The organism is Azoarcus sp. KH32C (assembly GCF_000349945.1).
Classification (GTDB): domain Bacteria; phylum Pseudomonadota; class Gammaproteobacteria; order Burkholderiales; family Rhodocyclaceae; genus Aromatoleum.
In genome coordinates, this window is the sequence record NC_020516.1 from 4,904,860 (window position 1) to 5,019,916 (window position 115,057).

At 67.3% G+C, this 115,057-nt stretch carries 104 protein-coding genes and 4 tRNA genes (2 of these 108 running past the window's edge); 57 read left to right on the forward strand and 51 right to left on the reverse strand.

Going from position 1 to position 115,057, the window contains the following annotated elements; all coding sequences use genetic code 11:
- Both AZKH_RS22075 and thiS read right to left on the reverse strand, forming a co-directional pair.
- Positions 1 to 257 carry the 5' portion of a thiazole synthase gene (locus AZKH_RS22075; RefSeq protein WP_041657687.1) on the reverse strand. It extends 529 nt beyond the left edge of the window, so 257 of the gene's 786 nt are visible here — the first part of the coding sequence; the start codon lies at positions 255 to 257; its stop codon lies beyond the left edge, outside the window.
- A 79-nt stretch (positions 258 to 336) separates the two neighbouring features.
- The gene (thiS, locus tag AZKH_RS22080; RefSeq protein WP_015438032.1) at positions 337 to 540 is read right to left on the reverse strand and encodes a sulfur carrier protein ThiS; all 204 of its coding nucleotides are present in this window, start codon (positions 538 to 540) and stop codon (positions 337 to 339) included.
- Positions 541 to 825: 285 nt separating this feature from the next.
- Between thiS and AZKH_RS22085 the strand changes: the two genes are divergently transcribed.
- Positions 826 to 899: transfer RNA gene (locus tag AZKH_RS22085), tRNA-Gly, on the forward strand.
- A gap of 149 nt (positions 900 to 1,048) precedes the next feature.
- Here the strand turns inward: AZKH_RS22085 and AZKH_RS22090 are convergent.
- From AZKH_RS22090 to AZKH_RS22140, 11 genes are all read right to left on the reverse strand, one after another.
- Positions 1,049 to 1,125: transfer RNA gene (locus tag AZKH_RS22090), tRNA-Val, on the reverse strand.
- A 12-nt stretch (positions 1,126 to 1,137) separates the two neighbouring features.
- A tRNA-Met gene (locus AZKH_RS22095) sits at positions 1,138 to 1,214 on the reverse strand.
- A gap of 36 nt (positions 1,215 to 1,250) precedes the next feature.
- Positions 1,251 to 1,326: transfer RNA gene (locus tag AZKH_RS22100), tRNA-Gly, on the reverse strand.
- Between the two features lie 144 nt (positions 1,327 to 1,470).
- Positions 1,471 to 1,812, reverse strand: a complete 342-nt coding sequence (locus AZKH_RS22105) for an amine oxidase (protein WP_197538742.1) — start codon at positions 1,810 to 1,812, stop codon at positions 1,471 to 1,473.
- Positions 1,813 to 1,985: 173 nt separating this feature from the next.
- Positions 1,986 to 2,513 (reverse strand): superoxide dismutase family protein, encoded by a 528-nt coding sequence (locus tag AZKH_RS22110; protein WP_015438033.1) that lies wholly within the window; start codon positions 2,511 to 2,513, stop codon positions 1,986 to 1,988.
- 145 nt (positions 2,514 to 2,658) lie between these two features.
- Complete coding sequence (locus tag AZKH_RS22115; protein ID WP_015438034.1) at positions 2,659 to 3,162, reverse strand: hypothetical protein; 504 nt, start codon at positions 3,160 to 3,162, stop codon at positions 2,659 to 2,661.
- Positions 3,163 to 3,269: 107 nt separating this feature from the next.
- Entirely contained in the window at positions 3,270 to 4,241 is a 972-nt protein-coding gene (locus AZKH_RS22120) for an alpha-ketoacid dehydrogenase subunit beta (protein ID WP_015438035.1), read from the reverse strand.
- 12 nt (positions 4,242 to 4,253) lie between these two features.
- Complete coding sequence (locus AZKH_RS22125; protein ID WP_015438036.1) at positions 4,254 to 5,219, reverse strand: thiamine pyrophosphate-dependent dehydrogenase E1 component subunit alpha; 966 nt, start codon at positions 5,217 to 5,219, stop codon at positions 4,254 to 4,256.
- 134 nt (positions 5,220 to 5,353) lie between these two features.
- Positions 5,354 to 6,715, reverse strand: coding sequence for a GAF domain-containing protein (locus AZKH_RS22130; RefSeq protein WP_015438037.1), 1,362 nt, complete (start codon positions 6,713 to 6,715; stop codon positions 5,354 to 5,356).
- Positions 6,712 to 7,221, reverse strand: a complete 510-nt coding sequence (locus tag AZKH_RS22135) for a pyridoxamine 5'-phosphate oxidase family protein (RefSeq protein WP_015438038.1) — start codon at positions 7,219 to 7,221, stop codon at positions 6,712 to 6,714. The genes AZKH_RS22130 and AZKH_RS22135 overlap by 4 nt, the downstream gene beginning before the upstream one ends.
- A gap of 126 nt (positions 7,222 to 7,347) precedes the next feature.
- On the reverse strand, positions 7,348 to 7,851 hold the full coding sequence (locus AZKH_RS22140; RefSeq protein WP_015438039.1) for a flavin reductase family protein: 504 nt from the start codon (positions 7,849 to 7,851) through the stop codon (positions 7,348 to 7,350).
- Positions 7,852 to 7,972: 121 nt separating this feature from the next.
- Here AZKH_RS22140 and mutY point away from each other — a divergent pair, with 121 nt between their 5' ends.
- Positions 7,973 to 9,052 (forward strand): A/G-specific adenine glycosylase, encoded by a 1,080-nt coding sequence (gene mutY, locus AZKH_RS22145; protein ID WP_156822285.1) that lies wholly within the window; start codon positions 7,973 to 7,975, stop codon positions 9,050 to 9,052.
- A 23-nt stretch (positions 9,053 to 9,075) separates the two neighbouring features.
- On the opposite strand, the gene AZKH_RS22150 is transcribed toward mutY, so the two are convergent.
- From AZKH_RS22150 to AZKH_RS22170, 5 genes are all read right to left on the reverse strand, one after another.
- On the reverse strand, positions 9,076 to 9,675 hold the full coding sequence (locus AZKH_RS22150; RefSeq protein WP_015438041.1) for an LON peptidase substrate-binding domain-containing protein: 600 nt from the start codon (positions 9,673 to 9,675) through the stop codon (positions 9,076 to 9,078).
- Positions 9,672 to 10,310, reverse strand: coding sequence for a flavin prenyltransferase UbiX (locus AZKH_RS22155; RefSeq protein ID WP_015438042.1), 639 nt, complete (start codon positions 10,308 to 10,310; stop codon positions 9,672 to 9,674). Before AZKH_RS22155 ends, AZKH_RS22150 begins: the two co-directional genes overlap by 4 nt.
- Positions 10,311 to 10,328: 18 nt before the next feature.
- Positions 10,329 to 11,492, reverse strand: coding sequence for an ABC transporter substrate-binding protein (locus AZKH_RS22160; protein ID WP_015438043.1), 1,164 nt, complete (start codon positions 11,490 to 11,492; stop codon positions 10,329 to 10,331).
- 76 nt (positions 11,493 to 11,568) lie between these two features.
- Positions 11,569 to 12,534 (reverse strand): branched-chain amino acid ABC transporter permease, encoded by a 966-nt coding sequence (locus tag AZKH_RS22165; RefSeq protein ID WP_015438044.1) that lies wholly within the window; start codon positions 12,532 to 12,534, stop codon positions 11,569 to 11,571.
- A complete protein-coding gene (locus tag AZKH_RS22170; protein WP_015438045.1) occupies positions 12,531 to 13,412 on the reverse strand; it encodes a branched-chain amino acid ABC transporter permease in 882 nt (293 codons plus the stop codon). The genes AZKH_RS22165 and AZKH_RS22170 overlap by 4 nt, the downstream gene beginning before the upstream one ends.
- 153 nt (positions 13,413 to 13,565) lie before the next feature.
- Here AZKH_RS22170 and AZKH_RS22175 point away from each other — a divergent pair, with 153 nt between their 5' ends.
- Positions 13,566 to 14,198, forward strand: coding sequence for a trimeric intracellular cation channel family protein (locus AZKH_RS22175; protein WP_231874439.1), 633 nt, complete (start codon positions 13,566 to 13,568; stop codon positions 14,196 to 14,198).
- Positions 14,199 to 14,234: 36 nt separating this feature from the next.
- On the opposite strand, the gene AZKH_RS22180 is transcribed toward AZKH_RS22175, so the two are convergent.
- From AZKH_RS22180 to AZKH_RS22200, 5 genes are read right to left on the reverse strand one after another with little or no spacing between them, the layout of a single operon-like run.
- Positions 14,235 to 14,666 (reverse strand): hypothetical protein, encoded by a 432-nt coding sequence (locus tag AZKH_RS22180; protein WP_015438047.1) that lies wholly within the window; start codon positions 14,664 to 14,666, stop codon positions 14,235 to 14,237.
- Between the two features lie 28 nt (positions 14,667 to 14,694).
- A complete protein-coding gene (locus AZKH_RS22185) occupies positions 14,695 to 17,802 on the reverse strand; it encodes an efflux RND transporter permease subunit (RefSeq protein ID WP_015438048.1) in 3,108 nt (1,035 codons plus the stop codon).
- Between the two features lie 9 nt (positions 17,803 to 17,811).
- Entirely contained in the window at positions 17,812 to 18,942 is a 1,131-nt protein-coding gene (locus AZKH_RS22190) for an efflux RND transporter periplasmic adaptor subunit (protein ID WP_015438049.1), read from the reverse strand.
- Positions 18,943 to 18,945: 3 nt separating this feature from the next.
- The gene (locus AZKH_RS22195; RefSeq protein WP_015438050.1) at positions 18,946 to 19,491 is read right to left on the reverse strand and encodes a hypothetical protein; all 546 of its coding nucleotides are present in this window, start codon (positions 19,489 to 19,491) and stop codon (positions 18,946 to 18,948) included.
- A complete protein-coding gene (locus AZKH_RS22200) occupies positions 19,488 to 20,696 on the reverse strand; it encodes a TolC family protein (RefSeq protein WP_051071709.1) in 1,209 nt (402 codons plus the stop codon). Before AZKH_RS22200 ends, AZKH_RS22195 begins: the two co-directional genes overlap by 4 nt.
- Positions 20,697 to 20,931: 235 nt before the next feature.
- On the opposite strand from AZKH_RS22200, the gene mscL reads away from it, so the two are divergent.
- On the forward strand, positions 20,932 to 21,366 hold the full coding sequence (gene mscL / locus AZKH_RS22205) for a large conductance mechanosensitive channel protein MscL (protein ID WP_041656493.1): 435 nt from the start codon (positions 20,932 to 20,934) through the stop codon (positions 21,364 to 21,366).
- 18 nt (positions 21,367 to 21,384) lie between these two features.
- Here mscL and AZKH_RS22210 read toward each other — a convergent pair whose 3' ends face one another.
- The 8 genes from AZKH_RS22210 to AZKH_RS22245 form a co-directional block, all read right to left on the reverse strand.
- A complete protein-coding gene (locus AZKH_RS22210) occupies positions 21,385 to 22,089 on the reverse strand; it encodes a response regulator transcription factor (RefSeq protein ID WP_015438053.1) in 705 nt (234 codons plus the stop codon).
- 68 nt (positions 22,090 to 22,157) lie between these two features.
- Positions 22,158 to 22,799: an MBL fold metallo-hydrolase gene (locus tag AZKH_RS22215; protein WP_015438054.1), complete on the reverse strand. Its 642-nt coding sequence runs from the start codon at positions 22,797 to 22,799 to the stop codon at positions 22,158 to 22,160.
- A gap of 126 nt (positions 22,800 to 22,925) precedes the next feature.
- The gene (gene modC / locus AZKH_RS22220) at positions 22,926 to 24,023 is read right to left on the reverse strand and encodes a molybdenum ABC transporter ATP-binding protein (protein ID WP_015438055.1); all 1,098 of its coding nucleotides are present in this window, start codon (positions 24,021 to 24,023) and stop codon (positions 22,926 to 22,928) included.
- A complete protein-coding gene (gene modB / locus AZKH_RS22225; RefSeq protein WP_051071801.1) occupies positions 24,020 to 24,637 on the reverse strand; it encodes a molybdate ABC transporter permease subunit in 618 nt (205 codons plus the stop codon). The genes modC and modB overlap by 4 nt, the downstream gene beginning before the upstream one ends.
- A gap of 196 nt (positions 24,638 to 24,833) precedes the next feature.
- Entirely contained in the window at positions 24,834 to 25,589 is a 756-nt protein-coding gene (locus tag AZKH_RS22230) for an ABC transporter substrate-binding protein (protein WP_015438057.1), read from the reverse strand.
- 196 nt (positions 25,590 to 25,785) lie between these two features.
- Positions 25,786 to 26,544, reverse strand: a complete 759-nt coding sequence (gene modA, locus AZKH_RS22235) for a molybdate ABC transporter substrate-binding protein (protein ID WP_015438058.1) — start codon at positions 26,542 to 26,544, stop codon at positions 25,786 to 25,788.
- Between the two features lie 180 nt (positions 26,545 to 26,724).
- Entirely contained in the window at positions 26,725 to 27,093 is a 369-nt protein-coding gene (locus AZKH_RS22240; RefSeq protein WP_231874440.1) for a hypothetical protein, read from the reverse strand.
- Positions 27,094 to 27,215: 122 nt separating this feature from the next.
- Positions 27,216 to 28,823, reverse strand: a complete 1,608-nt coding sequence (locus AZKH_RS22245) for a methyl-accepting chemotaxis protein (RefSeq protein ID WP_015438060.1) — start codon at positions 28,821 to 28,823, stop codon at positions 27,216 to 27,218.
- Positions 28,824 to 29,062: 239 nt separating this feature from the next.
- Between AZKH_RS22245 and AZKH_RS22250 the strand changes: the two genes are divergently transcribed.
- From AZKH_RS22250 to AZKH_RS22290, 9 genes are all read left to right on the forward strand, one after another.
- Positions 29,063 to 29,380: a cupredoxin domain-containing protein gene (locus AZKH_RS22250; protein ID WP_015438061.1), complete on the forward strand. Its 318-nt coding sequence runs from the start codon at positions 29,063 to 29,065 to the stop codon at positions 29,378 to 29,380.
- A 6-nt stretch (positions 29,381 to 29,386) separates the two neighbouring features.
- A complete protein-coding gene (locus AZKH_RS22255; protein WP_015438062.1) occupies positions 29,387 to 30,217 on the forward strand; it encodes an FTR1 family protein in 831 nt (276 codons plus the stop codon).
- A 104-nt stretch (positions 30,218 to 30,321) separates the two neighbouring features.
- A complete protein-coding gene (locus AZKH_RS22260) occupies positions 30,322 to 31,053 on the forward strand; it encodes a hypothetical protein (protein WP_156822147.1) in 732 nt (243 codons plus the stop codon).
- Positions 31,054 to 31,321: 268 nt separating this feature from the next.
- Complete coding sequence (locus AZKH_RS22265; protein ID WP_231874441.1) at positions 31,322 to 32,182, forward strand: phosphate/phosphite/phosphonate ABC transporter substrate-binding protein; 861 nt, start codon at positions 31,322 to 31,324, stop codon at positions 32,180 to 32,182.
- A 15-nt stretch (positions 32,183 to 32,197) separates the two neighbouring features.
- Entirely contained in the window at positions 32,198 to 34,270 is a 2,073-nt protein-coding gene (locus AZKH_RS22270) for a bifunctional diguanylate cyclase/phosphodiesterase (RefSeq protein WP_015438065.1), read from the forward strand.
- Positions 34,263 to 34,841 (forward strand): hypothetical protein, encoded by a 579-nt coding sequence (locus tag AZKH_RS22275; protein ID WP_015438066.1) that lies wholly within the window; start codon positions 34,263 to 34,265, stop codon positions 34,839 to 34,841. The genes AZKH_RS22270 and AZKH_RS22275 overlap by 8 nt, the downstream gene beginning before the upstream one ends.
- On the forward strand, positions 34,838 to 35,935 hold the full coding sequence (locus AZKH_RS22280) for a c-type cytochrome (protein ID WP_015438067.1): 1,098 nt from the start codon (positions 34,838 to 34,840) through the stop codon (positions 35,933 to 35,935). The genes AZKH_RS22275 and AZKH_RS22280 overlap by 4 nt, the downstream gene beginning before the upstream one ends.
- Positions 35,932 to 37,512 (forward strand): SulP family inorganic anion transporter, encoded by a 1,581-nt coding sequence (locus tag AZKH_RS22285; RefSeq protein WP_015438068.1) that lies wholly within the window; start codon positions 35,932 to 35,934, stop codon positions 37,510 to 37,512. Before AZKH_RS22280 ends, AZKH_RS22285 begins: the two co-directional genes overlap by 4 nt.
- 67 nt (positions 37,513 to 37,579) lie before the next feature.
- A complete protein-coding gene (locus AZKH_RS22290; protein WP_015438069.1) occupies positions 37,580 to 39,220 on the forward strand; it encodes a DEAD/DEAH box helicase in 1,641 nt (546 codons plus the stop codon).
- A 40-nt stretch (positions 39,221 to 39,260) separates the two neighbouring features.
- On the opposite strand, the gene AZKH_RS22295 is transcribed toward AZKH_RS22290, so the two are convergent.
- The 3 genes from AZKH_RS22295 to AZKH_RS22305 all read right to left on the reverse strand — a co-directional run bounded on the left by AZKH_RS22295 (position 39,261) and on the right by AZKH_RS22305 (position 44,779).
- A complete protein-coding gene (locus AZKH_RS22295; protein WP_015438070.1) occupies positions 39,261 to 39,740 on the reverse strand; it encodes a ProQ/FINO family protein in 480 nt (159 codons plus the stop codon).
- Between the two features lie 375 nt (positions 39,741 to 40,115).
- A complete protein-coding gene (fdhF, locus tag AZKH_RS22300; protein WP_015438071.1) occupies positions 40,116 to 42,983 on the reverse strand; it encodes a formate dehydrogenase subunit alpha in 2,868 nt (955 codons plus the stop codon).
- Positions 42,980 to 44,779, reverse strand: a complete 1,800-nt coding sequence (locus AZKH_RS22305) for an NADH-ubiquinone oxidoreductase-F iron-sulfur binding region domain-containing protein (protein ID WP_015438072.1) — start codon at positions 44,777 to 44,779, stop codon at positions 42,980 to 42,982. The genes fdhF and AZKH_RS22305 overlap by 4 nt, the downstream gene beginning before the upstream one ends.
- Before the next feature lie 280 nt (positions 44,780 to 45,059).
- Here AZKH_RS22305 and AZKH_RS22310 point away from each other — a divergent pair, with 280 nt between their 5' ends.
- The 4 genes from AZKH_RS22310 (at position 45,060) to AZKH_RS22325 (ending at position 51,550) form a co-directional block, all read left to right on the forward strand.
- Entirely contained in the window at positions 45,060 to 48,032 is a 2,973-nt protein-coding gene (locus AZKH_RS22310) for a type VI secretion system Vgr family protein (RefSeq protein ID WP_015438073.1), read from the forward strand.
- Positions 48,033 to 48,058: 26 nt separating this feature from the next.
- Entirely contained in the window at positions 48,059 to 50,008 is a 1,950-nt protein-coding gene (locus tag AZKH_RS26450; RefSeq protein ID WP_015438074.1) for a hypothetical protein, read from the forward strand.
- Positions 50,005 to 50,652, forward strand: coding sequence for a hypothetical protein (locus tag AZKH_RS22320; protein WP_015438075.1), 648 nt, complete (start codon positions 50,005 to 50,007; stop codon positions 50,650 to 50,652). Before AZKH_RS26450 ends, AZKH_RS22320 begins: the two co-directional genes overlap by 4 nt.
- A 172-nt stretch (positions 50,653 to 50,824) precedes the next feature.
- The gene (locus AZKH_RS22325) at positions 50,825 to 51,550 is read left to right on the forward strand and encodes a hypothetical protein (protein ID WP_015438076.1); all 726 of its coding nucleotides are present in this window, start codon (positions 50,825 to 50,827) and stop codon (positions 51,548 to 51,550) included.
- A 159-nt stretch (positions 51,551 to 51,709) separates the two neighbouring features.
- Here the strand turns inward: AZKH_RS22325 and paaH are convergent, their stop codons facing one another.
- The 13 genes from paaH to AZKH_RS22390 form a co-directional block, all read right to left on the reverse strand.
- Positions 51,710 to 53,254 carry a 3-hydroxyacyl-CoA dehydrogenase PaaH gene (gene paaH / locus AZKH_RS22330; RefSeq protein ID WP_015438077.1) on the reverse strand — a complete coding sequence of 515 codons (1,545 nt, stop codon included), beginning with the start codon at positions 53,252 to 53,254 and terminating at the stop codon, positions 51,710 to 51,712.
- 12 nt (positions 53,255 to 53,266) lie between these two features.
- A complete protein-coding gene (locus AZKH_RS22335; RefSeq protein WP_015438078.1) occupies positions 53,267 to 53,440 on the reverse strand; it encodes a rubredoxin in 174 nt (57 codons plus the stop codon).
- Positions 53,441 to 53,553: 113 nt separating this feature from the next.
- Positions 53,554 to 54,357, reverse strand: coding sequence for an enoyl-CoA hydratase/isomerase family protein (locus AZKH_RS22340; RefSeq protein ID WP_015438079.1), 804 nt, complete (start codon positions 54,355 to 54,357; stop codon positions 53,554 to 53,556).
- A 16-nt stretch (positions 54,358 to 54,373) separates the two neighbouring features.
- A complete protein-coding gene (locus AZKH_RS22345; RefSeq protein WP_015438080.1) occupies positions 54,374 to 54,796 on the reverse strand; it encodes a thioesterase family protein in 423 nt (140 codons plus the stop codon).
- Between the two features lie 9 nt (positions 54,797 to 54,805).
- Positions 54,806 to 55,588 (reverse strand): alpha/beta fold hydrolase, encoded by a 783-nt coding sequence (locus tag AZKH_RS22350; RefSeq protein WP_015438081.1) that lies wholly within the window; start codon positions 55,586 to 55,588, stop codon positions 54,806 to 54,808.
- A 1-nt stretch (position 55,589) separates the two neighbouring features.
- The gene (locus tag AZKH_RS22355; RefSeq protein ID WP_041657700.1) at positions 55,590 to 56,294 is read right to left on the reverse strand and encodes an ABC transporter ATP-binding protein; all 705 of its coding nucleotides are present in this window, start codon (positions 56,292 to 56,294) and stop codon (positions 55,590 to 55,592) included.
- A 79-nt stretch (positions 56,295 to 56,373) separates the two neighbouring features.
- On the reverse strand, positions 56,374 to 57,132 hold the full coding sequence (locus AZKH_RS22360) for an ABC transporter ATP-binding protein (RefSeq protein WP_015438083.1): 759 nt from the start codon (positions 57,130 to 57,132) through the stop codon (positions 56,374 to 56,376).
- On the reverse strand, positions 57,125 to 58,093 hold the full coding sequence (locus AZKH_RS22365; protein ID WP_015438084.1) for a branched-chain amino acid ABC transporter permease: 969 nt from the start codon (positions 58,091 to 58,093) through the stop codon (positions 57,125 to 57,127). The genes AZKH_RS22360 and AZKH_RS22365 overlap by 8 nt, the downstream gene beginning before the upstream one ends.
- A gap of 16 nt (positions 58,094 to 58,109) precedes the next feature.
- Positions 58,110 to 58,976 carry a branched-chain amino acid ABC transporter permease gene (locus AZKH_RS22370; RefSeq protein ID WP_015438085.1) on the reverse strand — a complete coding sequence of 289 codons (867 nt, stop codon included), beginning with the start codon at positions 58,974 to 58,976 and terminating at the stop codon, positions 58,110 to 58,112.
- 244 nt (positions 58,977 to 59,220) lie between these two features.
- Positions 59,221 to 60,372 (reverse strand): ABC transporter substrate-binding protein, encoded by a 1,152-nt coding sequence (locus AZKH_RS22375; protein ID WP_041657701.1) that lies wholly within the window; start codon positions 60,370 to 60,372, stop codon positions 59,221 to 59,223.
- A 90-nt stretch (positions 60,373 to 60,462) separates the two neighbouring features.
- A complete protein-coding gene (locus AZKH_RS22380; RefSeq protein ID WP_015438087.1) occupies positions 60,463 to 62,052 on the reverse strand; it encodes a benzoate-CoA ligase family protein in 1,590 nt (529 codons plus the stop codon).
- 239 nt (positions 62,053 to 62,291) lie between these two features.
- Positions 62,292 to 62,759 (reverse strand): DUF4863 family protein, encoded by a 468-nt coding sequence (locus tag AZKH_RS22385; protein WP_015438088.1) that lies wholly within the window; start codon positions 62,757 to 62,759, stop codon positions 62,292 to 62,294.
- Between the two features lie 31 nt (positions 62,760 to 62,790).
- On the reverse strand, positions 62,791 to 64,368 hold the full coding sequence (locus AZKH_RS22390) for a 3,4-dehydroadipyl-CoA semialdehyde dehydrogenase (RefSeq protein ID WP_015438089.1): 1,578 nt from the start codon (positions 64,366 to 64,368) through the stop codon (positions 62,791 to 62,793).
- Between the two features lie 325 nt (positions 64,369 to 64,693).
- Between AZKH_RS22390 and AZKH_RS22395 the strand changes: the two genes are divergently transcribed.
- From AZKH_RS22395 to AZKH_RS22420, 6 genes are all read left to right on the forward strand, one after another.
- Entirely contained in the window at positions 64,694 to 65,608 is a 915-nt protein-coding gene (locus AZKH_RS22395; RefSeq protein WP_015438090.1) for a helix-turn-helix transcriptional regulator, read from the forward strand.
- Between the two features lie 31 nt (positions 65,609 to 65,639).
- Positions 65,640 to 67,307, forward strand: a complete 1,668-nt coding sequence (boxC, locus tag AZKH_RS22400) for a 2,3-epoxybenzoyl-CoA dihydrolase (protein WP_015438091.1) — start codon at positions 65,640 to 65,642, stop codon at positions 67,305 to 67,307.
- Positions 67,308 to 67,453: 146 nt separating this feature from the next.
- Entirely contained in the window at positions 67,454 to 68,875 is a 1,422-nt protein-coding gene (boxB, locus tag AZKH_RS22405; protein WP_015438092.1) for a benzoyl-CoA 2,3-epoxidase subunit BoxB, read from the forward strand.
- Between the two features lie 79 nt (positions 68,876 to 68,954).
- Positions 68,955 to 70,199: a benzoyl-CoA 2,3-epoxidase subunit BoxA gene (gene boxA / locus AZKH_RS22410; RefSeq protein WP_015438093.1), complete on the forward strand. Its 1,245-nt coding sequence runs from the start codon at positions 68,955 to 68,957 to the stop codon at positions 70,197 to 70,199.
- A gap of 66 nt (positions 70,200 to 70,265) precedes the next feature.
- A complete protein-coding gene (gene pcaF / locus AZKH_RS22415) occupies positions 70,266 to 71,474 on the forward strand; it encodes a 3-oxoadipyl-CoA thiolase (RefSeq protein WP_015438094.1) in 1,209 nt (402 codons plus the stop codon).
- 59 nt (positions 71,475 to 71,533) lie between these two features.
- A complete protein-coding gene (locus AZKH_RS22420; protein WP_015438095.1) occupies positions 71,534 to 72,115 on the forward strand; it encodes a hemerythrin domain-containing protein in 582 nt (193 codons plus the stop codon).
- Between the two features lie 93 nt (positions 72,116 to 72,208).
- Here AZKH_RS22420 and AZKH_RS22425 read toward each other — a convergent pair whose 3' ends face one another.
- Positions 72,209 to 73,966, reverse strand: coding sequence for a tetratricopeptide repeat protein (locus AZKH_RS22425; RefSeq protein WP_015438096.1), 1,758 nt, complete (start codon positions 73,964 to 73,966; stop codon positions 72,209 to 72,211).
- Between the two features lie 637 nt (positions 73,967 to 74,603).
- Between AZKH_RS22425 and AZKH_RS22430 the strand changes: the two genes are divergently transcribed.
- A complete protein-coding gene (locus tag AZKH_RS22430) occupies positions 74,604 to 77,003 on the forward strand; it encodes a calcium-binding protein (protein ID WP_015438097.1) in 2,400 nt (799 codons plus the stop codon).
- 106 nt (positions 77,004 to 77,109) lie between these two features.
- On the opposite strand, the gene AZKH_RS22435 is transcribed toward AZKH_RS22430, so the two are convergent.
- Complete coding sequence (locus AZKH_RS22435) at positions 77,110 to 77,487, reverse strand: thiol-disulfide oxidoreductase DCC family protein (protein WP_015438098.1); 378 nt, start codon at positions 77,485 to 77,487, stop codon at positions 77,110 to 77,112.
- 87 nt (positions 77,488 to 77,574) lie between these two features.
- Here AZKH_RS22435 and AZKH_RS22440 point away from each other — a divergent pair, with 87 nt between their 5' ends.
- The 4 genes from AZKH_RS22440 (at position 77,575) to yegQ (ending at position 81,722) form a co-directional block, all read left to right on the forward strand.
- The gene (locus tag AZKH_RS22440; protein WP_015438099.1) at positions 77,575 to 78,756 is read left to right on the forward strand and encodes an FIST N-terminal domain-containing protein; all 1,182 of its coding nucleotides are present in this window, start codon (positions 77,575 to 77,577) and stop codon (positions 78,754 to 78,756) included.
- A gap of 20 nt (positions 78,757 to 78,776) precedes the next feature.
- A complete protein-coding gene (locus AZKH_RS22445; RefSeq protein WP_015438100.1) occupies positions 78,777 to 79,451 on the forward strand; it encodes an alpha/beta fold hydrolase in 675 nt (224 codons plus the stop codon).
- Positions 79,452 to 79,616: 165 nt separating this feature from the next.
- The gene (locus AZKH_RS22450; protein WP_015438101.1) at positions 79,617 to 80,168 is read left to right on the forward strand and encodes a phasin family protein; all 552 of its coding nucleotides are present in this window, start codon (positions 79,617 to 79,619) and stop codon (positions 80,166 to 80,168) included.
- Between the two features lie 180 nt (positions 80,169 to 80,348).
- On the forward strand, positions 80,349 to 81,722 hold the full coding sequence (gene yegQ, locus AZKH_RS22455; protein WP_015438102.1) for a tRNA 5-hydroxyuridine modification protein YegQ: 1,374 nt from the start codon (positions 80,349 to 80,351) through the stop codon (positions 81,720 to 81,722).
- A 12-nt stretch (positions 81,723 to 81,734) separates the two neighbouring features.
- On the opposite strand, the gene AZKH_RS22460 is transcribed toward yegQ, so the two are convergent.
- Entirely contained in the window at positions 81,735 to 82,295 is a 561-nt protein-coding gene (locus AZKH_RS22460) for a DUF3592 domain-containing protein (protein ID WP_015438103.1), read from the reverse strand.
- A 139-nt stretch (positions 82,296 to 82,434) separates the two neighbouring features.
- Between AZKH_RS22460 and AZKH_RS22465 the strand changes: the two genes are divergently transcribed.
- From AZKH_RS22465 to metW, 12 genes are all read left to right on the forward strand, one after another.
- Entirely contained in the window at positions 82,435 to 84,072 is a 1,638-nt protein-coding gene (locus AZKH_RS22465) for an ABC-F family ATPase (RefSeq protein ID WP_015438104.1), read from the forward strand.
- A gap of 189 nt (positions 84,073 to 84,261) precedes the next feature.
- Complete coding sequence (locus AZKH_RS22470; RefSeq protein WP_041656495.1) at positions 84,262 to 84,672, forward strand: hypothetical protein; 411 nt, start codon at positions 84,262 to 84,264, stop codon at positions 84,670 to 84,672.
- A gap of 109 nt (positions 84,673 to 84,781) precedes the next feature.
- Positions 84,782 to 86,767, forward strand: a complete 1,986-nt coding sequence (locus AZKH_RS22475; protein WP_015438106.1) for an AsmA family protein — start codon at positions 84,782 to 84,784, stop codon at positions 86,765 to 86,767.
- Between the two features lie 96 nt (positions 86,768 to 86,863).
- Positions 86,864 to 87,247 (forward strand): PTS sugar transporter subunit IIA, encoded by a 384-nt coding sequence (locus AZKH_RS22480; protein ID WP_015438107.1) that lies wholly within the window; start codon positions 86,864 to 86,866, stop codon positions 87,245 to 87,247.
- 126 nt (positions 87,248 to 87,373) lie between these two features.
- Positions 87,374 to 87,643 (forward strand): HPr family phosphocarrier protein, encoded by a 270-nt coding sequence (locus AZKH_RS22485; RefSeq protein ID WP_015438108.1) that lies wholly within the window; start codon positions 87,374 to 87,376, stop codon positions 87,641 to 87,643.
- Between the two features lie 3 nt (positions 87,644 to 87,646).
- Positions 87,647 to 89,374 carry a phosphoenolpyruvate--protein phosphotransferase gene (gene ptsP, locus AZKH_RS22490; protein WP_015438109.1) on the forward strand — a complete coding sequence of 576 codons (1,728 nt, stop codon included), beginning with the start codon at positions 87,647 to 87,649 and terminating at the stop codon, positions 89,372 to 89,374.
- Positions 89,375 to 89,424: 50 nt separating this feature from the next.
- Positions 89,425 to 91,449, forward strand: coding sequence for a biofilm regulation protein phosphatase SiaA (gene siaA, locus AZKH_RS22495; protein WP_015438110.1), 2,025 nt, complete (start codon positions 89,425 to 89,427; stop codon positions 91,447 to 91,449).
- Positions 91,450 to 91,451: 2 nt separating this feature from the next.
- Complete coding sequence (gene siaB, locus AZKH_RS22500; protein ID WP_015438111.1) at positions 91,452 to 91,994, forward strand: biofilm regulation protein kinase SiaB; 543 nt, start codon at positions 91,452 to 91,454, stop codon at positions 91,992 to 91,994.
- 159 nt (positions 91,995 to 92,153) lie between these two features.
- Positions 92,154 to 92,534 carry a biofilm regulation phosphoprotein SiaC gene (siaC, locus tag AZKH_RS22505; protein WP_015438112.1) on the forward strand — a complete coding sequence of 127 codons (381 nt, stop codon included), beginning with the start codon at positions 92,154 to 92,156 and terminating at the stop codon, positions 92,532 to 92,534.
- Between the two features lie 2 nt (positions 92,535 to 92,536).
- Positions 92,537 to 93,382, forward strand: coding sequence for a biofilm regulation diguanylate cyclase SiaD (gene siaD / locus AZKH_RS22510; RefSeq protein ID WP_015438113.1), 846 nt, complete (start codon positions 92,537 to 92,539; stop codon positions 93,380 to 93,382).
- A 125-nt stretch (positions 93,383 to 93,507) separates the two neighbouring features.
- Positions 93,508 to 94,635 (forward strand): homoserine O-acetyltransferase, encoded by a 1,128-nt coding sequence (locus AZKH_RS22515; protein WP_015438114.1) that lies wholly within the window; start codon positions 93,508 to 93,510, stop codon positions 94,633 to 94,635.
- Positions 94,636 to 94,637: 2 nt separating this feature from the next.
- Positions 94,638 to 95,228 carry a methionine biosynthesis protein MetW gene (metW, locus tag AZKH_RS22520; RefSeq protein WP_015438115.1) on the forward strand — a complete coding sequence of 197 codons (591 nt, stop codon included), beginning with the start codon at positions 94,638 to 94,640 and terminating at the stop codon, positions 95,226 to 95,228.
- A 56-nt stretch (positions 95,229 to 95,284) separates the two neighbouring features.
- On the opposite strand, the gene AZKH_RS22525 is transcribed toward metW, so the two are convergent.
- On the reverse strand, positions 95,285 to 95,602 hold the full coding sequence (locus tag AZKH_RS22525) for a hypothetical protein (protein WP_041656499.1): 318 nt from the start codon (positions 95,600 to 95,602) through the stop codon (positions 95,285 to 95,287).
- Positions 95,603 to 95,826: 224 nt separating this feature from the next.
- On the opposite strand from AZKH_RS22525, the gene AZKH_RS27935 reads away from it, so the two are divergent.
- The 17 genes from AZKH_RS27935 to AZKH_RS22605 form a co-directional block, all read left to right on the forward strand.
- The gene (locus tag AZKH_RS27935) at positions 95,827 to 98,511 is read left to right on the forward strand and encodes an EAL domain-containing protein (RefSeq protein ID WP_015438117.1); all 2,685 of its coding nucleotides are present in this window, start codon (positions 95,827 to 95,829) and stop codon (positions 98,509 to 98,511) included.
- A gap of 154 nt (positions 98,512 to 98,665) precedes the next feature.
- Positions 98,666 to 99,910, forward strand: coding sequence for an AmpG family muropeptide MFS transporter (locus AZKH_RS22535; RefSeq protein ID WP_051071802.1), 1,245 nt, complete (start codon positions 98,666 to 98,668; stop codon positions 99,908 to 99,910).
- Positions 99,911 to 99,922: 12 nt separating this feature from the next.
- Positions 99,923 to 100,648, forward strand: coding sequence for a uracil-DNA glycosylase family protein (locus AZKH_RS22540; protein WP_015438119.1), 726 nt, complete (start codon positions 99,923 to 99,925; stop codon positions 100,646 to 100,648).
- Between the two features lie 283 nt (positions 100,649 to 100,931).
- The gene (locus AZKH_RS22545; protein WP_015438120.1) at positions 100,932 to 101,525 is read left to right on the forward strand and encodes a DUF4255 domain-containing protein; all 594 of its coding nucleotides are present in this window, start codon (positions 100,932 to 100,934) and stop codon (positions 101,523 to 101,525) included.
- On the forward strand, positions 101,522 to 102,283 hold the full coding sequence (locus AZKH_RS22550) for a hypothetical protein (protein WP_015438121.1): 762 nt from the start codon (positions 101,522 to 101,524) through the stop codon (positions 102,281 to 102,283). The genes AZKH_RS22545 and AZKH_RS22550 overlap by 4 nt, the downstream gene beginning before the upstream one ends.
- Positions 102,284 to 102,402: 119 nt before the next feature.
- Positions 102,403 to 104,583 carry a phage tail sheath subtilisin-like domain-containing protein gene (locus tag AZKH_RS22555; RefSeq protein ID WP_015438122.1) on the forward strand — a complete coding sequence of 727 codons (2,181 nt, stop codon included), beginning with the start codon at positions 102,403 to 102,405 and terminating at the stop codon, positions 104,581 to 104,583.
- Between the two features lie 18 nt (positions 104,584 to 104,601).
- Positions 104,602 to 105,060, forward strand: coding sequence for a phage tail protein (locus tag AZKH_RS22560; RefSeq protein WP_015438123.1), 459 nt, complete (start codon positions 104,602 to 104,604; stop codon positions 105,058 to 105,060).
- Positions 105,061 to 105,065: 5 nt separating this feature from the next.
- On the forward strand, positions 105,066 to 106,649 hold the full coding sequence (locus tag AZKH_RS22565) for a hypothetical protein (protein ID WP_015438124.1): 1,584 nt from the start codon (positions 105,066 to 105,068) through the stop codon (positions 106,647 to 106,649).
- Positions 106,642 to 107,115, forward strand: coding sequence for a phage tail protein (locus AZKH_RS22570; RefSeq protein ID WP_015438125.1), 474 nt, complete (start codon positions 106,642 to 106,644; stop codon positions 107,113 to 107,115). The genes AZKH_RS22565 and AZKH_RS22570 overlap by 8 nt, the downstream gene beginning before the upstream one ends.
- Before the next feature lie 12 nt (positions 107,116 to 107,127).
- The gene (locus tag AZKH_RS22575; protein ID WP_015438126.1) at positions 107,128 to 107,847 is read left to right on the forward strand and encodes a hypothetical protein; all 720 of its coding nucleotides are present in this window, start codon (positions 107,128 to 107,130) and stop codon (positions 107,845 to 107,847) included.
- Entirely contained in the window at positions 107,847 to 108,011 is a 165-nt protein-coding gene (locus AZKH_RS27480; RefSeq protein ID WP_015438127.1) for a hypothetical protein, read from the forward strand. Before AZKH_RS22575 ends, AZKH_RS27480 begins: the two co-directional genes overlap by 1 nt.
- Positions 107,998 to 109,047, forward strand: a complete 1,050-nt coding sequence (locus AZKH_RS22580; RefSeq protein ID WP_015438128.1) for a phage late control D family protein — start codon at positions 107,998 to 108,000, stop codon at positions 109,045 to 109,047. The genes AZKH_RS27480 and AZKH_RS22580 overlap by 14 nt, the downstream gene beginning before the upstream one ends.
- Before the next feature lie 73 nt (positions 109,048 to 109,120).
- Positions 109,121 to 109,765 (forward strand): phage baseplate assembly protein V, encoded by a 645-nt coding sequence (locus AZKH_RS22585; protein WP_015438129.1) that lies wholly within the window; start codon positions 109,121 to 109,123, stop codon positions 109,763 to 109,765.
- Positions 109,759 to 111,435 carry a hypothetical protein gene (locus tag AZKH_RS22590; RefSeq protein WP_015438130.1) on the forward strand — a complete coding sequence of 559 codons (1,677 nt, stop codon included), beginning with the start codon at positions 109,759 to 109,761 and terminating at the stop codon, positions 111,433 to 111,435. The genes AZKH_RS22585 and AZKH_RS22590 overlap by 7 nt, the downstream gene beginning before the upstream one ends.
- A 48-nt stretch (positions 111,436 to 111,483) precedes the next feature.
- Positions 111,484 to 111,873 (forward strand): GPW/gp25 family protein, encoded by a 390-nt coding sequence (locus AZKH_RS22595; RefSeq protein ID WP_015438131.1) that lies wholly within the window; start codon positions 111,484 to 111,486, stop codon positions 111,871 to 111,873.
- A 20-nt stretch (positions 111,874 to 111,893) separates the two neighbouring features.
- The gene (locus tag AZKH_RS22600) at positions 111,894 to 114,110 is read left to right on the forward strand and encodes a putative baseplate assembly protein (protein ID WP_015438132.1); all 2,217 of its coding nucleotides are present in this window, start codon (positions 111,894 to 111,896) and stop codon (positions 114,108 to 114,110) included.
- Between the two features lie 10 nt (positions 114,111 to 114,120).
- Positions 114,121 to 115,057, forward strand: the beginning of a protein-coding gene (locus AZKH_RS22605) for a hypothetical protein (RefSeq protein ID WP_015438133.1). It continues 1,505 nt past the right edge of the window; only the first 937 of its 2,442 coding nucleotides appear in the window; its start codon is at positions 114,121 to 114,123; the stop codon falls past the right edge of the window.

Below are 115,057 nucleotides of genomic sequence, written 5' to 3' on the forward strand. Positions count from 1 at the left end.
GTGCGCACCGCGTCCTCGGCGTTGTAGCAACCGGCGGTGTTCGGCAGGATCGTGAATTTTTCCGGCGGCAGCACGTCGAGCAGGTTGGGCTCGCCCGCGTTCTGGCCGATGTTCGTGCGGCGGATCGCGACGGTGACGATCTCGGCGCCCGAGGCGTCGATCGCTTCGCGCGTCTCGTCGAAATCCTTGTACTTGCCGGTCCCGACGAGAAGACGGGAGCGGTAGGACTTGCCTGCGATGACCAGGGAGTCGTTCATGTTCGACCTGTAGAAATTCGGTGGGGGTTCGGTAGCCGGCGCGAGCCGGCGCTCGGGGCCATGTTGGGCGATCCGCTCGTCAGCCGCCGCCCACGGCAACTACGATCTCCAGCCGGTCGCCTTCTGCGAGGACGGTCTCGCCGTGCCGGCCCTTCGGAACGATCTCGCCGTTGCGCTCGACCGCCAGCCGCTTGCCGGTGAGCCCCCGGCCCTCCAGGAGCGCGAGCACGCTCAGCCCTTCGTCGAGCGATTCGTTCTGACCGTTGATGGTGACCTGGATCATGCGCGTGCCGGAAAATGCGTAAACGGCCTTGAAGTTTAGCATGTGCGCAGCCGGCGATTCCGCTCCGCTAGTGCCCTCGCGGGCTGTGACATGCTTGCCGGATCCCGGGTTCCGGTCCAGCCAGGGCCCGGAGCCGAAAGACCGGGCGGCCGGTGCCCGAGTGTGCGGACGGTCGCGACTGCCCTCGGCCGGCTCGGCAAACGGCGCCGGCCGAGCGCCCGTCGTTGCGCAACGCCCCGCCTGTCATTAGAATGGCGCCCTGCCCGATGCAAATCGGGCCTCCGAGCGGGCGTCGTATAATGGTAATACCCTAGCTTCCCAAGCTAGAGCCGTGGGTTCGATTCCCATCGCCCGCTCCAGTCGAATTCAGTGCAAAAGCCAGCCTTCGGTGCTGGCTTTTTTCGTTTTCGGCCCTGGAAGATGTCGACACGGTCCACGAGATCGCGCATTTCCGGGCAGGAAACGCCGGATGGGACGGGATGCGATCGAAGGGGAGAATGGCAAATGCTGGTGCGTCCTGACGGATTCGAACCGCCGACCTCCACGATGTCAACGTGGCGCTCTAACCAACTGAGCTAAGGACGCACGTGCGGGAATTGGTTGCGGGGGCAGGATTTGAACCTGCGACCTTCGGGTTATGAGCCCGACGAGCTGCCAGACTGCTCCACCCCGCGTCCGTGAGTGCTGCTGCATGCCGGTTCATTGCTGAATGGAGCGGGAAACGAGTCTCGAACTCGCGACCTCAACCTTGGCAAGGTTGCGCTCTACCAACTGAGCTATTCCCGCTTTTCCGGCCACCGATCGTTTGGAGCAAGCGACCGGTGAAGGGGGCGCATTATAAGGGCCCCGCGCCGGTTTGCAATAGCCTTTTGAGGGGCGGATGCAAAAAAGCCGCCCCGGAGGACGGCTTTCGACTTGACGCCACACCGCTTACTTCGTGGCGGGCGTCGCCGAGCCAGCCTTCGCGTCGGCCTTCGCACCGGTCGCCGCATCGGTCTTGGCGGCGGTATCGACATGCTTCTTCGCGACGCGCTTCTTGGTGTGCTTGACCGGTTCCTTGGCGGTGTCGGCGGCCGCAGCCGGCGTGGCCTTTTCGGCAGGCATGGCGCTCGTTGCCGGGGTGGCCGGAACGACCTTTTCACCGGCGCTCGCCGGAGTTGCCGGCGTCGCCTTCACGGCCGGAGTGGCCGGCGTGGCGGGCGTCGCGCCCTGCGCGAAGGATATGGAGGCGAAACCGGCGGCAATGGCCAGGGCAATGATCTTCTTCAGCATGTCGATACTCCTCGATTAACGGTTGGTCGATCAGGGGGCGTTCCAATCGTGCCCCTGAGCAAATAACGCGCGGGCGGTCGGGGAGATATCGGCCGGAATGTAAGGCCCGATGACTTTGTATCAGGCGTGAGACATGTCGCGGCGGGCGCCGGAGCGCCGCGCCGCCTCTGAGCCTAGTTCGAGGCGATCACGCCGCAGGCGACGCGCGCGCCGGAGTTGCCGGTGGGCTGGGTCGTGAAGTCGTCCGGCGCCGCATGGACGATGACCGCGCGGCCGACGATGTTGCCGTTGCCCTTGGAGGTGAGCGACAAGCCGTCGACGGTGGTGCTGAGCTTGGCGTTGCCGGCGGCGTCGGCGACGAGCATCGGCAGGTCGCCCGCGTGGTGTTCGGGCTTGCCAGGCTGGCCGTGCGGCATCCCCGTCGGGTTGAAGTGGCCGCCCGCGCTGGTCGCGTCGGGCGCCGAGCAGTCGCCCTTCTCGTGGATGTGGAAGCCGTGGCCGCCCGGAGCGAGCCCGCCGAGGCGCGCTTCGACGATCACGCCGCCGTCGATTTCGGTGAAGCGGACCTGGCCGGTCGCGGTATTGCCTTTCGTGGGCGCGAGCGGAACGTCGATCGCGACGGGGCCCTTGGTCGCCACACCGTTGCAGGCGGCGAGCAGGACAGAGGCGAGGAGCAGCGGGGTCAGGGAGCGAGGGGTCATCGTTGTGCGTCCTTTGTCGAGTGGAAGCAACAGCCGCAACAGCCGCGAGAGGCGGCGCGGATGCGCCGTCCCGCGACTTGATGATGGCCTATGCCGTTGAGGATTGGAAGCGCACCACGACACGCAAGGGCGCACGCCAGGGATGTCAACGTGACAATGCGCTCGTCGTGACGCGCTGCGGCGGCTGCGGCACGAAGACGAAATGCGGCGTCGGGATGGGCTCGCCGGGGGCAAGGGCGACCGGAGCAGGCTCGCCCGCCGGCCCGAGGGCACGCAGGTAGCGATAGACGGCGACCAGATCGGCCTCGCTCATCGCGCGCAGCGACGACCAGGGCATCGGCGGACGGCCTTCGCGCCGAACGCGCTCGAGCCAACCGGCTTCGTCGAGGCCCGCAGCGACGAGACGGAGGTTGGACGGATAGGTCACGCCCCAGGGCCCGGCGAAGCCGACGGCCGAGCCGGTGAGGCGCTCGGCTTCGGGCACCTTGCCGTCGCGCGGGATGTAGCCGTCGGTGTGACAGTCGTTGCAGCCGGCGACGCTGGCGAGGTAGCGACCGCGTGCGACCGGGTCGGTGGCATCGTCCGCCGCAAGAACGTTGGCAGTGGCGGCGGCGAGGAGGATCAGCGGAAGGACGATCTGGCGTTTCATGATTGCTCCAGGGAGTGGTGACGACGGCCATCGCAGCCTAGGCAGGCGGCTGCGCCGCCGCTCTTAAGAGTTCGCTCGCGAAATCCTAAAAAAGTGTTAAATCCGCCTCATGCGTACTCGCCTTCGGCGACGAGCGCGTGCGCCGTGGCGGCGATCGCTTCGGCCTGCGGCACGAAAGCCTGTTCCAGCGGCCAGGATGAGGGTGCCGGGACGTCCGGGCCGGTCAGGCGGCGGACGGTCGCCTTCAGGCTGCCGAAGGCGTGCTCGGCGACGAGCGCCGCGACTTCGGCGCCGACGCCGCACAGGCGGCTCGCCTCATGCACGACGAGCACGCGGCCGGTCTTCCTCGCGGAGGCGAGGATCGCGGCCTCGTCGAGGGGCTTCAGCGAGCGCAGGTCGAGTACTTCGGCCGAGATGCCCTGCGGTGCGAGCGCGTCGGCCGCCGCGGCGCAGTGCAGCGCGGTCTTGGCGTAGCTGACGAGGGTCACGTCGCGGCCTTCGCGCAGCGTTGCGGCACGGCCGAGCGGCACGACATGCTCGCCTTCGGGCACTTCACCGGCCTGATAGCCAAGCGCGAGGTCCATGAAGAAGAGCACCGGATTGTCGTCGCGGATCGCGGCTTTCAGCAGGCCCTTGAAGTCGGCGGCCGAGGACGGCATCACGACCTTGAGGCCGGGGCTGTGCACGAACCAGGCTTCGAGGTTGTGGTTGTGCTGCGCGCCGACGGTCCAGCCGGCGCCCGTCATCGCGAGCACGACCATCGGGAACTTGAACTGGCCGCCCGAGAGGTAGCGGAGCTTGCCGGCGCTATTGACGATCTCGTCCATCGCGAAGCACAGGAAAGGGGCGAAAAGGAGGTCGACGATCGGCCGCAGGCCGCTTGCCGCAGCCCCGGCAGCGGTGCCGGCGATGATGCCTTCGGCGAGCGGCGTGTTCCTGACGCGCGCGGCGCCGAATTCGGCGACGAGGTTGGCGCGCTTGGTCGCGACGCCTTCGCCGAACATCAGCACGGCGGGATCGCGGCGCATTTCCTCGGCGAGCGCCTGGGTGATGGCTTCGTTGACGGTAATCACGGACATGGCGGGCTTCTCCTAGGCGTAGACGTCGGCGACGAGTTCAGACAGTTCGGGGTAAGGCGAGGCGTTCGCGAAGGCGACGGCTTCGTCGATCGCGGCCTGCACGCGGGCGCGGATCTGTGCGAGGCGGCCGTCGCCGAGGCGACCCGCCGCACGCAGCCGGTTCGCGAGCAGTTCGATGGGGTCGCGGGCGCGCCATGCGGCAAGCTCGGCCGGATCGACGTAGGCCTGGTCATCGGGCTCGAAATGGCCGCGCGTGCGATAAGTCAGCGTTTCGAGGAAGGCAGGCTCGCCGGTTTCGCGGATGCGGGCGACGAGACGCGTGGCCGCGGCGTGCACGGCTTCGACGTCGTTACCGTCGACGGTCTCGGCGACGAGGCCGTGGGACGCCGCCCAGTCGCACACGTGCGCCATCGGCATCGTGTCGCGCCGGCGGACGAAGGCCTGCCATTCGTTGTTCTCGCAGACGTAGAGGATCGGCAGCTTCCACACGACGGCGAGGTTCAGCGACTCGTGGAACACGCCTTCGCAGGCCGCACCGTCGCCGAAGAAGGTCGCGACGATGCCCTCGTCGCCGGGGGTCATCGTGCGGGCGAGCGCGACGCCGGGCGCGAGCGAGAGTTCGCCGCCGACGATGGTCGAGGTCAGCACGACGCCGAGCTCGGCGGCCGAGATGTGCAGCGAGCCGCTCTTGCCCTTGCAGTAGCCGGTGCGCTTGCCGAGCACTTCGGCGACGAGGCGCCCGGGGTCCGCGCCGCGCGCGATCAGGTGGCCGGCGCTGCGGTGGTTGGTGAGGATGCGGTCCTCGCGGGCCAGCGCGCGGACGACGCCGACCGCCGCCGCTTCCTGCCCGACCGAGGTGCAGGTGCCGGGAGAATTGCCGCCTGCGGCGATGCCGGCGACGGCCTCCTCGTAGGCGCGGATCTGCATCATCGTCTCCAGCAATGCGAGCGGGGACGGGTCGTGTTGGACGTGTTGCATGAGTCGCCTCCATGTGTCGATGGACGGCCCGGCGGGGCCGGGCGTGCTCGCACTGTAGGCGCCCGAAAGGCGGCCGGACGGCGCTTAAGGGACTCTTAGGATTCGCTGAGGGAAGATTTAGGAAGGGGCGGAATTCAGGTCCGCGCCGGGTCCGAGGCGACCTCGACGAGGCTCAGCGGCCGCGTCGTGCTGAGCTGCAGCCGCCCTCGCCCGGCCTTTTCGAGGCGCACGCAGGCGCCCCGCTCGTTGAGGCGGCGGCGCAACAGGATCAGGCGCGCTTCGAGGTTGTCGCTGAGGTCCGGCAGGCGGATGCGTGGGTCGAGGCGCAGTGCGCGATTGCTGAAGGTATTGCGCCCGGTCTCGACGTGGTCGCGCACGAGCGCCCAGAAGATCGAACCGGCCACACCCTTGATCAGGTAGTCGTCGTCGAGGAAGACACTGTCGTCGGCGGCGTAGTGGCGTACGACAACCGGGGCGCCGTCGGCGGGCCCGGCTTCGGGCTCCGGCGCCGGGGCGTCGTCGCCGACCTCGCCCGCCTGCTGCAAGGCGAGCATCGTGGCGCCGAGCTGGCCGGCAAGCGCGACGAGCGCGTCCTCGTCGTCGTAGCCGAAGCGCAGGTTTTGCGCACTCTCGACGTAGAGCACGCCAAGGAGCCGTCCGCCGGCACGGATCGGCACCGCGAGCTGGCTCGCCGATTCCGCCAGGCCAGGCAGGGGGATCTCGGTCTCGAGTGCATCGCCCAAGCCGTTCGCCGCCGCCGCGGCGCGGATCGCGCGGCCGTAGGTGTACTCGAACGTCATATAGCCGATGCGGATCGGCGTCGCCTCGCGTGCCGCCACCCCGATCACGCCCTGGCCGAGCGGGATCTCCGAGCCGACGCCGGACTGTGCGTAGCCGCGGCTCGCGATCGTATAGAGGCGCGTGCCCGAGCCATCGAGCAACAGGAGCATCGCGTGGTGGACGTCGAACTGGCTTTCGAGGCAGGCGAGCGTCTCGGTGAAGAGCTGATCGAGATCGCGGCAGGCGGACACCCGTGCGGCGGTCGCGCGCAAGGCCGCGAGGAGGTTCGCGCGCGGCGGCGGCGAGGGCGCGAGCGCAACTCCGGGGACGCGCTCGACGTCGAGCACGCGATAGATGTCGGAGCCGAGGAGGCGGAACACGCCACTCATGCCGGTGTGCGACGCGATGCCGGCGAGCTTGGCCTTCATCCGCTCGAAAAGCGGCCCCGCCGTCTCGGTGCGCAGGTAACACAGCTGCAGCCGGTAGCGCTCGGCGGTGTGCGGATGCGTGACGATGAGGCGCGCGTTGGGATTTTCGAGGATGTTGCGCCGTGTGGTGTTGAAGAACTGGTAGGACAGCGCCACATGCTGGCCGTCGACGTATTCGGTCTGTGACAGATAAGCGACGTTGGGCGTGCCGTCGGCCGAGCAGGTCGCCATGATCGCCGGCACGACGCCTTCGAGACAGTCGCGGATCGCGTCGAGCCGCTGCGTCATCGCGCCTCTCCGAGCGGAGTCCCCGCCTTCGGGCCGGGCGTCTGCGAGAAGGCGGCAGTCGGGGTGAAGCTCACGGCGACGACCTCGCCGCCGCTGCAGTCGAGCAGCGTGCGGGTGAAGAGCGGGCTGTAGCCGAGCGCGCCGAGTTCGGCGGTGAAGGCGTCACGGTAGCGTTCGATGCGTGCGAGATCGCCGTCGATCAGCGCTTCGGCGACCGCGTCCTCGCCCTTCAGTTGGACGGTGCGGTGGGTATGCGGCTCGCTGAAGACGACAGCGATGCGTCCGTTGGCGCGCAGGTCGTCGAGCACTTCGCGCGATTGCGCGACGATGAGGAAGAGCGTGACGCGCGAACGGTCGGCGGCGACGCGGCAGCCGATCGCGCGCGTGAGGCTGGGGAGGCGCTCGGCGTTGCAGGAACCTACGCTGATCGACACGCCGGCGGTGGCGAAGAAGGCCGCATGCTCGGCATCGATCAGCGCACCGGCGGAACGGGGATCTTCGGGCATCGGCGCACGCTGGGTTGGGGACCGGGCTCGCCCACTTGCATATGGGCGATGCATGCCGGTCTCACGCCGGCATTCCGGATCAGTATAGTCCCTCGCCCCGCGCGCGTGGGGCTATCTGAAAATCCTCTAGCCTGCGGCGAGGCGGCGGTAGGCACCGCTGTGGTAGATCAACGGCGGGCGCTCGGAAATACGGTCGAAGCGGACGACTTCGGAGATGAACACGAGGTGGTCGCCGCCCGGGTGGCGCGTCGTGTTGCGGCATTCGAAGCGCGCGCAGCAGTCCTTCAGGAGCGGCACGCCGTAGAGGCCGTCATCGATGTCGATACCGGCGAACTTGTCGTCCGAGCGCGTCGCGAAGAGCTGCGACAGGTGTTGCTGATCTTCCGCGAGCACGTTCACGGCGTAGTATTCGCAGGCTTCGAACACCGGCAGGCTCGCGAGGTGGCGCGACAGGCTCCACACGATGAGCGGCGGATCGAGCGACACGGAGTTAAAGGAATTGACCGTCAGGCCGATCGCCTCGCCATTGGGCGCGCGCGTGGTGACGACCGCGATGCCGGTGGCGAACATGCCGAGGGCGTCGCGAAAGGCGCGGGTGAAGTCCTGGTGGGAGAGGGGCGGCTGGGACATGGGCAGGTCGGGCGGCACGGCGGACACGCGGTCGGCCGACGCGGAAATGGATGGAATCGCGGATTATCGCTGCGCAAACGCCATCGGGCAACGAATCGAGGTGCAAAAAGAGATGCAGATCATGGACACGGGCAAGGATTTTGCGCTAAGGCTGAGCGAGTGGCACCGTGCGCACGGACGGCACGACCTGCCCTGGCAGAACACGCGCGACCCTTACCGCATCTGGCTCTCCGAGATCATGCTGCAGCAGACGCAGGTCGACACGGTGATCCCCTACTACGCACGTTTCCTCGCGCGCTTTCCCGACCTCGGGAGCCTCGCGGCGGCGCCCGTCGATGACGTGCTCGCGCTGTGGAGCGGGCTGGGCTACTACGCGCGTGCGCGCAACCTGCACAAGGCCGCGCAGGCGGTGATGAACGAGCACGGCGGCGAATTCCCGCGCCAGCCCGAAGCGATTGCCGAGCTGCCGGGCGTCGGGCGCTCGACCGCGGCGGCGGTCGCGGACTTCGCCTTCGGCGCGCGCGCGGCGATCCTCGACGGCAACGTGAAACGCGTGCTGTGCCGCGTCTTCGGCATCGACGGCTTTCCAGGAGAGCGCGCAGTCGAGCAGCAGTTGTGGGCGCTCGCGGAGGAGTTGCTGCCGCAACGCGACGTCGGAACCTACATCCAGGCGCAAATGGACTTGGGCGCGACGGTGTGCACGCGGGGTCGCGCAGCCTGCGAGCGCTGCCCGATGGCGGACATCTGTGTGGCGCGGCGCGAAGACCGTGTCGGCGAGCTCCCGGCGGCCCGCCCGCGCAAGGCCGCGCCGCAGCGCCAGGTACGGGTCGCGGTGATCCACGCCGAGGGCCGCGTGCTGCTCGAACGGCGCCCGCCCGCGGGCATCTGGGGCGGCCTGCTGGCGCTGCCGGAGATTCCGGACGGCGAAGCGGACGCGGCTCGTTGGCTTGGTGCGCGCTTCGGCCTCGCGGCGCGCGATGCGATCACGCTCGCACCCTTCAACCACAGCTTCACGCATTTCCGGCTCGAGATCACGCCGATCCGCCTCGACGTCGGCGACGCCGGGCACGCAGTGGCCGACGCGGACCACCGCTGGCTCGCGCTCGGCGAACGGGACGAGGCCGGGCTGCCGACGCCGGTGCGGCGCATCCTCGACGCGCTCGCGGACGGGAATCTGGAAGGGGATCTCTTCAGCCGCTGACGGGCGGCCGATCTGCTACCGAATCAGCCGCCGAACACGCCGCGCTGGTCGAGGTACTGGCGGATGATGTCGAGCCGGCCGAGCGTGTCGTCGTATTCGAGCAGCGCCTGCTTGGCCTTGAAGGGGATCGGCAGCAGTTCGGCGAAGCGGTTGCCGACCCACTCGGCGTCGTCGAAGTGGTGAGGCGGCGGCAGGCGCTCCTCGCCGACCTCCGCGAAAATCGCCTGCAGCAGCGCGACGAGCGGCGCGTACTCCTGGGGCAGCGGCACGGGCGCGACCTCCGCGAGCCATTCGACCTCGCCCAGCAGCAATCCGTTGGGACCGGTTTCGGTGCGCAGGATGCGGTAGCGGCGCTCGCCGCGCGTGACGAGGTCGAGCACGCCGGTCTGCGGCATGTCCCATTCGACGATGCGCGCGCTGACGCCGACCGGATGCGGCACGGCCGGTGCGCCGACCTCGCGGCCCTCGGCGATGAGGTTCACGCCGAACACCAGGTCATCCTTCAGGCAGCGGCTCGCGAGATCCATGTAGCGCGCCTCGAACACGTGCAAGGGCAGCACCCCGCCGGGGAAGAGCACGGTCTGCAAGGGGAAGAGGGGCAGCAGGTCCGTCGGATCGCTCATGATTGCCCTTCGATGTCCGCCTCGCCCCAGCGCTGCATCAGCCGGTGCGGCACGCGGATCTGGTCGAGCACGCGTGCGACGACGAAATCGACGAGGTCCTCGACGGTCTGCGGATGGTTGTAGAAGCCGGGGCTCGGCGGCAGGATCACGACGCCCAGGCGCGCGAGCTTGAGCATGTTCTCGAGGTGGATCGGCGAGAACGGCGTCTCGCGCGGCACGAGCACGAGCTTGCGCCCTTCCTTGATCGCGACGTCGGCGGCGCGCTCGATGAGGTTCTGGCTGAGTCCCGCGGCGACCGCCGCGAGCGTGCCCATCGTGCAGGGGCACACGACCATCGCGTCGGCCGGGTTCGAGCCGGACGCGAGCGGCGCGAACCATTCCTCGCGGCCGAAGACGCGCAACTGCCCGGGTGGTGCCGCGAAACGCTCCGACAGCGCCGCCTCGACCTCGGCCGGCCGCGACGGCAGCTCGAGGTTCATCTCCTGCCGCGCGACGATCTGCGCGACCTGCGAATACAGCAGCCACACCTTGCATCCGGCCGCGAGCAGGCATTCGACGAGCCGCAGCCCGTAGGGCATGCCCGAGGCGCCGGTGAAGGCGACAGCGACGGTCTGGGGCGGGAGGGAGGCGGTCATCGGATACTTAGATCTCAATCATTTCAGATAGTCGGTCAGGATCACCCAGCGCCCGTTCTGGATCTGCGCGATGCGGCCGAGACGGTTGCCGAGGTGGTCTTCGCGGCTGAAACGATACTCCGGACTGCCGAAGAAGTCGCGCGGGGTATGCAGGGACTCCATCGCCGCGGTAAAGCGCTCTACCGTCAGATCGGGACCCGCCTTCTCAGCGGCCTTCACGAAGAGGTCGGCGACGCCGTAGCCCATCGCGCTCCAGACGTTCGGTGCCGCGCCGAAACGCTCGCGGTAACGCTTGATCCAGTCCGCGAGCTGGCGGTTCGCACCTTCCTCGTAGGGATGCGGCAGCACGCTCACGCCATACAGGCCCTCGACCGCCTTGCCGCCGAGCTCGTGCGTCTGCGACGAATAGCCGGACGCGGTGACGAGCATGTCGACGTTCCAGCCGATCTTGCGCGCCTCGGTCACGGCAGCGACGGTCTCGCGCACAACGGTCGCGAGCACGACGAAGTCGCAGTCGGCCGCGCGCAGCCGCGCGACCTGGCTCGAGAGGTCGGTCGCACCGCGCTTGTAGCTCGTCTTCTCGACGAGCGGCTGCTTCAGCTTCGCGAGCCCCGCCTCGACGCCCTTCAGCACTTCGAGCCCGTAGTCGTCGTCCTGGTACAGCAGGCAGGTCTTCTTGTAGCCGCGCGTCTGCACCATGTTGCGCGTCGCGGCCTCCATGTAGTCCTGGTAGGGCGCGAACATCTGGAACTTGAGCGGATGGACCGGCGAATAGGTCGATTCGTGCGGCGAGAACGGGAAGAGATGCGGGCGGCCGGCCTCGACGACGATCGGCATCGTCGCCATCACGACCGGCGTGCCGAGGTTCGCGAGGAAGGCGAAGACCTTGTCGCGCTGGATCAGCTTTCTCGCCGCCAGCACGCCCTTCTTCGGATCGTAGCCGGAATCCTCGACCACCAGCCGCAGTTTGCGCCCATGCACGCCACCCGCCGCGTTGGCGTCCTCGAAGCGCAGCAGCATGCCATCGCGCACCGGCGCGCCGAGCAGCGCGATCGGCCCGGAGAGATCCTGGATGCTGCCGACCACGATCTCGTTGCGGCTCACGCCCGGGGTCTCGGCCGCGGCGACGGCGCCGGCAAGGGCGAGACCGAGCACGGCGAGAAAGCGGCGGATGGGCGTCATGGACAGGACCTCGGGCAAATGCGGAAAGACCGATTATCGCGAATAATCCGTCGGACGGCATCCAGGGACGCATTCGTCATGGCCGCGCGCTTCGTTCAACACGACCAGGCGTTTGCATCGTCAGGCCGCCGGGCCGCAACAGGATCACGGCCACGACAACGGCCCCGAAAAGCAAGGATTCGAGCCCGGCCGGCGTCGCGGTGTCGGCCGGCAAGAGCTCGGTCAGGACCGAGATCGCCTGCGGCAGCGCCACCACGACCAGCGCGCCCCACAAGGCCCCCGCAAGCTCGCGCGCGCCGCCGATGAAGGCGAGCATCAGCAGCTCGAAGGACAGCATCAGCCCGAACTGCTCCGGGCTGACGAAGCCGATCCAGTGCGCATACAGCGCGCCGGCGAGCCCGGACAAGGCGCCGCCGAACGCGAAGGCAGTCCGTTTTGCGCCGGCGACGTCGATGCCGCACGCGGCCGCGGCCGCCTCGTCCTCGCGCACCGCGTGCCAGGCGCGTCCGACGCGGGATGCGACGCAGCGCCGGCATGCGATCCATGCGAGCGCCAGCACCGCCGCACCGACGAGTGCCTGCGACCACGCCGCGTCGACGGAAAATCCCGCCAGCACGAGCGCCGGCACCGCCAGGCCCGCCGCGCCGTGCGTCAGCGATTCCGCACGCACCAGGGCTTCCTCGACGATCAGCGAGAAGGCGAGCGTGCTCATCGCGAAATACAGTCCCCCGAGGCGGCGGGCCGGCAGGCTCGCGAGCCAGCCGCCGCCCGCCCCGGTCGCGACCGCGAGGCCCATCGCGAGCGGCGCCGGCACACCGCGTAGCGTAAGCAGCGCCTCGACGTAGGCGCCCAAGCCGAGCAAGGCGCCCTGCCCGAGCGAGATCTGGCCGCACAGCCCGACGATGACGATCACGCCGAGTCCGGCGATCGCGTACGTCGCGACGAACGCCGCCTGCGCGAGCGCGTATTCGGCGCCGAGCAGCAACACCGCGGCAACGGCTGCGAGCACGAGCGTGCCGACGCGTGCGATCCGCCGCGTCACCGCCGCCCCCGCCAACCCGCCGCGAACCCGTCCGGAAAGACGAGCAGCCCGCCCATCAGCAGCACATAGGGCACGACGTCCTTGACGCCTTCGGGCAGCATCAGCCCCGCGAGCGATTCGGCGACGCCGAGAAAGACCCCGCCCGCGAGCGCGCCGGGCAGGCTCGTCATGCCGCCGAGCACCGCGGCGGGAAACGCCTTCAGCGCGACGAGCCCCATGTTGAGATGCACGAATGTCACCGGCGCGAGCAGCAGCCCCGCGACCGCCGCGACCCCGGCGCCGAGCGCCCACGCGAAGGTGTGCATGCCCTCGACCGACACGCCCATCAGCGCCGCGACGGTCGCGTTCTCCGAACAGGCGCGCAAGGCGAGTCCGGCGCGCGTACGGCGGAAGAAAAGCGTCAACAAGGCCGCGAGCGCCGCAGTTGCCCCGATCACGACGAGATGCTCGGCCGCGAGCACCAATCCGCCCACTTCCAGCGTCTCACCGACGAAAGCGAGCGGCAGGCGGTGCATCGAGTGGGTCGCCGCCGGCACGCTTGCGACCGCGCCGCGCAGCATCAGGCCGAGACCGAAGGTCAGCAGCAGTGCGGTCAGGTGCGGCTGGCCGAGCGCACGGCGCAGCACGCCGCGTTCGAGCAGCGCCCCGAGCAGCACGAGCCCCGCGACCGCTCCGCCCATCGCGAGCGGCAGCGGCCAGCCCGCGCCCTGGTGCAGGGCCAGCGCGGCGAAGGCGCCCAGCATCAGCAATTCGCCCTGCATGAAGCTGACGGTCTCGGTCGCCTTGTAGATCAACACGAAGGACAGCGCGACGAGGCCGTAGATGCAGCCGACGGCGATCCCGCTGGTCAGAACCTGGACGAGGACTAGCGTGGACACGGCGACGGGCGGCTGTCGGAAGGGCCGCCGGGCCGGACGGCATGGAGTGAAAGGTCGGTCATCGGGATTTCCTGGCCGGTCGGACGCGACGACCGCGCGGCCGGCATGAGGGCCCGCCATTATGCCAAGGCCGGCACGTGTGGCGCCGATGTTATGCTCGCCGCCATGCTAAACGTCGATCCTCTCCTCCATGGCATCGGCCTCGCGGGTGTCGCCGCGCAGGCCGCCGCGGCGGTGCTCGAAACCGGCCGCAAGCCCTTCGACATGTTCGGCGTGGTCGTCGTCGCGCTCGCCGCAGCCCTGGGCGGCGGCTCGCTGCGCGACCTGCTGCTCGACCGCACGGTGTTCTGGGTCGCCGACCAGTCCTACCTGATCGCGGCGATGGCGGCCGGCGTCGGCGCCTTCGCGTTGGCGCGCGTGATGGTGCTGCCGGCGCGCCTCTTCCTGCTGCCCGACGCGCTCGGGCTCGCGCTCTTCACGGTGAGCGGCACGCAGGCAGCGCTCGCGCTCGGTGCGCCGTGGCTCGTCGCGAGCGTGATGGGCGTCGTTACCGGCGTGTTCGGCGGCATCGTGCGCGACGTGCTGTGCAACGAGGTGCCGCTGGTGTTCTCGGGCGAACTGTACGCCACGGCGTCATGGGCCGGCGCGCTGCTCCTCGTCGCGCTGGGCGCGCTCGACGTCGCGCGGGGGCCTGCCGCCCTCGCCGCAGGCGGCACCGTGCTCGCGATCCGGCTCGGCGCGATGCGCTTCGGCTGGCGCCTGCCGATGTTCAGCGCACGCACCTGAAGCGCGGGGAGAACCGTGCCTCGGTCGCGCCGTCCCTCAGTGCGGAACGTCCGCGGCGAGCGGCGTGAAGCGCGCCTGCTCGGTCTTGTCGCCGAGCGTGACCGCGACGAGCGCCTTCATCGCCGGATCCGACGCATAACGGCCGCTGCCGCTGAGCCGGTTGTCGCCGTCGGGCTTGAGCGACAGGACGAGTTTGTCCTTCGCGGAAAGCAGCGTGACGGACGCGGACGCACCGGCCGAGGCGACCTTCTTGCCGTCGTGGTCGTACAGGAAGATTGCGACCGGATTTTCCTTCGCCTCGGCGCTGTCCTTGCGGACGACCAGTTCGAGCTGGTAGCTCGCAGTCGCCTGCACTTGGCCGCCGTTGGCGGGTTTCATCGCGCTGTGCGGGGCGTCGCCGTGGGCCAAGGCATTGGTCGCCATCAGGGGCACGGCCATCAGGCCGACGAGCAAGGCACGGTAAGACATGTATGAATCTCCTGGAGTCGTTCGAAAATCAAAAACTGTCCGCCGTGTGTTCGGCGACCAGGCGGTTGAGGGCGCGCTCGCCGAAGAGGTGGAACATCACCGGCGTCAGCAGCGTGTCGAGCAGCGTCGAGGACACCAACCCGCCGAAGATCACGACCGCGACCGGGTGCAGGATCTCCTTGCCCGGCGCGTCGGCCGACAGCAGCAGCGGCACGAGCGCGAAGGCGGCGACCAGCGCCGTCATCAGCACCGGCGTGAGGCGTTCGAGCGAACCGCGCACGATCATCGGGCGGCCGAAGACCTCGCCCTCGAAGGCGCACAGGTTGATGTAGTGGCTGATCTTCAGGATGCCGTTGCGGGTCGCGATGCCGGTCAGCGTGATGAAGCCGACGAGCGCCGCGACCGACAGCGGCTGGCCCGAGAGCCACAGCGCGGCGACGCTGCCGACCAGCGCGAGCGGGATGTTGCCCATGATGATCGCGACCAGCACGAAGGCACGGTAGCGGCTATAGAGCACAAGGAAGATCATTGCGAGCGACACGACGGCGAGGAGCGCGATCAGCTTCGCCGCCTCCTCCTGGGCCTGGAACTGGCCTTCGAGCGCGGTGAAATAGCCTTCCGGCAGCGGATTGGCGGCGAGTTCGGCGCGGATTGCCGCGACCACCGCGCTGAGGTCCGCCCCGCCCGCGGCGTTCGCCGAAATCACGATACGCCGGCGGGTGTTCTCGCGCCCGATCTGGTTGGGGCCGTCGCCGTCCTCGATGCGGGCAATCTTCGCGAGCGGGACGCGGCCGGCGGGGGTCTCGATCAGCAGGCCGGCGAGCCCCTGCCCGCCACGCGCGGCATCCGGCAGCCGCAGCACGAGGTCGAAGCGGCGGTTGCCTTCGATGATCTGGGTGAGTTTGTCGCCGCCGATCAGCTTCTCGAGGCTCTCCAGCAGCGCCCCCGGGCTCACGCCGTAACGTGCCGCCGCGTCGTAGTCGAGATGGATCTTCAGCTGCGGGATCAGCACCTGCTTCTCGACCTGCAGGTCGGCGATGCCGGGGATCTTCGCGAGGCGCGACTTCACGTCGGCGGCGAGCCCACGCAGCGTGTCGAGGTCGTCGCCATAGATCTTCAGCGCGATCTGCGCGCGCACGCCGGACAGCAGGTGGTCGAGACGGTGCGAGATCGGCTGGCCGACGCTGTTCGCGGCCGGCAGCACCGCGAGGCGGCTGCGGATTTCGGCGACGACCGCGTCGCGGCTGCGCTCGGACGGCTTGAGGTCGACCTCGATCTCGGAGGAATGCACGCCCTCTGCGTGCTCGTCGAGCTCCGCGCGGCCCGTGCGGCGCCCGACCTGACGCACCTCGGGTACCTGCGCGATCAGCGCTTCGGCCTGCTGCCCGATGCGGTTCGACTCCGACAGCGAGGTGCCGGGGTTCGTCAGCACGCTGACCGTCAGCGTCCCCTCGTTGAAGGGCGGCAGGAAGGATCGCGGAAAGAAGGGCACTGTCGCAATGGCGGCAAGGACGATCACCGTGGCGCCCGCGAGCAGCGGCCGCGCATGGTCGAAGGACCAGCCGAGCAGCCTCGTGTCCCACGCCTTCAGGCGCGCGACGAGCGGGCTGTCGCCGTGGTCGAGCCGCTTCATGTGCGGCAGCAGGTAGTAGCACATCACCGGCGTCAGCGCGACCGACACCAGCATGCTGGCGAGGATCGAGACGATGTAGGCGATGCCGAGCGGCGTGAAGAGACGTCCTTCGATCCCCGGCAGCGCGAAGAGCGGCACGAACACCAGCACGATGATGATCGTCGCGTAGACGATTGCCGAGCGCACCTCCAGCGTCGCGGCGCCGATGACCTGCGCGACCGGCCGCGGATCGGCCGAGGCACGGTTGAGCCGCAGCCGGCGCAGCACGTTCTCGACGCCGACCACCGCGTCGTCCACGAGCTCGCCGATCGCGATCGCCAGCCCGCCGAGCGTCATCGTGTTGATTGACAACCCGAAGTATTTGAAGACCAGCGCCGTCACGAGCAGCGACACTGGGATCGCGGTCAGCGAGATCAGGGTCGTGCGCACATTCAGCAGGAACAGGAACAGGATCGCCGCGACGAAGATCGCGCCGTCGCGCAGCGCCTCCTGGACGTTATCCACCGAGGCCTTGATGAACTCCGCCTGCCTGAAGAGGAACTGCGGCTTGTCGACGCCCCGCGGCAGGTTGCGCGACAACTCCTCGACGGCCTTCTCGACCTCGCGCGTGAGCTGCACCGAATCGGCCGACGGCTGCTTCTGCACCGACAGGATCACCGCCGGCTTCGCGCCGTAGCTCGCGTCCCCGCGCTTGACGGCAGGCGCGAAGCGCACCTCGGCGACCTGCCTGAGCAGGATCGGCTGGCCGTTGCGGGCCGTGACGGCGAGGTTCTGCAGGTCCTCGATGCGCGTCGTGCGCCCGATCTGGCGGATCAGATATTCGCGCGACTGCTGCTCGAGAAAGCCGCCGCTGGTGTTCGCGCCGAACCCCTTCAGCGCGGCCTCGATCTGCTCGGCCGACACGCCGAGCGCCTGCATGCGGGCGAGATCCGGCTCGACGCGGTATTGCTTGACCTCGCCGCCGATCGGGATCACCTGCGCGACGCCCGGAACGGTCAGCAGGCGCGGGCGCATCACCCAGTCGGCGTACTCGCGCGCCGCCATCGGATCGACCTGCTCGGGGTCGGCGGGAATCGCGATCAGCAGGATCTCGCCCATGATCGACGAGATCGGCCCCATCTGCGGCGCCACGCCCGCCGGCAGCTGCTCGCGCACGAGGTTCAGGCGCTCGGCGATCTGCTGCCGGTTGAGGTAGATGTCGGTGCCCCATTCGAACTCGACGAACAGGATCGACAGGCCGATGCCGGACACGGAGCGCACGCGCGTCACGCCGGGCATGCCGTTCATCGCCGACTCCAGCGGGAAGGTCACGAGTTGCTCGACCTCCTCCGGCGCCATCCCGCCCGCCTCGGTCATCAGCGTGACGGTCGGCTTGTTCAGATCGGGGAAGACGTCGACCGGCATCTTCCGCAGCGTGAGTCCGCCGTAGATGACCAGCAACAAGGATACGCCGAGGACCAGCAGGCGCTGGCGCAGACTGGTGCTGATGATCCATTCGAACATCGCGGCCCCTCAGCGCACCAGCGCGAGCGAGGCCGCGCCCTTGACGACGACGCGCTCGCCGGCCGCGAGGCCCGCGGTGACGGCGACGGTCGCCGCATCGACCGGAGCGGTCGTCACCTTGCGCGGCACGAAGCGCTCGGCCGTCACATGGACCCACACGACGGGCTCGCCCGCGCCATTGCGCGTGAGCGCCTCGGCCGGCAGGGCCACGCCGGGGCGCTTCGCAGCGGTCTGCGCCAGCACCTTCAGCGACTGCCCGACGGCCACCGCGGGCGCGTCCTTGTCGGCCCGCACCCGGAACAGCACCGGCAGCGCGCCTTCGCGAAGGGCCGCGCCGCTGCCCAGGTAGTTCAGATGCAGCACGCCGTCCGGCAATGCGGCGGTCGCCTCACCGAGGCCCGCCGCCGTCGCGGCATCGTAGGCCAGCGCCTCGACCGCGAGGCGACGCGGATCGACGACCTCGAAGAGCGTGTCGCGCGCTTCGACGACCTCCCCCAGCGTGACATGGGTGCTCGCGACCACCCCGGATACCGGTGCGACCAGCGGCTCGCGCCCGCTCAAGCCCTTCGCGAGCGCCGCCTTGCGCGCAGCGAGCCCGCCGGCTTCCACGCGCGCCGCCTCGATCTCACGCGCCGGCACCACGCCTTCGAGCTGCTCCAGCCGCGCGAGGCGCCTCACCGCGACCTCGTGCTGCGCGTCCAACTCGGCGATCTGCGCGAACTGGCCGCTGCGCTCGAGACTGCTCGCCACCGGCTGCAGATAGGCGAGGACTTCGCCCCGCCGCACGCGCTGCCCCAGCACCGCGAACCCCCGCGGGCCGGCCTCGATGCGGCCCGCCTGGGTCGACTGCACCTTGCCGCCGGCGCCGGGGTCGGCGACGACCTTGCCGTTGAATTCGATCACCGCGGCATGGTCCCCGATCTCGGCCGCGATGGTGCGGATACCCAGCTGCCGCTGCGATGCTTTCGGCACGAACACGCTGCCGTCGGCGAGACGCGACGGCGCGGAGGTATCTGCGACGGCGGCGGCCTCCGGTTCGTCATGACCGTGGTCCTCGCCGCCGTGGGCGAGCGCCGTCGCGACCTTGCCCAGCACCAGAACCGGGATCGCGACCCCGAGGAGAAGCTTGCGTACCCACATTGTTCAGTCCTTGCGGCCTTGCCGCCGCAGGCCGCGGCGGGCGATCACGGAAACGCCGACGAGGGCGAGCGCCCCGCCGAGCGACCACGGCAGCCACGGCGGGGTGCCGCTCGCGGCGGGAGCGAGCGCGGGCGCGCCCGAGGGCGGCGCGATATCGAGCTCGGCAGCGACGAGGTCGGCCAGGTCACCCGCCTGCACCGTGAGGGCGAGCGGATGCCTGCCCGCCGCCGGCATCGCGAACGGCAGCCGGTAGGTGGCGGGCGCCGATTCGGTCGCCGTGCCCGTCACGCCGGCCCCTTCGACTTCCACCTGCGCGCCGGCCAAGGGCTCGTTCGTGAGGCGCCGGTCGATGTAGAGCGTGAGCTCCCCGGCCTCGAGCACGCCGACGACTTCGAGGTCGTCGGTCTGCGCCTCGAAACGCGGCGACCGGCTCGCGAGCGCCTGCACCGCCGGCGGCGCGTCGTCGTGCGCGTGGCCCTCGTGCCCCCACGCGAGCCATGGCGCGGCCAGCGCAGCGGCGAGGGTGGCGGCGGCGGTGAACGTCTTCATGGCAACAATCCTTGCGCTTGATTCAGGCGGGCCACCGCGAGCGCGACGGCCGTCTTCTGCAATGTCCGGGCGGCTTCGGCTTCCTGTGCCTGGGCCTGCGCGCGCAGCAACTGCGCGAGCGGCAGCTCGCCGAGGTCGAATCCCTTGCGCGTCAGCCGCAGGTTCTCGGCGGCGGCGGCGCGGCGCTGGTCGGCGAGCGCCGCCGCGCGTTCCGCGTTCGCGAGCCCCGTCCTCGCGTCGCGCAATTCGGCCGCGACGGCCGCCTCGGCGGCGCTCAGCTCGGCGTGAGCCTTGACGATCTCGGTGTTCGCCGCGGCGACGAGCGGCCGGTTGCGCGCCTCGGTGCCGAAGGGAATGCGGATGCCGACACGCACGTTGTCCCGCGTCGGCGAATCGAAGTCGTCACGTCCGCGCTGGTATTGCACGGTCAGCTCCGGCGCGTCGCGCGAGGCGCCCTGCACCGCCTGCAGGTTCGACTGCGCGCGGGCGAGCGCGCGCCGTCCCGCTTCGATGCGCGGATGATCCGGCGCCGCGGCCTCCGTCGGCGCGGCATCGCGGCGCGGCTCCTCGGCATCGGCGGGCAAGGTCGCGAAGCCGGTCAGCAGCGAATAGCGCTGCATCGCCTGCGCGACCCGGTTCCCGGCCTCCAGTTCCGCCGCCTCGGCGGCGAGCCGCTCGCCCTGCGCGAGCAGCAGGTCGCTGCGCGCGAGGTCGCCGGCCGACACCCGGCGCGCGACTTCCTGCTCGAGCTGCCTCGCACTGTCGCTTCGGCCGAACGCGAGCTCGCGCTCGGCGTCGGCGGCCCGCAGCGCCCAGATTGCATCGCGCAGTTCGCCTGCGACCTGCAGGCGCAGCGCGACGACTTCGAGCTCGTTTTCCGCCGCCTCGGCAGCGACCAGCTCCTGTTGTGCCCCGCGCTGACCCGGCAGCCATAGCGGAGCGGCGACTTCGACCTCGAATTCGCGCTTCCCGGCGTTGGCGAGTGGTCGGTCGGTGCGCTGGCCCAGCGACAGCGCCGGCGGGCCGGCGAGCCACGCATCGGCCTGCACGCGCCGGGCGCGCACTTCGTCGCCCCTCGCCTCGGCCGCGAGCAGCTGCGGATTTCGCGCATACGCGGCGGCGGCCGCATCCCGCAGCGTTTGCGCGCTGCCGGCCACGGGAAAGGCCAGCGACGCGATCAGCAACGCCTTGTCGAACATCGCCATGAGAATCGGGATTGCCTGTGAATAAGGAGGATGGTCCGGCAGCATGACCGGTCGCAGCCGACATCCGGCTGACAGTCGGATTACATTCCTGTAATCCGTCCCTCGCGAACGCCTATGCAAAACATGGCAAACTGATGCGGCCGGCAGTTCCGGCAAGATGGCGCGCGGCCAGTCGTCCCGCCCGATGCGGCTGTCCGGGCACGAACCAACCAAAAAGAATCAGGAGGTTCCGGAAATGAGCTTCTTACGCGAATTCAGAGAGTTCGCCATGCGCGGCAACGTCGTCGATCTCGCGGTCGGCGTGATCATCGGCGGAGCCTTCGGCAAGATCGTCGAATCCTTCGTCAAGGACGTCGTGATGCCGCTGCTGGGCCGCCTGATCGGCCAGGTCGATTTCAAACACCTCTACATCAATCTCGGCAGCCAGAGTTACGACTCGCTCGACGCCGCGGAGAAGGCCGGCGCCCCGTTGGTGAAGTACGGGGCCTTCATCAATACGACGATCGATTTCATCATCATCGCCTTCGCGATCTTCGTCGCGATCAAGGCGATAAACCGGCTCAAGCGCAGCGAGCCGCCGGCGGCGGAGCCGGAACCCGCGCCGCCGGTGGAAAGCGAGGAAGTGAAGCTGCTGCGCGAGATCCGCGACACGCTGCGCGAGCGCACCTAAAACGCAAGCCGGCAGCGATCAGGCCGCTTCGCCCGCCTCGGCGCCGACGCGCTCGAGGCGGTAGCCGAAGTTGTAGGCCGGCACGAGGCGGTATCCGCGCTCGGGGCGCAGTTCCAGCTTCATGCGCACGCGGCTGATGTGCGTGTCGACGGTACGCGTCGCCACCGTCGGACTGCGGCCCCACACGGCCTCGAGCATGTGGCCGCGCGACACCAAGCGCCCGAGGTTGCGGAAGAGGAAGACCGCGAGGTCGAATTCCTTGTCGGTCAGCTCGAGCCCGGCTCCGTCGAGTTGGGCCTCCTTGTGCGTGACGTCGAAACGGTAGGGGCCCACCACCACGACCTGCTCGTTGGCCTGCGAGCGGCCGCGCCGCAACACGGCATCGACGCGGGCGAGCAGTTCCCAGCGGCGTACGGGCTTGACGATGTAGTCGTCGGCCCCGCCGGTGAGCGCCGCAACCACATCCTCCTCGGCGTCGCGCGCCGTCACGAACACCACCGGCGTGTCGTTGTTGCGCTCCTTGCGCAACCACTCCAGCACCTCCTGGCCGCTGAGCTGCGGCAGGATGCTGTCGAGCAGGAAGAAATCGAAACTCTCGCGCGCCGCTATGCGCATGAAGTCGCGCGCGTCGGCAAAGCAATACAAATCGTGGCCGGACTCGCGCAGCCACAGTGCAAGCATCTCGCTTTGCAGCGGGTCGTCCTCGAGGATCGCAATTCTCACGTTTGCCTCCCGTGCGTGGCTAGGGCGCGCCCTCCCGGCACGCCGGATTTCGACGGCGCGGGATCAACTCAGGCGTAATCGCCGACATAGGGGTTGGATTCGCGCTCGTCGCCGAAGGTCGACATCGGACCGTGTCCGGGGACGAAGTTCACATCGTCGCCGAGCGGGAAAAGCTTCTCGCGGATCGAACGGATCAGGCCCGCGTGGTCGCCGCGCGGGAAATCGGTGCGACCGATCGAGCCCGCAAAGAGCACGTCGCCGACCAGCGCGAGGCGCGCCTCCGGATGGAAGAACACAACGTGGCCGGGGGTGTGGCCGGGCGCGTGGATCACCCGCAGCGTCTCCTCGCCGACGGTCACGGTGTCGCCCTCGCGCAGCCAGCGGTCGGGCTCGAAGGACTCGACGTCGGGGAAGCCGAACATCTTGCTCTGCTGCGGCATGCCCGCGATCCAGAAACGGTCTTCCTCCTGCGGGCCTTCGATCGGCACCTTCAGCTCCCGCGCGAGCTTGGCCGCCCCGCCCGCATGGTCGATGTGGCCATGCGTGATCAGGATCTTCTCAACCGTCACGCCGAGTTCGGCGACGGCGGAATAGATGCGTCCGAGATCGCCGCCAGGGTCGACGACGGCGGCCTTGCGGCTGCGGTCGCACCACAGGATCGTGCAATTCTGCTCGAACGGGGTTACCGGAACGATACGCAACTGGATCATGACGAAAGGAACTGCATCTGATGCGGACAGGGGCACAGTGTAGCGCGGCTCGCCGCGCTGCGCAGATTCGCGTAAATCCCTAGGCGAGTCCGCAAGAGCACTAGCAGGCGACATTTCCCGCCTGTCTCAGCGCAACAGCGCGACGCCCTTCACCTGCGCGAAGAGTTCCATCCCCGGCGCGATCGCGAGCTCTACGGCGGAACGTTTGGTGATGCGAGCGAGCAGCGGCGCGCCGCGCACGTCGAGCCGCACCAGCACGCGGCCCGGCGCGTCGTCGTCGAGCGTGACGACGCGCGCCGGCAGCACGTTGAGGATGCTGGAGTCGTGGCGTTCGGCGAGCGCGAGGCTCACGTCGCGCGCCAGGACCCGGGCGCGCACGGGAGCACCGAGGCGCGTGTCGAGGCCTGCGAGCCACAAGGGCAGGCCGGCGAATTCGAGGCGGCTCAGTGCATAGGCCTCGTCGTGCCCGGCGACCATCGCGTCGATCACGACGAAGGCGTCCTCGTCGCGCGCGAGCGGCAGGTCGAGGCGCGCCATCACCTCGCCGATCGGCCCCGCGGCGAGCACCCGGCCGCCGTCGAGCAGCACGACGTGATCGGCGAGCCTGGCGACTTCCTCGGGCGCGTGGCTGACGTACACGACGGGAATGTCGAGCGTGTCGTGCAGGCGTTCGAGGTAGGGCAGAATCTCGGCCTTGCGCCGCAGGTCGAGCGCCGCGAGCGGCTCGTCCATCAGCAGCAGCCGGGGGCTCGTCGCGAGCGCACGGGCGATCGCGACGCGCTGGCGCTCCCCGCCCGAGAGCCTGTCCGGCAGGCGGTTGAGCAGCGGTTCGATGCCGAGCAGCGCGATCGCGTGATCGAGCGATACCCGCCGCTCGGCTGCCGCGACGCGCTTCAGGCCGAATTCGAGATTGCGACGCACCGACAGGTGGGGGAAGAGGCTCGCCTCCTGGAAGACGTAGCCAAGCGGCCGCTTGTGGGTCGGCAGAAAGACGCCGCGCGCGTCGTCCTGCCACACCTCGCCGCGGACCGCGAGATAGCCGCCCGGGGCGCGTTCGAGCCCCGCGAGGCAGCGCAGCAGTGTCGTCTTGCCCGAGCCGGACGCGCCGAAGAGCGCGCTGACGCCGCGCCCGGGCAAAGCGAGCTCGGCCTGCAACGAGAAACCGGGCCACGCGACGCGGAAGCGCGCGTCGATCGCGGCGGGCGACACGTCCGCCGCATTCATCGCGCCACCCCACGTTTGCGGCTGTACAAGACCCACAACACGGCGAAGCTGAAGAGCAGCATCCCGGCCGACAGCCAGTGCGCCTCGGCGTATTCGAGCGCCTCGACGTGGTCGTAGATCTGCACCGAAACGACGCGCGTATGCTCCGGAATATTGCCCCCGATCATCAGCACGACGCCGAATTCGCCGACGGTGTGCGCAAAGCCGAGCACTGCCGCGGTCAGGAAACCGGGGCGCGCAAGCGGCAGGACGACGCTGACGAAGGTGTCGAAGGCACCGGCGCGCAGCGTCGCCGCGACTTCCAGCGGCCGCTCGCCGATCGCCTCGAAAGCCTGCTGCAGCGGTTGCACGACGAAGGGCATCGAGTAGAACACGGAGCCGACGACGAGGCCCGCGAAGCTGAATGGCAGCAGGCCGAGCCCGAGCGCCTGCGTGAGCTGTCCGACCGGGCCGTGCGGCCCGAGCAGCAGGAGCAGGTAGAAGCCGATCACGGTCGGCGGCAGCACCAGCGGCAGCGCGACGACCGCGCCGACGACCGCCTTGAGGCGCGAACGCGTGCGCGCAAGCCACCACGCGATGGGCGTGCCGACGACGAGCAGGATCGCCGTCGTCATCGTCGCAAGCTCCAGCGTCAGCCGGATCGCGGCGAGGTCGGCCGGCTTCACCGCGCCCTCCTCACGGAAAGGGGCACGGCTTCAGACAGCGAAGAAAGGGCATGGATGGCGGACAGAGGCTGTGCTCCTGGCATCGGCAAAGGATGACATTGCCGAAGCGAATAGCATGCCACGACTTCCCCTGCCGTCGCGATCCTCAGTTCGCCTTGACGTGGTACTTCTTCAACACTTCCTGCCAATCCGGATCGGACTTCATCTCCGCGATCACGGCATTGACCTGCTTGGCCAGTTTCGGATTCCGCTTCGCGACCAGCAGATGACGCGTGTAGGAACCCTGCGGCGTAGCCGAGGCGTGGAAGCGGCCTTCGATGCCGAGCTGTGGGGCAAGGAAACGCACCACGGAGCCCGGCAGCAGCGTCGCGTCGATGCGCCCGGCAGCGATCTTCTTCAGATTGACCTCTTCGCTCTGCGAATCCTGGCGGTCGATCTGGCCCGCCTTCACGAGCTCGTCGATGCCGGCGTAGTTGCGCTCGAGCACCCCGCCGAAGGTCATTCCCTTGAGGGATTCCGGTCCCGTATACTCGACCTTCCTGGCAAGCGTCGAAATGACGAGGTTCTCGTCGGGGAAGATCGCGTCCGATACGGAATAGGTCGTCTTGTCCTTGTCCCTGAAGCGGGTCGGCCCCACCCAGGGCACGGCGTCCCTGAAATCCGCAGACGCGACCGCCTCGTCGACTTGCGCGCGCGACATCACCGACACCTTCACGCTCAGCGCCCCGTTAGACTTCTTCGTCAGATAGTCCGCGAGCTCATAGGTCAGCCCCCTGCCATCGCCCGTGACGAAGGGCGGCTCGGAGTGGTAGGTGTAGAGCGTCAGGTCCGCAGCGAAGGCCGAGGCCATCGACAAAACAAACGCGCCCGCCAAGGCGGCGAACGTCTTGAAACCGGTCATGCGACTCCTCGTGACGAAATGGACTTGCTCGCCCGGACCCGCCGTGGGCGAAAACCGCGCCGAGGAACCCGATCTTGGATCCTCCGGCGGAACATCCGCCGGAGGATTTGTAAGATTATATTATTGCTTTGGTAGTAGCGACATCGCGGAATCTACTGACGACCGAGCGAGCGCGGCCGAGCTTTCTCGATCCCGCCTACAAGCCGTAACCATACGACCGGATGATCGCCACCGCCTTCGGCCCCCGCAGGTAGTCCGCCAGCGCCCGCGCGGCCGGCTTGTCGCGTCCGGCGGCGAGGATTATCGCATCCTGGCGCAGCGGCGCATGCAAATCGGCCGGCACCTGCCATATCGACCCGCTCGTCAGCCGGCCATCGGCCCATACCTGCGACAGCGCGACGAAGCCCAGTTCAGCGTTGCCGCTGGCGACGAACTGATGGGCCTGGGCGATGTTCTCGCCGGTCACGAGCTTCGCCGCGAGTGGGTCGGCAAGCCCGAGCTTGCGCAGCACTTCCATCGCGGCGGCGCCATAAGGGGCGGTCTTCGGGTTGGCGATCGATAGGTGCGCAAAGGTGCCGCGCCTGAGCACCTCGCCCTTGTCGTCGACGACGCCGACCTGGGCCGACCACAGCACGAGCCGGCCGATCGCGTAGGTAAAACGGGAACCGGCGACCGCGGCGCCCTCCTCCTCCAGTTTCGCAGGCGTCGTCTCGTCGGCCGCCAGCAGGAGCTCGAAGGGCGCGCCATTTCTGATCTGCGCGTAGAACTTGCCGGTCGCGCCGAAGGCGAGCTGCGCCTTGTGGCCGGTGTCGCGCTCGAACTCGGCGGCGATCTTCTGCATCGGCGCGGTGAAGTTCGCCGCGACGGCGACGCTCACCTGGGCGGCGTGCCCCACGACAGGGCACAGCGACAGCAGCAGGACGATCGCATAGGCGGAACGGAAGCGGCGGGGCATTGGGTGACTCCTGGCGTAGACGTTTGTCTTGCCTTAGCGACTAGCATGCCATGAGTCGAGACCACGCGCCCCCGGGGCCTTACCGGGAAGAGACGCGACAAGGGCGGCACAATTGCCGCATTTCCGACAATCGGGGCGACAAACGCCGCAGTTCGCCGCCCCACGGATATACGCCGTTGCTTACTTCTTCGCGATCGTCGCGTCTTCGATCAGCAGCGGATAGACGTAGCCCGACCCGAAATCGCGATCGAGCTGCACGCGGCCGGTGACGACGACTTCGTCGCCGACCGCGGCGGTGTCCTTGCTGGTGGCGATCAGGTTGTTGGTGCCCTGCTCGCCCGAGCCGTCGCGGACATGTACGAAGTTGCGGCCCATGATGCCGTTGTTGACCTTCACGACCTTGCCCGAGACCTGCACTTGGCTGCCCGACAGCGCGGCCATTTCCTGGTGGACGGCGACGACGGTACGAACGGCGGGGTCGGCAGCCGAGGCCAGGCCGGCGCCGAGCGCGAGGACGCCGGCGAATATGAGGACGTAAACTTTTTTCACGAACAAACTCCTGCGCTGGGGTCCGCAAGCGGACCTATGAAAAGGGAATTCCGGTGGGCGCATTGTACGCCGCACGCACCGGTATGCCGAAGGAATCGCACCGGAAAGGTGCGCAACTCCGATCAGACGAGGTGGAAGCGCCCGGCGGTCTCCTGCAGCCGGGACGCGACGGCTTCGAGCTGCTGCGCGGCGGACGAGGTCTCCTTCACGGCCGCGCTGTTCTCCTCGCTCATCTGCGCGGTCTGCTCGACGCGGCGGGCGATTTCGTTGCTCGCGACCGACTGCTCGTGCAGCGCGCTGGTGATGTCGGCAATCGCCGACATGACATTGCCGGACTGCGCGTTGACGGCATCGATCGCCGCACCGACATCACGCGATAGCACGTCGAAGCTGCCGATCTGCGTGACGACCTCTTCCATGCTCGCCACCGCGCCCCGCGTGACGCTCTGCACCTGGCCGATCATGCCGGTGATTTCCTGCGTCGAGCCGCTGGTGCGCTCGGCGAGCTTGCGCACTTCGTCGGCGACGACCGCGAAGCCGCGCCCCTGCTCGCCCGCGCGTGCCGCCTCGATCGCGGCATTGAGGGCCAACAGGTTGGTCTGATCGGCGATCTCGCGGATCACGCCGACGATGGACGAGATGCTGTTCGACAGGCCGCCGAGTTCGCGGATCTGTTCCGCGGTGCGGTCCACCGCGGCAGCCGTGACGCGGCTGTTGTCGAGCATCGCGTTCATCGTCGTGTGGCCGCGTGCGGCGTGCCGTCCGGACTCGGCGGCGGCAGAGCGCACTTCGTCGGCGTGATCCGATACCTGCGCGATGCTTACCGACATCTCTTCGACGCTCGATGCCATCGACGACGCGGCCTGGGACTGCATCTCGGTCGAGGTCGCAAGCTCGGTGGTCGTCGCCGAAAGCTGCTGGCTCATGGCCGCGAGTTGTTCCGAGTGACTCTGCAGGCCGCCTGCGATCTCGCGCAGGCTGTTCTGCATGGCCGCGCAGGAGCGCAGCAGCTCGGCGAATTCGTCCTTGCCGCGGACTTCGACCTCGCGGTTGAGATCGCCCGCGGCGATCCTCCGGGCGACCGCCTGGGCGCTGGCCAACGGACGGACGATCGAGCGCACGACGAGCAGCGAATAGAGGAAGAGGCCGATCGCGGCCACCAGCGAGATGACGACGACGGTCAGCAGGGTCTTCGTGCGCGCCGCGTCGAATGCCTCGTCGGCTTCCTTCGCCTCGTGCCCCATCGAATCGGCGACTTTCAGGAGTTCCTCGTGGACGCGCTGCACCGCGGCGTCGGCTTCGTCGTCGATGGCGTGGATTTCGGCAGGAAGCTCGCTCTCGGGGCCGAGCTTCGGCAGCAGGCGCTTCTCGAACAGCTCGACGACCTTCTCGACGGACTTCCGCGCCTCGACGATCGCCGCGTGTTCCTGAGGCGTGTCGGCCTCGCGCTCGAGCACGGCGAGATCGTTCAGCGCCTCGGCGCGGCGTTCGGCGAATTCCTTGCGAGCCTGGTCGAGATTGCGGTTGATGATCGCATCGGCGAAGACTTGATATAGCTGGGCGCCGAGGGAAGCGGCTTCGGCAGCATGGGCCTGGCTCTGAGTCTTCGCGAAGCCGTCGTCCTGCAGACTCGCGAGACGGTTCATCGCGAACAGCGCGACGCTGACCAGGGCGACGAGCGTCGCCACGGAAATTGCCACGAAGACTGCCAGTCGGAATCTCACGCTCATGGGAGCCTCCTCAACTCAGTCACAAATGCGGAGGCTAATACGTTTGGCCAATAGCCACAAGGAAGGCATGGTCAAATTGGGTAACGTTTTCCGCTCGCGCGGAATTGCCTGATTTCACGGGCATTTTTGGCGGCCAAGCGGATCCGGAAAACTACGGAAGACGTCGGTATTTTCCGAAGAACTCTTCCCAACAAGGAATGCGAATTGTTATCATTAATTAACCCTTCCCGGAGTGCGACATGAAACGACTGATTCTCGCCCTGCTGTGTCTGCCCGCCATCGCCCTCGCCGCCCCCCCCGAAGTGCAGCTGGTGATCAAGGATCACCGCTTCCAGCCCGAGGAAGTCCGCGTCCCGGCCGGCCAGAAGATCAAGCTGGTGATCCAGAATCAGGATTCGACGCCGGAAGAGTTCGAGAGCCACGAGCTCAATAGGGAAAAGGTAATACCCGGTGGCACGACCGCGAACGTCTTCATCGGTCCGCTGAACCCCGGCAAGTACCCGTTCTTCGGCGAATTCAACGAAAAGACCGCGCGCGGCGTGGTGATCGCGGAGTAATCGATCATGCTCGGCGCCGCCATCATCGTTTTTCGCGAATCACTGGAGGCGGCGCTGCTGGTAGGCATCGTCGCCGCCGCCGCCCGGACGCTCCCCCACCGCAACCGCTGGCTGGCCGGCGGCATCGTCGCAGGCATTCTGGGCTCGGTCGCGGTCGCGATGGCGGCCGGCACGATCGCCGAGATGGCCGACGGCATGGGGCAGGAGATGCTCAACGCGATCGTCCTCGGCCTCGCCGTGACGATGCTCGCGTGGCACAACATCTGGATGTCGCGCCATGCGCGCGAGATGATCAGCGACGCGACGAGCGTCGTGCGCGAGGTGGCCGAAGGCGCACGCGAGCTGTCGGCGATCGCGATCGTCATCGCGATGGCGGTGCTGCGCGAAGGCTCGGAAACGGTGCTTTTCCTGTTCGGCATGATGTCGCAGGAGCAGTCGCTCGGACAGGTGCTGAGCGGCGGCGCGCTGGGTCTCGCGGCCGGCATCGGCGTGGGCTTCGGCATGTACGCGGGTCTGCTGCGCGTGCCGGTGCGCTGGTTCTTCACCGTCACGGCCGGACTGGTGCTCCTGCTCGCGGCCGGCATGGCCGGCCAGATGGCGCGCTTCCTGATCCAGGGCGACATCATCCCGTCGCTCGCGAATCCGCTGTGGGATACCTCGGCCTGGCTGTCGGCGAGCTCCGCGGTGGGCACGCTGCTGCATGTGCTGGCCGGCTATGACCCGCGCCCCAGCGCGATGCAGGCGATTTTCTACCTCGGCACGGTCGCGTTGATTGCGGTCGGCATGTATCTGGTGCGTTCGCCCGCGGCCGCCAGCGGGCGCCCCGCAACGACCTGACTTCCCCCCTTAGATGCGACGCGCGATCCGGCCGGCTCCGCCGGCCCGGGAGGGTGTTCGCGCGCCGAAAATTTCCGCCTCCCCCCAAAACTACAAGGATCATGATGAAAAAACAGCTTATCGCTGCGGCGATCGCCGCCTTCGGCGCGAGCATGGCCCACGCCGGTCCGGCCGATCACATCTTCACGCCGAACGTCGAATACGGCGAGCGCGAGATCGAGTTCAGCGCCGGCTCTTTCCGCGACCACGGCAAGGAAGACGAGACCGCAGGCGTGCTGACTTTCGGCATGGGCGTGACCCAGTTCTGGTTCACCGAGATCGGCGTGGAGTACGAGCGTGAGCGCGGCGAGAGCTTCCGCCGTGAAGCCTTCGAGTGGGAAAACAAATTCCAGCTGACCGAACCGGGCCAGTACTTCATCGACCTCGGCGCGCTGGTCGAGATCGAGCGCCCGCGCGATCACGACGAAGGCTGGGAACTGAAGATCGGCCTGCTGACGCAGAAGGACTTCGACAAGGTCCAGCTGAACTTCAACCTGCTGGCCGAGCGTCATTACGACTCGGAAGAGAAGAGCCGCACCGAAGTCGGTTACCAGTGGCAGGCGAAGTACCGCTGGATGCCGCAATTCGAAGTCGGCCTGCAGGGCCTGGGCGTATTCGGCAATTGGGGCAGCTGGGAACGCAATGGCGACCAGGAGCACAGCGTCGGCCCCGCGATCTTCGGCAAGATCCAGACCGGCGGTCGTACCGCGATCAAGTACAACGCGGCCTACCTGGTCGGCCTGACGAAGCCGTCGCCCGACCACACGCTGCGCGCGACGGTCGAATTCGAGTTCTGACCGCCCGCGATCAAGCGACGTCCAAAGCCCCGCCAGGCACCGCCGGCGGGGCTTTTTCATTGTGGCGTGCGTCCCCGATCACGACAAGCCGGCTCGGCGTCGTGTAAGCTTTAACGATTAGACACAAAATCAGAATCACGCGCCGTGACCAAACGGAGAAGCGGGTCGGCAGGGGACAAGCGGAATGGGCTTTAAGACCAAGGATATAGCATCCAGGGGAGACGTACGTCCTGGCTGCGCAGGACCCCACGGCGCACACCGGCGCGCCTTGCTCGGATGGCTGGCAGGAGGACTCGGCCTGGCGCTGGGCGGACGGTCGATCCGCGCCGCGCGGGCCGCCGAAGCGCCGCTGGTGATGGGCATCTTCCCCCGGCGGCAGGCGACGCTCACGACCGAGCTCTACGGTCCGCTTGCCGCCTACCTGGGCCGCGAACTCGGCCGCGAGGTCCGGCTGGTCACGGCGAAGGATTTCGACGCGTTCTGGGAAGGCGTCGAGCACCGGCGCTTCGATATCGTCCATTACAACCAGTTCCACTACGTCCGCTCCGCCGACAAGTACCGCGTGATCGCGCACAACGAGGAGTTCGGCACCGGCACCGTCGCCGGCGCGCTCTACGTGCGCAAGGACAGCGGCATCACCTCGATCGCCCAGCTGCGCGGGCACAAGATCGTGTTCGGCGGCGGCACGGACGCGATGATGAGCTACATCCTGCCGAGCTACCTGCTGCTGCAGGCGGGGCTGAAGCCCACCGACTACGAGACGGTGTTCTCAAAGAATCCGCCGAATTCGCTGATCTCGCTGTACCACGGCCAAGCCGACGCGAGCGGGGCCGGCGACATCCTGATCGATCTGCCTGTCGTGCGCGAGGCGATGGACACGAGCACGGTCATGCACCTCGGCATGACCGAGCGTGTGAAGCACCTGCCCTGGGCGGTGCGCAAGGACATGCCGCAGGCGCTCGCGACGCGCATCCAGACGCTGCTGGTCGGACTGGGCAAGCACGACGAAGGGCGCGCGATCCTCGCCCGTGCGGAGATGACCGGCTTCGGCGCGGCGCGCGACGCGGACTACGATCCCCACCGCCGCATCATCCGCAAGGTCATGCCGGACCTCGTCATTCCGCGCTGAGCACGGAGAGCCTCCTTGCGCCTCGCGAGCAAGTTCATCCTCATCGTGGCCGGGATCCTCTCGGTCACGCTGGCACTGAATGCCTACTACGTGCTGCAAAGCCAGAACCGCCTCCTCGAGCAGCAGCTCGAGGAGCGCGGCCGCGTGCTGGGCCACCTGATCGCGCTGATCAGCCCGGAGGCGATCCTCGGGCTCGACTTCCTGAGCCTTGACGGCTACGCGCGCGAGGTCAGCCGCCAGCGCGACGTGGTCTACGGCGTAATCGTCGACAACGACGACCAGCCGCTGACCTCCTATGTGAACGGCGACGACGCGCGCATCCGCCGCGGCCTCGGGGTGGACGGCCCGGCGCCCGACCATCTGCCGCCGCCACGCATGCAGAAACTGATCAAGCGGCTCGCGGCGCTGCCCGACGTGATGCCGGTCGAATTCCCGATCGTCCATGACGGGCACCAGCTTGGCCGCCTGCGGGTGGGCATCAGCCGCGCGGAACTCGTGGCACAGGCCCGCGAGCAGATGGTGCAGCAGTTCGCGATCTACGCGATCATCATCCTGTTCCTGAGCGCGGCGATCTACCTCGTCTTCAAGTACAGCGTGATGCATCCGGTCAAGCGCCTGATCGAGGTGTCGCAGGACCTGGGCCGCGGCGAGTTCACGCTCGTGCCGGTAGGTTCCCGCGACGAGCTCGGACGGCTCGGCGAGACTTTCAACGCGATGACGCTCGAGATCCAGCGCGAGCAAGCGAAGCTGCACTACCAAGCGAACTACGATCCGCTGACGGCGCAGCCGAACCGGATGTTGGCGGTCGAGCGGCTGCAGCAGGAGATCCGTTCGGCCCACCGCCAGCAGCAGCGCTTCGCACTGATGTTCATCGATCTCGATGACTTCAAGATCGTCAACGACACGATGGGACATGCGGTGGGCGACCAGCTGCTCGCGCACGTCAGCGCACACATCCGCTCGCGCCTGCGCGAGGAGGACACGCTCGCACGCCTCGGCGGCGACGAGTTCCTGGTCTTGCTGCCGCGCTTGAGCCAGCCCAACGAGGCGCGCGAAGTGGCCCGCCGGCTGCTGGAGGCCGTCTCGGAACCGGTCTCGCTCGACGGACACGAAGTGGTCGTCCATTGCAGCATCGGCATCGCCTTGTACCCGGACGACGGCGACACGGTCGAATCGCTGATGGCCAACGCGGACAACGCGATGTACCAGGCGAAGAAGCCCGGCCGGCCGCCGATCTGTTTCTTCACCGCGGAGATGAACGCGCAGATGCGCGAGCGCCTGCAGCTCGAGCAGGAGCTCAACAAGGTGCTCGCGCGCGGCGGGCTGCAGCTCGCCTTCCAGCCGATCTTCCGCGCCGACGACGGCGCCTATGTCGGCGCAGAGGTGCTGCTGCGCTGGAATCATCCGGAACAGGGCTTCATCAGCCCGGCGACCTTCATCCCGCTCGCCGAGAGCACCGGACAGATCGTCGCGATCGGCAAATGGGTGCTGCGCGAGGCGGGGCGGCAGTTGCGCAGCTGGCTGGATACGGGGCTCGGGCCCGGCTATCTGGCGGTCAACATCTCGCGCGTGCAGCTGCGCGAGGACCTGGAGCAGCTGGTGCACGAGGTCCTCGAGGACAACCGCTTGTCGCCGCAGACGCTGGAGCTGGAGATCACCGAGAACATCCTGCTCGACGACCATCAGCAGATCAACGACGTGCTCGGACGATTGCATGGGCGCGGGCTGCGCCTGAGCCTCGACGATTTCGGCACGGGCTATTCCTCGCTCAGCTACCTGCGTCGCTTCTCGTTCGACACGCTGAAGATCGACCGCAGCTTCGTCTCGCCACTGTGCGAGGACCTCGAGGCCGCCGCGCTGGTGCGCGCGATCGTCGCGATGGCGCACAGCCTCTCGCTCAAGGTGATCGCCGAGGGCGTCGAGAGCCGCGCGCAACTGGAATTCCTGAAGGGTCTCGGTTGCGACTACCTGCAGGGCTACCTGCTGTCGCACCCGCTCGACGCCGATCACTTCACCGCCTTCCTGAGCCGGATCGCGCACGAGCCGGCGCCGTGGGGCGATTGCCCCTTGTCGCTGATCCATGGATAGGGCTCCGGATGCCGCCCTCGCGAAGATGCGCGAGCGGCGGAAGGCGGCGCGCCGGGCGCGCCTCGTCGTCGTGCTGCGCGGCGCACTGGGTGCCGCCGCCGTCGTCGGCTTCGCGGTGTGGGCCCATTTCGGTTCCGGCCAGCCGGTGTTCTCGCCGCACGGCAAATCCGAGCCCGGCTGGGAGGCGTTCCGTGCGGCCTACGACGTCGATACCTTCGGCCGCGACGGCTACTTCGTGCGCGCGATCCAGAACGGCTACAACCTGATCCACCACACCTACCGCTACGCCTGGCGTTTCACGCGCAAGGGTGCGCTCGACCACCCGAACGCCTGCATCGACTGCCATCGCGAAACGGACCTCGCCTACGCCTTCGCGAGCGGCGATCGCTTCGATGCGGCCCTCGGCCGCCGCATTTCCTTCGAGGAGCATGTGATGCGCTGCTACGCGACGCATCTGGACGGCTTCGTGCCGACGATCTACGACCCGGCCGTGCGGGACATCCGGATCTTCGCGCGCATGGTCGCGCATCACCTGCAGCTCGGCGAAGGCGCGCGGGAGGCCGCGCAATGAGGGCGCTGCCGGAGGGATGGCCGAAACTGCTGCGGCTCGCGCTACTGTTCGGCGCGCTGCTCGGGCTCTACGCACTCGCCGTCGCGCGCCACGAGGAACGCGCACAGGTCCGCGAGCAGGCGGTGGACCTGACGCCGGGCTGCGCCGACAAGCTCGACCGCTACGGCCTCGCGGCCGGCCCCGACTACATCTCGCCCTACGTCCTCGCGCGCGGCTGGCGCCCGGATCCGAGGCGCGGCTACAGCGAGGAGGATGTGCGCACGATCCAGCGCGGCTGCAACATCATCGACGACCTGCAGGGGCAGCTCGCCGCCGACCCGGGACGCGAACGCTGGAACTCGACGCGCTTCGTGCGCGGCACCCACACGAGCTGCGACCACTGCCACCAGGGGATCGGCGACAAGCAGACGGCGGCGGGCGTGCCGCAGACCGGCTCGCTGAGCCTCGGCGCGTCCTGGGTCATGGCCGACATGTACGACCAGTTCACGGGCATCCTGCTGCCCTTCGAGCTGCGCCAGATGCAGTGCTACATCAACTCGTCGAACGGCTACAAGCCGAACGTCGCCGACGACCTGATCCGCGACGTCACCGCCTACAGCCGCTTCCTCGCCGCGGCGCTCGACCTGCGCTTCGGCAACCGTTACGCGGAACAGGGCATCGACGAGGTGACCGCTTCGTCGACCTTGAAGCGCGGCGACGACTACGTGCGCGGCGCGGCGTTGTTCAAGGAGAAATGCGCGCGCTGCCACGGTCCGCAGGGGCTGGGCACGGTCGTCGACGGCAAGGTCGTGTATCCGGCGGTGGCGGGCCCGAACTCCTTCAACCACCAGTCGCGCAACAACTTCTCCTTCGTGTCGACGATCCTGCCCGGCTTCATCTGCCGCAACATGCCGCTCGGCGAGGAAGGCACGCTCTCCAACCAGGACTGCCGCGACATCGGCTTCTACGTCAGCAACCTGCCGCGTCCGGCCGGCGACAAGGAAGGGCCCCTCGCGGCGCTGTGGAACCAGTTGATGATGCGGGTGATGCCGCCGATGATCCATGCCGTCGAAACCTGGCGCCACGCCGACGCAAACAGGGGGAGCGGGACATGATCGGCCGCCTGTCTGCGTGGGCGTTGCCGGACGGGCGCTCGCTCGGCAGCGAACTGCTGATCGGGCTGACGCTCGCGGTCGTCGTGCTGCCGCAGGCGATCGCGTTCTCGACGACGCTCGCCGGGCTGCCTTCCTATTTCGGCATCTACTGCGCGATCTGGGGCGTGCTCTTCTCCGCGCTGCTCAACCCCTCGCGGGTGTTCCACGGCGGGCCCAACAGTACGCAGTCGGCGGTCGTCGGCGTGACGCTGTTGCCGGTCGCGCCGCAGTTCGGACCGGACTACATCGGCTGCGCGCTGACGCTCTTCCTGCTCGCCGGGCTGATCCAGCTGCTGTTTCTCGCGATCCGCCCGCTCGGCCGCATGCTCGACTTCGTCAGCGAGCCGGTCGCGAACGGCATGATTTGCGGCATCGGCGTGTACATGATCCTGAAGTCCTTCCCGACCTTCGCCGGCCTGCCGGTCAACACCCAGGTCGAATGGCGCCTGTGGATCGCGTGGCAGAGCTTTCTCGCCGTGCTCGAGATCGGCAACATGCACGCGATCCACATCGGCTTGCTCACGCTGGTGGTCACCATCGTCGCGCGGCAATTCCAGGCGCTACGCAACTGGGGGATCCTGCTCGGCATCCTCGCGGGGACGCTGTATTCGCAGTACCTGAACGCACATTTCGGCCTCGGCGAGACGCTGGTCGAGCAGACCGCGAACATCTCGCCGGCAGGCTTCGTGTATCCGTCGCTGCCGCTCTTCGCGCAGGAGGCGATGCCGGACATCATCGGCATCATCCCGGGCGCGGTCACGCTCGCGCTGCTGGGACTCTTTCAGACGGTCGCGGCGATGCGGATGATGAACCGCAAGAGCGGCCAGTTCGTCGATGCGCGTCACGGCATTTTCGCCGACGCGGTGAGCAACTGCGTGCTGCCCTTCATTTCCGCGCTGCCGACCTGCGCGTCCTTCAACCGGATGTCGCTGATGCAGGCGATGAACACCGGCAGCCGAATCGCCGCCGCCTCGTCAGCGCTGTTCCTGCTCGCGCTGGTGAGCTTCTTCGGCCAGTACATCGCGATCATCCCGGTGCCGGCGATGGCCGCGATCATCATGGTCGTCGGCGCCAACATGATCGACTGGTCGGACATCCGCGCGCACTTCGAGCACCGGCCGGAAGCGATCGTGTTCAGCGCATCCTTCCTGTCGGTGCATATCTTCGGCCTCTTCGGGGCGGTGATCTGCGGCTCGCTCTTGGCGCTCGCGTACGCGAAGTGGGAGAAGGCGCATCCGAACGTCAACCTCGAAGGCAACGTGCTGCGCATCCGCGGCAACATCTATTACGGCTCGCTGCCGGTGATCGAGTCGCTCTACCACCGCGCCAACAACGACCCGCGCTTCGAGGAACTGGTCGTCGATTTTTCGGCCGTCCATCACATCGATCCGGAAGGCATCCGCTGGCTGGCCGACGTGGGCAAGAACGACAAGGTGCGCCTGGCCGACCGCCGCAGCGGGCAGGACCGGCGCGGCGGCCAGCGCGGCCGCCCGAGCGGCCCCAACCGCAAGGACAGGCGCCGGCGTCAGGCGCTGTAGGCGCCCGAAGCGCGCGCCCGTCCGGCGCGGGTTAATATGCCATCGGTTAGGACTTGCGGCGGTCAGGATGGCGCGGATACACCCCGATGGATGGCGGCAACTGCCGGCGAGCGGCGCGCTCGCGCGCGAGCTGGAAACGCTCGCGACGCTTGCCCAGGGCTTGCCGGACGACCACACGGTCTATCACGGCGTGCATTGGACGCGCGTGAATCGCGACCACGCGGTGTTCGGCGAGATCGACTTCATCATCGCCGGCCCGAGCGGCCGGCTGCTGCTGATCGAGCAGAAGTCCGGCTTCCTCGACGAGACGCCCGAAGGCCTCGTCAAGACCTACACGAAGACGAAGAAGAACGTCAGCGCGCAAATGGCCCGCAGCGCCGACCACCTGCGCGAGCGCCTCGGCGCCTTCCTGAAAGGCCACGCGCCGCGGCTCGACGTGCTGCTCTATTGCCCCGACTACGTGGTGCGCCAGCCCGGTAGCGCCGGCATCGATCCGGCGCGCATCGTCGACGCGACCCGCCGCCCGCATCTCGTTTCGATCGTGCAGAGTCTGTTGCGCGACGAGGTGCGCGACCGCATGGTGCTCGACAACATCGAGCGCTTTCTCGTCGATCAGCTGGAGCTCGTGCCCGAGGTCAATGCGATCGTCGGGCAGGCCGAAGCGCTTTACACGCGGCTCGCCGGCGGCCTCGCCGAATGGGCGCGGCGCATCGAGATGACGCCTTTCCGGTTGCGCGTGACCGGCACCGCCGGCAGCGGCAAGACGCAGCTCGCGCTGGCGGTGTTCCGCGATGCGCTCGCCGCCGGGCGCCGGCCGCTCTACGTCTGCTACAACCGCCCGCTCGCCGACCACATCGCGCTGATCGCCCCGCCCGGCGGCGAGATCGCGACCTTTCACCAGTTATGCGACCGCGTGCTGCGCGCGCACGGGCAGGTGCCGGATTTCACGCAGCCGGACGCGTTCGCGCGCCTGGAGGAAGCGTTCCGCGCGCTCGATCCGGGCGCAGCATGGCGTTTCGACGAGCTGATCGTCGACGAGGGGCAGGACTTCCGCGAGGAGTGGCGCGACACCTTGCTGCGGCTGCTGCGGCCCGAGGGGCGGGCTTGGTGGCTGGAGGATCCGTTGCAGAACCTGTATGGGCGTCCGCCGGTCGATCTGCCGGGCTGGGTGCGGATTACGAGCGGACGCAATTACCGCAGTCCGACGGATATCGTCGGGGCACTCAACCGCATGCTGCCGCTCGCGGAGCCGCTGGAGGCGGGCAGTCCGCTTGCCGCGTCGGAGGTCGAGTTCTTCGTCTGGAAGGACGGGGCGCAGCTCGTCGAGGAGACCAAGCGGGCGATGACGCGCGCAATCGGCCTGGGCTTTCGCCGCGAGATGATCGCGACGGTCACTTTCCGCGGGCGCGAGCATTCGCTGTTCACGCCCTATGACCGGCTCGGCGCGCACCGGCTGAAGGCTTTCACCGGCCGCTACGATCTGCTCGGCAATCCGGTGTATTCGGATGGCGACTTCCTGATCGATTCGGTGTATCGCTTCAAGGGCCAGGCGGCACCTTGCGTGATCTTCACCGAGATCGACTTCGAGACGCTCGACGAGCTGACGGTGCGCAAGCTCTTCGTCGGCGCGACGCGCGCGAGCATGAAGCTGATCCTCGTGCTGTCGGAACGCGCGGCGGCCCAGCTGACAGCCGCGCTCGACGAGTAGGAAACCGGCCTCGTTCGCCGCCTGGCGGCGAGCGCGGCGCTCAGCGCTTGGCGAACTTGCCGACGAGCTGGGCGAGCTTTTCGGTCTTGCGGCGCTCGGCTTCTTCGGCTTCGCGCTGGGCCTTTTCCTGTTCGGCGGCGGCCTTCTTGCGTTTGGCGACTTCGGCGAAGCGTTCCTTGAGCGTCTGGCTGGCGTGCTGGCGCTGCTCTTCGGTGACCTCGCCGCTTTCCTGGCCATCGAGGTCGAAGCGCGCGGTGGCCTTCTCAACCGACTTGAGGTACTTGGTCGTCGCAGTGTGGATGCGCATCGCGTTGCGGATGACCTTGCGGTCGACGTCCGGGAAGCGTTCGGCGACGGCTTTGTCGATGCGGAGCGCGAGCGGTTTGACCTCGCGGAAGGTCGGCGAGGTTTCCTGAAGCTTCAGCAGCAGGCCGCGGGCGTCGAGGCTGGACTTGGAGACAGCGGGAGTCTTGGCGACGGCTTCTTCGGCTTGGGCTTCGGGAGTGGTTTCGTTAGTCATCTCGGGTAGCAACGGGAACTGCGGACGAAAAACGGCATCATCGCATGAAATGCGGGGTTCTGGCGGGGGTGTGGTTACTGCGCCACCGCAGGAGAGTCGGACGGTTGCTGGGGTATCGCTGCACCATCACGGCGGCGCGGCGACGGCATCGAGCGCTGTTGCCGTCGAATTCGGCTGCCGGGCAGACGCTCGCGGCCTTCGGCTTCCCGGAGCAGGACGGGCCGCGGGGGCGGCGACGCAAACTCGGGCGCGTCGCGCCCTCAGACATGCGTCGCCTTGTTTCCCCCGCAACCCATCCCGCTCCGGCGCTCACGACAGCCCGCCATCCGAATTCGACGGCGCGCTCGATACCACCGCCGTGCCGGGTGAGCGGTGTCAGGGCTGGACGGAATTTTCCGGGCTGAGCTTGACGGCGCAATACTTGAACTCGGGGATTTTGCCGAAGGGGTCGAGGGCGGGCTGGGTCAGGAGGTTCGCGGCGGCTTCGACGTAGCAGAAGGGCATGAAGATCGAACCCTTCTGCATCGCGCGGTCGGCGCGGGCTTCGAGCGTAATCGCGCCGCGACGGGTTTCGAGTTTTACCTTTGCGCCGGAAGCAATGCCCTGCCCGGCTAGGTCGTCGGGGTGGACGGAGCACCACGGCAGCGGCTCCAGCGCGTCGAGGACGTTGGCGCGGCGCGTCATCGAGCCGGTGTGCCAGTGTTCGAGCACGCGGCCGGTGGTGAGCACCATGGGGTAGTCGGCGTCGGGGAGTTCCGCGGCAGGGAGCGGCGTGACGGGGACGAAGCGGGCGCGGCCGTCGGCGGTCGGGAAGTCGGTCTCGAACAGCACCGGATGAGACGGGCCGTCTTCGGTGAATTTCGGGGCGATCACTGCGCTTTCGGCTTCGAGCTGGGCCCAAGTGATGCCGGCGTAGCTGGGCATCGCGTGGCGCAGTTCGTCGAAGATCTCGGCGGGGCCGGCGTAATTCCACGCGAGGCCGAGGCGTTGGGCGATCTGCTGGATGATCCACCAGTCGGGGCGGGCGTCGCCGGGCAGCGGCAGGACCGGTTGCGAGAGCTGCACGAGGCGATCGGTGTTGGTGAAGCTGCCGGTCTTTTCCATCAGGCTGGAGGCGGGCAGGATCACGTCGGCGAGCATCGCCGTCTCGGTGAGGAAGAGGTCCTGCACGACGAGGTGTTCGAGGCCGCCGAGCGCGGCGCGGGCGTGCGCGAGATCGGGGTCGGACATCGCGGGGTTCTCGCCTTCGATGTACATGCCGCGGATGTCGCCGGCGAGCGCGGCGTCCATGATCTCGACGACCGTGAGGCCGGGTTTGTCGGAGAGCGGCGTGTCCCACAGCGCCTCGAATTTCGCGCGGATGGCCGGATCGGCGACGCGCTGGTAGTCCGGGAACATCATCGGGATGAGGCCGGCGTCGGACGCGCCCTGCACGTTGTTCTGCCCCCGCAGCGGGTGCAGCCCGGTACCGCGGCGGCCGATCTGGCCGGTCATCAGCGCGAGCGCGATCAGGCAGCGCGAGTTGTCGGTGCCATGGATGTGCTGCGAGATGCCCATGCCCCAGAAGATGATGCTGTTGGGGCCTTTCGCGTAGAGACGGGCGACTTCGCGCGCGGTCTCGGCGGGGATGCCGGTGATCGCCTCGACGCGTTCGGGCGGGAATGCGAGCGCGGCGGCGCGGAAAGCGTCGAAGCCTTCGGTGCGCGCGGCGATGAAGACCTCGTCGGTGAGCCCTTCCTCGATGATCACGCAGGCGAGCGACAGCAAGAGCGTGACGTCGGCGTCGGGGCGGAACTGCAGGAAGCGGTAGGCGTGGCGCGCGAGCGGGGTTTCGCGCGGGTCCATCAGGATCAGCTTCGCGCCGCGTTCGGCGGCATTCTTCATGAAGGACGCGGCGACCGGGTGGTTCGCGGCCGGATTCGCGCCGATGACGATCATCACGTCGGCGAATTCGACGTCGCGCACGGGGTTGGACACGGCGCCCGAGCCGATGCCTTCGAGCAGCGCCGCGACGGACGACGCGTGGCACAGCCGCGTGCAGTGATCGACGTTGTGGGTGCCGAAGCCGGTGCGGACGAGCTTCTGGAAGAGGTAGGCCTCCTCGTTGCTGCCTTTCGCGGAGCCGAAGCCCGCGAGCGCGTGCGGCCCATGGGCGGCCTTGATGCGGGCGAGGCCCGCGGCGGCGGCGTCGAGCGCCTCCTCCCAGCTCGCTTCGCGGAAGGCGGCAAGCGGGTTGGCGGGGTCGAGGTCGACGGATTTCGGGATGCCGGGCTTGCGGATCAGCGGGGTGGCCAGGCGGTGCGCATGGCGCGGGTAGCCGAAGCCGTAGCGGCCTTTCACGCACAGGCGGCCGGCGTTCGCCGGGCCGTCGCGGCCGACGACGTGGATGATCTTCGCGTCCGGGCCCTCGCCGGCAACGTGGTAGGTCGTCTGGCAGCCGACGCCGCAGTAGGGGCAGAGGGAATCGATCGCGCGGGTTTCAGAAATCGGGGCGGCCGCCGGCGCCGCGACGACGGGAGCCGCAGGCGGAGCCGACACTGCAACTGGCTTCTCGGCGAAGGCACCGCGGGCGGAAAGCAGTTCGGGGCCGGCGATGGTCTTGCCCAGCATGTCGGCGAGCGCCGCAGGCAGCAGCGCCCCGGTCGGGCAGGCCTGCACACATTCGCCGCAGCCGACACAGGAGGAGGTGCCCATCGGGTCGCCGAAGTCGAACACGATCGCGGTGTCGGCACCGCGGCGCGCGAGGCCGATCACATCATTGACCTGCTCCTCGCGGCAGGCGCGCAGGCAGCGCGTGCACTGGATGCAGGCGGCGAGGTTCACGGCGATGCCAGGGTGGCTGCGGTCGGGAACCGGTTGCGCACGCGGCGCGAAGCGGCTGTCCTTCACGCCGAGCTCCTCGCACCAGTGCGCGAGTTCGGAGTCGGGCTTCTCGGCCTCAGCCGGCACGTCGGCACGCAGCAGCTCCAGCACCATACGCTGTGAGGCGCGGGCGCGTTCGCTTTCGGCCTTCACCTTCATGCCGGGCTTGGGCGCGCGGCAGCACGACGGCGCGAGCACGCGCTCGCCGTCGATCTCGACGACGCAGGCGCGACAGTTACCGTCGGCGCGCAGGCCGTCCGTGTAGCAGAGATGCGGGATGTCGGTGCCGGCGCGGCGCGCGGCCTGCAGGATCGATTCGCCGGGGGCGGCGTCGATTTCGCGGCCGTCGAGTTCGAAGCGGATCATGTCGGCGGCGTTCATGCTGCGCCCTCCTCTTTTGCAGCGCCGACCTCGTGCGGGAAGAAACGCAGCACCGATTGCATCGGGTTCGGCGCGGCCTGGCCGAGGCCGCAGATCGAGGCGTCCATCATCGTCTTTCCGAGTTCGGTCAGCAGCCCGGCATCCCATTCGGGGACCTTCATTAGCTCGGCCGCCTTCGCGGTGCCGACACGACAGGGCGTGCATTGGCCGCAGGATTCGTGCGCGAAGAATTCCATCGCGTTCTCGGCCAGCAGGCGCGCCTTGTCGTGCTGCGAGAACACGACGATCGCGGCCGAGCCGATGAAGCAGCCGTAGGGCGCCAGCGTGTCGAAGTCGAGCGGCACGTCGGCCAGGCGCGCCGGCAGGATGCCGCCCGAGGCGCCGCCGGGGAAATAGCCGTAGAGCTCGTGCCCGGGGAGCATACCGCCGCAGTGCTCGTCGATCAGTTCGCGCAGCGTGATGCCGGCGTCGGTCACGACGACACCGGGCTTCGCGACGCGGCCGCTGACCGAGAAACTCCTGAGGCCCTTGCGGCCGTTGCGGCCGTGGCTCGCGAACCAGTCGCCGCCGCGTTCGACGATGTCCCTGACCCACCACAGCGTTTCGAGGTTGTGCTCGAGCGTCGGGCGGCCGAAGAGGCCGACTTCGGCGACGTAGGGCGGGCGCAGCCGCGGCATGCCGCGCTTGCCTTCGATCGACTCGATCATCGCCGACTCTTCGCCGCAGACGTAGGCGCCGGCGCCGCGGCGCAGCTCGATCGGCGGCAGGTCCGGCCACTCGGCGCGAACGCGATCGAGTTCTTCCGCGAGCATCCGCCGCAACGCGGGGTATTCGTCGCGGATGTAGATCCAGATGCCCGCGATGCCGACGACGCGCGCGGCAATCAGCATGCCTTCGATGAAGCGGTGCGGGTCGGCCGCGAGGTAGTGGCGGTCCTTGAAAGTGCCGGGCTCGCCCTCGTCGATGTTCACCGCCATGTTACGCGGCGCGGGCTGGGCAGCGACGGTGCGCCACTTGCGGGAGGCCGGAAAACCCGCTCCGCCGAGGCCGCGCAGGCCGGCGCCGTCGAGCGCCTCAATGATCGATTCGGGAGCGCGTCCGCCACTACGGATCGCCTCCCACAGCCGGTAGCCGCCCGCCACGCGGTAGGCGTCAAAGCGGATCGCGTCCGGCTGCGCCTCCTCGCGCTCGCCGCTGGCAACGACCGCGGCGACCTTGTCGGCATCCGCATTCAAGACGGGACTCTGCCCCACGACCGCAACCGGCGCGCTGTCGCAGCGGCCGACACAGGGCACGCGCTGCACACGCACGTCCGCGCCGAGGCGGGATGCGAGCGATGCGGCCAATTCCGCCCCGCCCGCCATCGCACAGCCGAGCGAATCGCAGACACGCACCGTCAGGCTCGGCGGCGCTTCCCCGCCGGCCGGGACGAAATCGAAGTGATGGTAGAAGGTCGCGACCTCGAACACCTCGGCGCGCGCGAGCTTGAGTGCCTCGGCGAGCGCCGCGAGGTGGTCGGAAAAGAGCGCGCCATGGGCGTCCTGCAGGCGGTGCAGGTATTCGATCAGGCGGTCCGCGCGCGGCGAAATGCCGGCATCGAGGTCCGGCGCGAGCGCCGCGGCAGCCGCAGCCAGAGCGGATTCGGGCAACGGTTCGCGCTTGCGGCCGCGCTCCCCGCCACCCTTTCCGACTTTTCCACCACGACCTCCTCCTAAACCCTCGCGCGAGGCATCGGCGCGGCCGCCCTGCCCTGCCTGTCCGCTGGCCCTGCCTTCGTGATCCACGATATTCGTCATGCTGTTCGCCGTATTTGCCGTTGCGCCGCGTCACCGCGCGGAATGGATGCCCGCACTATGGTGGTCCTTCCCCCGGGTCGACGGAACCATAGTGCCCCTTGACCGACAAGGGAAGCGGGATCTGCCGAATGCCTGTTCGCTTTTCCCGAACGCCCCGGCAGGCATGCGTGGTGCCGCAAGCGGGTCGCGCAGGGCGCAATCGGCGAAACGCAGCCTGGTGTATGATGCACGATTACTCAATTTGAATTCATGCGGATTGCCTCCGACCGGAAGCGGCATCATGAACAGCCTTCTCGACCTGATTTCAGGCGGCGCCGGTTGGCGCCAGACCGACCGCCTGCTGACCCTGACCACGCCGCTCGGCCCCGATGTCCTGCTCGCCGAAACGGCCACCATCGACGAAGCACTCGGTCCGGTTCCGGAGCACGCCGGTTTCCGCATCGAACTCACCGTACTCAGCGCCGACGCCGGATTGGCGCTGACCACCCTGCTGGGCCAACCGGCACGGCTCGATCTTCAGACCAGCGCCTCGCGCACGGAGTTGCGTCCCTTTCACGGTCACATCACCCGCGCGTCACGCCTCGGGGCCGACGGCGGCTTCGCGCGCTATCGGCTCACGATCGAGTCCTGGCTGAGCTTCCTCGGCCATAACCAGGACAGCTATCTCTTCCAAGACAAGACCATCGTCGAAATCATCGACGAACTGCTCGGCGACTGGAACGGCAAGGGCAAACTTGTACCCGCCTGGCGCTGGGAGCTCGCGGATCCCGACGTCTACCCCAAGCGGGGCATGACCTGCCAATACCGCGAAAGCGACCTCGCGTTCTTCAAGCGGCTGCTGGCCGAAGAAGGCCTGTTCTGCTGGTTCGAGCACCGGGCCGAGGCCGGCGACACGTTGGGCGCACACACGCTGGTCATCGCCGACCACAACGCCGCCTTCAGCGACAACCCGCAAGCGCGTGTGCGCTATACGCAATCGGGTGCGACGCTCGCCGAAGACAGCATCGACCGCTGGTACGGCATCCGCCAACTCGACAGCACCGACACGCAGGCGATGAGCTGGGACTACCGCAGTCTCGCGACGCGCCCGCAAGCCGCCACGAGCGCAATCGACAGCGGCGTCCATGTCCCGACCGTCAGCTGCGACGATCCCGGCTCCTACGCCTGGCCGACCGCCGCGCACGGGGAGCGGATGATCCGCCGCCAGCGGGAGGCCATCGACGCCCGGATGAAGCAGTTCGTCGGCGCAGGCACCGTCCGGAGCGCCGCTCCCGGCACGACGTTCACGCTCGCCGACCACCTCGAGCATGAGCGCGACCCGATCGAACAGAGCCGGTTCCTGATCACTGCCGTGACCCACCAGGCCCGCAACAACCTGGCGACACTACCCGTGCAGCCTCGCCCGGAGGAGACGGTAGTCGACCTCTACCGCAATGAAATCCGCGCCGTTCGCGCCGCGGTGCCCTGGCGTCCGCTGCTGGCCGACGGCCATGGCCGCCGCATCCATCCCCGCCCCACGGTCTCCGGCACCCTGACCGCGATCGTCGTCGCAGAAGGCTCCGACGACCGCGAACCGGCCTCGACGCACACGGACCGCGATCTGCGCATCCGCGTCCAGTTTCCCTGGCAGCGCGGTAGCCGCTCAGCGAGCCGCCACGCGCACCCGAGCGGTTCCGACAACGCTCCGGCCAACGCCGGCCTCGGCGTATGGCTACGCGTGCTCACACCGATGGCCGGCGCCAACTGGGGCGGTCACTTCACACCGCGGCCCGGACAGGAAGTGCTCGTCGCCTTCCAGAACGGCAACATCGACCGTCCCGTCGTCATCGGCGGTCTCTACAACGGACAAGGCCACACCGACGCTGCCGGCAACCGTATCGGCGGCGCCACGCAAGCTGCCACCGCCAATGCCCCGGCCTGGTTCGCCGGCGAAACCGATCCCGCCCACGCGCATGGCGCGAGCCTCTCGGGCATCAAGACCCAGCAGCTGTCGGCCAGCCGCAGGGGACAGGGCGGCTACAACCAGCTCGTCTTCGACGACACCCCCGGCCAGGCCCGCATCGAACTCTCGACCACCGAATACGCGAGCCGGCTGCAACTCGGGCACCTCAAACAACAACGCGACAACGCCCGCTTGGCCAACCGCGGCCATGGCGCCGAACTTGCCACCGAGGCCGCCGCCGCCCTGCGCGCCGGCAGTGGCCTCCTCATCAGCGCCGACGCGAGGCCCGGCGCCGGGGGGCATCACCTCGACAGCCGCGAACCCATCACGCAGACGGAAGATGCCCAAAGCCTCGTCCTGAGCCTCGCCGACGTCGCTCAAAAGCAGAGAGCCGGCCTCAAGAACGAACCCTGCACAGACCGACTACCGACCAGCATCGCCCTGGGCCATGCCCGCAAAGTCCTCTCGGCCACCTGCCGCACATCCTCTGATGCCCCGGCGACGGATCCGGGCGGCTTCACCGCCTCCGGCGGCGGTAGTGGCACCGTCGCCGCCTGGTCCGAGCCGAGAATCCAGTTCAGCGCCCCCGCCGGCATCGCCCAGCTCACCCCGCAGAACCAGATCCTCACCGCCGGCGGCAACCTCATCGCCGCGGCCGGGCAGGACATCCAGCTCGTCGCACAGGGCCGTCACAGCCTTGCCGTCAAGGACGGCCTCGCCTTCTTCACCGTCGGCAAGGCCGGCAAGGGCCCCAAACCCAACACCGAGACCGGCATCCACCTCCATGCCGCGAGCGGCAAAGTCAGCGTCCAGAGCCAGAGCGGCAAGACCATTGCCGCCGCCGACAAGACGGTGACGCTCGCGAGCACCACGGCGTCGGTGACGGCCAGCGCCAAACAGCACATCCTCGCCACGGCCCAAGGAGCGTACCTGAGGATCGCGGGCGGCGATATTGAACTGCACGCCCCCGGGAAGGTGGAGCTCAAGGCGAGTATGAAGAATCTGACGGGGCCGGCGAGTGCCGCCGTCGTGCTGCCGAGCTTCCCCGCGAGCGAGCTGCCGGCGACTGAAGAAACGTCCTATAGCCAACGTGTCAATGTCGCAGGCGCAATCGGCATGGACCCGGAGACCAACGCCATGTATGCCAATCTGCCCTACGAGGTCTTCAACGAATCGGGCAAACGCATCGCTGTCGGCACGCTCGACGACCAGGGAAACACCGCCAGAGTATTCACCCGGACTCCCGAAAAACTGAAGATCGTCGTCACCAGCGGCGACTGGATGTTCTTCCATGACGTAAAGCATGGCTGAACGCCGGCACATTGAGAGCCAGCACGATGAATGAAGTCGAAAACATTACAGTTCCGAATGATGTACGGCCGACGGAGCCCCTCCTCCCTCAGGGGGATATGCCCGCATCGGCAGACTCGGCGGCTCAGGATGATATAGCCGCCTCGGACGAAGCCCCACAGCTCCACATCGGCTTCATGGCCTTCGATGGAAACAGCATCCCGAAGCTCGGCGTCCACATCGGCTGGCCCGGCGGCGAAATGCTCTGCAGGACCGACGCCAACGGCTGTCTCCCGCCGGTCCAGGCGCCCGTCGGCGCCGAGCTGACGATTTCCGTCGAGCGATTCAACCGTTCGTACAAGGAAATCGGCAAATGCCTGATGCCAGCGTCGGATGGCGTGCTGACAGCGTGTAGTCCGAATATGGTCTTTGATAGCCGTGCTGAAAAACACGATGGAAAGCCGGGCGACGCGAAGAGCAGAGTCCCAACGGGCCAAAGTTCCGACTACGGTGACTTGCAGCCTGTCGATGGCACCGCTCCGGTCTCACAACAGGAGCCGAACGTTCAAGGTACGCCCACGTCGCCGCCGCCACTCCCGCGCTCGGCACCAAAAGAATTGGAAGGCCAAGAATGGGTTGGCACAAAGATCGCCCAGATCAGGCCGCTATCACCCCAGGCTAGACAAGTTACCGTAAAGCCACCCCAAAACATTTCGGGCAAGGCTGCGGCGAAACAAGAACTCAGCGAAGGCCGGGACGAAAACGGCAATCCCCTCGCTATCGTTACGCAAAAAGCAATTGACTGGTGGAATAGTTGGAGACTGCCGAGCCTTAACCTCTGGGGCGGTTCAAACGCCAGTACGCACGGAGGTACGCAACCCTCAACGCCCGTCGTCGTTGATTCCGAAATGACCGCGAAGGTCAAAGCCTTGCTGGACTTTGCGGAGATGCAGAGCTCCTTTAAGTACAAGACAAACGAGAGCAGCGCGGCACTGCTCGCATTAATGTCTGCCGGAAAATTCACCCATACCACAGATGAAAAGAAAAGCTCAATACCGCTGGGGCTTTGTTATAAATATGTGAAGGTCGCACTAAGCCGATGCAAGGTGACGGACGGAATTCTGGCGGGGAAGAAACTGATACCTACTCAAAGCGATGCTGACTTTCTCGACATGCAGGAGTCGGCACGCAGAGCCGGACCTGCTCTCATTGCGAAAGGGTTTTCGGATGTAACTATTGAAGTCCCAGATCCTCGTTGGGCGGCAGCAGGGGACGTTATCATATATGAGTGGACCGATTCAGCGTGGGAACAGAGAAAGAAGAAAAAGAATCAGCCCAATTTACCCAACTTCGGCCATATCGACATCCGGCACTACGAAACGTACATCAGCGATCACATGCCACCCATGTTTCATCCAAGATGGAGCGATTACCAGAATATCCGGATTTACCGCAAAGTCTTCGACCCCCTACCGACACAACGAATCAGGGCGTTTCTGCGGTGCTTGAGGGAGTTTGAATGCCAAGAGGAGCATAACGACGAAAAGCGATATTTGATGACGGCCTACCCTCTTCCACACTCAGGAAGAAGAATGTTTTCGGGCTACGCAAGGCATCCTTGGGCTACCGTTCCGAACAACATGCACCCCAAATCCACAGCGGCGGGCGCATATCAGATTCTGCATTCCACGTGGAGGGAAATCGTTGACAATAAATTGATTGAATCGGAAAGTTTTACTCCGGAGGTTCAGGATCGAATTGCAGTCATGAAACTGGAGGATCGCCATGTACTCCACTTGATTCGAGCGGGAAAGATCCGTGAAGCTCTCGAGGTGAAGACACCACGCGACAAACTCAGTTTGCCTAGCGAATGGACGAGCCTTCCCGGGGGGACAGAGAATGCTGTTCGTCGAACTCAGAATGGAAAGCCAATGGACTTAGCCTATCTAATGGATCTATTCAATTTTTATGTAGAAGAAGAAAAGAGAAAGGCATGATCAGAAAAGTTTTCCATTCAATTGCAGTATTCGCATGCGTAGGGCAGTTCCAATTCGCGCAAGCACAGTCCACGTCAGCCGATCAAACCGAAGTCAAAGATCTCATTCAGACGCTGTATTCCTATGATCCGGACAGCTTTGAATACGGTGAGTTTGATTCAAAGCTTCAGCCATTCTTGATCGAGCGTGTGCCGTCACACGGAGGAAAATATAGCCCGGAAAGGCACTGTAAGCTATTGCGAGACTTCTTTGAGGAAACGATCATTAAGAAAAAGCCTATCTCTCAAGGGAGAATTGAGTGCAACGTAGGCGTCATGGGATACGTCCGCTTCCCAACTCTCGGCGACGAAGACCATTCTTCAGCAACGCGATTCAGAGATATTCCGAAGCCTAGGATCGGGTCTCCAATTGTCAGCGGAAGAGACGCCAAGGTAGCAGTGCTCACCGGCGACGGAAAGACGTTTTCGGTCGGCCGCAGTCTGTATTTCCTGACGAAAGGTGATCAGGGGTGGCGCATCAGGAACTTCATGGTTCACACCCGATGGCCGGATTTGGACGACAAGCTGAATAATTGCTATTTCAATTTTGCGCGAGAACCCTCTCCTGATGAGGAAAAGGAGATACCCAAACATTGTCGTCAATAACAGCGCCGATAAATGCCTGTTGACTAGAAAGCAAGACGATCAGGCGAGGCTGGGCCAGTCCGAGTTGCGATAGCGCGACCTGTTGAAAGAGCGTCAGCACGATCCAGTTCTGCTGCGGCGCGGTTATGTCAAGCTGGCTTGCTCTGCCTTTGCTTAATAGGAGGAATCGCCTATGCGGTCGCAATGCTCTTTAGCTCTTCTAGTTGTATTGATGTGCCTATGTATCTCTCGGTCCAACGCCGAGATCGCCCTAGATAAGGCCTTCAATGACACATCAGCCATCCCACTCATCGAAAACTCGATCAAGAATTACGCTGCACCGCGCGCGAAGGGTATGTTTAGCGATAATATCGGAATATTCGACGGCAAGGAAGATGAAGATAATTCGATCTTTGCGTGGAGAATTTCCGGGAAGAGATACCTAAGCGCGATAGGTCGGTACACACCGGATATTGCGCCGCTGTCCGATTGCGACACCAATTGTGATTGGATTGTGAATAGCCATCTGGTCTGCCACCTTTTTCTATTCGGGGCAGATACCTTGAGTCTGGCCAGTGTCACCCCGCTCAACATCGTGCACGACCGCAGCCTCTTAAGAGGCAAGACACGGTGCAGTAGCGTTAAAGCGATGGCTGTCGCGGGTGCTGCGCGCGACAGCCTGCTAATCACCCTCGGATATTCCGACAGCGCCGAACCCGCCGAGGCCCGTTACGACCCGCCCGAGTTCATCACCACCGTCGCCTTGCACTTCGATCCGACGCCCGGCGTGCTGCGCGTCGAACAACGGGACGATTGTTTGGGCAACCCGAACGGCTACCAGACTATCGCTGCGGCTCGTAAGCGGCTCCGCGAGTGCGAAGCGGGAATTACCGGTTCGAAAGAATCGGGGAACCGTTAACCCGGCTGGCTTTCATACCGCAGATTCCAGAGCGCCACGTATGCCAATGCGTCTGCGCAGGCGGGTGGACCATAAGAGGCAACGGGCGGAAGGCACGGCAGTCTTGGCTTCGCCGAAGCGTCATTCTCCGCGTTGCGGCTGGACCTGCCTTCCTCTACATCACCCAGCGTGGAACGCCCCCTCCGCCCGCAGCGCAATCCGCAGCAGCAGCGGCGACAGCCGGTAGCGCTCCTCGCCGTAGTGCTGGCGCAAGTTCTCCAGCACACGCGTAACGAAGGCGACGCCGAGTTCGTCCGCCCACGCGAGCGGGCCCTTCGGATAGTTCGTACCATAGCGCATCGCCGTGTCAATGTCGGCAGCGGTGCCGATGCCTTGGAGCACGCCGTCGGCAGCCTCATTCGCGAGCATCGCGATCGTGCGCAGGCCGATGAGGCCGGCGATGTCGTCGATGCGGGCGATGGCGGCGCCGGTGCGCTGAAGCGTGCCGACGACGGCGTTCCACGCGTTCTCGTCGCAGGAATCGGCGCGGGCGAGCGTGAGGCTCGGGGCGGTTGCGTAATCGAGCGCGAGGTCGATCAGGACGAGGTTCGCGATGCCCTCCTCGATCGCGCGGCGTGATGCGGTGCGGCCATCGGACAACGCGAGGCGCGCGGCGCCGATTTCGATCCAGCCGCGGGCAGAGCCCGCGCCCTCGCCTTCGCCCGACAGGCGGCGCATGGTGACGCCGGCGGTTTCGAGGCGGGCGACGAGCGCGTTCGCAGTGCCGAGGTCGCCGACGACCGTGACCGATGTTTCGCCCGGCTGCGGCGGCTCGGATTGCGGTGCGGGCGGGGTCGCGCCTTCCGCGTAGTCGTAGAAGCCGCGCCCGCTCTTGCGACCCAGGCGGCCGGCGGCGACGAGTTCCTGCTGGATCAGGCTGGGCGTGAAGCGCTTGTCGCCGAAGTAGGCGTCGAACACCGACTTCGTGACGGCGAAATTGACGTCGTGGCCGATGAGGTCCATCAGCTCGAAGGGGCCCATCGGGAAGCCGCAGCCGTCGCGCAAGGCGGCGTCCAGCGTCGCCGGATCGGCGGCACGTTCGGCAAGCACGCGCAGCGCCTCGGCGTAGTATGGGCGGGCGACGCGGTTGACGATGAAGCCGGGGGTCGAGGTCGCGTGCACCGGCACCTTGCCCCAGGCTTTCGCGGTTTCGTAGAGCGCGTCGGCGATGGCGCGGGTCGTCGCCAGTCCCGAGACGATCTCGACGAGCTTCATGCGCGGCGCGGGGTTGAAGAAGTGGAGGCCCGCGAGGCGCTCGGGTCGTGCGAGCGCGGCGCCGATCTGCGTGATCGACAGCGAGGAGGTGTTGGTCGCGAGGATCGCGTCGGGGCCGAGCAGGTCTTCGAACTCCTTGAAGAGCTTCTGCTTGATGTCGAGGTTTTCGACGATGGCTTCGATCGCGAGCCCGGCGTCGCGCGCGGCGGCAAGTTCGATCGTCGGGATCACGCGCGCGAGCGTCGCATTGGCATCGGCCTCGCTAAGCTTGCCCTTCGTCATGAGGAAGCGCAGGTCGCGGGCGATGCCGTCGCGGCCCTTCTCGACCGCCTCGGCGCGGGTGTCGTACAGATAGACGCAGTGGCCGGCCGCCGCCGCGACATGGGCGATGCCGCTACCCATGGCGCCGGCGCCGATCACGAGCACCTTCACATCGGTGGTCAGTGCCATTGTCGTCGCGCCTCAGTCCGCGGAATCGGGCGCCGGGTTGAAGTGCGCCTTGCCGTTGCCGCATTCGGGGCAGACCCAGTCCGCGGGGACGTCTTCCCATTTGGTGCCGGGCGCGATGCCTTCGTCGGGCAGGCCTTCGGCCTCGTTGTAGGGGAAGTAGCAGGCGCTGCACTGATAGGTGGTCATGATGGCCGTTCTCTCTCTCTGTCGTAGGGGTTGGTTGAAGGCGCTCTGCGGCGCTTGTTGGGAGTTTTCGTAGGGCGGGATGCGCTGCGCTTTCCCGCCCTACGTGGGGTTCGTCATATCGGCGAGCCTGCCGGGAAATTCGGCGTCCGCCGCTCGCGCACGGCCGCGAGGCCTTCGCGCACTTCGGGGCCGGAGAAGCCGAGCATCTCCAGCGCGACGGAGTTGTCGAAGATCGGGCCGGCCTGGCGCAGCCAGTTGTTGAGGCTATGCTTGGTCCAGCGCAGCGCCGTCTGCGGGCCGGCGGCGAGTTTCTTCGCGACGTCGAAGGCGGTGTCGCGCAAGGCCTCGGCTTCGACCGCCATCGACACGAGGCCGATGCGCTCGGCTTCCTCGCCGCTCACCTCATTCGACAGCAGCAGATGCAGCTTCGCCTTCGCCATGCCGCACAGGAGCGGCCAGATGATCGCGGCGTGGTCGCCAGCGGCGACGCCCAGGCGCGTATGGCCATCGATCAGGCGCGCGTTCTTCGCGGCGATCGAGATGTCCGCCAGCAAGGCGACCGCGAGGCCGCCGCCCACCGCCGGGCCGTTGATCGCGGAGACGATCACCTTCGAGCAGTTGATCATGTTGTAGACGATGTCGCGCGCTTCCTTCCACACGCGGGCGCGGTGCTCGAAGTCGTCGACCATCGCGGCGACGAGATCCAGCGTGCCGCCGGCCGAGAAGCCTTTGTCCTGGCCACGCACGACGATCACCGAGACCTGTGGGTCGCGGTCGAGGTCGCGCCAGATGTCGGCGAGTTCGCCGTGGCCGACGGCGTCCGCGGCCGGGAGCTTGCCCGGTTCGCCGAGGATCACCTCGGCGATGCCGTGCTCGTGGAGTTCGACCTTCAGGCCGGTGTAGCGGTTGTAATCCATCGTCTGTCCTTGGGGGTCAATCCTTCTGCGCGATCAAGTAGCGGCTGAAGCGCTCGCGCCATTCGTCATCGATCTGCACGGCTCGCGGCGTGCCTTCGAGATCCGCCCACACGACGGTCTGCAGCGCCTTGAAGCGCACCTTGCCGTCCTTCTCGGCGGAGATCGCGAGCCGCATCGAGCTGCCGCCGAGACGGTCGACGCCGAGCGTGAAGGTGAGCTCATCGCCATGCACGCTCGGTGCGAGGAAATCGGCTTCGAGGTGGCGCATCGGCACGCCGTGGTGCATCTCCGAGTGCAGCTTGAAGAAATTGACGCCGAGACCTTCGTCGAACCAGTCCTCGACGAGCTCGTTGCACAGCACGAGGTACTGCGGATAGAAGACAATGCCGGCCGGATCGCAGTGGTGGAAGCGGATGAGTTTTTTGCGTTCGAAGAGCATGTTGGGGTCCTAGTCGAGGATGCGGGTGACGAATTCGCCGACCGCGTCGATCACCGCCCCAGGTTGGTCCTTGTGTGGCGAGTGACGGCAGTCGGCGAGCTTGACCAGTTCCACGTCGCGCGCCTGCGCGGCGATGCGGTCGATCTGGTCCATGGTGCCATATTCGTCATCCTCGCCCTGAATCGCGAGCACCGGGCAGGCGATGCCCGACAGGTATTCCTCGATGTTCCATGCGCGGAAATCCGGGTGCAGCCAGATGTCGTTCCAGCCCCAGAAGGCGGCGTCGACGTCCTGGTGATACTTGCCGAGGCGCGCCGGCAGGTCCGTCGTCTGCCACGCGACCTTGGCCTGCGCGATGCTCGTCACCGAGATGTCCTCGACCAGCACGTGCGGCGCCATCGCGATCACGCCGGAGAGCGGCGTCGCGGTGCCGCCGGCGCAGATCAGCGCAATCGATGCGCCGTCGGAGTGGCCGAAGAGGATCGGGCGGTCGAGCTGCAGCACATCCAGGAACGCCGGCAACACCGTCAGGCCTTCGTCGTGCATGTAGCGCGTCGTGCGCGGCAATCCGGCCGGGTCGGAACGCCCGTAACCCGCGCGCGAATAGACGATCGCCTCGCAGCCCGTCGCGTCGGCGACCTTCTGCGGGAAGTCGCGCCACATCGACACCGACCCCAGCCCTTCGTGCAGGAACACGATCGCGGGCGCGCCCTCGCGCGGATGCGCGGAGGGGAGGCGGACATATTCGAGATGCTTCGGACCAGACTTAGTACCGACCAATACCTGCTTCACGTCAAACCCCCAAGTGTTTCTGGATGAGCTCGGGATTATTGCGCACGTCCTCGCTCGGGCCGTCGAACACGACCTGGCCCTTCACGAGGATCATCGAGCGGTCGGTGAGCGCGGTCACCGCCTTGTGGTTCTTGTCGACGATCACGGTCGCGATGCCGCTGTCCCGGATCTCGCGGACCACGCGCCAGATCTCGCGCACGATCAGCGGTGCCAGGCCCTCGGTCGCCTCGTCGAGGATCAGCAGGTCCGGGTTCGTCATCAGCGCGCGGCCGATCGTCAGCATCTGCTGCTCGCCGCCCGAGAGCTGCCCGCCGCCGTTGGTGAGCCGCTCCGCGAGGCGCGGGAAGGTCGCCATCACGCGGTCGAAAGTCCAGTCGCGCAGCCCTTCGACACCGGCACGTGCGGCCATCAGCAGGTTTTCCTTCACCGTGAGGTTGGGGAAGATGCCGCGGCCTTCGGGCACGTAGGCGATGCCGAGACGCGCGATCTTGTGCGTCGGCCCGCCCGTCATGCGCTGGCCGCGCACCAGCACGCCGCCCGCCTTGGGCGTCAGGAAGCCCATCATCGTGCGGATCAGCGTGGTCTTGCCCATGCCGTTGCGGCCCATCAGCCCGAGCGCCTCGCCCTTGCGGATGTGGAAGTTCACGCCGTGCAGGATGTGGCTGGAGCCGTAGTAGGTGTGCAGGCCGATCGCTTCCAGCAGCATTTCGCGCTCGTCGGGCGCCGCAGTCGGGACGGGCGTCGCGGCAGCGAGCACGTCATCATTCAATGCTGGCATCGTCATGTCATTCATGCTCCGCCTCGTGTCCCAGGTAGGCCTGCTGCACGTCGGGGCTGCTGCGGATCTGCTCCGGCGAACCCGATTCGAGCACCTGGCCGTTGACCATCACGGTGATGCGGTCGGCGACCGCGAACACCGCGTCCATGTCGTGCTCGACGAGCAGGATCGCGCGCGTCGCCTTCAGGCGGTTCAAGAGCGTCACCATCTGCGCCGACTCCTCCGAGCCCATGCCGGCGAGCGGCTCGTCGAGGAGCAGCACCTCGGCGTCGGTCGCGAGCACCATCGCGATCTCCAACTGCCGCTGCTCGCCGTGCGACATCGTGCCGGCGACGCGGTCCTCGCGCCCCGACAGACCTGCCTCGTGGATCGCCGCGCGTGCACGTTCGACCGCATCTGGCATGCGCAGTGCATCGGTCAAGAGGCTCCACGGCCGCGGCCGGCGCGACTGCGCGGCGAGCCGGCAGTTCTCCAGCACCGTGAACTTCGGGAAGATGTTGGTGCGCTGGTAGCTGCGGCCGATGCCGATCCTCGAGCGCTGGTAGGACATCATGCCGGTGATGTCCTCGCCCTTGTAGCGGATCGTGCCTTCGGACGGCGGCAGGTCTCCCGACAGCATGTTGATGCAGGTCGACTTGCCCGCGCCGTTGGGCCCCAGCAGCGCGTGCAGCACGCCGCGTTCGAGGCTCAGATTGACGTTCTGGTTCGCCGTCAGGCCGCCGAAACGGCGCGTCATGCCCTCGGCGGCCAGCAGGATTTCAGACATTGCTCTTTCCCCCGTTGAGGCGTGCCAGGATGCGGGCTGGCGTCGCGGTCATGCCGCCCGGCATGAAGAGCACCGCGGCGACGATCGTGAGGCCCATCAAGAGCTGCCAGTGCTTCGTGACGCCGGTGAAGATCTCCTGCAGCCCCACGAGTGCCACCGCCCCGGCGATCGCGCCGGCGAGGTTGCCCATGCCGCCCAGGATCACCATCAGCAGCACGTCGCCGGACTTGTGCCACGACAGGTATTCGGGCGTGACGAAGCCGAAGAGCACCGCGTACAGGAAGCCCGCGAGCCCCGCGAGCCCCCCCGCCAGCGTGAAGGCGGCGAGCTTGTAGCGGAAGGTCGCGTAGCCGAGCGAGAGCATGCGGTGCTCGTTGCTGCGGATGCCGACCAGCACGCGGCCGAAAGGCGAGCGCAGCACGAGCTTCAGCAGGCCATACACGAAGAGCATCGCCGCGACGACGAAGTAGTACAGATGCCGCGGCTCGTTGAGGTCGAACGGCGCCCAGCCGGCGATCGCGGCATCGGGCTTGAAGTTGAGGTAGATGCCGTCCGAGCCGCCGCCCAGGGGCGTATCGTGGAACACGTAGTAGGCCATCTGCGCGAACGCGAGCGTCACCATGATGAAGTAGATGCCCTTCGTCCTGAGCACGAAGAGCCCGATCACGAAGGCCGCGGCGGCCGCGGCGAGCACCGAGGCGGGCAGCGCCAGCCACAGGTTCGCCGGGTCGTACTTCGGCGTCAGCAGTGCGACCGCATAGGCCGCGATGCCGAAGTACGCCGCGTGGCCGAAGCTCACGAGGCCGGTGAAGCCGACCAGCAGGTCGAGGCTCATCGCGAAGATCGCGAGGATCATTACCTTGGCGATCAGCTCCGCATAGAAGGCCGAGCCGAAGGCCGGGAAGGCCAGCACGCCGGCCATCACCGCCAGTTTGAAGAACGTGGTTGTACGGGAATTCATTGCCTCATCCTTCCTCTCAAGCCTTCCTGAAGATGCCTTCCGGGCGCCACAAGAGCACCAGGGCCATCACGAGATAGACCATCAGGCCCGCGAGATCGGGCAGCAGCACCTTGCCGAAGGTGTCCGCGAAGCCGATCACGAGCGCCGCGACGAGCGCGCCCCATACCGAACCGACGCCGCCGATCACGACGATCACGAAGGAGATGATCAGCACGGAGGACCCCATGCCCGGATACACCGACGAGATCGGCGCCGCGAGCATGCCGGCGAGCGCGGCGAGCGCGACGCCGAGCGCGAACACGGTGCGGTACAGCAGGTTGATGTCGATGCCGAGCGCCTTGACCATGTCGCGGTCGTGGCTGCCGGCGCGGATCATCATCCCCAGGCGCGTCCGCTGGATCAGGAAGTACAGCCCACCGGCGAGTGCGAGGCAGACGACCGAGATCACGATACGATAGACCGGATAGCTGAGATTGTCCGAGAGCGGGATCGAGGCCGAGAACAGCGCCGGGATCGACACGCCATGCACCTCGTCGCCGACCGCGAGGCTACGCAGTTCCTCGAAGATCAGGATCAGCCCATAGGTCAGCAGCACCTGTTCGAGGTGGTCGCGCTTGTACAGATGCGAGAACAGCGCCCATTCGAGCAGCGCGCCGAAGGCGAACGCGAGCGGAATTCCCAGCGCGATCGACAGCATCAAGTTGCCCGTCATGCTCGTCAGCGCGAACGCGAGGTAGGCGCCGATCATGTAGAAGCTGCCGTGCGCGAGGTTGATGATGCCCATGATGCCGAACACCAGCGTCAGGCCGCTGGCCACCAGGAACAGCAGCAAGCCGTACTGCAGCGAGTTCAGCACCTGGATCAGGAAGGAAACGAAATCCATGAGTCTTCCCCTCCGGGCGCCATGTCAGAGCGCCCGGATATGTGTGGAGTGAAGCGGAAGGACTTGCGAACTATCGACCCGTCGATATGGTTCGATGCGGCACGTTCACTCCCTCCCCTTCAAGGGGAGGGTTGGGGTGGGAATGGGTGGACTCCGAAGCGCCTGAAAGAAACCCATCCCCATCCTGTCCTTCCCCTTGAAGGGGAAGGGACCTTGTCCGAACCGATCGCCGGGTCCTCGACGCTTACATCCGACACCCTCTCGCCGGATCGGCGAGTCCCTTCTCGGCGACGCTGACGAGCTTGTTGTCGCGGCCTTCGACCTTGCGCAGGTAGATGTCCTGCACCGGGTTGTGCGCTTTCGACAGCGTGAAGGCGCCGCGCGGGCTGTCGATCTTCGCCGGCTCCATCGCCTTGGCGACCGCGTCCTTGTCGAACTTGCCACCCTTCAGGCCGTCGAGACCGCTCTTCAGCATCTGAGCCGCGTCGTAGCCCTGCACCGCGTACACATCGGGCTGCATCTTGTAGCTGAGCGCGTAGGCCTTGCGGAAGGACTGGTCCTTCGGGTTCGTCAGGTTGTCGGCGTAGTGCAGCGTCGTCAGCAGGCCTTCGCCGGAGCCGCCCATCGCGTCGACGGTGCCGTCGGTGAGGAAGCCCGAGCCGTAGAGCGGGATCGACTTTTTCAGGCCCGCCGCGTCGTAGTCCTTGACGAACTTGACCGCGCCGCCGCCCGCGAAGAACACGAACACCGCATCGGGCTTGAGGCTCGCGATCTCGGTCAGGAAGGGCTGGAACTCGACGTTCGGGAAGGGGAGATAGAGTTCCTTCGCGACCTTGCCGCCGGCCTTCTCGAAGGCCTCCTTGAAACCCGCGACGGACTGCTCGCCGAAGGAGTACTTCCACGACACCGTCACGACGTTCTTGTGGCCACGTTCGGCGACGATCTTGCCCATCGCGTAGGCCGGCTGCCAGGCCGAGAAGGAGCTGCGGAACACGTTCGGCGCACAGAGCGGGCCGGTCAGTTCGTCGGCGCCGGCGTTAGGGATGATCAGCAGCGTCTTGGTGTCGCGCGCGACCTTCGCCATGGCGAGTGCCACGCCCGAATGCACGGTGCCGACCAGCACGTCGACGCTGTCGCGCTTGACGAGTTTGCTGGCGTTCTCGGTCGCCTTGGAGGGATCGGATTCGTCATCGACGACGAAGTACTCGACCTCGTAGCCGCCGAGCTTGCCGCCCTGCTCGGTCACGTACTGCTTGAAGCCGTTAGTGATCGCGGTGCCGAGCGCGGCGTAGGTGCCGGTGTAGGGCAGCATCAGGCCGACCTTGATCTTCTCGGCGGCCTGCGCGGCGCCGAGCGGCACCAGCGTGGCGGTGATCGCGCCGAGCGTCAGTTGCATCATCGTGCGGCGCATCTGTTGGGCTACTTTCATGGTTGTCTCCTCCGGGGGATGGGTGGGGTTTGGCCCCTTGTATTCGGTATTTCCGCCCTACTTTCCTGCCAGTGCCCTTAGCTTGAATCTCTGGATCTTGCCAGTCGCGGTCTTCGGCAGCTCCTCGACGAACTCCATCCAGCGCGGGTACTTGTAGGGCGCGAGATGCGCTTTCACGTGCGCCTTGATCTCGGCCGCAAGCTGTTCGGACGGGCGCACGCCGGGCTTGAGCACGATGAAGGCCTTGGGCTTGATCAGCCGCTCCTCGTCCTCGTGGCCGACGACGGCCGCTTCCAGAATCGCCGGGTGCTGGATCAGGCAGCCTTCGACTTCGATCGGGGACACGTAAATGCCGCTGACCTTGAGCATGTCGTCGTTGCGGCCCGCATAGACGTAGTAGCCGTCGGCGTTGCGCGAGTACTTGTCGCCGCTGCGGGTCCAGGGGCCCTGGAAGGTCGCGCGCGTCTTTTCGCGGTTGTTCCAGTACAGCGCCGCACTCGAAGGGCCCGAGATCTGCAGTTCGCCCGGTTCGTCCGCGCCTTCGACGACGTGGCCTTCGTCGTCGATCAGCCGCACCTGGTAGCCCGGCACGGGTTTGCCCGTGGTGCCGTAGTGCACGTCGCCGGGGCGGTTCGACAGGAAGATGTGCAGCATCTCGGTCGAGCCGATGCCGTCGAGGATCTCGACGCCGAAGCGCTCGGTCCAGCGCCGGCCGATCTCTTCGGGGAGCGCTTCGCCGGCCGAGGTGCACATACGGATCGCGAGTTCTTCGCGCTTGGGACAGTCCGGGTCGGCGAGCATCGAGGCATAGAGCGTCGGCACGCCGTAGAAGATCGTCGGTTGATGTTCGCGCAGGCGCTTGAAGGCGGCGGCCGGTGTCGGGCGCTCGGCCATCAGGACGGCGGTCGCGCCGACCGCGAGCGGGAAGGTCAGGCCGTTGCCGAGGCCGTAGGCGAAGAAGAGTTTCGCCGCCGAGAAGACGATGTCGTCCTCGCGGATGCCGAGAATGGGCTTGGCGTACAGTTCGGCGGTGTGGATCAGGCTGCCCTGCAGATGCACGGTGCCTTTCGGTGCGCCGGTGGATCCGGAGGAGTAGAGCCAGAAGCAGGGGTCGTCGCAGGTGGTGGCGACGGCGTCGAATTTGTCGGAAGCCTTGTCCATCAGGCCGGCGAGCGAGTCGGCACCTTCGCCGCCGGCGACGATGATGCGTTCGAGAGTTTCGATCTTGCCGAGGAACGGGGCGAAGGTGTCGTACAGCGGCGCCGACACGACCGCGACGCGTGCGCGGCTGTCGGTGAGCATGTATTCGTAGTCGGACTGGGTCAGCAGGGTGTTGACCGCGATCGGGACGACGCCGGCCTTGATGGCGCCGAGGAAGACGGTCGGGAAGTCGATGCAGTCGTGCACGCACATCAGGACGCGTTGTTCGCGGACGATGCCGAGCTTGCCGAGGGCATTCGCAAAGCGATTTGCGCGCGCGGCAAGTTCATCGTAGGTGTAGCGGCCTTTGTCGTCGATGTAGGCGGTCTTGCCGCCGCGGCCGGCGTCGAGGTTGCGGCCGATGAGGTCGTCCGCCGCGTTGTAGATGCGCGGTAGGGTGATGGTCGGCGGACTGGTGCTATGGTCCGCTGCGCTCAGGGTGGTCATTTAGTGCTCCTCCGTTCTTCCGGCGCGAGGGCCGGGGGGTCTCCGTTGCCGGTCTTGTGCCGGCGCTGTTCGCTTATTCCTGGTGCTGCTGGTGCTTCAAACCCGCCCCCGGCGGGAGGCATTCCGCGCCTCGTTGGCGCAAGCGGACGCCTCGGCACGAAATACCTCCCGCCGGGGGCTGCGCCGTGCGGGATTTCGTGGGGCGTGCTGCTGCGGGCATCGCATGCTTTTTCTTTCTTTTATTGGCGGGTGAAATAGATCGCGCCTTTGGGCAGCAGGTAGAGGACGTAGGCGCGACCGTCGGTCACCGTCGGCCGATGCGCGCTGCCCGGTTCATAGACGAACCAGCCTGCCCCGTGCCCGTCGAACTTCGCGTCGCCTTCGAGCGGCATGATCATGTCGATCTCGCCATTGGGATGGCTGTGGTGCGGGCCGACGACGTCCTGCATCTCGACGACGTCGACGCTGAAGTCGTCGATCGCGTCGCAGGGGGCGATCACGCGGCCGAACTTGATGCCGCCGTGCTCGCGGTCGCACATCCAGCCGGCGGCGACCGCGTCGCGACAGGCGTTCGCGATCTCCCGGAATTCGGGGCCGGCGGCCGGGAAGCGTTCGTTGAGGAAGTCCGCGAGGCGGGCGTCGAGCGGCCGGCCGGCGATTTCTTTGGTGACGTTCGCGATCAGGGCCTGAAATTTCTCGAGGGTCATGCCTTTATCTCCGTGAGAATCCGTTCGTCGTTCACGCGCCAAGCAGCGCCGCATCGGCCGCGTCGCGCGACAGCGCATCGAGCAATGCCGGGCCGCCCTGCACGACGCAGCGGCGGTGGTACATCGCGAGCGCGCGCAGCCCGCCCAGTTCCTCACCGCCACCGGCGCGCCCCGGTCCGCCGTGCAGACAGGTCGGCATCACGTTGCCGTGGCCGGTGTGGTTCGCGCCGACCGCGCCATCGACGACCATCACGCGGCCATGCAGGTCGGCGATCGCCGGCACGAGTTCGGCGAGGAAGGCGGCATCGCCCGAATACACCGACGCGACCAGCGAGCCCTGGCCACGCCGGGCGATGGCAATCGCATTCGTGGTGTCCGTGTAAGGGATGACCGTCGCGACCGGTCCGAAGACTTCGGTGTCGTGCACGTGGCGCGCGGCAAGGCCCTTATCGCAGAAGAGCAGCGTCGGCTGGACGAAGGCGGAGACCGCGGGATCGGCATCGACCGGCGCGAAATTCGCATCGCCGCCGGAGACGACTTCGCATTCCTCGCGCAGCTTCGCGAGGCCCTCGAAGGCGGCGGCCTGTTGGGCGCGGCTCACGAGCGGGCCGACGCGCACGCCTTCGCTGCGCGGGTTGCCGACCTTGAAGCCGGCGAGCTTGCCGCCGACGGCGTCAGCCAGCGCCCGCGCGACCGGTGCCGGCGCGAGGACGCGGCGGATCGCGGTGCATTTCTGGCCGGTCTTGATCGTCATCTCGCGGACGATCTCCTTCACCGCGAGCTCGAACTCGGCGCTGCCGGGCGCGGCGTCCGGGCCGAGGATCGCGGAGTTCACGCTATCGGCCTCGACGTTGAGGCGCACCGAGCGCGCGACGACGTTCGGGTGCGTTTTCATGCGCGCCGCGGTGTCGGCCGAGCCGGTGAAGGATACGACGTCGCACTCGGTGACGTGGTCGAGCAGGTCGCGCGCCGAGCCGCAGACGATCGAGATCGCGCCCGGCGGCAGGATGCCGGCCGCGACGACGTCCTCGACCATGCGCTGCGCGACCCACGCGGTCGGCGTCGCGGGCTTCACGAACACCGGCACGCCCGCGAGCAGTGCCGGGGCAGCCTTCTCCCACAGGCCCCAGGCCGGGAAGTTGAACGCGTTGATGAAGACCGCGACGCCGGTGAGCGGCATCAGGAAGTGCTGGCCCTGGAAGACCTCGGTCTTCGCGAGCGGCACGCGCGCCCCTTCCTTCAGGTGGCGCGCGGCGCCGAGCGTCTTGCCTGCGCGCGCATAGCTTTTCAGCGTGAAGATCGCGCCATCGACGTCGAAGGCGGCGTCGCCTTCGGTCGCGCCGGAGTTGCGCAGCGACAGGTCGAAATAGTCGGCGCGCTTGGCCGCGAGCGCCTCGGCGATCGCGCCGAGCATCGCGGCACGCGCTTCGTAGGTCTGCGCCCGCAGCGCTGCTCCGCCTTCTCGGCGCGCGAAGTCCAGTGCGCGGGCGATGTCGATGCCGTCGGATGAGACCTTCACCAGGGCTTCGCCGGTGACGGGATCGGTCAGCGCAATGCCTTCGCCGGCGCCTTCGACCCACTGCCCGTATACGTAATTAGCCAACTTCACTTTGTCTCCTCTCCGTTGCTCGGGATGCCCGGTCTGCGCCGGGTCGGGGGGTTCGGTTGGGACGTCTGCTGCGCGTCCTTGTAGACATAGAATACACGCGCAAAATGCTTCGTCAAGCATTTTACTGCATTACATTTCAGCGACGCCGGCTAAAACTGCAGTTTGCGGCACATATCTGATAGTACGGCCGGATGTAAGTAGCTATTTACTGCATCATCCCGCAGGCTCCACCCTCGATAAACTGCACTTTAGTTGTTGACGAATCTCAATCACTGCACTATTGTTCAACTCAACCGATGCAGTTCGCTGCGTAAAAGGAACCAAGATGAGCCTCAAGTCCGACATCGACACCCCGCAAGACCTCGCCGAAACGGCTGCGGACAGCGCTGCGTCGGCGGAAAGCGGCAATATCCTTCCTGCACTCGGCAAGCGGGTGCGCGAGATCCGCGACCGCCGTGGCATGACGAGAAAACTCGTCGCCCGCGAAGCCGGCGTGTCGGAACGTCACCTCGCCCACCTCGAAGGGGGCGACGGGAACGTGTCGATCGTGCTGCTGCACAGCATCGCCCGCGCGCTCAACGTGTCGCTCGTCGAACTGCTCGCGCCGGAAGCGGAGGACACGGTCGAGAAGCGCCTGATCCGCCGCTTCCTCGAACGCCTGCCCCAGCACCGCCTGGAAGAAGTCGTGTTCCGCCTGATGCGCGACTTCGGCCAGGACGAAGCGGTGCGCCGTAAGCGCATCGCGCTGATCGGACTGCGCGGTGCTGGCAAGTCGACGCTCGGCAAGCGCCTCGCGCAGGAAGAAGCGATGCCCTTCATCGAGCTCGACCGCGAGATCGAGAAGGAAACCGGCATTCCGGGCCGCGAGATCTTTTCGCTGTACGGGCAGTCCGGCTACCGCCGCATCGAGAAGCGCACCCTCGAGCGTGTCCTGCGCGAACACCCGCGCGCCGTGATCTCGGTCGGCGGTGGCGTCGTGTCGCAGCCGGAAAGCTTCGAGATGCTGCTCGCGCAGTGCATGACCGTGTGGGTGAAGGCCCAGCCGGAAGAACACATGGCCCGCGTGATGTCGCAGGGCGACCTGCGGCCGATGGCGGGCAACGACGAGGCGATGGAGGACCTCACGCGCATCCTCGAAGCGCGCCTGCCCCTCTACGCCAAGGCCGACACCGTGCTCGACACCTCGGGCGAGACGGTCGAACAGAGTTTCACCAAGTTGCGCCAGCTCGTATTGGGCTGAGCAAATCCAACAGAGAGAGAGGAGACAGACAATGGAAGCAGTCGCCAACAAGCCGGTCGGAGAACTGGTCGATTACCGCACCGAACCGTCGAAGTACCGTCACTGGTCGCTCGCGACCGACGGCGAGATCGCCACGCTGACGCTCAACATCGACGAGGACGGCGGCATCCGCCCGGGCTACAAGCTGAAGCTCAACTCGTACGACCTGGGCGTCGACATCGAACTGCACGACGCGCTGCAGCGCGTGCGCTTCGAGCATCCCGAAGTACGCACCGTCGTCGTCACCTCGGGCAAGCCGAAGATCTTCTGCTCCGGCGCCAACATCTACATGCTGGGCCTCTCGACCCACGCGTGGAAGGTGAACTTCTGCAAGTTCACGAACGAGACGCGCAACGGCATCGAGGATTCCAGCCAGCATTCGGGCCTCAAGTTCCTCGCCGCGTGCAACGGCACGACCGCCGGTGGCGGCTACGAGCTGGCGCTCGCCTGCGACGAGATCGTGCTGGTCGACGACCGCAACTCCGCCGTGTCGCTGCCCGAAGTGCCGCTGCTGGGCGTGCTGCCCGGCACCGGGGGCCTCACCCGCGTCACCGACAAGCGCCGCGTGCGCCGCGATCACGCCGACATCTTCTGCACGATCTCCGAAGGCGTGCGCGGCAGCCGCGCGAAGGACTGGCGCCTGGTCGACGACGTCGTCAAGCAGCAGCAATTCGCCGAGCACATCGCGACCCGCGCCAAGGAACTCGCGAAGACCTCCGACCGTCCGGCCGGCGCCAAGGGCGTCGCACTCACCCGCCTCGAACGCACCACCGACGAGACGGGCTACCACTACGAATTCGTCGACGCGACGATCGACGCGTCGGGCCGCACCGTCACGCTGACTGTCCGCGCGCCCTCCGCCGTCACCGCGAAGACCGCCGCCGAGATCGAAGCCCAGGGCATCAAGTGGTGGCCGCTGCAGATGGCGCGCGAGCTCGATGACGCGATTCTGAACTTGCGCACCAACCACCTCGACGTCGGCCTGTGGCAGCTCCGCACGACGGGCGACGCCCAGGTCGTGCTCGACATCGACGCGACGATCGCCGCCAATAAGGACAACTGGTTCGTCCGCGAGACGATCGGCATGCTCCGCCGCACCCTCGCCCGCATCGACGTCAGCTCGCGCAGCCTCTACGCGCTGATCGAGCCGGGCTCCTGCTTCGCCGGCACGCTGCTCGAAGTCGCGCTCGCCGCCGACCGCAGCTACATGCTCGACACGGCCGAAGCGAAGAACGTCGTCGGCCTCTCCGCGATGAACTTCGGCACCTTCCCGATGGTGAACGGCCTCTCGCGCATCGCCGCCCGCTTCTACCAGGAAGAAGGCCCGATCGCCGCCATCAAGGCGAAGGAAGGCAGCCTGCTGTCGCCCGCCGAGGCGATGGAACTGGGCCTCGTCACCGCAATTCCCGACGACCTCGACTGGCCCGACGAAATCCGCATCGCGATCGAGGAACGCGCCGCGCTCTCGCCCGACGCGCTGACCGGCCTCGAAGCGAATCTCCGCTTCGGCCCCGTCGAAACGATGAACACCCGCATCTTCGGCCGGCTCTCGGCGTGGCAGAACTGGATCTTCAACCGCCCGAACGCGGTCGGCGAGAACGGCGCGCTGAAGCTCTTTGGCTCCGGCAAGAAGGCGCAGTTCGACTGGAACCGCGTGTAAGGCAAACGAATCACTCCCGCGCCGCGCGGCAGGCCGTCCCGCTGCCGTTGCAGCCGGCGCCCTGGCGCGGCGGGGAGATCGCAGCAAAAGCAAGGCACGCAGCCCCCGACGGCGCGGCCCACACCCAAATCTGGAGGAGTACCGAGATGATCAACTACAGCGAACGCATCCCGAACAACGTCAACCTCAACGAAAACAAGACGTTGCAGCGCGCCCTCGAACAATGGCAACCGTCCTTCCTGAACTGGTGGGACGACATGGGCCCGGAGAACTCGACCAACTACGAGGTCTACCTGCGCACCGCCGTCAGCGTCGATCCCAAGGGCTGGGCCGACTTCGGTCACGTCAAGATGCGCGACTACCGCTGGGGCATCTTCCTCGCGCCGCAAGAGGGCGAGAAGAAGATCAGCTTCGGCGAGCACAAGGGCCAGGACGTGTGGCAGGACGTGCCGGGCGAATACCGCTCGACGCTGCGTCGCATCATCGTCACCCAGGGCGACACCGAGCCCGCATCCGTCGAGCAGCAGCGCCACCTCGGCCTCACCGCCCCGTCGCTGTATGACCTGCGGAACCTCTTCCAGGTGAACGTCGAGGAAGGCCGCCACCTGTGGGCGATGGTCTACCTGCTGCACGCCCACTTCGGCCGCGACGGCCGCGAAGAAGGCGAGGCCCTGCTCGAGCGCCGTTCAGGCGACGAGGACAACCCGCGCATCCTCACCGCCTTCAACGAGAAGACCCCGGACTGGCTCTCGTTCTTCATGTTCACCTTCATCACCGACCGCGACGGCAAGTTCCAGCTCGCCTCGCTCGCCGAATCCGCCTTCGACCCGCTGGCGCGTACCTGCAAGTTCATGCTGACCGAGGAAGCGCACCATCTCTTCGTCGGCGAATCCGGCGTCGCCCGCGTGATCCAGCGCACCTGCGAAGTGATGAAGGAACTGAAGACCGACGACCCCGCGAAGCTGCGCGCCGCCGGCGTCATCGACCTGCCGACGCTGCAGAAGTACCTCAACTTCCACTACAGCGTCACCAGCGACCTCTATGGCGCCGAAGTGTCGTCGAACGCCGCGACCTACTACACGAACGGGCTGAAAGGCCGCTTCGAGGAAGAGAAGATCGGCGACGACCACAAGCTGCAGAGCGCCGAATACGAAGTCATGGACGTCTCGGGCGACCAGATCCGGACCCGCCGCGTGCCCGCGCTGTCGGCACTGAACGAGCGCCTGCGCGACGACTGGATCGCCGACGTGCAGGCCGGCGTCGACCGCTGGAACCGCATCCCGGCCAAGTTCGGCTTCGACTTCCGCTTCACGCTGCCGCACAAGGGCTTCCACCGCCGCATCGGCATGTTCGCCGACCTGCACGTCAGCCCCGACGGCCGCCTGCTGTCCGAAGCCGAATGGACGCACCAGCACAACAACTGGCTGCCGACCGAAAGCGACCGCCTGTACGTGCATTCGCTGATGGGCCAGTGCATCGAGCCGGGCAAGTTCGCCAACTGGATCGCCGCGCCGGGCCGCGGCATCAACAACCAGCCGGTTAACTTCGATTACGTCCGCTTCAACTAAGAGGGCAACCCCTCTGCCTAAACAGGAATAGAACGGGAGCGGGCCTCGCCCGCCTCCCGCCCCGTGGAGAGAGACAACCATGAACGCGCCCGCAGAGCACGCCAACCTCGCCAGGCAACACCTCATCGACCCCGAGATCTGCATCCGCTGCAACACCTGCGAAGAGATCTGCCCGGTCGATGCGATCACGCACGACAGCCGCAATTACGTCGTCAAGTTCGACACCTGCAACGGCTGCCTCGCCTGCATCTCGCCCTGTCCGACGGGCGCGATCGACTCATGGCGCAACGTCGACAAGGCCGCGCCGCACAGCCTCGCCGACCAGTATTCCTGGGACTACCTGCCCGACACCACCGAACTCGACCAGCTCGAAGCGACGGTGATGGGGGCGGCGGAACTCCCGGCCGAAGTGCAGCAGATCACCGAAGTCGCCACCGCCGGCCAGGGCGGCCCGGCCCTCGCCCCGTGGTCCGCGTCGCACCCTTACGTGAATATCTATTCGCCGGCGGCGCCGATCACCGCGACCGTCACCGGCAACTACCGCCTCACCGCCGAGGACGCCTCCAGCGACATCCACCACATCGTGCTGGATTTCGGCACGACGCCCTTCCCGATCCTCGAAGGCCAGTCGATCGGCATCATCCCGCCTGGCACCGACGACAAAGGCAAACCGCACCTGCTGCGCATGTACTCGGTCGCGAGCCCGCGCGAAGGCGAGCGCCCACATTACAACAACCTCGCGCTGACGGTGAAGCGCGTCGTCGAAGACCATGAAGGCAAGCCCGCCCGCGGCGTCGCGTCGAACTACGTGTGCGACCTCAAGAAGGGCGACAAGGTCCAGGTCACCGGCCCCTACGGCTCGACCTACCTGATGCCCAACCACCCCGGCTCGTCGATCATGATGATCTGCACCGGCACCGGCTCCGCCCCGATGCGCGCGATGACCGAACGCCGCCGCCGCCGCATGGACCGCAAGGAAGGCGGCGAGCTCGTGCTCTTCTTCGGCGCCCGCGCCCCCGAGGAACTGCCTTACTTCGGCCCGCTGCAGAAGCTGCCGAAGGACTTCATCGATATCAACTTCGCCTTCTCGCGCGTGCCCGGCGAGCCCAAGCGCTACGTGCAGGATGCAATCCGCGAGCGCGCCGACAAGGTGTTCCAGATGCTGCAGGACGACAACTGCTACATCTACATCTGCGGCCTGAAGGGCATGGAAGCCGGCGTCCTCGAAGCCTTCCGCGACATCTGCCGCGCGAACGGCGCCGACTGGGACGCACTGCGCCCGCAGCTCCTCGCAAAGGCGCGCTTCCACGTCGAGACCTATTGAACCCACGCAATACCGGCACCGACTCAACACGGATTCCCACAACCCCCACCGTAAAGGCTTCCGCGCATGACCCGCCCCGTCTACCTCTGCGACGCCATCCGCACCCCCTTCGGCCGCTACGGCGGCACGCTGTCATCCGTGCGCGCCGACGACCTCGCCGCGCTGCCAATCAAGGCGCTGATGGCGCGCAACGCCTCCGTCGACTGGGCGGCCGTCGACGACGTGATCTACGGCTGCGCCAACCAGGCCGGCGAAGACAACCGCAACGTCGCACGCATGGCGGCGCTCCTCGCAGGGCTTCCGGTCGAAGTCCCCGGCAGCACGGTGAACCGCCTGTGCGGCTCCAGCCTCGACGCGGTCGGCATCGCCGCACGCGCGATCGCCTCCGGCGAAACCGAGCTGATGATCGCCGGCGGCGTCGAGAGCATGAGCCGCGCGCCCTTCGTCATGGGCAAGGCCGACACCGCCTTCTCGCGCAGCGCCAAGATCGAGGACACGACGATCGGCTGGCGCTTCGTGAATCCCGTCATGCGTGCCCAATACGGCATCGACTCGATGCCCGAGACCGCCGAGAACGTCGCGCAGGACTTCAACGTCAGCCGCGCCGACCAGGACGCCTTCGCACTTCGCAGCCAGCAACGCTGGGCCGCCGCAAACGAGCGCGGCTTCTTCGCGCGCGAGATCGTGCCGGTCGACATCCCGCAAAAGAAAGGCGATCCGCTCCGCTTCGCTGCCGACGAACACCCCCGCCCCGACACGACCATCGAAGCCCTCGCGAAGCTGAAAGGCGTCGTGCGCCCCGACGGCTCGGTCACCGCCGGCAACGCCTCCGGCGTCAACGACGGCGCTTGCGCGCTGCTCCTCGCCTCCGAAGACGCCGTACGCCGCTTTGGCCTCACCCCGCGCGCCCGCATCCTCGGCTCGGCCACCGCCGGCGTGCCGCCGCGCATCATGGGCATCGGCCCCGCGCCCGCGACGCAAAAACTCCTCGCGCGGCTGAACATGACGATCGGCCAATTCGATACCATCGAACTCAACGAAGCCTTCGCCGCGCAGGGCCTCGCAGTGCTCCGCCAGCTCGGGCTCCCCGACGACGGGGCGCACGTGAATCCGAACGGCGGCGCAATCGCGATCGGCCACCCGCTCGGCGCCTCGGGCGCGCGCCTCGTCACGACGGCGCTCAACCAGCTCGAAGCGACCGGTGGGCGCTACGGTCTCGCAACAATGTGCATCGGCGTTGGCCAAGGCATCGCGCTTGCGATAGAACGAATCTAATAGGCGAGCTTCATCTCGCTACGACAACGAGTGCCATACCCCAGCACGGGAGAGAGGACGTGAAACCCGAAGCCATCCAGATCATCCGCGACGAACACCTCGCGATCAGCGCCGTGCTGTACTCGCTGCGCTACCTCGTCAAGGACATGCGCAAGGGCGCCGCCCCCAATTTCCCGCTGCTGCGCGCGATCCTCGACTACATCGTCTCCTACCCCGATCGCTGGCACCACCCCAAGGAGGACAAATACCTCTTCGCCGCCGTGAAGAAGCGCACCCACGACGCCGACGGCCTGATCGGCCGGCTCGAGCGCGAGCACGAGATGGGCTACCCGATGGTCGAGGACCTCAAGCGGCAGCTGATCGCCTTCCAGGACGGCGACCCCGCCGCCGGCGAAGCCTTCTTCGACGCTGCCGAGCGCTACGCCGAGCTCGAATGGCAGCACCTGCGCACTGAAGAGGAAGTGTTCATGCCGATCGCCGAGCGCGTGCTGTCACCCGAGGAGTGGGCCGGGATCGCCGCCGCCTTTCGTGAAAATGACAACCCGCTCTTCGGCATCAAACCGAAGGACGAAGCCGAGACGCTATACCGCCGCATCCTCGCTCTCGCGCCCGCTCCGATCGGCTTCGGCAAGGCAGACTGACATCCGCCGTTCGCCGTCCGCGAGGCGGGACGGACTCCCGCCCTCCATTCGCCCGCCGGCAGCCCAGGCGGTGCGAACGAACCGAACTCCGCGCTACGCGTCCTGCCGACGCAGCGTGGCCTCGTGCATCGCCCTGAAGGCGCCTTCCAGCGCGCGCGCCAGACCCGCCCCGTCCGCGAGCGCGGAACGCTCCAGCCTTTCGTGGAGTGATGCGCGCAGCTCTCGCAAGCCGCTCAGATCGCCTGCCAGGCCCACCGCCTTCGCGACGAAATCCTCGCGCGATTCCGCAACGAATCCCTCCAGCCCGATCGCCGACATGATCGCCGTCCCCATCCGCGCCGCCCGCCGGTCTCCCTTGAGCGTCAACACCGGCACGCCCATCCACAGACTGTCCAGCGTCGTCATGTGACCATTCCACGGAAAGGTGTCGAGACACACATCCGTGCGATGGAAGAGCGCCAGATGCTCCGCGAGCGGCATGAAACCATGCATCTCGACGCGCTCCGACGCGATGCCTCGTTCTCCGAAGCGCGCCGCGACGCACGACCGCGAACCCGGATCCGACAGCGCCCGTGCCTGCATCAATAGCCGCGATGCAGGTAGCGCCCGCAACACTTCTGCCCAAAGATCGATCACCGCGTCATTGACCTTGCCGAGCGCATTGAACGACCCGAAGGTCAGTGCGCCGCTTTCCGCGGCCGGAAGCGCCGCGACCACCGGAAACTCCGCATCCGGCCGAAACCCAAAACACGGCCGATCGAGCCGCCAGAGCTTTTCCGTGTAACACGCATCGTCCGCCTCCGACGGATCGAGCGCACTGTCGGTGATGACGTAGTCCATGCTCGCAAGCCCCGTCGTCGCCGGATAACCGAGATAACTCACCTGCACCGGTGCCAGACGCCGGCCCAGCATCGCCAACCGGTTCCCCGCGCCATGGCCGGCCAACTCGACCAGCACGTCCAACCCATCGCTCGCGATCACCGAGGCCGCGTGGTCGTTGCCGAAGCCACCGATTTCGCGCCACGTATTCGCGTGACCGCGTAGCCGCTCCGTCATGCTGTCCGGACAAGCGGTGTCTGAATAGACGAAGATTTCAAAGCGCTCGTGATCGTGCGCCGCCAGCACCGGCTCGATCAGGCAGCCCACCGGATGCCGGCCAAGGTCCGGCGACAGATAGCCGACGCGTAGCCGCCCCGACCGGACCACCGCCGGTCGTGCCCCCGCAGCCGGAAACCGAGCCCCCCATTCCTCATGGGCACGCCGGATGTCCGCGGTTGAAATCTCCGGCAAATAATTGAGCGCCATCAGCAGGTTCGACTGCGCGGTCGCATTCCCAGGCGACAACTGCACCGCACGGCGGTAATGCGGGATCGCCTCCCTGATGCGGCCCTGGTCCTTCAGCGCGTTGGCGAGCATGACCTGGGTCGCGACCTCGTTCGGACGCGTCGCAACCGCGCGCCCGGCGAGTTCGATTGCCTCCTCAAGCGCGCCCCGCTTCACCAACAGGTTGCCCAGGTTCGTCTGTGCCTCGGACATCTGGGGGGCGATGCGCAGCGCCTTGCGGAAGGCCTGTTCGGCCGCCGCGTCCTGTCCGGACAACAGGTACACGTTGCCGAGATTGTTGTGGATGTAGGGCGAATCGGGCGCGATGCGGGCAGCCATCTCCAAGTGCTGCTGCGCCTGCGCGTAGCGCGCCTGTTCCGCGAGCATCGTGCCCAGAAAGTAGCGCGCGTCGAGATGGCGGGGATCCTTCTCCAGAATCCGCTCGTAGCTGCGTTGCGCCTGCTCGCGATTGCCGGCGTTGAAGGCGGCTTGCGCCTGCTGGAGGAGTTTCTCGATTTTTTTCGACATGCGTCGGATTTTATCAGCCCGAACGCATATTTCCTGTCGCCCGCACTCAATAGAAAAGAGGCGAACGCCATTTCCGCTATGAATCGTAATCCGTCCCCAAAGCCACGACGATCGTTATGACGAAGTGTGGCATGTCGCCTGCGCCATCTTCGGACGGAGTTTCCGTCAGATCCCGCTTTCCCGTCGATACGTTTGTAGAGCACCACGTCCAATCTCGCGCCCAACCCAAACGACATTTTCATCCAGTTTGGCGTATGCCTAATGGAAATTTCTTTTTAATTCTTTTAGCATATAAGCAACATCCATCGTTTTGTCGCACCTCAAACAGTGCATCAACAAGCGAGATAGCAGACAACCCAAGGAGCAGAACACGTTCACGTCGAAGGCCCCCTCGCACTTGACGTCGTCTGCCTGTCGCGAACCGCCTTAGTTGCTCCTCTGACGTATCACCTGAAGCAAGTGAAAGGCCACGCAAATGTCGTAATTTCATTTCTCTCAAGCGATATCTCGCGCAACGGCAATGCCTACAAGAAGGTTGATAAGTGGAACCCGTTTCAACAAGAGCGCATAGCTTCAACGCCATTTCATCGGACTAACATCTCGTCTAATTGTTTGTAATTACAAGGAAAATTAATCCATGGCAATTCTGACCGGCTCCAAGAAGAACGACACCCTCAACGGTGGCAGCACCGACGACCAGCTCTATGGCCGCCAGGGCAACGACATACTCAATGGAGGCGACGGCAACGACCTGTTGTTTGGCGAAGCCGGTAGCGACTCGCTCAACGGCGGCATCGGCAACGACTATCTCGACGGTGGCATGGGTGCCGACACCATGGCAGGCGGTGCCGGAAACGACATCTACGTTGTCGACAACGTCGCCGATATCGTCACCGAACTCGCGAACGAAGGCACGGATACCGTTCAAAGCAGTATCAGCTATACGCTCGGCAGCAACCTTGAAAACCTCGTCCTGATGGGCACCGGCAACCTGTCCGGCACGGGCAACGCGCTCGCCAACGAGTTGTACGGCAACGACGACAACAACACGCTGGACGGCCAGGCAGGCGCCGACAAGATGGTTGGCGGCGATGGCGACGACACTTACTACGTGGACAACGTTGGCGACATCGTGGTTGAAAACGCCGGCGAAGGCACGGACACGATCATCAGCAGCGGAAGTTACACGCTGGGGGCGAACGTCGAGAATCTGACGATCACTGGAAGTAGCTTTGGCAGTTACTCCGGAACCGGCAATGCTCTCAACAATGTGCTGACGGCGAACGGTTATTACACCAACGACACGCTCAATGGCGGAGCCGGCTCCGATACGATGGCTGGCGGATCGGGCGACGACACCTACTACGTGGACAACGCGGGCGACGCGGTTTCGGAGGGCGCCGGCCAAGGCACTGACACCGTGATCAGTACCGTCAGCCATACGCTGGCCGCAAACGTCGAGAATCTGACGCTGGTCGGAACGGGCTTGGTCGGGACGGGCAACGCGCTCGACAACACCTACACCATCAACAACACCGGCAACTCGATTGTTGAAGCGGCGGGCGGTGGAACCGACATGGTTGTCAGCAGCGTCAATTACACGCTCGATGCCAACGTCGAGAAGCTGACGCTGGTCGGAACGGGCTTGGTCGGGACGGGCAACGCACTGGACAACACCTACATCATCAACAATACCGGCAACGCTATTGTTGAAGCGGTGGGCGGTGGAACCGACACGGTCCTCAGCACCGTGAATTACACCCTGGACGCGAACGTCGAGAATCTGACGATCACCGGAAATAACTTTGGAAGTTACTCCGGAACAGGCAATGATCTGAACAACGTGCTGACGGCGAATGGCTATTTCACCAACGACACGCTCAATGGCGGAGCCGGCGCCGATACGATGTCCGGCGGATCGGGCAACGACACCTACTACGTCGACAACGCGGGCGACGCGGTTATGGAGAGCGCCAACCAAGGCACCGACACCGTGATCAGTACCGTCAGCCATACGCTGGCCGCGAACGTCGAGAACCTGACCCTGGTCGGAACGGGCTTGGTCGGGACGGGCAACGCGCTCGACAACACCTACACCATCAACAACACCGGCAACTCGATTGTTGAAGCGGCGGGCGGTGGAACCGACATGGTTGTCAGCAGCGTCAATTACACGCTCGATGCCAACGTCGAGAAGCTGACGCTGGTCGGAACGGGCTTGGTCGGGACGGGCAACGCACTGGACAACACCTACATCATCAACAATACCGGCAACGCTATTGTTGAAGCGGTGGGCGGTGGAACCGACACGGTCCTCAGCACCGTGAATTACACCCTGGACGCGAACGTCGAGAATCTGACGATCACCGGAAATAACTTTGGAAGTTACTCCGGAACAGGCAATGATCTGAACAACGTGCTGACGGCGAATGGCTATTTCACCAACGACACGCTCAATGGCGGAGCCGGCGCCGATACGATGTCCGGCGGATCGGGCAACGACACCTACTACGTCGACAACGCGGGCGACGCGGTTATGGAGAGCGCCAACCAAGGCACCGACACCGTGATCAGTACCGTCAGCCATACGCTGGCCGCGAACGTCGAGAACCTGACCCTGGTTGGAACGGACAACGTAAACGGCATCGGCAACGCAGCAGCGAACACGCTCGTCGGCAATAGCGGCAACAACGTGCTGACCGGTGGCGCCGGTAACGACATCTTCCGGTTCGATACGACGCTCAATGCCAGCACGAACCTCGACACCATTACCGACTTCGCGAGCGGAGCAGACCATATCCAACTCGAGAATGCGATCTTCACGTCGCTCACCGCCACGGGTACGCTGAATGCTGATTGGTTCATCAGCGGTGCCGGCGTCACTGCCGCCGCCGACGCCAACGATTATCTGATCTACAACAGCACGACCGGAGCGCTGTACTACGACCAGGACGGCAACGGCGCGGGCCAGGCAGTGCAGTTCGCCACGCTGTCGGGGAGCTCGTCGTTGTCGGCGTCGGACTTCCTGATCAGCTAAACGATCGTTCGGAGCCGGTGGGGGAAATACTGCCCCGCTGGCATCCGGCAATCGCTAACGCAGACGCGCCGGGAGGTTTCTCCGGCGCGTCTTTCTTTATTCGATCTTAGATTCGTTCCTCCTCGCGCAACCGCCGCAACACCCCCGCCTGGTACCAGCGCGACACCAGCGGCCGCACCCCGGGCAGGCCGATCAGCCACGCAAGTGGGCGCAACAGCGGCACGCGCCGCATCAGCAGGATATAAGCGTCGAGCTCGCGCCGTATCGCCCCGTCGACGTCGCGAACATGCAGCTCGCGCAGCGCGGCGCCGGGATCGATCCCCAGCGCGCATAGCTCCGCGTCCCGGCCCGTGATGTCCACCCACTCGGTCGAAGCCGCCCCCTTCCCCGCGAGCCGCTCATACTGTGCGCGGTCGCGCACGCAGCGCGGACAGGCGCCGTCGTAAAAGACGGTGATCCGGGCATCCGGTTTGCACTCCCCCATCGCATCCTCACACTTTTTTGCCGCAGCCCCAAAACGCACCGCCCGCGCGCCTGTCCAACAGGCGGTGCCCCTGATGGAGTATTGGACATGTCCCCAGCCTCCTTCGTGCTTGCCCACGCGGCCAATTCCGACTGGCAGTTCGCGCTCGCCCGCGCACGCGGCGAGTTGCAGTCGCAGATCGCCGAACGCCACTCACGCCACCCCGATGCACGGCCCTTCACGCTCGGCTGGTGCTATCTCTGCGACTACTACGCGGACGAGGCCGAAGCCATTCTCTCCGCCCTGCAAGCCGAATTCCCCAATGTGTCCTGGGTCGGCACGAGCGCGCTGGGCGTCTCGGCGACCGGCGTCGAATACTTCGACGAGCCCGCGTTGGTGCTGATGTTGGCCCCGCTGCCGCGCACCGCCTTCCGCCTCTTTTCCGGCCTGCAGCCGCTGCCCATGCACCCGACGGACTTTCCGGCCCACACGGCGCTCGTCCACGCCGAAGGCAGCACGCCCGACGTGCAGGAGCTGCTGCAGGAACTTGCCGCGCGCACCACCACCGGCTACCTCTTCGGTGGCCTGTCGTCGGCCCGGGACCGTACGCTGCACATCGCCGACCACGTGCTCACCGGCGGCCTGTCCGGCGTCGCCTTCGGGCCGGAGGTCGACCTGATCTCGCGCGTCACGCAAGGCTGCCAGCCGATCGGCGCGCTCCGGACGATCACCGGCAGCGAAGACAACTACGTGCTGCGGCTCGACGGCCGCCCGGCGCTCGCCTGCCTGCTCGACGATCTCGGTCTCGACACCGAACTGCCGACCGAAGAGATGCTCGAAGCGCTGTCCGGCACGCTAGTCGGCCTCAGCACCGGCCCCAGCGATGTCACAGCGCACCCCGGTCAGTTCGGCCCCGACACTCTCGTGCGCCACCTTATCGGCGTCGATCCGCAAAACCAGGTGCTCGCCATCGGCGACGAAGTGGCCGAAGGCATGCATCTCGCGTTCTGCACGCGCGACGCCCGGGCCGCGCGCGCCGATCTCGTGCGCATCGCGCTCGAAATCCGCACCGAGCTCGCCGGCAGCGGAAAGGCCATCGCCGGCGCGCTCTACGTCAGCTGCTCCGGCCGCGGCGGTCCGCACTTCGGCGGCCCGCACGCCGAACTGCAGACCGTGCGCGACGTGCTCGGCGACGTGCCGCTCGCCGGTTTCTTCGCCGGCGGCGAGATCGCGCGCGACCGTCTCTACGGCTACACCGGCGTACTGACCGCCTTCGCGATGCCCGAGTGATCGGAGTACGCTGTGCCCGCATGAACGCACGCCCCGAATCCGTCATCCTCGTCCATGGATTGTGGATGCACGGCCTCATCCTGACGCCGCTGCGGCGCCGGCTCGCCGCGGCCGGCTTCGACGCGCACACCTGGTCCTACCCCTCGGTCACGCGCAAGCTCGCGACCAACGCGCAGGCCTTCGCCGAGCACCTGGCCGCGATCGACGCCGAAACCGTGCATCTCGTCGGCCACAGCCTCGGCGGCCTGATCCTGCTCTGCGCATTGCACCTGCGCCCCGACCCACGCGTGCGGCGCATCGTGCTGATGGGCTCGCCCTACAGCGGTTCGCGCGGCGCGACCGACCTGCTGCGCGTGCCCGGCCTCTCGCTCCTCGTCGGCCCCTCGGTCCAGGACTGGCTCGCCGCCCCGCCCGTGCCCTGCCCGCCCGGCGTCGATATCGGCGTGATCGCCGGCACGCATGCGCTCGGCCTCGTCGGCACCCTGGTCCGGCTCGAAGCGCCCAACGACGGCATCGTCACCGTCGCCGAAACCCGCTGCCCGGACGCCTGCGATGCGATCACGGTACACGCCAATCACTCCGGCATGCTCTTTTCCCGCGCCTGTGCCGACCAGATCGTCAGCTTCCTGCGCACGGGTGCATTCGCCCGAGAAACCGCGACCGCACAGGATCTCCGGCCGCATGAGCGCATTTGAAAAGGCAACGACGCCTGGCCTCATTCCGGATATTTTGTGCGCTGCACAAAAAAATTCTTGACTGGAATTGCATCGCGTCTACAATGGAATTGTGCAGTGCAGCAATAAACCGTCGCCCTCGACGGAATTGCTGACGATCAAAGATTCAGCCCAGGAGAGAACGCCATGACCATTACGCCCGACACCCTCGCCGCTTCCATCAAGAGCGCCCTTGCCACTTCGGAAACTGCCGCCCTCAGCAGCTTCGAGGCTGCCGAACGTCTGGCCGCCCTCAACCTCAACACCGCCCGCTCGCTGTTCGAAGACGGCATCGCCGCCGTGCGCGCGCTGATCGCCGTCAAGACCCCGAACGACCTGGTTGCCGTGCAGAGCGCGCTGGTGCAACCGGCCGCCGAAAAGGCCATGAGCTACTTCCGCAGCAGCTATGAAATCGTCGCGCAAGGTGTCGAAGAAGCGATCAAGCCCTTCGAAGCCCAGTACGGCGAACTCAACAAGGCCGTCGCCGAAGCGCTCGAGAAGGCTGCGAAGTCGGCTCCGGTCGGCTCCGAAGTCGCCGTCGCCGCCGTGCAGTCGGCGATCGCCGCCGCCAATTCGGCCTACGACAACCTGAACAAGGCGACCCGCAAGGTCGTCGCGATCACCGAAGCGAACGTCGCCGCGACCGCCAAGGCCGCTGCGAAGGCCGTCACGCCGACCACCGCGAAGAAGACTGCCTGATTCTGCTTGCAAAGTCGGCGCGGGGCCCGACCCCGCCCGATGCAGCTCCCGTTTCGGCGCCTCCGGGCGCCGAAACCTTTTGCACCTGCGGATGCCCACCCCGGGCGACGGCCCCTAGCGCGCCAGCCTGATTTGCGTCACGCTTGCCGCCCCGGCAAACCACCGCCCGCGACAACAACGATGACCTCCCCCCGACACCCCGCCTCCCCTCGCTCCACGCCCGAACTCCTCGCCCCCGCCGGCTCGCTGCAGATGATGCGCACCGCCTTCGCCTACGGGGCGGACGCCGTCTACGCCGGCCAGCCGCGCTACTCGCTACGCGTGCGCAACAACAGCTTCGGCAAGCTCGATGCGCTCGAAGCCGGCATCAACGAGGCGCACGCCGCCGGCAAGGCCTTCTATCTCGTCAGCAACATCTATCCGCACAACGCCAAGGTGCGCACCTTCGTCGAGGACATGGCGCCCGTCGTGGCCCTCAAGCCCGACGCGCTGATCATGGCCGACCCCGGCCTGATCATGATGGTGCGCGAGACCTGGCCCGAGGTCGACGTGCACCTCTCGGTGCAGGCCAACACGACCAACTACGCCGCGGTGCGCTTCTGGCAGTCCATCGGCATCAAACGCATCATCCTGTCGCGCGAGCTCTCACTCGACGAGATCGAGGACATCCGCCAGGCCTGCCCGGAGATGGAGCTCGAAGTCTTCGTGCACGGCGCGCTGTGTGTCGCCTACTCCGGCCGCTGCCTGCTGTCGGGCTACTTCAACCACCGAGACCCCAACCAGGGCACCTGCACCAACTCCTGCCGCTGGGACTACAAGGTCCACGACGCAAACGAGGACGGCACCGGCGACCTGCACCGCTGCGGCAGCCCGGGCGGCCAAGGGATGGCGCTCGGCGGCGGCGAACGCCACGAGGCCGGCCAACGCGTCTACCTCCTCGAGGAAGGCACCCGCCCCGGCGAATTGATGCCGATCGAGGAAGACGAGCACGGCACCTACATCCTCAATTCGAAGGACCTGCGCGCCGTCGAGCACGTCGAGCGGCTGGTGAAGATCGGCGTCGACTCGTTGAAGATCGAAGGCCGCACGAAGAGCCCTTACTACGTCGCCCGCGTGAGCCAGGGCTACCGCCGCGCGATCGACGACGCGATGGCGGGCCGCCCCTTCGACATGCGCCTGCTCGGCGAACTCGAAGGCCTCGCCAACCGCGGCTACACCAACGGCTTCTACCAGCGTCACCACACGCCCGAGCACCAGAACTACCTGCGCGGCCACTCCGAATCGGGCAGGAGCCTGCTCGTTGGCGAATTGTTGGAAGTCGATGCGGCCGCCGGCTTCGCCCACGTCGAGGTCAAGAACGGCTTCGGCGTCGGCGACCGGCTCGAATTCATCCAACCGGCCGGCAACGTCATCGCCCCGCTGGAAGCTCTCGAAGACGCCGACCGCCAGCCGATCGCGCGCATCCCCGGCGCCGGCAAACGCGTCTGGGTCAAGCTGCCGGAAGGCCTGAGCCCCTCCGTCGAGCGGCCCTGCTTCATCGCGCGAATGCTGTAATCCGGCGCCGCCTCAGGACAGGTTCGAGTCCTGACGGCGGGTGCCCAGCGGCACGCTGTCCCACGCCAGCATCCCGGCGAACAGCGAGATGCCGCCCGCGACCGCCATCGCGAAGGCAGGCAGCCCATACAGCGCCACCCCGGGCCGCACTTCACGGTGCACCAGCGATTCCCGAGGATTCGACGGGTTCACCCACACTTCCAGCTCGGTCTGGCTGCGCAGACGTTCGACCACCTCCTTGCCGCGCCGGTGCGAATACCGGCCGTCCTGCGGATCGAGGCGGCCGCCGACATATTCCGCCTTGTCGTAGACGTAGCGGTAGCGGACCCCGATGCGCTCGAGCGGCGGGCGCAACATCGCGGTCGGCGGTTCCACCGTGACGGCCTCGAGCGTGGCCATCACCGGCTGCCAATGCCGGCTACGCACCGCATCGAAAAGCGGCAATACCCCGTAGGTAATGCTCCCCACCGTCCCCAGCGTCAGCAGGAACACGCCTATCAAGGGAAAAGCGACGCGCAGCATCACCCCGATTGCATGCCTGCGGTAGCCGGAGGAGGTCTCGGTATCACCCATCGGCGCAGTTTGCCTGCACTTCAATCGCCGCACCAAAGACGTGCTTCACGTTCCCTACCATTCGGCCCGCGCACGAACACGCACCACACTTCTGGAGTACAATGCAAGGCTTTGTTTTATCTGTAAAACAGGATTCGCCGTGCTCGTCGCAGCCAACATCACCATGCAATTCGGGGCCAAGCCCCTGTTCGAGAACGTCTCCGTCAAGTTCGGCGAAGGCAACCGCTACGGCTTGATCGGCGCAAACGGCGCGGGCAAGTCGACCTTCATGAAGATCCTGTGCGGCGCGCTCGAATCCTCCGCCGGCAACGTCTCGAAGGACCCGAACGAGCGCATGGCCTACCTGCGCCAGGACCAGTTCGGCTACGAAGACATGCGCGTGCTCGACGTCGTCATGATGGGCCACGAGGAAATGTGGACCTGCATGTCCGAGAAGGACGCGATCTACGCGAATCCGGAAGCGACCGAAGAGGACTACATGCACGCGGCCGAACTCGAAGGCAAGTTCGCCGAGTACGACGGCTACACCGCCGAGTCGCGTGCGGGCGAGCTGCTGCTGGGCGTGGGCATCGGCACCGAGCTCCACAACGGCCCGATGAAGAACGTCGCGCCGGGCTGGAAGCTGCGCGTGCTGCTGTGCCAGGCCCTCTTCGCGAACCCCGACATCCTGTTGCTGGATGAGCCGACCAACAACCTCGACATCAACACCATCCGCTGGCTCGAGGACGTGCTCAACCAGCGCAACAGCACGATGGTCATCATCTCGCACGACCGCCACTTCCTGAACCAGGTCTGCACCCACATGGCCGACCTGGACTACGGCACGATCACCGTGTATGCCGGCAACTACGACGACTACATGGAAGCGTCGACCCTCGCGCGCCAGCGCCAGCAGGCCGCGAACTCCCGTGCGAAGGAAAAGATCCAGGACCTGCAGGAATTCGTGCGCCGCTTCTCGGCCAACAAGTCGAAGGCGAAGCAGGCCACCAGCCGCCTCAAGCTCATCGACAAGTTGAAGCCCGAGGACGTCAAGCCCTCGTCCCGCCAGTACCCGTGGATCCGCTTCGACTACGACGACAAGGACAAGCTGCACCGTCTCGCGTGCGAAATCGAGAACCTGTCCTTCGGCTACGAAGGCATGGCAAAGCCGCTGATCGACAAGTTCTCGATCGCGATCGAAGCCGGCGAGAAGGTCGCGATCATCGGCGAGAACGGCGTCGGCAAGACCACGCTGATGAAGCTGCTGGTCGGCACCGAGTTGGGCGGCCTGTCGCCGCAGAAGGGCACGATCAAGTGGGCCGAGAAGGCCAAGCCCGGCTACTACGCGCAGGACCACTCGGCCGACTTCGCCGGCACCGAGAAGCTCACCGAATGGATCGCGGAATACGCGCGCGTGACCGCCGGGGTCACCGGCGAGGACCTCGAGACGCTGATCCGCGGCACGTTGGGGCGGCTCCTCTTCTCCGGCGACGAGGTGCGCAAGCCCGTGAACGTCATCTCCGGCGGCGAGCAGGGCCGCATGCTCTTCGGCAAACTGATGCTGTCGCGCCCCAACGTGCTGCTGATGGACGAGCCGACCAACCACCTCGACATGGAATCGATCGAGTCGCTCAACACCGGGCTCGAGAAATTCACCGGGACGCTGGTGTTCATCTCGCACGACCGCGAGTTCGTGTCCTCACTCGCGACCCGCATCATCGAGATCAAGCTCGACGGCAGGATCATCGACTACCGCGGCACCTACGAGGAATACCTCGCCAGCCAGGGCCTGGAATAAGCCTCCCCGCCTCCCGGAGCACGCGCTGCCGCTCCGGGACATATGCGCTTTTCATCATATGATGAAAAATTTCTAATCCTTGCACATTGCATATACCCCAATTGTGGGGGTATACTCAGCCGCCTATGACGCCCCAATGCGGGGCTCTCTCTTGGGCGGTTGGTCTTGGTCACGACACGGGCAATCCGATTGCTGTGCGCAGCGCTGCTGGCGGTCGCCGCCGCGGCCTCCGTTCGCGCCGACTACCAAGACTGCCGAAGCTGCCATTACGCCGTCCTTCCCGAAAGCACCGCTCCGGATTTCACGAACTACTTCAATACGCCCGGGCACCATCCGGTACACGTGGCCTACCCTGCCAAGGCCGAATACAACGCCACGGATGCGATCGTCGCCGACATCCTGTTCTTCGATCGCGACGGCGACGGCCTGCCCGGCCCCGACGAAGTGCAGATCTTCCGTTCGATCGACGGCGACATGATCGAATGTTCCTCCTGTCATATCGAACACGGCATCGGCCCTCCCGCAGCCAACCATCCGATCGAATATGTGCGCGCCGCGACGGCCGACAACGCCCTCTGCGGCTTCTGCCATAACCTCTGACCGGCACGCCGCCATCACGCAACAAGCACGGTAACAAGAACTCTCTTCGGGAAACTCCGGGTAGAGGGAGCGCGGTCATAAAGCCGTACCCCTACGGTGAGCGTACTCGATGGCCGAATCTCCGCGCCCTCACGCCCGTCGTGTGCGGCATGTCCTGCTGGCGCTGCTGGTGTTCCTGATCGGCGGCGTCGCGCTTGGCGAAATCGCCGGCTGGCCCTTCCTGCGGTCGCCGCTAGAAAGCCGGCTGGCCGAGCGCTTCGCGCGACCGGTGCGCATCGCCCCACCCTTCCGGCTGCATCTGCTGGGCGCCGTGCGCGTCCACGCCAGCGGTCTGTGGATCGCCGCGCCGGAAGGATTCGATGTGCCTCATCTGGTCGATGCCGACGATATCGATCTGAGGCTGCGCTACCAGGACCTGCTTGCATTGCGCGAGTCGAACCAGCTGCATATCGACACGATCGACGTCGCCCGCATCGACGCCCAATTGCACCGCCGAGCCAAGGGACCGGCAACTTGGCAGTTCGGCGAACCGCGCCCCGACCAGCCTGAGACGCCTCCGCCGACGATCGCACACCTGGCCGTCCGTAACGGCACGATCGACGTCGACGACGCCCCGACGTCCACGCGGCTCAACGCCACCTTTACGACCGACGAGGGCGCGGCCGAAGGCACGCCGACCTCGCGCGCGATCGTGCGCGGACGGCTGCGCGGAAAGCCGCTCGACGCGACGCTCAGCGCCGCGGGCTTCCTGCGGCTCGCCGAAAACACCGCGGGCGCGCCGCCCGTACCCGTGAAGGGCCGCGTCGCGTACGGCGGAGTGCATGCCGAATTCGACGGGACGGTCGCCGACCTCTCGGGCGCGCGCGACCTGCGCGGCACCTTCTCGGCGCGCGGGCCCTCGCTCAGCGTGCTGGGCCAGCTCTTCGACATCGTGCTGCCGACGACCTCCGCGTTCTCGCTGCGCGGCAAACTCGAAAAGGATGGCGAACTGTGGCGCGCCCACGTCGACAACGCGCGCGTCGGCAGCAGTGCGGTCCACGGTCGCTTCAGCTACGACGCCCGCAGATCGCCCCCGCGTCTGGAGGGCGACCTCGGCGGCGAACGCTTCATCCTCGCGGACCTGGCACCGGCCTTCGGTACCCGTAATCCCGACGGCACGCCGGTGCGGCCGCCGCCCGGACGCACGTTGCCGGACCGCGAACTGAACCTGCCCGAACTGAAGAGGATGGATGCGCGCATTGCTGTCGATCTCGGTCTCGTGGACCTCGGCAACGCGTTCTCGCAGCAGATCTCGCCGCTACGCGCGACCTTGATCCTGGAAGGCGGACGCCTCGCGCTGACCGGCATCGACGCCCGCACCGCGAAAGGGCATCTGCACGGCGAGGTCGCCGTCGATGCCAACCGCCGCCTGCCGCAATGGGCGGCCAACCTCGGCTGGGAGGACATCCGGCTGGAGGACTGGATCGGCGCTTCGCGCAAGCGTGCCACCGAAGCCAAAGCGAAGGGTGAAACGAAGACCCCGCCGCCCTACTTCACCGGCTCGCTGCACGGACGCGCCAAGCTCACCGGCAGCGGCCGATCAACCGCAGCGCTGGTCGGTTCGCTCAACGGCGAGATCACGCTCGGGGTGCGCAACGGCAGCATCTCGCACCTCGTCATCGAAGTCCTGGGCCTCGACGTCGCCCAGGGGCTGGGCATGGTTCTGCGCGGGGACGAACCCCTGCCCGTGAACTGCGCGGTCGCCGATCTCGTCACGCACGACGGCCAGCTCACACCGCGCGTCGCGCTGGTCGACACCGCGGTCACGCTGGTGCTGCTCGACGGCAAGGTCAATCTCGCCGACGAGGCGCTCGACCTGCGCTTCACGGCGAAGCCGCGCAACGTCTCGCCCTTCACGCTGCGCACGCCGATCCATGTGCGCGGCCACTTCGTCGCGCCGCAGGTCTCGCCCGAAGCCGCGCCGCTCGCCGCGCGGGCGGTCGCCGGCATCGCGCTCGGCTTCGTCAACCCGCTCGCCGCGATCATCCCCTTCCTCGACCCGGGCGACGCCGTCGCCTCCCCCTGCCAGCAGTCGCTCGCGAAGCTGCGTCCCTGAGGCCGGCATCGCCGGGCATCGGCGTGCGTACACAAGCGTACGCGTGCCGGGCGCCGGTCTCGGCTACAATCGTTGAAATCACCTGCAGCGAACGACATGATCGGCATTTTCCTGATAACCCACGGGACGCTCGGCGAGTCCCTCATCCAGTGTGCGTGCCACGTCCTCAACAAACGTCCGGCACAGATCGCGCAGCTGGGGTTGTCGGGCCAAGACGATCCACTCGACATGCTGCCGATTGCACGGGACATGCTCGGCTGGGTCGACAATGGGCATGGCGTGCTGATGCTGACGGACATCTACGGCGCGACCCCTTCGAACGTCGCAGCCAAGCTGCTCGACCCGGGCCATATCGAAGGCATCGCCGGCGTCAATCTGCCGATGCTGCTGCGCGTGCTGACCTACCGCGAACGCGACATGCAGACGCTCGTGCAGCGCGCGGTGACCGGCGGATGCGACGGCGTGCTGCATATCAAGTAGAAACGCGTGGAGAAATCGTCGCGAACGAACGACGACACATATCGAACAGACAAAGGGGCAGACAACGAATGAGCAACGCAGCAGTCGGCACGCGCAGCACACTTATTTTCGAGTCCTGAGCCGCCCATGCCCAAAGCCGAAGTCGAAATCATCAACAAACTGGGACTGCATGCGCGCGCCTCGGCCAAACTCACGCAGACCGCCAGCAGTTACGGCTGTGACGTATGGCTCGAGCGCAACGGCCGGCGCGTCAACGCCAAGAGCATCATGGGCGTCATGATGCTCGCGGCCGCCCGCGGCGCGACGATCACCGTCGAAACGGCCGGAGAGGACGCCGACGCGGCCCTGCAGGCCATCCTCGACCTGATCGCCGACCGCTTCGGCGAAGGGGAGTAAGGCATGGCCTTCACCCTCCACGGCCTTCCGGTCTCGCAGGGCATTGCCATCGGCCACGTCCATCTGGTGTCGCACGCGATGCTGGAGGTCAACCACTACCACGTCGCGGCGAAATACCTCCCCGAGGAGGTCGATCGCCTGAACGAGGCGGTGGCGACCGTGCAGGGGGAGCTGATTGGCCTGAAGGCCGCGACCGCCGGCCAGCCGCACAGCGAGGTCGGCGCCTTCGTCGACCTGCAGCTGATGATGCTCGCCGACCCGATGCTGATCGACGCCGCGCGCGAGCTCGTGACGAGTCGCCGCTGCAACGCCGAATGGGCGCTGGTGCAGCAGATGGAGCTCGTCGTCGACCAGTTCGACCAGATCGAGGACCCCTACCTGCGCGAACGCAAGGCCGACGTCGTGCAGGTCGTCGAGCGCCTCGTCAAGGTGCTGCTCGGCCAGCCGCAGCACCTGCCGCCCAAGCGCCGCGACGGACTGGGCACGATCATCGTCGCGCACGACCTGTCGCCCGCCGACACGATCGGCTTTCGCGACCACAACATCACCGGCTTCGTCACCGACGTCGGCGGCCCCACGAGCCACACCGCGATCGTCGCGCGCAGCCTGCGCATCCCGGCCGTGGTCGGCCTGCATCACATCCGCCAGCTCGTCGAGGAAGACGAACTGCTGATCATCGACGGCACGCGCGGCGTCGTCATCGTCGGCCCCGAAGAGAGCATCGTCGAGGAATACCGGCTGCGCCGCAGCGAGCTCGAGCTCGAACGCTCCAAGCTCAATCGCCTGAAGGACACGCGCGCGACGACGCTCGACGGCGAGGACGTGAATCTCCTCGCCAACATCGAGGGTCCGAAGGACCTCGGCCAGGTGAAGGCGGTCAATGCCGACGGCGTCGGTTTGTACCGCACCGAATTCCTCTTCATCGGCCGCGATTCGCTGCCCGACGAGGAAGAACAGTACGAGGCCTACCGCACGGTGCTGAAATCGCTGCCGGGCAAGCCGGTGACGATCCGCACCTTCGACGTCGGCGCCGACAAGGCGCTCAACGGCGTCAGCGCGCGCTTCGAGCCGAACCCGGCGCTGGGCCTGCGCGCGATCCGCTATTCGCTCGCCGAGCCGCAGATGTTCATGACGCAGCTGCGGGCATTGCTGCGCGCCTCGGTCCATGGCCAGCTCAAGATCATGATCCCGATGCTCGCGCATGCGCACGAGATCGACCAGACGCTGCGCATGATCGAAAAGGCCAAGGCCGAGCTCGACGAGGAGCGCCACAAGTACGACCCGCGCGTCGAGGTCGGCGGCATGATCGAGGTGCCGGCCGCGGCGCTCGCGCTCGGCATGTTCATCCGCCGCCTGTCCTTCCTGTCGATCGGCACCAACGACCTGATCCAGTACACGCTCGCGATTGACCGCTCCGACGAGGCGGTCGTGCATCTGTACGACCCGCTGCACCCCGCGGTGCTGAAGCTGATCGGCGGCACGATCCAGGCGGGCGCCCGCTTCGGCCTGCCGGTGTCGGTGTGCGGCGAAATGGCGGGCGACCCGGCCTACACGCTGCTGCTGCTCGGCATGGGGCTGCGCAACTTCTCGATGCACCCGGGGCACATCCTCGAGATCAAGCAGCAGGTGCTGCGCGCCGACGTCGACGAGCTCGCGCCGCGCGTGCAGCGCATCCTGAAGATGGACGAACAGTCGAAAGTGCGCGAAGCAGTGATGCGGCTGGCCAGCTAGAGCCACCGGCTCACCCGACATAACGATAACGAGAGAACGACAAACGGGACATGGGACTACGCGGGAAATCTGGGCTATGGCTCACTGCACTGCTCGCCCTGCTGTTGTTGATCGCACTGTTGGCCGGCCGGACCGGACTGGACGTCTTCCGCCAACACTTCGGGGCCGCCTACGCGCGCAACCACGCGCTGCTGCAGGCGCAGAAGCTCGTCACGCCGATCACCCGCGAACTGAGCCTGTCGCAGCGCCTGGCCGAGCTCGGGAGCGTGCGCGCCTACCTGCGAAACGGCCACGACCCCGCGACGACCTTCGCCGACCTCGAACGCTTTCGCGCCGCCTTCGCCGACGGCTCGGCCTTCCTGATCGCAAATCCGTCCGGGCGCTACCACTTCACCGACCACAACGATCCGGCGGCGGCACGCGCGCCGCGCTACACGCTGCGTGAGGACGAGCCGAAGGATGCCTGGTTCTATGCGACGGTCCGCAGCGGTCGCCCCTATACGCTCAACGTCAATGTCGACGACACGCTGCGGGTCACGAAGATCTGGTTCAACGTGCTGGTCCACGAGGACGACGACAAGGGCGGCGCCGCACGTGTGCTGGGGCTGGCCGGCACCGGTCTGGACCTGACGCGCTTTCTCGCGGAGTTCGTCGCGACCGACGACCCCGGCGTCACGAGCCTGGTCGTCGACGGCACGGGCGCGATCCTCGCCCACCCCGATCCGAAGCTGATCGAGTACTCGGCGCTCACCAAGGCGACGCCGGAGCGCACGCTTTACCGCCTGATCTCCGGCGACGCCGACCACGCCGCGCTCGAGCGCAGCTTCGCGGAGTTGCGGGCGGCCAAGGGCGGCAGCCGCACGCTCGAAGTCCGTCTCGACGGCCAGCCGCGCATCCTCGGCGTGGCCTACGTGCCGGACCTCGACTGGTACGTGCTGAGCGCCGTCGACGCCGGCGCCGCGCGCGTCATCGACGAGGCCGCGCTGTGGCCGATCGCGCTCGCGACACTCGTGCTGATCCTGCTCTTCGCGGCAGCGGTCAGCATGGGGGTGGATCGCATGATCCTGAACCCCCTGCTCCGCCTTACCGAATCCGCCCGACGGCTCGCCGCCGGCGACTACGGCCTGCGCCTCAGCTCGCATCGCAACGACGAACTCGGCGAGCTGACCCGCGTGTTCGACGGCATGGCGCGTCAAATCGACGCCCACACCCGCGAGCTCGAGGGCCGCGTCGCCGAGCGCACGCGCGACCTGGCTGCCGCGCATAACCGCGTCGCCGAAGCCCACCGCCAGATCCAGGACAGCATCCGCTACGCCGGGCTGATCCAGGACGCGATGCTGCCGCAGGCCGCGCTGGCCCGTGCGCTGCCGGAACGCCATTTCGTGCTCTGGCAACCGCGCGACACCGTCGGCGGCGACCTCTACCTCTTCCGCGAGGACGCCGACGGCTTCGTGATCGGCCTCGTCGACTGCGCCGGCCACGGCGTGCCCGGCGCCTTCATGACGATGATCGCGCACGCCGCCTTCGACCAGGCGGTGCAGGAGCTCGGCCTCGCCGACCCGGCGGCGCTGCTCGCGCGCATGGACGTGGCCATCCGCGCGCTGCTGCCCGACGCCGCCGCGGGCCGCCATCTCGCGACGAACATGGACGCCGTGCTGTGCCGCGTCGACCACGCCCGCGGACGGGTGAGCTTCGCCGGCGCCCACCTCGACCTCTATCACTGCGTCGCCGGGGTCTGCACGCGCATCCGCGGCGACCGCCGCAGCCTGGGCGAGCGCCGTCGCGGCGACTATGAGAACCACGTCATGTCCGTCGAACCCGGAGCGGCGTATTATCTGACGACAGACGGTTTTCTCGATCAGGCAGGCGGCATGCACGGCTATGGGTTCGGCGCGCGCCGCTTCGCCGAGACGCTCGCCGCGCTTGACGCCCAGCCGATGCATGCGCGGCAGGAAATCCTGCTGCGCGAGCTGCGCGAACATCAGGGCGAGCGCCCCCAGCGCGATGACATCGCAGTATTGTGTTTTACGATTCCCGGCCGGGGCGACGCGCCCGGCACGACTTACGGGGAGTAAGGATGGAACAGGTCGACGTATTGACGCTGCGTGAGGCATTCACGCGCCAGGGCATCATGCTGGGCTTCAACGGCCCGTTTTCGGCAACGCTGATGGAGGAAATCGGCAAGGCCCTGCGCAAGCACATGGAAGGACTCGCCGAATCGCCCTCGGCCGTCACCGACGTGTTCTCGGCCTACATCGAGCTGAGCCAGAACATCCGCCACTACGCGGCCTCGCGCGGCGTCAGCGGTGCCGCGGCCGAAGCGACGATCATCGTGTCGCGCGACGAGGACGGCCGCTACGTCGTCAGCGCCGGCAACGTCGTGCTGACCGCAGACGGCGAGGCACTCGTGCAGCGCATCGCGGCCCTCGCGGGGATGGACAAGACCGAACTGAAGGCGGCGTTCAAGACCCAGATGCGCGCCCCGCGCGACCCGGACGCGAAGACCGGCGCGGGCCTCGGCCTGATCGACTTGGCGCGCCGCGCGAGCGCGCCGCTGCAATGCAATCTCAAACCCCTGGACGACGCGCACGCCTTTTTCAGCCTGCGCGTCGTGATCTGAATGCCGTGAAAAAATCGTGACGAGCTGTACCGTGCGCAAGGCGCGCAAGAACAAGCGAACGACAAGACATATCGAACGATCAGGCGCCCGCGAATGAACGACTCAGCAATCGTTACAAGACCAACAGAGACATTCACAGGCTCTGATTCGAGGACTGACGTGAACGACATCAACATTGCCGGCAGCGAATCGACCCCCCGCATCCACGCGGACTGGAGCGCCGGACGGCTGGAAATGAGCGGAGACTCATATCCGGAAAACTCCTTCGAACTGTTCCAGCCCGTCCTTCAGTGGGTCGGCGCCTTTCTCGACGACCGCGGAACGCAGCCGCTCGCCGTCGACCTGCAGCTGCTGTATCTGAATACGAGCAGCGTGCGCGCGATGATGGAGATCTTCGACACGCTCCAGGAAGCTCACGAACGCGGCCGCACGGTGTCGGTGAGCTGGCGCTACGACCGCAAGAACGAACGGGTCGCTGACCTCGCGGGTGAGTTCAAGGAAGATTACACCTTCCCCTTCGAGATCGTCCCGGAGCCCTAGGCATGAGCGGCGCCACCCTCCCGACGTCGGGCGAGGAGCCCCCGCTGTTCGAGCGCATCGAGGAGCTGCTCGCCGATCCGGCACAGCAGGACAACCCGCTGCGCGGGCCGCTGACCGAGCTGATGGCAGCGTTTTACGACCAGCTCAACCAGATGGACCGGATCACCCGCATCAGCGACCGCTACCAGGCCGCCGAACGCGCGCGGGGGGCCGGGCACGCGCTCAACTACCGTGAGCAACTGCGCCGGCTCGAGAAGATCGTGCGCATCAGCGACCGCTACCAGGGCATGCTGCGCGAACTCAACCAGCGCCTCGAATGGCTGTCGAACCGCGACGCGCTGACCGGACTGCCCAACCGGCGCCACGCGCTCGCGCGGCTCAACGAGGAGCACGGCCGCGCCCAGCGCAGCGGCAAGCCCTTCGCCATCGCGCTCGTCGACATCGACCACTTCAAGGGCATCAACGACAGCTGGGGCCACGAGGTCGGCGACCAGGCGCTCGCGGCAGTGGCCGCCCGGCTCGCGGCGTCGATCCGCGAATACGACATGTGCGCGCGCTGGGGCGGCGAGGAGTTCCTCGTGCTGCTGCCGGAGACCGCCGCGTCCGTCCTGCCCGACAGCGCCGAACGGCTGCGCGCCTGCATCGCCGCCGATCCCTTCGTGATCGGCGAGCGCCAGCGCACGGTCACCGTGTCGCTCGGCGTCGGCTGCCTGCAGCCGGGCGAAGACCTGACCGCCTTCATGAAGCGCGTCGACGATGCGCTCTATCGCGCCAAGCACAAGGGCCGCAACCGCTTCGAGCTCTCGGCGCCGCCGGCCGAATTTGACAATCCGCCCGCCGCAGGCTAGTTTTCAGCCTTCAGCGCCGATTTGAACCACAGCTTGCGGGCGCTCAATAAATCCGGCTAAAGCGAGGACGACCCAGTCCGCGTTTCGTAGCCGGCTGGGTTTTTTTCGTTTACAAGAATATCGCCATGATCCAACCCCAATCCGTTGGCATCGTCGCCCCGCAGCGGGCGCACTTTAGTGCGCCGCTCGCGCTGCGCAGCGGTGGCACGCTCCCCGAATACGATCTCGTCTACGAGACCTACGGCGAACTCAACGCCACGCGCAGCAATGCGGTGCTCGTCTGCCACGCGCTGTCCGGCTCGCACCACGTCGCCGGCCACTACGCCGATCAGCCCAACAGCATCGGCTGGTGGGACAACCTCGTCGGCCCCGGCAAGCCGCTCGACACGCGCCGCTTCTTCGTCATCGGCGTGAACAACCTCGGCGGCTGCTACGGCACGACCGGCCCCCAGTCGATCAACCCGGCGACCGGCCAGCCCTGGGGCGCGGAATTCCCCTTCGTCACGGTCGAGGATTGGGTGACGACCCAGGCCCGGCTCGCCGACCAGCTTGGCATCGAGCGCTTCGCCGCGGTCGTCGGCGGCAGCCTCGGCGGCATGCAGGCCCTGTCGTGGACGCTGCAATACCCGGAGCGCGTCGCCAACGCCGTCGTGATCGCGTCCGCGCCGAAGCTCACCGCGCAGAACATCGCTTTCAACGAGGTCGCGCGCCAGGCGATCCTGACCGATCCGGACTTCCACGGCGGCCACTACTACGCACACGGCGTGGTGCCCGCGCGCGGCCTCAAGCTCGCGCGCATGATCGGCCACATCACGTATCTCTCCGACGACGCGATGGGCGACAAGTTCGGCCGCAGCCTCCGCCACGGCAAGGCGATCTACAGCTACGACGTCGAGTTCGAGATCGAGTCCTACCTGCGCTACCAGGGCGACAAGTTCGCCGGCTTCTTCGACGCGAACACCTACCTGCTGACGACCAAGGCGCTCGACTATTTCGACCCGGCTTTCGAGCACGGCGGCAACCTGCCGGCGGCGCTCGCGCGGGCGACCGCGGATTTCCTCGTCGTGTCCTTCACGACCGACTGGCGTTTCGCGCCGTCGCGCAGCCGCGAGATCGTCTATGCGCTGATGCACAACCAGCGCAACGTCAGCTACGCCGAGATCGACTGCGCCGCCGGCCACGACTCCTTCCTGCTCGACGACGCCCAGTACCACGGGCTGCTTAACGCCTATTTCGATCGCATCGAGGTCTGACCATGAGTGCCTACCGTTACGACTACGAAGTGATCACGCAGTGGATCTCGCCCGGCGAGAAGGTGCTCGACCTCGGCTGCGGCGACGGCAGCCTGCTGAAGCACTTGCGCGAAGTGCGCCAGGTCCAGGGCTACGGCGTCGAGAACGATCCGGACAAACTGCTCGCGTGCACGCGCAACGGCGTGAACGTGATCCAGATCAACATGGACAAGGGCCTCGCCGGCTTTGAAGACGGCTTCTTCGACCACGTCATCATGAGCCTGTCGCTGCAGGCGATGCACAACACGCTCGGCATCCTCGCCGAGATGCTGCGGGTGGGGCGCGAGGCGGTCGTGAGCTTCCCGAACTTCGGCTACTGGCGCCATCGCCAGGCGATCCTCAACGGGCGCATGCCGGTGTCCGAGAGCCTACCGCACCAGTGGTTCAACACGCCCAACGTGCGCTTCTTCACGATCGCGGACTTCGACGCGCTGTGCGAGATGAATGGCATCAAGGTGCATGAACGGCTCGCCTTCGACGAAGAAAAGGTGATCGTCGACGAACCGAACTTCCTCGCGAGCGTCGCGGTTTATCGACTCGGTCGCGCCGCCTGAAGTCGGAAAGAAAACGGCCCGCACGCGGCGGGCCGTTCGGATGAACTGGGCGGCGTTCAGCCGACGACGAAGTGGGCCACGTCGACGCGGATCACCGGCCGGTCGAGGGCGACGGCGGTTGCAGCGGCGAACTTCTTCGCCCATTCGCCCCCCTGGCGGAAACGGTCCTCGCCGCCGTACTTGGCGACGTTGAGGATCATGTCGAGGACAAGAATCTTGCCCATCGGGTTCGACGGCGTGCACTCAAGCGTGTCGAATTCGTGCGACAGCCACGCGCGTGCGCTGTCCTTGTCGAGACCGGACGCATCCTCCTGATGCACCGTCATCTCGTATTCACGCTCGGCACCGAATGCCACCGTGATATGCTGGCTCATCTCCATCTCCTCAAGATTTTTCGTTGTGTTTTGCCGGGAAGCCCGAACACGCATTCTCGGGCGAGTGGCGGGCGCAGGCAAGTCCATACGCCTGCGTATCGCTGCAGTGCATGATTGTATGCCAAGCCGCATGGCTGTCAGAATCACCCCGTTTTGGGTATCGAATTTGCTGGAAGCCGCCATGCAGGGCGCATCCGGCTCCGACTGGATGTTCTCCGCCTCCCATGCGTCATAAGGGCTTCGTTCGCTCGCTGCTGACTCGGACCGCCGCACTCGGCGTGCTGTGCATCGGCATGACACTGCCTGCCTGGGGTGGGGAGACGGCCTCGCCCGAAGGCCTGTCCGCGGGTGCGGCACTCGGCCTGCTCGTCGTGGGTGCGGGCATCGGTGCAGTCGCAACTTCATTCGCCGGTCGCCGCCGCGCGCGGTCCGACGACGGCGCGACGCAGGGGGCGCTTGCCGAAGTCGAACGGCAGAGCGCCTACCTGCATGCGGTTCTGAACCAGCTGCCGCAAGGCATCAGCGTCTTCGACGAACACCTGCGGCTGCGCTATTGGAACCAGGGCCTCGCCGAGGTGCTCGACCTGCCGCCCGAGCTGCTGCGGCCGGGCGTCGGTTTCGACGAACTCCTGATGGTGCCGGCGCTGCGCGGCGAATACGGGCCCGGCGACCCGGCCGAGCTTGTGCGCGCGCGACGCGAGCTCGCGCTGCGCTTCGAACCGCATCGCTTCGAGCGGGCGCGACCGAACGGACGCACCCACCTCGTCGACGGCGAGCCGCTCTTCATCGGCGGCAAGGTCGCGGGCTTCATCACGACCTACACCGACATCACCGAGCGCCGCCGCACTGAGGAAGCGCAGGAGCGCCAGACGCGCCTGCTGCAGACCATCATCGACAACATCCCGGGCGGCGTGTCGCTGATCGACGGCAACCTGCAGCTGATGGCCTGCAACGAGGAGCTCAAGCGGCTGCTCGACTTTCCGCCGGAGCTCTTCGCGAACGGGCTGCCGCCGCTGGAGACGCTGTTCCGCTTCAACGCGCAGCGCGGCGAATACGGACCGGGCGACCCGGACCAGATCGTCGCCGAACTGCTGGAGCGCGCGCGTCATCCGGTCGCCCACGGTTTCGAGCGCCGCCGGCGCGACGGCACGGTGCTCTTCGTCCAGGGCCGGCCGCTGCCCGACGGCGGCTTCGTGACGATCTACACCGACATTTCCGCGCGCAAGCGCGACGAAGAGCGGCTGCAGCTTGCGGACAAGGTGTTCGAGAACAGTCCCGAGGCGATCGTCATCACGGACCTGTCGCAGCGCATCCTGTCGGTGAATCCCGCCTATACCGCGATCACCGGCGTCGCTGCCCAAGAGGCGCAGGGCATGCTGTTCCGGCCCGAAGAGTCGGATTCGCTCGGCGGCTCGATCGCGGTGTGGAGCGTCGTCAACGCGCACGGCGCATGGCAGGGCGAGACGCGCGGCCAGCGTCGCGACGGCAATTATTACCCGCGCTCGCTGACGATCACCGGCGTGCGCGATCCGGCCACGCGTCAACTGACGCACTTCATCGCGATGTTCTCCGACATCACGGAAAGGAAACGCGCCGAGGCCGACATCCAGCAGCTCGCCTACCAGGACACGCTGACCGGGCTCGCCAACCGCTTCTCGCTCAGTGCGCGTCTGCAGCAGTCGGTCGCCGACGCGCGGCGCAACGGTCAGCAGCTCGCCGTGGTCTTCCTCGACCTCGATCGCTTCAAGCACATCAACGACTCGCTCGGCCACGCGGTCGGCGACGAGCTGCTGCGCCAGGTGGCGCTGCGCCTGCGCGGGGCCGTGCGCGAAGTCGATACCGTGGCGCGGCTCGGCGGCGACGAGTTCGTCGTCGTCCTGCAGAGCATCAACGGCGCGAACGATGCGGCCCACGTCGCGGCGAAGCTGCTCAAACAGCTTTCCGCGCCTTACGTCGTGCAGGGCACGGAACTGCACACAACGCCGTCGATCGGGCTCAGCCTCTTCCCCGACGACAGCAGCTGTCCGGACGCGCTGATGCGCAACGCCGACACCGCGATGTACCACGCGAAGGCCGCGGGACGGGCGCGCTTCCAGTTCTACACCGAGGAGATGAACCAGGCCGCGACCGAGCGCCTGGACCTCGAACGCAAGCTGCGCGGCGCGCTGAAGCGCGGCGAGTTCGAGCTGTGGTACCAGCCGCAGTTCGCGTCCGCGGACGGGCGGCTCACCGGTATGGAGGCACTGATCCGCTGGCGCCACGGCGAGGACGGGCTGATCCCGCCGGTGCGCTTCATCCCGATCGCGGAGGAGACCGGCATCATCCTCGACATCGGCAACTGGGTGCTCGGCGAGGCCTGCCGCCAGGCGCGCGCGTGGCTCGACGAGGGCCTGCCGCCGCTGCGCATGTCGGTGAACTTGTCGGTGCGCCAGCTGCGCGACGCAACGATCGTCGACACGGTGAAGCACGCCCTCGCGGATTCGGGCTTGGATCCGTCGCTGCTCGAGCTCGAGATCACCGAAAGCTCGGTGATGGAGCGCCCGGGCGAAGCGATCGCGCTGCTGCAGCACCTGAAGGACCTCGGCCTGCAGCTCGCGATCGACGACTTCGGCACCGGCCATTCGTCGCTGTCCTACCTGAAGCTCTTCCCGCTCGACCACCTGAAGATCGACCGCTCCTTCGTCTCGGACATCGAGCACGACGCCAACGACGCGATGATCGTCGCCGCCGCGGTGTCGCTCGCGCACAATCTCGGCCTGACGGTGATCGCCGAGGGCGTCGAGACGCCGGTGCAGATCGAGCGCCTGCGCGAACTGGGCTGCGACGAGCTGCAGGGTTACCTCTTCAGCAAGCCGCTGCCGGTCGCCGAGGCCGGCGCTTACATTCGCGAGCACAACGCGCTGGTCTGACAATCCCGATCGAAGCCGCCGATCTGGGATAATGCCGGGTCGGCTCGCCGCGCCGCCCGCGCGGCGCCCCTCTTTCCCCTTCGTGTCCGCCTTCGTGCCCCCTGCGTCCAACTCCCGCCGTCCCGCCTGGCTCGCCGCCCTGCTCAACCGCCGCATGCTGGTGTGCATCTTCACCGGCTTCTCGTCCGGCCTGCCGCTGTACCTGCTGCTGAACCTCGTGCCCGCGTGGCTCAAGACCGAGGGGCTGTCGTTGAAGGCGATCGGTGCATTCGCGCTGATCCAGTTCCCCTACACGTGGAAATTCCTGTGGGCGCCACTGCTCGACCGCTTCGGCCTGATCGCCTGGCTCGGACGGCGCAGGAGCTGGATGCTGGTGTCGCAGTTGGGACTCGTCGGCACGATCGCGTGGCTCGGCCAGCTTTCGCCGACGCAGAACCTTTCGCTCGTCGTCGGCATCACGGCGGTGCTCGCCTTCCTGTCGGCGACCCAGGACATCGCGCTCGACGCCTTCCGCCGCGAGATCCTGCCCGACGTCGAGCTCGGGCTCGGCAACGCGATCCACGTCAACGCCTACCGCATCGCCGGGCTTGTGCCGGGCTCGCTGTCGCTGATCCTGGCCGACCGCCTGCCGTGGAGCGTCGTGTTCCTCGTGACGGCGCTCTTCATGCTGCCCGGCGTCGCGATGACGCTGCTGTCGAAGGAGCCGGCGGCGGCGAAGGGAGCGCCGCGCACGCTGCGCGACGCGGTGGTCGAGCCCTTCCACGAATTCTTCACGCGCCACGGCACGCGCGCGGCGCTGCTAGTGCTCGCCTTCGTGTTCTTGTACAAGCTCGGCGACTCGCTGTGCACGGCGCTCGCGACCCCCTTCTACCTCGACATGGGGTTCACGAAGACCGAGATCGGCCTGATCGCGAAGAACGCCGGGCTGTGGCCGGCGGTGATCGGCGGCATCCTCGGCGGCATCTGGATGGTGAGGCTCGGCATCAACCGCGCGCTGTGGCTCTTCGGCGTCGTGCAGGTCGCGAGCATCCTCGGCTTCGTGTGGCTCGCGTGGCTCGGGTCGGCGCCGTCCGACGCGGCGCGGCTGGCCGCGCTCGCGGTCGTGATCGCATCCGAAGCGGCCGGCGTGGGCCTGGGCACGACCGCCTTCGTCGCCTACATGGCGCGCACAACTCACCCCTCCTATACGGCGACCCAGCTCGCGCTCTTCACGAGCCTGATGGCGATGCCGCGCACCTTCATCAACGCATCGGCCGGTTGGCTCGTCGAGCGCCTGGGCTGGTACGACTTCTTCTGGCTGTGCTTCTTCCTCGCGATTCCCGGGATGCTGCTGCTCGTCAAAGTCGCGCCCTGGAACGGCGAACCCAAGGCGGTGGCCGGCGCGCCGGAACGCGCCTGACGGAGCCCCCCTATGATCCAGGACGCCTCCGCCCCACTCGTCGCGGCCGCCCGTGAGCTCGGCCGAAGCGTCGACGCGATGCGCTTCTCGCCGCCGGTGAGCCATGTCTACAACCCACTCGACTACGCTTGGAACATCCACGAGAACTACCTGCGGCGCTACGGCGCGGGCAAGAAGCGGGTGATCTTCGTCGGCATGAACCCCGGTCCCTTCGGCATGGTTCAGACCGGCGTGCCCTTCGGCGAGATCGAAGCGGTGCGCGACTGGCTGGGCCTCACCGGCCCGGTCGGCAGGCCGGCGGTCGAAAACCCGAAGCGCCCGATCGAGGGCTTCGCCTGTCCGCGCTCGGAAGTGAGCGGGCGGCGGCTGTGGGGACTCTTCCGTGAGCGCTTCGGCAGCGCGGAGGCCTTCTTCGCCGAACACTTCGTCGCGAACTACTGCCCACTCGCGTTCTTCGACGGCGGCCGCAACCTCACGCCGGACAAGCTGCCGGCCGCCCAAGCGCTACCGCTGCTCGCGGCCTGCGACGAGCATCTGCGCCGCATCGCCGATGCGCTCGAACCGGAATGGGTGATCGGCGTCGGTGCCTGGGCCGAGGGTCGGGCGGCGGCGGCGCTCGCTGGTCGCAAGCTGCGCTTCGGACGCGTGCTGCATCCGAGCCCCGCGAGCCCGGCGGCGAACCGCGGCTGGTCCGAGGCGGCGACGCGCCAGCTCACGGAGCTCGGCGTCTGGCAGTGACGATGGCATTACCCGCCGGGTCAATTCTTTCGTCATCAAATGCGAAACGCGGACGCGTCCCGTGTAGCAAAACAACCTGCCATCAAACACTTATTTCGCCTGGCGACTGCGCCGCATGCCCCTCCATACGCCAGGGTAAATAGCAAAACTCTGTTGCATCTCGAAGTTTGCCGAGCCGTTTCGGCTGTGACATTTTGATAACCCGATGGCAATAAAACCCGCTCTTCATAGGGCAGCCATCGGATCGTCGCAGCGCTGTCTCACGCATCTGGGGAGGGGAACGGTGGCGTCGCATCTCGGCATACTCGCGGTCCTGCAAGCCCTGCGCGAACGCCTGTCGATTCGCATGGCGGCGCGCCTCGGGGGCAATCCGCAGGTCGAGATCCTCGGCTCCCAGTCTCTGAGCGGCGCACCGCAGCCGAACACCGACACCCTCGGCCTATACCTGCATCGCATCTCGGTCGACCCCTTCAGCCGCAACCGCCACCTGCCGCCGACGGAAGGCCGGCGCGCGCCGCGCCCCGAGCTGCCGGTGAATCTCCACCTGCTGCTGGTCGCGTGGTGCACGCACACCGAGCAGGAGATCGGCTACCTGTCGACGGCGATCCAGATCATCGGCGGCGGGCTGACGCTGAGCAGCGCCGACGTGAGCCTCGCCGATCCCGCGTGGGGCCACGAGGACGTCGTGCAGGTGATGCCCGAGGAGATGAGCACCGAGGACCTGATGCGGCTGTGGGACAGCCTGCCGGGCGACTATCGGCTCTCCGCTCCTTACCTGATCAAGACCGTGCGGCTCGGGCCGGACGTCGAGGCCGAAGAAGGTCCGCCGGTGCGCACGTTGGTGTATCCGATGGACGACCGCGGAGGACGGGCGTGATCGTCGAGACCCTCGTCCTGCATGCGAGCGATTTCATCGAATGGCTCGACGCGAGCGGCCCGCAGGGGATCGCTCGGCGCAACGTGGACGCTCAGGCGCTCGAGGTGCGGCTGTCGAAAGCGCCCGCCGACCTGAAGCTGATCCACAAGCCCGCCGGGACCGCGCTGTGGCGGCGCGAACCGCAGGCGCTGCTGCGGGCGATCGACGGCGAGGCCGGCGCGGCGGACGTCGTGCCGCCGGCCGAGGCGCTATATCCGCTCGCGGGCGAAGTGCGCGATCCGGCGGGCGTCTTCCTGCCCCGGCGCTTCGCGTTCAACGCCGGGCGGCGCGTCGGGCATCGCCTGCGCCTCTTCCGCTCGGCGCTCGGTACGCGCTTGGGCAGGGCCGGCGGGCTTTACGGCCGCACGACGCTCGACGACGGCACGCCGGTGCCCTGGGTGCTGCTGGAGCTGCGCGTGACGCCGCCGCTCGCCGATCCGATCGACTTCGTCGCGCAGAGCGACGCGCACGGCGAGTTCCGCCTGTCGCTGGAGCGCCTGCCGGCGCTGACCAAGGACGCGCCGGCGGACACCTACCCGGGCGTGCTGAAGCTGCGGGCCGCGGCCGACGGCGGCGACCCCGACACGCTGCCCCCGGCGAGCGTGCGCGCGAGCGGCGGTTCGCCGTTCAAGGCGCAGCTCGCGGTCGAGGTCGCACCGGGACGCGTCGCCACGCTGGCGAGTCCCGCGCGCGATGCCGTGGTCCTGAAATTTTCCTGAGGCTGTGCCTCGGGTCGTGCAGATGCAGCAGGGAAAGGCAGTGCGCAAGACAGCTGGCGACGCGCATCGGCGCGTCATTCGCAGGTTCTGAGACGAGCAACGCCCCGGAGGAGAACGACATGCCCGAGTACCTAGCACCAGGCGTCTTCGTGGAGGAGACGAGTTTCCGCAGCAAGTCCATCGAAGGCGTGGGCACCAGCGTCGCGGCGCTGGTCGGCCCGACGCGGACCGGCCCCTTGCGCGGAGTGCCCGAGGTGCTGACGAGCTATGCGGACTTCGAGCGCATTTTCGGCGACGCGGGCGATCTCGCGATCGGCGAAGGCGGCGTGGCGATCCTCAACCACTCGGCGCACGCGGCGCGGGCCTTCTTCGACAACGGCGGCAAGCAGCTCTTCGTCGCGCGCGTGATTGCGGGCGTCAACGCCGTCGGTCCGGACGAGGACGGCATGTGGCCGGGCGCGGCGTCCGCCGAGGATGCGGGCAAGACGGTGAAGTTCTTCAGCCGCTTCCCCGGCAAGATGGGCGAGTACACGCTGGAGCTGCGCTGGCGCGACAGCGAGAACCTGCTGCGGACGACGAACCCGGGCAGCGCGACCGGCGACAACCTGTTCTTCGTCGAGGCCGAGGGCGTGCCGCTCGCGGCGAAGGTCACGGGCGCGATCGCCGACGCGACCTTCCCCGTGAACATCAAGGCGGTCGTGAAGCTCGACGGCGCCAACCTGGCGATCCAGGCCAATCGCACCGAGATCGTGTCGATGGCGGATCCGGCCAATCCGGCGCCGGTCGCTGCGACCGAGCTGACGGCACTGAACCCGGCGCAGCTGCCGGCCGGAACGAAGTTCACGCGCATCTTCGCGAAGGCCCCGGCCTCCGGCGCGCTCGCCGCCGGCACCTCGGCCGAGTTGCAGCTCGCCGACGTCACCGACCTGTCGGCCTACACCGGCGGCGCGAACTGGGGCGACCTGAAGGTGCTGCGCGGCACGCTGGATGCCGCGGGCGAAGTCTTCACGGTCACCGGCGACACGACGCTGAACCCGGGCGTCGCGAACCCGATCACGCTGCCACTCGCGGCGCTGGCGGCGAAACCGGGGGCGGCGCGCGCGATCATCGTGCTGCGCAGCTTCGACCTGGACGTGCGCAACGGCAGCGCGAAAGGCGAAGTGATCTACACCTACGGCGGACTCTCGACCGCGCCGACCGGCCCGGCGAGCCTCGCCGCGCGACTGCCCGTCGCACCCGACCGCCGCGCCGAGGCACTGACCTCGCCACTCGCCTGCGTCGTCGCCGACGACGCGACCGGCGACAGCATCCAGAAGGCGCTGATCGCGCTGTGCGACCCCGCCGCGCTGAACCCCGGCGCCGCCTCGCTCGACGAGCCGCGCTACCTGATCGCGCTGTCGGGCGGCGCGGACGGCACCGAGCCGACGGCGATCGACTACGCGGGGGAAACCGACGAGATCAAGGGCAGCACCGGGCTGAAGGCGCTCGAAGGCGTCGAGGACGTGTCCATCGTGATGACGCCGGCGGCAGCCGAGGCCGACGAGGACGTCCATACCGGCGTCGTGCTGGAGGTGCAGAAGCACTGCCGCCGCATGCGCTACCGCGTCGGCATCGTCGATTCGCGCTTCGGCCAGAGCATCGGCGAGGTGCGCGCCTTCGCCGGGCAGTTCGACGACTCGCGCCTCGCGTTCTACCACCCCTGGGTCGTGATCCCGGATCCGACCGGCACCCGTCGCGACATCGCGGTACCGCCCGCGGGCTTCGTCGCCGGCATCTACGCCCGCACCGATGTCGACCGCGGCGTGCACAAGGCGCCGGCGAACGAGATCGTGATGGGGGCGCTGCGCTTCGAGCAGCAGATCAACGCCTTCCAGCAGGAGCTCCTCAACCCGAACGGCATCAACTGCCTGCGCTCCTTCGTCGGCCGCGGCCATCGCGTGTGGGGCGGGCGCACGCTGTCGAGCGATCCCGAGTGGAAGTACGTGAACGTGCGGCGCTACTTCCTCTACCTCGAGCGCTCGATCGAGAAATCGACGCAGTGGGCGGTGTTCGAGCCGAACGGCGAGGCGCTGTGGGCCAACATCCGCACCAGCGTCGAGGACTTCCTGTTCTCCGAATGGCGCAACGGGCGGCTGCTGGGCGGCACGCCGAAGGAAGCCTACTTCGTGCGCTGCGACCGCTCGACGATGACGCAGAACGACATCGACAACGGGCGGATGGTGTGCCTCGTCGGCGTCGCGGCGCTGAAGCCCGCCGAATTCGTGATCTTCCGCATCGGCCAGAAGACCGCCGACGCCTGAACCGTGGAGAACTGAAACATGGCCATCTTTCGCGAAACCCCGTATTCGGCGTTCAACTTCCTCGTCGATCTCGAGCCCGGCCAGGGCAGCGAGGTGCGGGCGGGCTTCTCCGAGGTGTCGGGGCTGAACGCCGAGGTCACGGTCGCCGAGTACCGCGCCGGCAACGACCGCACGAACTACGTGCGCAAGGTGCCCGGCATCCACAAGGCCGGCGACGTGACCCTGAAGCGTGGCGTGATCGGCGCGCAGAACCTCTACGAATGGCTCGAAAAGGGGCGCACCGGGAAGATCTCCGAAGCCAAGCGCGACATCGTCGTGAAGCTGCAATCGGAGGATCGCAGCGACACGGTGGTGAGCTGGAAATTACGCGGCGCGATGCCGATCAAATGGACAGGGCCGACGCTGACCGCGAAGGGCGGCGGCGACGTCGCGATCGAAGAGCTCGTCTTGTCCGTCGAGACGATCGAACAGGAGTAATTCTCGTGGTGATAGCCGACAAGCGCATCGAGCTGGACGCCCGCCCCGCCCCGGGGCGACTCGCGCCAGTCGAGGTCGTGATGATCGGCCACTGTCCGTCGATCGACGGCAGCGCCGAGTGGAAGCGCCTTGCGCGCGATGCCGCGGTGCTCGCGGAGATCGCAGCGCTGGGCTTCACCGCCGAGGTCATGCGGCTGCGTGTGCTCGACGAAGGCGCAAGCGAAGCGGAACCGGGCGACGGCGCCTTGCAGGCGCTCTACCGCCTGCCGATCCCGATCCGCTCGCTCGGCTATTTCCAGTCCCTGTTCCCGCAAGCCTTCGACACCGACGGCGGCTACCGCAGCGCACTCGCGGGCCGCGCCGCGTGGCTGCCGACCGCGGTGCAGGACTTCTTCGACGGCGCCGAAGCCGGGGAGCGCGACACGCGCACGCTGTGGATCATCCGCGTGCCGGAGACCGACGGCGTGCGCGCCTTTCTGCCACACTTCGACGCGAACCTGCTCGAGCCCTCGAGCCTCGGCGCCTTCGAGCGCGCGTTGCTGGTCGAACGTGCCGGCATCATCGCGCTGCCGGACCTCGAACGCCTGCTCGTGCCCGCGGCGTTGCCGGACGTGCCGCGCATGCGGTTGCCGAACGCCGAGGCAATCTTCCTGCCTTGCGGCGTCGAGATCGACGATACCCATCGCGAACGCCGCCGCTCGAACGAAATGCCCGCCATCGGCGAGACCTTCGCGCCGATCGACGTCGTCGCGCCGATTGCCCGCACGCTCGCACGTCTGCGCCCGGACATGCAATGCCTGCTCGCGCTGCCGCTGGCGATGCGCCCGCGCGACGAAGTACCCGCGCCCGCGCCGGAATTCCTCGCGCAGATCACCCGGCTCGCGAGCAAGGTCGGCAGCGAGGACGAAGGCGGCGATGCCGAGAAGCTGCGCCACCTGCAGTTCGTGTGGCCCTATGTGCGCGGCCCGCAGCATCCGCTCGGATCGCCTTGCGGGCTCATCGCGGGCATGCAGGCACGCGTCGCCCAACGATACGGCACCTGGCGCTCGATCGCCGGACGCCCCCTGCCTGGCTCGATGCTGCCGTGGCCGCCGGTGATGCAGCAGCAGGCCACCGCGCTACGCGAAGTGCCCGGCGTCACGGTAATGGTGCTGCACGCGGGCAAGCTGCAGGTCGACGACGAGGCGATGTGCGTGCCCTGCCTGCCGTTGTCCGCGCTGCGCCGGATGAGTCCGGAAAGCCGCGCGCAGGAGCACTGGCGCTCGGCCGAGGTGATGCGCTTCATGGGATGGCTGCGGCGCGAGCTGCACACGATCGGCGACCAGCTCGTGTTCGACGTCGATCCGGACGATCCGCGCGTCGAGCTCGCGCTGCGCTCCTTCTTCGACCGCCTGCACGGCGCCGGCGCGCTGCGCGGGGCACGCCCCGAGGAGGCCTACCGCATCCGCCAGCTGCCGCAGACCGATTCGACGCTCGCCTTCGAGATCGAGATCGCACCGGCCTATCCGATCGACAGGCTGCGCATCACCTTCCTGCACGACCGCCACGCCGCGACGGCGGACACCCGCATCGAGGCGATCAATGGCTGAGTACGCCGATACCCCGCGCGAGTTCATCCCCTTTCGCTTCCGCGTCGCGCTGTACGACGGTCGGGGCGGCGGCCTGCTATGCCGCGGGGCGTTCAGCGAAGTGTCCGGGCTCGAGGCGACGATGGCGCCGAAGGCGCTGAAGGAAGGCGGGCGCAACTGGGGCGAGGTGCAGCTCGCCGGCCCGACGACCTTCCCGCCGATCATCCTCAAGCGCGGCATCACCGAAGTCGCGGACCTGTGGAACTGGTTCGACATGAGCACGCGCCAGGCCAACTACGCGCTGCGCGTCTCCGGCACGATCGATGTCTTCCACCCGGCGAAACCGGACCGGCCGCTGCTGCGCTGGCGCATCACGAACGCGGTCCCGACCAAGTTCAAGGGACCGGACCTCTCCGCGACCGCGAACCAGGTCGCGATCGAGGAATTGCAGCTCGCGCACGAAGGGCTGGAACTGGAACGCCCATAGGGAGAGACGCCGATGCCCGCCATGCAGATCGCCCGCGCCAAGCTGATCCCGATGAACGGCGATCAGGTCGAGACCGACGAGTCCAAGCACATCGACGTGCAGTTCAATCCGTCGACGCTGCGTGTGACGCTGTCGAACACGCTGAAGGCCGACAACAAGAGCGGCAGCGGCGGCAGCGGCGCGGCGGCACAGTATGTCGACAAGAGCGAATCGACGCTCGCCGTGGAGCTCGTCTTCGACACCAGCGTCGCGGCGCAACTCGGCTCGGATACGCGCGCCAACCGCGAAACGGTCGCCGCGAACACCGACGTGCGCACGCTGACGAAGCGCATCGCCGAGGGTTTCATGAAGCCGCAGGACGCCGACTCCGACCGGCCGAAGGCGCCCAAGCGCTGCCGCTTCCAGTGGGGCAGCTTCCAGTTCACCGGGATGCTGTCGAGCTACTCCGAGACGCTCGACTTCTTCGCGCCCGAAGGCATTCCGTTGCGCGCGACGCTCGCGCTGACCTTCAAGGAAGACCGCTACCAGTTCGCGCTCGACCCCTCGGTGCAGGCCGCCGAACGCGCGCGGCCGACCTTCGCGCCCGGCGGCGACGGTCAGAACGCCGCCAGCGCCGCGCAATCGGCCGGCCAGGATCCGCGCGACTGGCGCGCCGTCGCCGACCTCAACCGCCTCGACAACCCGCGCTTCACGCCCGTCGCCGGCGTGATGATTTCCATCGGAGGACGCTGATGCCGATCGTGATCGACGAACTCGTCGCCGAAGTCCAGCCCGAGCCGGACGCCGCGCGCAGCGCCGGCGCCGAACCGTTGCCGCCGGAAGGCAAGATGGGCGAGACGCTGCGCGATGCGCTCGCCGTGACCCGCGAACGGGAGGCGCGTCTTGCCATCGACTAGCCCGCTCGTCAGCGTCCGCCCGCGGCTGCGCATCGACGGTGCCGACCGGGCCTCGCTCGGCGTGGCGGCGAGCGCGCTGTCCGTGCATCTGCCGGCCAACGGCATGGCAAGCGCGGAGCTGCGGGTGATCAACTGGCATCCGGCCGAAGGCGGCGGCCAGCCGGACTTCGCCTTCCAGGACCTGCGCCTCGGCAGCCGGCTGGAGATCCTGCTCGGCGAAAGCGCCGACAACGCGGTCTTCTCCGGCGACATCACCGCCTTCGAGGAACGCTACGGCGACGGCGCGCCGCAGCTCGTGATCCTCGCCGAGGACGCGCTGCACAAGCTCGCGCGCGCACGGGCGAGCCGCGTCTTCGAGAACAAGGGCCTCGCCGACGTGGTGCGCGAGATCGCGGGCGACGCCGGCCTGCAGGCGGACGCGAACATCGACGCGGGGACGGCCGACTGGCTGCAGCACAACGAAAGCCACCTCGCCTTCCTGCTGCGCGTGCTGGGGCCCCACGACATTCCGCTGCGCATCCAGGACGGACGGCTGCGCGCGCGCGCCGAAGAGGCCGACGCGAACCCGCTGCGGCTCGATGCGGGCTCCAATGCACAACGCGTGCGCATCATCGCGGATCTCAACCGCCAGCCGCGCGAAGTGCTCGCCGAGGGGTACAACCTGGGTAGCGACTCGGGCGCGAACGGCAGCAATTCGTCGCTGTCGCCTTCGCCCGCCGGCCGCAGCGCCGCCGCGACGCTCGCCGACCTCGGCTGGGAAGGCCGCTCGCCGCGCCCTCACCCCTTCGCGCGCTCGCAGGCCGAGGCCGAATCGCTCGCAACCGGCGCCTTCCGCCGCGACGCGCGGCGCTTCCTGCACGGCGAGATCGTTTGCACCGGCACGCCCGAGCTGACCTGCGGACGCGAAGTCGAGCTCGCCGGCGTGTCGCCGCGGCTCGCCGGCCGCTACCGCATCGCCGACTGCTGGCACCACTTCGACAACGCGCAGGGGCTGACGACACGCCTGCGGGTCGAACGTCCGGACTGGAATCCATGAGCGCGTCGCCGGGCCGCCCCAAGACACGCTCACTCCCGCTTGGCGGGACCGCGCGCAGCGCGAGAGTGCGCACATGAGCGGCAACCGCCACAGCCCCGGCCTGCTGCAGGAACTGCACCTCGGTGTGGTGCTCGACAACGCCGATCCGAACAACCGCGGCCGCGTGAAGCTGCGCCTGCATGCGACCGCGCTGGAAACCTGGGCCGCGGTGATGGTGCCGAGCGCCGGCAGCGGCTACGGCGTGAGCCTGCTGCCGCGCATCGGCGAACAGGTCGTCGTCGCCTTCGTCGCGCCGGACCTGCCAATCGTGCTCGGCGCGGTGTGGAGCGGCGGCGACAGCCAGCCCGAGGATGCGCGCCCGGTCGACGAGCGCTACTTCATCCAGAGCCCCGCGGGCATCAAGGTGCTGCTCGACGACAGCGAGCCGAAGCTCAGGATCGAGACGCCGGCGGGCAATCACCTGACGATCACCGACCAGGGCGGCGGCAAGCTGACGATCGAGGAAGGCGGCGAGAAGATCGAGATGTCGCCGGGCAGCATCACGATCACGACCGCCGGCGAGGTGAAGGTCGAGGCCGCGCAGGTCAGCGTGTCGGCCGGCATGGTCAAGGTCGATGCGGGCATGAGCAAGTTTTCCGGCGTGGTGCAGTGCGACACGCTGATCAGCAACTCGGTCGTGTCGGCGAGCTACACGCCGGGAGCGGGGAACATATGGTGACGCCGATTGCACCCGTCCTCGACAACGGCCGCGCGAAGCCGATGCTGCACGCGGTGCCGCCGCTTGCCGCGCCCAAGACCCACCGCCCGCGCCTTGTCGCGCCTTTCTTCGCCGCCGACGGCGACGGCGCGACGCTGCACCGCTATTTCGACGAGGACTTCGTCGCGCGCTTCCTGAACGACGCCCACGCCGGCCGGCTCGTCGGCACCGCGGCGCAGGACTGGTTCCATATGGACCGCTTCGGACGTTTCCGCGACGAGCCGACGCTGCGCCTGCCGATGCATCGCAGCTTCTACATGCTGTGCTGCGAGGTGCAGTGCGCGATCCCCGGCGCGCCGGCCTTCGATCCGAAGAAGGTGCTGTCGGCCGGGCTCGTCGTGCGCCGCGTGCCGGCCGAAGGCACGCCGCAGCGCTGGATGATCGCGGACGGCCAGCCGCTCGGCTGGCGCGACGGCGAGATCCCCGGGCACGACCCCGACGACGTGCGCCGGCTCGTCGCACGCCGCCTGCTGCCGCGACGCTTCCCCGAGCCGCCCCACTCCGGCGAGGAGATCGCGCCGCTGCACACGCTGCTCGTGCGCCGCCGCGACGCGCGCGGGCTCGAGCGCAGTCACACGCTGCTGTGGGGCTACCTGCCGCTGGGCGGGAGCGCGCGCGAGGTCGCGAGCACACCCCTGCCGCAGGCGAACGGCACCGAGGTGCCGGACTTCGGCCTCGAACACGCGTGGCCGCTCGGCAGCCGCGGTGCGAAGGCGTGGAGCGAGGCGGACGGCCTCCTGGTCGCGGACGGCATCGCGACCGCGGGCCTGGTCGAACTGCTGCAGACGCTGGTCGCGCAGTTCCGCATCGACGACGCGACGGATAGCGCAAATGAGGCCGACAACGCCGGCCTCCGAAACCTGCTCGGCGCGCTGCGCTTTCACACGCTCGAATGGCGCGTCGTCGAGGACAACCTGTTGCCGCAGCTGGTGCCGGTCTATGGCGAGACGGTGCTCGAATGGATCGAGCGCAGCGCGCCCGCGCTCGTGGAACTCTTCGCGCGCATCGTGCGCCGCGAGGCGGTCGCGGGCGCCGTCGCGCTGCCCGACGGACGCGGCGGATCGCGCATCGACCGGCTCTTCGTCACCGAGCAGCAGGCCGCCGACCTGCGCAGCCTCGTCGCGCTGCGCACCGGCCGCGCCCAGGTGCGCTTCGACGACGGCCTGCCGCTGCCGCGCTACGGCCAGACCGACGGCGACCGCTTCGTCGCCGTGCCCTTCGTGCGCTGGGAGGACGACTGCGGCTGCGAGCAGGTCGCGTGGGGGCCGCCGAGCCGCGTGTTCCGCGTCGCGTCGCCCTTCGACCCGGACGCGCAACGGCCGACGACCGTCGTGCTGCCCTCGCTCGACGACTTCAAGCGCGGGCTGCCGCGCGGCGTCGCGATGCTCGCGCCGAAGTCGCTCGCGGACGTGCTGCGCAAGATCAGCCCCGGCATCGACATGAAGGGCGACGGTCCCGGCAACCGCTCGGGCGCGTGCTGGAGCTTCAGCTTCAGCCTGCCGGCGATCACGCTCTGCGCGATGCTGATGCTGATGGTCGTGATCAACATGCTGAACCTGTTTCTCGGCTGGCTGCCGTGGGTCTTCCTCGCCCTGCCGCGGCTGTGCCTGAAGGCGCTGAAAGGAAAGTGAAGGACAAGTCACACCGATCACAAAGAGAGACGAGGAGGCCGACAAGAAATGCTGACTCCGGAATCCCGGTTGATGAGCTTCCCGCTGCTGCCCGGCCTGGACGAGACCGGGCGTCCCGCGTGGCGACTGGGCAATGCGAGCGTGCGTGAGGTGATGCTGAACATCCTGCTGACCCGTCCCGGGGAGCGCCTGATGCGCCCCGAGTTCGGCGCCGGCATCCGCAGCTTCATCCATCACCCGAACAACGAGACGACGCGCGCACTGATCGCCGACGCCGCCCTGCGCGCGCTGACGCGCTGGGAACCGCGGGTCGCGATCGATGAAGTGCGCGTCGAGGCCGATACGCAGCGCCTGTCGCATGTGAACCTCTCGGTGCGCTACCGGCTGCTCGCCGACGGACGGCCGGATAGGCTCGAACTGGCGCTGGACCTGGGCTGAACAACGAGAGAACCGGACACATGGCGCATCCCAATCCTCTTTTTGGTCCGCTCTCGGGTCAATTTCCCGTCCCGGACCTCGACGACCGCCGCTTCGACGAGCTCGTCACCGAGCTGCAGGCCCGCCTCGCGCGCCACGTGCCGGAGATGGCGCCGCTGTCGCCCGGCGACCCGGTGCATGCGCTGGTCGACCTCTTCGCGTGGCTCACCGAGACCATCATCTACCGCGCGAACCAGATCCCGGACCGCCAGCGGCTGGCCTTCCTGAACCTGCTGCAGATCCCGCTGCGCCCCGCGCGCCCCGCGAGCGGGATCGTCAGCATCGACGCGACGACCCGCTCGCTGCCGCCGCTGATCGCAACCGAATCGCTGCTGAAGGCCGGCACGACGAGCTTCTCGACTGTCGGCGAAGTCCAGCCGACGCCGCTCACGCTGCGGATCGTCGTCAAGCGCACGCTCGACGAAGCGGCGCTCGCGGCCGAAGGCATCAGCCTCGCGCAGCTGCGCGCGCAGTATGGCGTCGAGCCCGCGGCCTTCCGCCCGGTGACGGTCGTGCCTGGGCATGATGCGCTCACTGCCGCCGGCACGCGCGACGGCGCCTTCCACCTCGCGGTCTGCCTCGCGAAGCCGGCCTTCGTCGCGCAGGCCGAGCTCGTGCGCCGCGAGCTCGCGGGCATCGTGCTGAACGTGGGCCTCGCACCGCTCACCGAGATGGAAGGCCTGCTCGCGACGGGACTGCGGCCGAGGAAGCTCGACTGGGAGTTCGCCTGGTGGCCCGCACCGGAGACGGCGCCGGACAAGGTGCGGTACCTGTCGCTCGAAGTCGTCAGCGACAGCTCGGCGGGCGGACGCAAGATGGGCGTTGCGCGCCTGCGCCTGCCGCGCAACGCCGACATGCTGCGCGCGACGGCCGCGCTCGATCCGCAGTTCGCCGGCCTCGGCGACACCCCGCCCGAAGCGCCCGCGGACCTGCGCACCGGCCAGCTCCTTTTCTGGCTGCGCGTCTCGTGCGCCGACGAGCCGAACCTGACCCTCGGCTATCTCGGCGTCAACGCCGTCGACGTGGTCGGCCAGGGCATCGCGCGCGACATCGTGCTCGGCGCGGGCACCGGCCGTCCGGACCAGAGCTTCGAGCTGCCGCACGCGGACGTCGATGCGGCGAGCGTCGAGGTCGAGGTCGAACAGCTGCAGCAGTTCCGTCCCTGGACGCAGGTCGCCCATTTCGCGGGCGCGGGGCCCGACGACACGGTCTTCGTTGTCGATGCGGCCACGGGCAGCGTACGCTTCGGCGACGGCATCCGCGGCAAGCGTCCGCCTGCGAACGCCCGCATCCGTGCCGCCTTCTACCGCCATGGCGGGGGCAGCAGCGGCAACCTGCCGGCGGACAGCATCAAGGAGATCCATGGCCGCAGCGACCGCCTCGCCGCACGGCACGAATGGCCGACGCGCGGCGGCGTCGATGCCGAGACGCTCGACGAGGCCGAGCGCCGCATCCCGGCTTTCCTGAGCCACCGCGACCGTGCCGTCACGGCCGAGGATTTCGGCGTGCTCGCGCGCGACAACCCGATCAACCCGGTCGCGCGCGCCGAAGCGGTCGCCGGCTTCTTCCCCGGCGCGAGCCTGAAGGCGGTGCGCCGCGGCGTGCCGGGTGTCGTCAGCGTGTTTGTGATGCCGCCCGCGCCACAGGCGCTGGCCGCCGCGCCGCGGCCCAACGCGGGCCTGCTCGCGGACGTGCACGACTACCTCTCGGCGCGCTGCATGCTCGGCACCGAGCTCTACGTGCTGTCGCCGCAGTTCGTGCCGGTCGCGGTCGCGGTGTCGCTCGAAGTCGTCGATCCGGCAACCGAGCAGCAGGTGCACGCCGAGGTCGAGCGTGCGCTCTTGCGCTATCTGTGGGCGCTGCCGCCGGGCGGACCGCGCGCAGGCGGCTGGCCGCGCGGCAAGGCGGTCGAGATCAACGAGCTGCGCACCCAGGCGGGGCGCGTCGAGGGTGTCGAGGCAGTGAATGCGCTGCGCCTCTTCTACCAGGACCAGCAGCAGGACCCGCCCGTGTGGCTCGAGCTCACCGGCGCGCAGGCGCTGCCGCTGCTGGATTTCCAGCTCCCGGAACTGATGGCGGTCGCGATCCGCCCCGGCGAGGACAGGCCTGCCCCGCCGCGCGGCTTCGGCCCGGGCACACCGCCCCCGGACGAGGGTTCGCGCGCGGTGCCGGTGCCGGTGATCCCGGACCTGTGCTGAGCACCCCACGATGAACAGCAACGGCACACGCTTCCTGCTCCTCGATGGCGCCGCGGACTTCCGCAACGCAAGCCGGCAGTGCAGCTGGGACGCCGAGCAGCGCGCCTTCACGCTGACGCGCCAGGACGCGCCACGCCTGCCGCATCTCGCGCCGGCCCGCGCCCGCGAGCTGCTGGCCGCGGCCACCCCCTGCGTGCTCGACGACCACGGCCAGATCGGCCGTCTCTCCGACGACGGCACACGCTTCGAATGCACGCTGTCGTGGCCGCCGACGGCGTGGCAACCCGTGCTCGCGGCACTCGACGATGCCGAAACCGGCGCGCCTGACCTCGAAACGCTGGTGCTGGACCCGGTCGACGCGCCCGCGGGCCGCTTCACCGATCTCGCGCTTGGCGGCAGCGGCCTCGTCGCGCTGCCGTGGAGCGACGGCGGCACGCAGCACGGCCTCACCGCGGTCCATCTGCGCCGCCGCTGGCAGACGCATTGCACGCTCGCCTTCGCGCCCCGCCGCGCCTGCGTGGAAGCGACAATGGGGGCGGACCGCGTCTGGCTCCTCGGCGAGACGCGCCTCGGCCTCGCGGTCGGCGCGCCGCTGCCCCAGCCCTACCTCGGCCGGCCCGAGCGCTTCGAGCCGCTGCAGGCGAACCCCGACCCGTTGCGCCTGCTGTGGGACCTCGCACTGCCGCCGCACCGCGGCCTGCTGGGCCTCGCGGCCGACGACGAGCGCCTCTACGTGCTCGCGGAACATCCCGACGGCACCGACGATGCGCCGTTGATGCAGGTCTTCACGCGCCCGCTCGCCGCCGGCCCGACGGAGACCTTCCGCGTCCATCGCCTCCCCGCCGGCCTGCCGCTCGCGACCGACATCGCCGCGATCGGCGACGGCCGCTTCCTGCTGCTCGTGCCCTTCGAGGAGGGCCCCGAGCGCGGCAAGCTGCGCGACTGCC

Coding starts and splice junctions, on each gene's coding strand:
- AZKH_RS22360 (WP_015438083.1), bottom strand. CDS start 57,132: ATGTCTGAAATCCTGCTGGCCGCCGAGGGCATGACGCGCCGTTTCGGC.
- AZKH_RS22435 (WP_015438098.1), bottom strand. CDS start 77,487: ATGGGGGAGTGCAAACCGGATGCCCGGATCACCGTCTTTTACGACGGC.
- siaA (WP_015438110.1), top strand. CDS start 89,425: ATGGGACTACGCGGGAAATCTGGGCTATGGCTCACTGCACTGCTCGCC.
- AZKH_RS22380 (WP_015438087.1), bottom strand. CDS start 62,052: ATGACCACCCTGAGCGCAGCGGACCATAGCACCAGTCCGCCGACCATC.
- AZKH_RS22130 (WP_015438037.1), bottom strand. CDS start 6,715: ATGACGCAGCGGCTCGACGCGATCCGCGACTGTCTCGAAGGCGTCGTG.
- AZKH_RS22175 (WP_231874439.1), top strand. CDS start 13,566: ATGCTCGCCGCCATGCTAAACGTCGATCCTCTCCTCCATGGCATCGGC.
- fdhF (WP_015438071.1), bottom strand. CDS start 42,983: ATGAACGCCGCCGACATGATCCGCTTCGAACTCGACGGCCGCGAAATC.
- yegQ (WP_015438102.1), top strand. CDS start 80,349: ATGACCTCCCCCCGACACCCCGCCTCCCCTCGCTCCACGCCCGAACTC.
- AZKH_RS27480 (WP_015438127.1), top strand. CDS start 107,847: ATGCCGATCGTGATCGACGAACTCGTCGCCGAAGTCCAGCCCGAGCCG.
- AZKH_RS22345 (WP_015438080.1), bottom strand. CDS start 54,796: ATGCTCTTCGAACGCAAAAAACTCATCCGCTTCCACCACTGCGATCCG.
- AZKH_RS22595 (WP_015438131.1), top strand. CDS start 111,484: ATGCTGACTCCGGAATCCCGGTTGATGAGCTTCCCGCTGCTGCCCGGC.
- modA (WP_015438058.1), bottom strand. CDS start 26,544: ATGCCCCGCCGCTTCCGTTCCGCCTATGCGATCGTCCTGCTGCTGTCG.
- AZKH_RS22325 (WP_015438076.1), top strand. CDS start 50,825: ATGCGGTCGCAATGCTCTTTAGCTCTTCTAGTTGTATTGATGTGCCTA.
- AZKH_RS22320 (WP_015438075.1), top strand. CDS start 50,005: ATGATCAGAAAAGTTTTCCATTCAATTGCAGTATTCGCATGCGTAGGG.
- AZKH_RS22430 (WP_015438097.1), top strand. CDS start 74,604: ATGGCAATTCTGACCGGCTCCAAGAAGAACGACACCCTCAACGGTGGC.
- AZKH_RS22600 (WP_015438132.1), top strand. CDS start 111,894: ATGGCGCATCCCAATCCTCTTTTTGGTCCGCTCTCGGGTCAATTTCCC.
- boxB (WP_015438092.1), top strand. CDS start 67,454: ATGATCAACTACAGCGAACGCATCCCGAACAACGTCAACCTCAACGAA.
- AZKH_RS22355 (WP_041657700.1), bottom strand. CDS start 56,294: ATGCTGCTGGAAGCGATCGGCCTGCACACCTACTACGGCTCCAGCCAC.
- AZKH_RS22295 (WP_015438070.1), bottom strand. CDS start 39,740: ATGACTAACGAAACCACTCCCGAAGCCCAAGCCGAAGAAGCCGTCGCC.
- AZKH_RS22160 (WP_015438043.1), bottom strand. CDS start 11,492: ATGACGCCCATCCGCCGCTTTCTCGCCGTGCTCGGTCTCGCCCTTGCC.
- AZKH_RS22365 (WP_015438084.1), bottom strand. CDS start 58,093: ATGAATTCCCGTACAACCACGTTCTTCAAACTGGCGGTGATGGCCGGC.
- siaD (WP_015438113.1), top strand. CDS start 92,537: ATGAGCGGCGCCACCCTCCCGACGTCGGGCGAGGAGCCCCCGCTGTTC.
- AZKH_RS22445 (WP_015438100.1), top strand. CDS start 78,777: ATGAACGCACGCCCCGAATCCGTCATCCTCGTCCATGGATTGTGGATG.
- AZKH_RS22230 (WP_015438057.1), bottom strand. CDS start 25,589: ATGACCGGTTTCAAGACGTTCGCCGCCTTGGCGGGCGCGTTTGTTTTG.
- thiS (WP_015438032.1), bottom strand. CDS start 540: ATGATCCAGGTCACCATCAACGGTCAGAACGAATCGCTCGACGAAGGG.
- AZKH_RS22180 (WP_015438047.1), bottom strand. CDS start 14,666: ATGTCTTACCGTGCCTTGCTCGTCGGCCTGATGGCCGTGCCCCTGATG.
- AZKH_RS22190 (WP_015438049.1), bottom strand. CDS start 18,942: ATGTGGGTACGCAAGCTTCTCCTCGGGGTCGCGATCCCGGTTCTGGTG.
- AZKH_RS22570 (WP_015438125.1), top strand. CDS start 106,642: ATGGCTGAGTACGCCGATACCCCGCGCGAGTTCATCCCCTTTCGCTTC.
- AZKH_RS22375 (WP_041657701.1), bottom strand. CDS start 60,372: ATGCAACTGACGCTCGGCGCGATCACCGCCACGCTGGTGCCGCTCGGC.
- AZKH_RS22370 (WP_015438085.1), bottom strand. CDS start 58,976: ATGGATTTCGTTTCCTTCCTGATCCAGGTGCTGAACTCGCTGCAGTAC.
- AZKH_RS22245 (WP_015438060.1), bottom strand. CDS start 28,823: ATGAGCGTGAGATTCCGACTGGCAGTCTTCGTGGCAATTTCCGTGGCG.
- AZKH_RS22260 (WP_156822147.1), top strand. CDS start 30,322: ATGAAAAAACAGCTTATCGCTGCGGCGATCGCCGCCTTCGGCGCGAGC.
- AZKH_RS22340 (WP_015438079.1), bottom strand. CDS start 54,357: ATGGATTACAACCGCTACACCGGCCTGAAGGTCGAACTCCACGAGCAC.
- AZKH_RS22395 (WP_015438090.1), top strand. CDS start 64,694: ATGAGCCTCAAGTCCGACATCGACACCCCGCAAGACCTCGCCGAAACG.
- AZKH_RS22525 (WP_041656499.1), bottom strand. CDS start 95,602: ATGAGCCAGCATATCACGGTGGCATTCGGTGCCGAGCGTGAATACGAG.
- AZKH_RS22335 (WP_015438078.1), bottom strand. CDS start 53,440: ATGACCACCTATCAGTGCAGCGCCTGCTACTTCCCCTACAACGAGGCC.
- AZKH_RS22535 (WP_051071802.1), top strand. CDS start 98,666: ATGCTGGTGTGCATCTTCACCGGCTTCTCGTCCGGCCTGCCGCTGTAC.
- AZKH_RS22250 (WP_015438061.1), top strand. CDS start 29,063: ATGAAACGACTGATTCTCGCCCTGCTGTGTCTGCCCGCCATCGCCCTC.
- AZKH_RS22540 (WP_015438119.1), top strand. CDS start 99,923: ATGATCCAGGACGCCTCCGCCCCACTCGTCGCGGCCGCCCGTGAGCTC.
- AZKH_RS22555 (WP_015438122.1), top strand. CDS start 102,403: ATGCCCGAGTACCTAGCACCAGGCGTCTTCGTGGAGGAGACGAGTTTC.
- AZKH_RS22195 (WP_015438050.1), bottom strand. CDS start 19,491: ATGAAGACGTTCACCGCCGCCGCCACCCTCGCCGCTGCGCTGGCCGCG.
- AZKH_RS22575 (WP_015438126.1), top strand. CDS start 107,128: ATGCCCGCCATGCAGATCGCCCGCGCCAAGCTGATCCCGATGAACGGC.
- siaB (WP_015438111.1), top strand. CDS start 91,452: ATGGAACAGGTCGACGTATTGACGCTGCGTGAGGCATTCACGCGCCAG.
- AZKH_RS22135 (WP_015438038.1), bottom strand. CDS start 7,221: ATGCCCGAAGATCCCCGTTCCGCCGGTGCGCTGATCGATGCCGAGCAT.
- AZKH_RS22275 (WP_015438066.1), top strand. CDS start 34,263: ATGGATAGGGCTCCGGATGCCGCCCTCGCGAAGATGCGCGAGCGGCGG.
- AZKH_RS22140 (WP_015438039.1), bottom strand. CDS start 7,851: ATGTCCCAGCCGCCCCTCTCCCACCAGGACTTCACCCGCGCCTTTCGC.
- metW (WP_015438115.1), top strand. CDS start 94,638: ATGAGTGCCTACCGTTACGACTACGAAGTGATCACGCAGTGGATCTCG.
- mutY (WP_156822285.1), top strand. CDS start 7,973: ATGGACACGGGCAAGGATTTTGCGCTAAGGCTGAGCGAGTGGCACCGT.
- AZKH_RS22125 (WP_015438036.1), bottom strand. CDS start 5,219: ATGCAACACGTCCAACACGACCCGTCCCCGCTCGCATTGCTGGAGACG.
- AZKH_RS22110 (WP_015438033.1), bottom strand. CDS start 2,513: ATGACCCCTCGCTCCCTGACCCCGCTGCTCCTCGCCTCTGTCCTGCTC.
- AZKH_RS22450 (WP_015438101.1), top strand. CDS start 79,617: ATGACCATTACGCCCGACACCCTCGCCGCTTCCATCAAGAGCGCCCTT.
- paaH (WP_015438077.1), bottom strand. CDS start 53,254: ATGGCACTGACCACCGATGTGAAGGTGCTCGTGATCGGCGCCGGCGCC.
- AZKH_RS22120 (WP_015438035.1), bottom strand. CDS start 4,241: ATGTCCGTGATTACCGTCAACGAAGCCATCACCCAGGCGCTCGCCGAG.
- boxC (WP_015438091.1), top strand. CDS start 65,640: ATGGAAGCAGTCGCCAACAAGCCGGTCGGAGAACTGGTCGATTACCGC.
- AZKH_RS22150 (WP_015438041.1), bottom strand. CDS start 9,675: ATGAGCGATCCGACGGACCTGCTGCCCCTCTTCCCCTTGCAGACCGTG.
- AZKH_RS22485 (WP_015438108.1), top strand. CDS start 87,374: ATGCCCAAAGCCGAAGTCGAAATCATCAACAAACTGGGACTGCATGCG.
- AZKH_RS22460 (WP_015438103.1), bottom strand. CDS start 82,295: ATGGGTGATACCGAGACCTCCTCCGGCTACCGCAGGCATGCAATCGGG.
- AZKH_RS22155 (WP_015438042.1), bottom strand. CDS start 10,310: ATGACCGCCTCCCTCCCGCCCCAGACCGTCGCTGTCGCCTTCACCGGC.
- AZKH_RS22515 (WP_015438114.1), top strand. CDS start 93,508: ATGATCCAACCCCAATCCGTTGGCATCGTCGCCCCGCAGCGGGCGCAC.
- AZKH_RS26450 (WP_015438074.1), top strand. CDS start 48,059: ATGAATGAAGTCGAAAACATTACAGTTCCGAATGATGTACGGCCGACG.
- AZKH_RS22185 (WP_015438048.1), bottom strand. CDS start 17,802: ATGTTCGAATGGATCATCAGCACCAGTCTGCGCCAGCGCCTGCTGGTC.
- AZKH_RS22115 (WP_015438034.1), bottom strand. CDS start 3,162: ATGAAACGCCAGATCGTCCTTCCGCTGATCCTCCTCGCCGCCGCCACT.
- AZKH_RS22560 (WP_015438123.1), top strand. CDS start 104,602: ATGGCCATCTTTCGCGAAACCCCGTATTCGGCGTTCAACTTCCTCGTC.
- AZKH_RS22585 (WP_015438129.1), top strand. CDS start 109,121: ATGAGCGGCAACCGCCACAGCCCCGGCCTGCTGCAGGAACTGCACCTC.
- ptsP (WP_015438109.1), top strand. CDS start 87,647: ATGGCCTTCACCCTCCACGGCCTTCCGGTCTCGCAGGGCATTGCCATC.
- AZKH_RS22310 (WP_015438073.1), top strand. CDS start 45,060: ATGAACAGCCTTCTCGACCTGATTTCAGGCGGCGCCGGTTGGCGCCAG.
- AZKH_RS22425 (WP_015438096.1), bottom strand. CDS start 73,966: ATGTCGAAAAAAATCGAGAAACTCCTCCAGCAGGCGCAAGCCGCCTTC.
- modC (WP_015438055.1), bottom strand. CDS start 24,023: ATGAATGCGGCGGACGTGTCGCCCGCCGCGATCGACGCGCGCTTCCGC.
- AZKH_RS22280 (WP_015438067.1), top strand. CDS start 34,838: ATGAGGGCGCTGCCGGAGGGATGGCCGAAACTGCTGCGGCTCGCGCTA.
- AZKH_RS27935 (WP_015438117.1), top strand. CDS start 95,827: ATGCGTCATAAGGGCTTCGTTCGCTCGCTGCTGACTCGGACCGCCGCA.
- AZKH_RS22290 (WP_015438069.1), top strand. CDS start 37,580: ATGGCGCGGATACACCCCGATGGATGGCGGCAACTGCCGGCGAGCGGC.
- AZKH_RS22480 (WP_015438107.1), top strand. CDS start 86,864: ATGATCGGCATTTTCCTGATAACCCACGGGACGCTCGGCGAGTCCCTC.
- AZKH_RS22305 (WP_015438072.1), bottom strand. CDS start 44,779: ATGACGAATATCGTGGATCACGAAGGCAGGGCCAGCGGACAGGCAGGG.
- AZKH_RS22440 (WP_015438099.1), top strand. CDS start 77,575: ATGTCCCCAGCCTCCTTCGTGCTTGCCCACGCGGCCAATTCCGACTGG.
- AZKH_RS22200 (WP_051071709.1), bottom strand. CDS start 20,696: ATGGCGATGTTCGACAAGGCGTTGCTGATCGCGTCGCTGGCCTTTCCC.
- AZKH_RS22590 (WP_015438130.1), top strand. CDS start 109,759: ATGGTGACGCCGATTGCACCCGTCCTCGACAACGGCCGCGCGAAGCCG.
- boxA (WP_015438093.1), top strand. CDS start 68,955: ATGAACGCGCCCGCAGAGCACGCCAACCTCGCCAGGCAACACCTCATC.
- AZKH_RS22475 (WP_015438106.1), top strand. CDS start 84,782: ATGGCCGAATCTCCGCGCCCTCACGCCCGTCGTGTGCGGCATGTCCTG.
- AZKH_RS22215 (WP_015438054.1), bottom strand. CDS start 22,799: ATGATCCAGTTGCGTATCGTTCCGGTAACCCCGTTCGAGCAGAATTGC.
- pcaF (WP_015438094.1), top strand. CDS start 70,266: ATGACCCGCCCCGTCTACCTCTGCGACGCCATCCGCACCCCCTTCGGC.
- AZKH_RS22385 (WP_015438088.1), bottom strand. CDS start 62,759: ATGACCCTCGAGAAATTTCAGGCCCTGATCGCGAACGTCACCAAAGAA.
- AZKH_RS22255 (WP_015438062.1), top strand. CDS start 29,387: ATGCTCGGCGCCGCCATCATCGTTTTTCGCGAATCACTGGAGGCGGCG.
- modB (WP_051071801.1), bottom strand. CDS start 24,637: ATGACGACGGCGATCCTGCTCGTCGTCGGCACGCCCATCGCGTGGTGG.
- mscL (WP_041656493.1), top strand. CDS start 20,932: ATGAGCTTCTTACGCGAATTCAGAGAGTTCGCCATGCGCGGCAACGTC.
- AZKH_RS22285 (WP_015438068.1), top strand. CDS start 35,932: ATGATCGGCCGCCTGTCTGCGTGGGCGTTGCCGGACGGGCGCTCGCTC.
- AZKH_RS22105 (WP_197538742.1), bottom strand. CDS start 1,812: ATGCTGAAGAAGATCATTGCCCTGGCCATTGCCGCCGGTTTCGCCTCC.